Origin of the sequence: Sphingobacterium sp. MYb388, assembly GCF_037479535.1 — a bacterium.
Classification (GTDB): domain Bacteria; phylum Bacteroidota; class Bacteroidia; order Sphingobacteriales; family Sphingobacteriaceae; genus Sphingobacterium; species Sphingobacterium anhuiense.
The window spans coordinates 173,015-288,357 of sequence record NZ_JBBGYV010000004.1 but is presented as its reverse complement, the minus strand read 5'-3'; the positions used below and the strand labels follow the sequence as shown (position 1 = coordinate 288,357).

Annotated in this window: 101 protein-coding genes and 1 tRNA gene (1 of these 102 cut by a window edge); 55 read left to right on the top strand and 47 right to left on the bottom strand. The window is 36.2% G+C overall.

Annotation, left to right across the window (positions count from 1 at the left end):
* Positions 1-184: 184 nt before the first annotated feature.
* The 6 genes from WH188_RS14990 (at position 185) to WH188_RS14965 (ending at position 9,647) form a co-directional block, all read left to right on the top strand.
* The gene (locus WH188_RS14990; RefSeq protein WP_315395369.1) at positions 185-787 is read left to right on the top strand and encodes an RNA polymerase sigma factor; all 603 of its coding nucleotides are present in this window, start codon (positions 185-187) and stop codon (positions 785-787) included.
* Between the two features lie 373 nt (positions 788-1,160).
* The gene (locus tag WH188_RS14985; RefSeq protein WP_339424269.1) at positions 1,161-2,216 is read left to right on the top strand and encodes a FecR family protein; all 1,056 of its coding nucleotides are present in this window, start codon (positions 1,161-1,163) and stop codon (positions 2,214-2,216) included.
* Between the two features lie 73 nt (positions 2,217-2,289).
* A complete protein-coding gene (locus WH188_RS14980) occupies positions 2,290-5,382 on the top strand; it encodes a SusC/RagA family TonB-linked outer membrane protein (RefSeq protein ID WP_339424268.1) in 3,093 nt (1,030 codons plus the stop codon).
* An 11-nt stretch (positions 5,383-5,393) separates the two neighbouring features.
* A complete protein-coding gene (locus tag WH188_RS14975; RefSeq protein WP_183912977.1) occupies positions 5,394-6,971 on the top strand; it encodes a RagB/SusD family nutrient uptake outer membrane protein in 1,578 nt (525 codons plus the stop codon).
* A 99-nt stretch (positions 6,972-7,070) separates the two neighbouring features.
* A complete protein-coding gene (locus tag WH188_RS14970; RefSeq protein WP_339424267.1) occupies positions 7,071-8,990 on the top strand; it encodes an alkaline phosphatase in 1,920 nt (639 codons plus the stop codon).
* A 510-nt stretch (positions 8,991-9,500) separates the two neighbouring features.
* A complete protein-coding gene (locus WH188_RS14965; RefSeq protein ID WP_021190220.1) occupies positions 9,501-9,647 on the top strand; it encodes a hypothetical protein in 147 nt (48 codons plus the stop codon).
* A 198-nt stretch (positions 9,648-9,845) separates the two neighbouring features.
* Here the strand turns inward: WH188_RS14965 and lon are convergent, their stop codons facing one another.
* A complete protein-coding gene (gene lon, locus WH188_RS14960) occupies positions 9,846-12,314 on the bottom strand; it encodes an endopeptidase La (protein ID WP_021190219.1) in 2,469 nt (822 codons plus the stop codon).
* A gap of 350 nt (positions 12,315-12,664) precedes the next feature.
* Between lon and WH188_RS14955 the strand changes: the two genes are divergently transcribed.
* Positions 12,665-13,321: a tetratricopeptide repeat protein gene (locus WH188_RS14955; protein WP_232789279.1), complete on the top strand. Its 657-nt coding sequence runs from the start codon at positions 12,665-12,667 to the stop codon at positions 13,319-13,321.
* 83 nt (positions 13,322-13,404) lie between these two features.
* On the opposite strand, the gene WH188_RS14950 is transcribed toward WH188_RS14955, so the two are convergent.
* Positions 13,405-13,965 (bottom strand): hypothetical protein, encoded by a 561-nt coding sequence (locus tag WH188_RS14950; RefSeq protein ID WP_132768290.1) that lies wholly within the window; start codon positions 13,963-13,965, stop codon positions 13,405-13,407.
* A 1-nt stretch (position 13,966) separates the two neighbouring features.
* Positions 13,967-15,499 carry a 2,3-bisphosphoglycerate-independent phosphoglycerate mutase gene (gpmI, locus tag WH188_RS14945; RefSeq protein ID WP_132768288.1) on the bottom strand — a complete coding sequence of 511 codons (1,533 nt, stop codon included), beginning with the start codon at positions 15,497-15,499 and terminating at the stop codon, positions 13,967-13,969.
* Positions 15,500-15,745: 246 nt separating this feature from the next.
* On the opposite strand from gpmI, the gene WH188_RS14940 reads away from it, so the two are divergent.
* From WH188_RS14940 to WH188_RS14915, 6 genes are all read left to right on the top strand, one after another.
* Positions 15,746-16,147 (top strand): DUF4783 domain-containing protein, encoded by a 402-nt coding sequence (locus WH188_RS14940; protein WP_208698022.1) that lies wholly within the window; start codon positions 15,746-15,748, stop codon positions 16,145-16,147.
* 67 nt (positions 16,148-16,214) lie between these two features.
* Positions 16,215-17,069 (top strand): carboxylating nicotinate-nucleotide diphosphorylase, encoded by an 855-nt coding sequence (gene nadC / locus WH188_RS14935; protein ID WP_339424266.1) that lies wholly within the window; start codon positions 16,215-16,217, stop codon positions 17,067-17,069.
* 16 nt (positions 17,070-17,085) lie between these two features.
* Positions 17,086-17,733: a glycerol-3-phosphate 1-O-acyltransferase PlsY gene (gene plsY / locus WH188_RS14930; protein WP_339424265.1), complete on the top strand. Its 648-nt coding sequence runs from the start codon at positions 17,086-17,088 to the stop codon at positions 17,731-17,733.
* A 51-nt stretch (positions 17,734-17,784) separates the two neighbouring features.
* Entirely contained in the window at positions 17,785-18,579 is a 795-nt protein-coding gene (locus WH188_RS14925) for a M48 family metallopeptidase (RefSeq protein ID WP_132839761.1), read from the top strand.
* A gap of 135 nt (positions 18,580-18,714) precedes the next feature.
* On the top strand, positions 18,715-19,365 hold the full coding sequence (locus WH188_RS14920; RefSeq protein WP_339424264.1) for a DUF937 domain-containing protein: 651 nt from the start codon (positions 18,715-18,717) through the stop codon (positions 19,363-19,365).
* Between the two features lie 64 nt (positions 19,366-19,429).
* A complete protein-coding gene (locus WH188_RS14915) occupies positions 19,430-19,735 on the top strand; it encodes a hypothetical protein (RefSeq protein ID WP_021190213.1) in 306 nt (101 codons plus the stop codon).
* An 87-nt stretch (positions 19,736-19,822) separates the two neighbouring features.
* Here the strand turns inward: WH188_RS14915 and WH188_RS14910 are convergent, their stop codons facing one another.
* Complete coding sequence (locus tag WH188_RS14910) at positions 19,823-22,861, bottom strand: SMC family ATPase (protein WP_339424263.1); 3,039 nt, start codon at positions 22,859-22,861, stop codon at positions 19,823-19,825.
* A gap of 5 nt (positions 22,862-22,866) precedes the next feature.
* Complete coding sequence (locus tag WH188_RS14905; protein WP_339424262.1) at positions 22,867-24,096, bottom strand: metallophosphoesterase family protein; 1,230 nt, start codon at positions 24,094-24,096, stop codon at positions 22,867-22,869.
* Between the two features lie 165 nt (positions 24,097-24,261).
* On the opposite strand from WH188_RS14905, the gene WH188_RS14900 reads away from it, so the two are divergent.
* Positions 24,262-24,942 (top strand): carboxylesterase family protein, encoded by a 681-nt coding sequence (locus WH188_RS14900; protein ID WP_132839767.1) that lies wholly within the window; start codon positions 24,262-24,264, stop codon positions 24,940-24,942.
* A gap of 323 nt (positions 24,943-25,265) precedes the next feature.
* Positions 25,266-28,517, top strand: a complete 3,252-nt coding sequence (locus WH188_RS14895) for a TonB-dependent receptor (RefSeq protein WP_339424261.1) — start codon at positions 25,266-25,268, stop codon at positions 28,515-28,517.
* Between the two features lie 480 nt (positions 28,518-28,997).
* On the opposite strand, the gene lgt is transcribed toward WH188_RS14895, so the two are convergent.
* A complete protein-coding gene (gene lgt / locus WH188_RS14890; RefSeq protein WP_168126601.1) occupies positions 28,998-29,822 on the bottom strand; it encodes a prolipoprotein diacylglyceryl transferase in 825 nt (274 codons plus the stop codon).
* Positions 29,823-30,011: 189 nt separating this feature from the next.
* On the opposite strand from lgt, the gene WH188_RS14885 reads away from it, so the two are divergent.
* From WH188_RS14885 to WH188_RS14875, 3 genes are all read left to right on the top strand, one after another.
* Entirely contained in the window at positions 30,012-31,127 is a 1,116-nt protein-coding gene (locus tag WH188_RS14885) for a M42 family metallopeptidase (RefSeq protein ID WP_021188226.1), read from the top strand.
* 37 nt (positions 31,128-31,164) lie between these two features.
* The gene (locus WH188_RS14880) at positions 31,165-31,494 is read left to right on the top strand and encodes a DUF3467 domain-containing protein (protein WP_021188225.1); all 330 of its coding nucleotides are present in this window, start codon (positions 31,165-31,167) and stop codon (positions 31,492-31,494) included.
* A gap of 142 nt (positions 31,495-31,636) precedes the next feature.
* Positions 31,637-33,145 (top strand): carbon-nitrogen hydrolase family protein, encoded by a 1,509-nt coding sequence (locus tag WH188_RS14875; protein WP_132768247.1) that lies wholly within the window; start codon positions 31,637-31,639, stop codon positions 33,143-33,145.
* 61 nt (positions 33,146-33,206) lie between these two features.
* On the opposite strand, the gene WH188_RS14870 is transcribed toward WH188_RS14875, so the two are convergent.
* Positions 33,207-33,656 carry a cold-shock protein gene (locus tag WH188_RS14870; RefSeq protein ID WP_021188224.1) on the bottom strand — a complete coding sequence of 150 codons (450 nt, stop codon included), beginning with the start codon at positions 33,654-33,656 and terminating at the stop codon, positions 33,207-33,209.
* A gap of 214 nt (positions 33,657-33,870) precedes the next feature.
* Positions 33,871-34,437 carry a YqgE/AlgH family protein gene (locus WH188_RS14865; protein ID WP_021188223.1) on the bottom strand — a complete coding sequence of 189 codons (567 nt, stop codon included), beginning with the start codon at positions 34,435-34,437 and terminating at the stop codon, positions 33,871-33,873.
* A gap of 129 nt (positions 34,438-34,566) precedes the next feature.
* Here WH188_RS14865 and pdxH point away from each other — a divergent pair, with 129 nt between their 5' ends.
* From pdxH to ruvB, 5 genes are all read left to right on the top strand, one after another.
* A complete protein-coding gene (gene pdxH, locus WH188_RS14860; protein WP_021188222.1) occupies positions 34,567-35,220 on the top strand; it encodes a pyridoxamine 5'-phosphate oxidase in 654 nt (217 codons plus the stop codon).
* Between the two features lie 3 nt (positions 35,221-35,223).
* Complete coding sequence (locus tag WH188_RS14855) at positions 35,224-35,715, top strand: NADH-quinone oxidoreductase subunit C (protein ID WP_021188221.1); 492 nt, start codon at positions 35,224-35,226, stop codon at positions 35,713-35,715.
* Positions 35,716-35,739: 24 nt separating this feature from the next.
* Positions 35,740-36,936, top strand: a complete 1,197-nt coding sequence (locus WH188_RS14850; RefSeq protein WP_132768242.1) for an NADH-quinone oxidoreductase subunit D — start codon at positions 35,740-35,742, stop codon at positions 36,934-36,936.
* A gap of 239 nt (positions 36,937-37,175) precedes the next feature.
* Positions 37,176-37,901 carry a polyprenol monophosphomannose synthase gene (locus WH188_RS14845; RefSeq protein ID WP_132768240.1) on the top strand — a complete coding sequence of 242 codons (726 nt, stop codon included), beginning with the start codon at positions 37,176-37,178 and terminating at the stop codon, positions 37,899-37,901.
* A 21-nt stretch (positions 37,902-37,922) separates the two neighbouring features.
* Complete coding sequence (ruvB, locus tag WH188_RS14840) at positions 37,923-38,945, top strand: Holliday junction branch migration DNA helicase RuvB (protein ID WP_132768238.1); 1,023 nt, start codon at positions 37,923-37,925, stop codon at positions 38,943-38,945.
* 107 nt (positions 38,946-39,052) lie between these two features.
* On the opposite strand, the gene WH188_RS14835 is transcribed toward ruvB, so the two are convergent.
* The 3 genes from WH188_RS14835 to WH188_RS14825 all read right to left on the bottom strand — a co-directional run bounded on the left by WH188_RS14835 (position 39,053) and on the right by WH188_RS14825 (position 43,603).
* Positions 39,053-39,604, bottom strand: coding sequence for a hypothetical protein (locus WH188_RS14835; RefSeq protein WP_315395443.1), 552 nt, complete (start codon positions 39,602-39,604; stop codon positions 39,053-39,055).
* Positions 39,605-39,607: 3 nt separating this feature from the next.
* Positions 39,608-42,094 (bottom strand): S9 family peptidase, encoded by a 2,487-nt coding sequence (locus WH188_RS14830; protein WP_339424260.1) that lies wholly within the window; start codon positions 42,092-42,094, stop codon positions 39,608-39,610.
* A gap of 90 nt (positions 42,095-42,184) precedes the next feature.
* Complete coding sequence (locus WH188_RS14825; RefSeq protein ID WP_339424404.1) at positions 42,185-43,603, bottom strand: ATP-dependent DNA helicase; 1,419 nt, start codon at positions 43,601-43,603, stop codon at positions 42,185-42,187.
* A gap of 93 nt (positions 43,604-43,696) precedes the next feature.
* Here WH188_RS14825 and WH188_RS14820 point away from each other — a divergent pair, with 93 nt between their 5' ends.
* From WH188_RS14820 to coaD, 3 genes are read left to right on the top strand one after another with little or no spacing between them, the layout of a single operon-like run.
* Complete coding sequence (locus WH188_RS14820; RefSeq protein ID WP_021188213.1) at positions 43,697-44,494, top strand: DUF3822 family protein; 798 nt, start codon at positions 43,697-43,699, stop codon at positions 44,492-44,494.
* Positions 44,485-45,018, top strand: a complete 534-nt coding sequence (locus tag WH188_RS14815; RefSeq protein ID WP_339424259.1) for an RsmD family RNA methyltransferase — start codon at positions 44,485-44,487, stop codon at positions 45,016-45,018. The genes WH188_RS14820 and WH188_RS14815 overlap by 10 nt, the downstream gene beginning before the upstream one ends.
* Positions 45,019-45,021: 3 nt before the next feature.
* A complete protein-coding gene (gene coaD / locus WH188_RS14810; RefSeq protein WP_339424258.1) occupies positions 45,022-45,492 on the top strand; it encodes a pantetheine-phosphate adenylyltransferase in 471 nt (156 codons plus the stop codon).
* Between the two features lie 267 nt (positions 45,493-45,759).
* Here coaD and WH188_RS14805 read toward each other — a convergent pair whose 3' ends face one another.
* Both WH188_RS14805 and gdhA read right to left on the bottom strand, forming a co-directional pair.
* Positions 45,760-46,008, bottom strand: coding sequence for a hypothetical protein (locus WH188_RS14805; protein WP_021188210.1), 249 nt, complete (start codon positions 46,006-46,008; stop codon positions 45,760-45,762).
* Positions 46,009-46,093: 85 nt separating this feature from the next.
* A complete protein-coding gene (gene gdhA, locus WH188_RS14800; RefSeq protein WP_021188209.1) occupies positions 46,094-47,425 on the bottom strand; it encodes an NADP-specific glutamate dehydrogenase in 1,332 nt (443 codons plus the stop codon).
* 168 nt (positions 47,426-47,593) lie between these two features.
* On the opposite strand from gdhA, the gene WH188_RS26345 reads away from it, so the two are divergent.
* From WH188_RS26345 to WH188_RS14790, 3 genes are all read left to right on the top strand, one after another.
* A complete protein-coding gene (locus WH188_RS26345) occupies positions 47,594-47,905 on the top strand; it encodes a DUF6660 family protein (protein ID WP_409049524.1) in 312 nt (103 codons plus the stop codon).
* Between the two features lie 85 nt (positions 47,906-47,990).
* Positions 47,991-52,313 (top strand): CusA/CzcA family heavy metal efflux RND transporter, encoded by a 4,323-nt coding sequence (locus WH188_RS14795; protein WP_132768228.1) that lies wholly within the window; start codon positions 47,991-47,993, stop codon positions 52,311-52,313.
* 5 nt (positions 52,314-52,318) lie between these two features.
* Entirely contained in the window at positions 52,319-53,557 is a 1,239-nt protein-coding gene (locus WH188_RS14790) for an efflux RND transporter periplasmic adaptor subunit (RefSeq protein ID WP_339424257.1), read from the top strand.
* Positions 53,558-53,623: 66 nt separating this feature from the next.
* Here the strand turns inward: WH188_RS14790 and WH188_RS14785 are convergent, their stop codons facing one another.
* A complete protein-coding gene (locus WH188_RS14785) occupies positions 53,624-53,965 on the bottom strand; it encodes a HopJ type III effector protein (protein WP_339424256.1) in 342 nt (113 codons plus the stop codon).
* A 40-nt stretch (positions 53,966-54,005) separates the two neighbouring features.
* Positions 54,006-54,536 carry a YceI family protein gene (locus WH188_RS14780; protein ID WP_031287132.1) on the bottom strand — a complete coding sequence of 177 codons (531 nt, stop codon included), beginning with the start codon at positions 54,534-54,536 and terminating at the stop codon, positions 54,006-54,008.
* A gap of 906 nt (positions 54,537-55,442) precedes the next feature.
* On the opposite strand from WH188_RS14780, the gene WH188_RS14775 reads away from it, so the two are divergent.
* The 3 genes from WH188_RS14775 (at position 55,443) to WH188_RS14765 (ending at position 61,623) form a co-directional block, all read left to right on the top strand.
* The gene (locus tag WH188_RS14775; protein ID WP_132839778.1) at positions 55,443-55,820 is read left to right on the top strand and encodes a hypothetical protein; all 378 of its coding nucleotides are present in this window, start codon (positions 55,443-55,445) and stop codon (positions 55,818-55,820) included.
* 125 nt (positions 55,821-55,945) lie between these two features.
* Positions 55,946-57,040, top strand: coding sequence for an efflux RND transporter periplasmic adaptor subunit (locus WH188_RS14770; protein WP_339424255.1), 1,095 nt, complete (start codon positions 55,946-55,948; stop codon positions 57,038-57,040).
* A 23-nt stretch (positions 57,041-57,063) separates the two neighbouring features.
* Positions 57,064-61,623 (top strand): efflux RND transporter permease subunit, encoded by a 4,560-nt coding sequence (locus WH188_RS14765; RefSeq protein ID WP_339424254.1) that lies wholly within the window; start codon positions 57,064-57,066, stop codon positions 61,621-61,623.
* Between the two features lie 98 nt (positions 61,624-61,721).
* On the opposite strand, the gene WH188_RS14760 is transcribed toward WH188_RS14765, so the two are convergent.
* The 6 genes from WH188_RS14760 to WH188_RS14735 are packed head-to-tail and all read right to left on the bottom strand — an operon-like array spanning position 61,722 to position 68,063.
* Positions 61,722-62,966, bottom strand: coding sequence for a sulfate adenylyltransferase subunit 1 (locus WH188_RS14760; RefSeq protein ID WP_339424253.1), 1,245 nt, complete (start codon positions 62,964-62,966; stop codon positions 61,722-61,724).
* Between the two features lie 45 nt (positions 62,967-63,011).
* Complete coding sequence (gene cysD, locus WH188_RS14755) at positions 63,012-63,902, bottom strand: sulfate adenylyltransferase subunit CysD (RefSeq protein ID WP_132768218.1); 891 nt, start codon at positions 63,900-63,902, stop codon at positions 63,012-63,014.
* An 11-nt stretch (positions 63,903-63,913) separates the two neighbouring features.
* Complete coding sequence (locus tag WH188_RS14750) at positions 63,914-64,615, bottom strand: phosphoadenylyl-sulfate reductase (RefSeq protein ID WP_183913025.1); 702 nt, start codon at positions 64,613-64,615, stop codon at positions 63,914-63,916.
* On the bottom strand, positions 64,605-65,186 hold the full coding sequence (locus WH188_RS14745; protein WP_132768216.1) for a precorrin-2 dehydrogenase/sirohydrochlorin ferrochelatase family protein: 582 nt from the start codon (positions 65,184-65,186) through the stop codon (positions 64,605-64,607). Before WH188_RS14745 ends, WH188_RS14750 begins: the two co-directional genes overlap by 11 nt.
* Entirely contained in the window at positions 65,187-65,945 is a 759-nt protein-coding gene (gene cobA, locus WH188_RS14740) for a uroporphyrinogen-III C-methyltransferase (protein ID WP_132768214.1), read from the bottom strand.
* Between the two features lie 15 nt (positions 65,946-65,960).
* Positions 65,961-68,063 (bottom strand): HEPN domain-containing protein, encoded by a 2,103-nt coding sequence (locus WH188_RS14735; RefSeq protein ID WP_339424252.1) that lies wholly within the window; start codon positions 68,061-68,063, stop codon positions 65,961-65,963.
* A 145-nt stretch (positions 68,064-68,208) separates the two neighbouring features.
* On the opposite strand from WH188_RS14735, the gene WH188_RS14730 reads away from it, so the two are divergent.
* The 5 genes from WH188_RS14730 (at position 68,209) to WH188_RS14710 (ending at position 72,998) form a co-directional block, all read left to right on the top strand.
* Positions 68,209-69,180, top strand: a complete 972-nt coding sequence (locus WH188_RS14730) for a PstS family phosphate ABC transporter substrate-binding protein (RefSeq protein WP_339424251.1) — start codon at positions 68,209-68,211, stop codon at positions 69,178-69,180.
* A gap of 1 nt (position 69,181) precedes the next feature.
* The gene (gene pstC / locus WH188_RS14725; protein WP_021188200.1) at positions 69,182-70,078 is read left to right on the top strand and encodes a phosphate ABC transporter permease subunit PstC; all 897 of its coding nucleotides are present in this window, start codon (positions 69,182-69,184) and stop codon (positions 70,076-70,078) included.
* Positions 70,071-70,925 carry a PstA family ABC transporter permease gene (locus tag WH188_RS14720; protein ID WP_339424250.1) on the top strand — a complete coding sequence of 285 codons (855 nt, stop codon included), beginning with the start codon at positions 70,071-70,073 and terminating at the stop codon, positions 70,923-70,925. The genes pstC and WH188_RS14720 overlap by 8 nt, the downstream gene beginning before the upstream one ends.
* Entirely contained in the window at positions 70,880-71,689 is an 810-nt protein-coding gene (locus WH188_RS14715; RefSeq protein WP_339424249.1) for a phosphate ABC transporter ATP-binding protein, read from the top strand. The genes WH188_RS14720 and WH188_RS14715 overlap by 46 nt, the downstream gene beginning before the upstream one ends.
* Positions 71,690-71,762: 73 nt before the next feature.
* The gene (locus tag WH188_RS14710) at positions 71,763-72,998 is read left to right on the top strand and encodes a PQQ-dependent sugar dehydrogenase (protein ID WP_339424248.1); all 1,236 of its coding nucleotides are present in this window, start codon (positions 71,763-71,765) and stop codon (positions 72,996-72,998) included.
* Between the two features lie 369 nt (positions 72,999-73,367).
* Here the strand turns inward: WH188_RS14710 and WH188_RS14705 are convergent, their stop codons facing one another.
* The 5 genes from WH188_RS14705 to WH188_RS14685 form a co-directional block, all read right to left on the bottom strand.
* Positions 73,368-73,811 (bottom strand): GNAT family N-acetyltransferase, encoded by a 444-nt coding sequence (locus tag WH188_RS14705; protein ID WP_021188195.1) that lies wholly within the window; start codon positions 73,809-73,811, stop codon positions 73,368-73,370.
* Positions 73,802-74,182, bottom strand: a complete 381-nt coding sequence (locus WH188_RS14700) for a diacylglycerol kinase family protein (protein ID WP_021188194.1) — start codon at positions 74,180-74,182, stop codon at positions 73,802-73,804. Before WH188_RS14700 ends, WH188_RS14705 begins: the two co-directional genes overlap by 10 nt.
* 73 nt (positions 74,183-74,255) lie before the next feature.
* Positions 74,256-74,981, bottom strand: a complete 726-nt coding sequence (bshB1, locus tag WH188_RS14695; protein ID WP_168127053.1) for a bacillithiol biosynthesis deacetylase BshB1 — start codon at positions 74,979-74,981, stop codon at positions 74,256-74,258.
* Between the two features lie 67 nt (positions 74,982-75,048).
* On the bottom strand, positions 75,049-75,543 hold the full coding sequence (locus WH188_RS14690) for a glutathione peroxidase (protein ID WP_339424247.1): 495 nt from the start codon (positions 75,541-75,543) through the stop codon (positions 75,049-75,051).
* Positions 75,544-75,556: 13 nt separating this feature from the next.
* The gene (locus WH188_RS14685) at positions 75,557-76,195 is read right to left on the bottom strand and encodes a DUF4294 domain-containing protein (RefSeq protein ID WP_339424246.1); all 639 of its coding nucleotides are present in this window, start codon (positions 76,193-76,195) and stop codon (positions 75,557-75,559) included.
* Between the two features lie 149 nt (positions 76,196-76,344).
* Here WH188_RS14685 and WH188_RS14680 point away from each other — a divergent pair, with 149 nt between their 5' ends.
* The 7 genes from WH188_RS14680 to WH188_RS14650 all read left to right on the top strand — a co-directional run bounded on the left by WH188_RS14680 (position 76,345) and on the right by WH188_RS14650 (position 83,573).
* Positions 76,345-78,561, top strand: coding sequence for a RelA/SpoT family protein (locus WH188_RS14680; protein ID WP_132768198.1), 2,217 nt, complete (start codon positions 76,345-76,347; stop codon positions 78,559-78,561).
* 83 nt (positions 78,562-78,644) lie between these two features.
* The gene (locus tag WH188_RS14675) at positions 78,645-79,133 is read left to right on the top strand and encodes a Fur family transcriptional regulator (RefSeq protein WP_021190674.1); all 489 of its coding nucleotides are present in this window, start codon (positions 78,645-78,647) and stop codon (positions 79,131-79,133) included.
* A 126-nt stretch (positions 79,134-79,259) separates the two neighbouring features.
* Positions 79,260-80,537 carry an adenylosuccinate synthase gene (locus tag WH188_RS14670; RefSeq protein ID WP_132768196.1) on the top strand — a complete coding sequence of 426 codons (1,278 nt, stop codon included), beginning with the start codon at positions 79,260-79,262 and terminating at the stop codon, positions 80,535-80,537.
* A gap of 3 nt (positions 80,538-80,540) precedes the next feature.
* Positions 80,541-81,827, top strand: coding sequence for an anthranilate synthase component I family protein (locus tag WH188_RS14665; protein ID WP_339424245.1), 1,287 nt, complete (start codon positions 80,541-80,543; stop codon positions 81,825-81,827).
* Between the two features lie 66 nt (positions 81,828-81,893).
* A complete protein-coding gene (locus WH188_RS14660) occupies positions 81,894-82,550 on the top strand; it encodes a TatD family hydrolase (protein ID WP_339424244.1) in 657 nt (218 codons plus the stop codon).
* A gap of 3 nt (positions 82,551-82,553) precedes the next feature.
* Complete coding sequence (locus WH188_RS14655) at positions 82,554-83,279, top strand: tRNA threonylcarbamoyladenosine dehydratase (RefSeq protein WP_132768190.1); 726 nt, start codon at positions 82,554-82,556, stop codon at positions 83,277-83,279.
* Positions 83,280-83,333: 54 nt separating this feature from the next.
* Positions 83,334-83,573, top strand: a complete 240-nt coding sequence (locus WH188_RS14650; protein ID WP_132768188.1) for a hypothetical protein — start codon at positions 83,334-83,336, stop codon at positions 83,571-83,573.
* Between the two features lie 944 nt (positions 83,574-84,517).
* On the opposite strand, the gene WH188_RS14645 is transcribed toward WH188_RS14650, so the two are convergent.
* Positions 84,518-84,727 (bottom strand): hypothetical protein, encoded by a 210-nt coding sequence (locus tag WH188_RS14645; RefSeq protein WP_231577848.1) that lies wholly within the window; start codon positions 84,725-84,727, stop codon positions 84,518-84,520.
* Between the two features lie 293 nt (positions 84,728-85,020).
* Between WH188_RS14645 and WH188_RS14640 the strand changes: the two genes are divergently transcribed.
* The gene (locus WH188_RS14640) at positions 85,021-88,140 is read left to right on the top strand and encodes a heavy metal translocating P-type ATPase (RefSeq protein WP_168126585.1); all 3,120 of its coding nucleotides are present in this window, start codon (positions 85,021-85,023) and stop codon (positions 88,138-88,140) included.
* Positions 88,141-88,224: 84 nt separating this feature from the next.
* Complete coding sequence (locus WH188_RS14635) at positions 88,225-88,524, top strand: hypothetical protein (RefSeq protein ID WP_168126584.1); 300 nt, start codon at positions 88,225-88,227, stop codon at positions 88,522-88,524.
* 166 nt (positions 88,525-88,690) lie between these two features.
* Here WH188_RS14635 and WH188_RS14630 read toward each other — a convergent pair whose 3' ends face one another.
* Positions 88,691-90,049: a hypothetical protein gene (locus WH188_RS14630; protein ID WP_168126583.1), complete on the bottom strand. Its 1,359-nt coding sequence runs from the start codon at positions 90,047-90,049 to the stop codon at positions 88,691-88,693.
* Between the two features lie 169 nt (positions 90,050-90,218).
* Here WH188_RS14630 and WH188_RS14625 point away from each other — a divergent pair, with 169 nt between their 5' ends.
* Both WH188_RS14625 and WH188_RS14620 read left to right on the top strand, forming a co-directional pair.
* Entirely contained in the window at positions 90,219-90,509 is a 291-nt protein-coding gene (locus WH188_RS14625) for a DUF1049 domain-containing protein (RefSeq protein ID WP_021192051.1), read from the top strand.
* 139 nt (positions 90,510-90,648) lie between these two features.
* A tRNA-Lys gene (locus WH188_RS14620) sits at positions 90,649-90,721 on the top strand.
* Positions 90,722-90,819: 98 nt separating this feature from the next.
* On the opposite strand, the gene WH188_RS14615 is transcribed toward WH188_RS14620, so the two are convergent.
* The 9 genes from WH188_RS14615 to WH188_RS14575 all read right to left on the bottom strand — a co-directional run bounded on the left by WH188_RS14615 (position 90,820) and on the right by WH188_RS14575 (position 98,955).
* Positions 90,820-91,569, bottom strand: a complete 750-nt coding sequence (locus WH188_RS14615) for a LytR/AlgR family response regulator transcription factor (RefSeq protein WP_339424243.1) — start codon at positions 91,567-91,569, stop codon at positions 90,820-90,822.
* A 1-nt stretch (position 91,570) separates the two neighbouring features.
* Positions 91,571-93,166 carry a sensor histidine kinase gene (locus WH188_RS14610; RefSeq protein ID WP_339424242.1) on the bottom strand — a complete coding sequence of 532 codons (1,596 nt, stop codon included), beginning with the start codon at positions 93,164-93,166 and terminating at the stop codon, positions 91,571-91,573.
* Positions 93,167-93,517: 351 nt separating this feature from the next.
* A complete protein-coding gene (locus WH188_RS14605; RefSeq protein WP_339424241.1) occupies positions 93,518-94,576 on the bottom strand; it encodes an ankyrin repeat domain-containing protein in 1,059 nt (352 codons plus the stop codon).
* Between the two features lie 326 nt (positions 94,577-94,902).
* Positions 94,903-95,886: an NAD(P)/FAD-dependent oxidoreductase gene (locus WH188_RS14600; protein ID WP_339424240.1), complete on the bottom strand. Its 984-nt coding sequence runs from the start codon at positions 95,884-95,886 to the stop codon at positions 94,903-94,905.
* 245 nt (positions 95,887-96,131) lie between these two features.
* Complete coding sequence (locus WH188_RS14595) at positions 96,132-96,728, bottom strand: short chain dehydrogenase (protein WP_339424239.1); 597 nt, start codon at positions 96,726-96,728, stop codon at positions 96,132-96,134.
* 83 nt (positions 96,729-96,811) lie between these two features.
* Positions 96,812-97,108 (bottom strand): helix-turn-helix domain-containing protein, encoded by a 297-nt coding sequence (locus tag WH188_RS14590; RefSeq protein WP_339424238.1) that lies wholly within the window; start codon positions 97,106-97,108, stop codon positions 96,812-96,814.
* A 120-nt stretch (positions 97,109-97,228) separates the two neighbouring features.
* Positions 97,229-97,663, bottom strand: coding sequence for an AraC family ligand binding domain-containing protein (locus tag WH188_RS14585; RefSeq protein WP_339424237.1), 435 nt, complete (start codon positions 97,661-97,663; stop codon positions 97,229-97,231).
* 190 nt (positions 97,664-97,853) lie between these two features.
* Entirely contained in the window at positions 97,854-98,381 is a 528-nt protein-coding gene (locus WH188_RS14580; protein WP_339424236.1) for a hypothetical protein, read from the bottom strand.
* Positions 98,382-98,502: 121 nt separating this feature from the next.
* A complete protein-coding gene (locus tag WH188_RS14575) occupies positions 98,503-98,955 on the bottom strand; it encodes a hypothetical protein (protein WP_168126576.1) in 453 nt (150 codons plus the stop codon).
* 413 nt (positions 98,956-99,368) lie between these two features.
* On the opposite strand from WH188_RS14575, the gene WH188_RS14570 reads away from it, so the two are divergent.
* Positions 99,369-99,872 carry a hypothetical protein gene (locus WH188_RS14570; protein WP_168126575.1) on the top strand — a complete coding sequence of 168 codons (504 nt, stop codon included), beginning with the start codon at positions 99,369-99,371 and terminating at the stop codon, positions 99,870-99,872.
* Positions 99,873-100,104: 232 nt separating this feature from the next.
* Here the strand turns inward: WH188_RS14570 and mgtA are convergent, their stop codons facing one another.
* The 8 genes from mgtA to WH188_RS14530 form a co-directional block, all read right to left on the bottom strand.
* Positions 100,105-102,816: a magnesium-translocating P-type ATPase gene (gene mgtA, locus WH188_RS14565; RefSeq protein ID WP_168126574.1), complete on the bottom strand. Its 2,712-nt coding sequence runs from the start codon at positions 102,814-102,816 to the stop codon at positions 100,105-100,107.
* A gap of 131 nt (positions 102,817-102,947) precedes the next feature.
* Positions 102,948-103,649: an MgtC/SapB family protein gene (locus WH188_RS14560; protein WP_132839825.1), complete on the bottom strand. Its 702-nt coding sequence runs from the start codon at positions 103,647-103,649 to the stop codon at positions 102,948-102,950.
* Positions 103,650-104,390: 741 nt separating this feature from the next.
* A complete protein-coding gene (locus WH188_RS14555; protein WP_168126573.1) occupies positions 104,391-104,705 on the bottom strand; it encodes a hypothetical protein in 315 nt (104 codons plus the stop codon).
* A 323-nt stretch (positions 104,706-105,028) separates the two neighbouring features.
* Positions 105,029-105,457, bottom strand: a complete 429-nt coding sequence (locus WH188_RS14550; RefSeq protein ID WP_168126572.1) for a putative quinol monooxygenase — start codon at positions 105,455-105,457, stop codon at positions 105,029-105,031.
* A complete protein-coding gene (locus WH188_RS14545; RefSeq protein ID WP_168126571.1) occupies positions 105,454-105,873 on the bottom strand; it encodes a (R)-mandelonitrile lyase in 420 nt (139 codons plus the stop codon). The genes WH188_RS14550 and WH188_RS14545 overlap by 4 nt, the downstream gene beginning before the upstream one ends.
* 282 nt (positions 105,874-106,155) lie before the next feature.
* Positions 106,156-106,629: a hypothetical protein gene (locus tag WH188_RS14540; protein WP_339424235.1), complete on the bottom strand. Its 474-nt coding sequence runs from the start codon at positions 106,627-106,629 to the stop codon at positions 106,156-106,158.
* Between the two features lie 117 nt (positions 106,630-106,746).
* Entirely contained in the window at positions 106,747-107,193 is a 447-nt protein-coding gene (locus WH188_RS14535) for a GNAT family N-acetyltransferase (protein ID WP_183913067.1), read from the bottom strand.
* A 58-nt stretch (positions 107,194-107,251) separates the two neighbouring features.
* Entirely contained in the window at positions 107,252-107,689 is a 438-nt protein-coding gene (locus tag WH188_RS14530) for a GNAT family N-acetyltransferase (RefSeq protein WP_183913069.1), read from the bottom strand.
* Positions 107,690-107,873: 184 nt separating this feature from the next.
* Between WH188_RS14530 and WH188_RS14525 the strand changes: the two genes are divergently transcribed.
* Both WH188_RS14525 and WH188_RS14520 read left to right on the top strand, forming a co-directional pair.
* A complete protein-coding gene (locus WH188_RS14525; protein ID WP_339424234.1) occupies positions 107,874-108,674 on the top strand; it encodes an AraC family transcriptional regulator in 801 nt (266 codons plus the stop codon).
* A gap of 186 nt (positions 108,675-108,860) precedes the next feature.
* The gene (locus WH188_RS14520; RefSeq protein WP_183913074.1) at positions 108,861-109,262 is read left to right on the top strand and encodes a RidA family protein; all 402 of its coding nucleotides are present in this window, start codon (positions 108,861-108,863) and stop codon (positions 109,260-109,262) included.
* 285 nt (positions 109,263-109,547) lie between these two features.
* On the opposite strand, the gene WH188_RS14515 is transcribed toward WH188_RS14520, so the two are convergent.
* A complete protein-coding gene (locus WH188_RS14515; protein WP_183913076.1) occupies positions 109,548-110,441 on the bottom strand; it encodes a hypothetical protein in 894 nt (297 codons plus the stop codon).
* Positions 110,442-110,950: 509 nt separating this feature from the next.
* On the opposite strand from WH188_RS14515, the gene WH188_RS14510 reads away from it, so the two are divergent.
* From WH188_RS14510 to WH188_RS14500, 3 genes are all read left to right on the top strand, one after another.
* The gene (locus WH188_RS14510) at positions 110,951-111,574 is read left to right on the top strand and encodes a zinc-ribbon domain-containing protein (RefSeq protein WP_339424233.1); all 624 of its coding nucleotides are present in this window, start codon (positions 110,951-110,953) and stop codon (positions 111,572-111,574) included.
* Positions 111,575-111,667: 93 nt separating this feature from the next.
* Complete coding sequence (locus WH188_RS14505) at positions 111,668-112,441, top strand: hypothetical protein (protein WP_339424232.1); 774 nt, start codon at positions 111,668-111,670, stop codon at positions 112,439-112,441.
* A 389-nt stretch (positions 112,442-112,830) separates the two neighbouring features.
* On the top strand, positions 112,831-113,889 hold the full coding sequence (locus WH188_RS14500; protein ID WP_339424231.1) for a class I fructose-bisphosphate aldolase: 1,059 nt from the start codon (positions 112,831-112,833) through the stop codon (positions 113,887-113,889).
* A gap of 90 nt (positions 113,890-113,979) precedes the next feature.
* Here the strand turns inward: WH188_RS14500 and WH188_RS14495 are convergent, their stop codons facing one another.
* On the bottom strand, positions 113,980-114,609 hold the full coding sequence (locus WH188_RS14495) for an NAD(P)-dependent oxidoreductase (protein WP_339424230.1): 630 nt from the start codon (positions 114,607-114,609) through the stop codon (positions 113,980-113,982).
* A gap of 291 nt (positions 114,610-114,900) precedes the next feature.
* Here WH188_RS14495 and WH188_RS14490 point away from each other — a divergent pair, with 291 nt between their 5' ends.
* A protein-coding gene (locus WH188_RS14490; protein ID WP_339424229.1) for a Na+/H+ antiporter crosses the window boundary here: on the top strand, positions 114,901-115,343 show its 5' portion. It continues 1,135 nt past the right edge of the window; 443 of the gene's 1,578 nt are visible here — the first part of the coding sequence; its start codon is at positions 114,901-114,903; the stop codon falls past the right edge of the window.

Sequence of the window (115,343 nt, the reverse complement as noted above, 5' to 3'; positions counted from 1 at the left end):
TAATGTAGATCATTTTTGTATATTTACGATAAGTAACCAATTATTTAATTACCAGAAACAACCCATATTCTTAACAATTTGATAACCTCCTAAAAGGATTAAGCTGTTTGTTTTTTAAATAAATTTGCCCGTGGTTTTCAAACCACAAAACCACAAATGTAGAAGATAAAACATATCAATTAACATGAATAAAACGGTAACAGAAATTGAAGAAATCGTAGCAATGTCGAGGGGAGACGTAAAGGCTTTCAATGCATTGTATGTGCGGTATCATAAACCTGTACATGCAAATATTCTAAAATTAATCGATAATCGTGAATTAGCGACCGAAGTGTTGCAAGATGTTTTTTTATCGCTTTGGCAGAATCGATTTAAGATACAGGTTGATCGTCCTGTTGGAGGCTGGTTATTTGTTGTCAGTTATAATAAATCGCTTAATGTTTTACGCAGTAAGTTGAAAGAATCAGTTGCGTATATTGCCAATTATCCCGAAGAAATTTATGCAGAGGAAGATAGCAGTATTCAAGAAGAAATTTTCAATAAGCAAATGGAAATATTGGAAGAAGCCGTTGCCGTATTACCAAAAAGAAAACGGGAAGTATTTAAATTGTGTCGTTATGAGGGGCGCACAAAAGAAGATGTAGCTGATCTTTTAGGACTTAGCCCACAATCGGTAGCAGATTATCTCAAACAATCGAACAAAGCCATTAGAGAATATGTCGCTAAGCAATACCCTGCATATGCAGAAAGATCATTACTCATCGTCTTTCTTCTCGCGAATCTTTAATTTTTTTTATCCACTCCTTATTGCCTTATCTCCGGAACATTCCGATCTGAATCATAGTAAACCGCTTCATAAGAACTTTACAAAAGGCTTTTTTACAAAAAAAAATAATCCTTTGTACCTCCGTAAAATTCGAATTATTATTTCTTTTTAAATACGTTGGGTGATTCATCTCTCCCAAAGATTATTTGTCTTTTTTTGATAAGTATAAAAGCAAGAGTATTGCGTTTACATTAAGGCTCAAATATAATCTTTCTCATACGTGATCATGTCTTTAGTATTAAGCGATGTATCCACATGTTTAATTAATGTTTTATTAATAATTTCTTAACAACAAAAGCATCCCCTTTGGAAATTTCCTGTGTATTTACTATTGATGAAGCAACAGATTCTTAATTTAATTACTCGTTTTTGGGAAGGAAAACTTTCTAAAAATGATCAGCATAAACTATTGTCCGACTTAGAAGATTCCAAACACCCTCTAATGGAGGAACTTCGGAATGATTTTGCAACAGTACATGAAAACGAAAAATGGGCAACAGAAGAAGAGTATCAACAGATGTTATTCGGTATTCATGAAAAAATGGGAGTGATCAAAGCATTACCTAATCGACGTCGTTTAAAAATAGGCTGGTCTATTGCCGCTTCCATTTTATTGGCTATGGGAATATTTGGGTATCACTTTGTCCAAACAAATTTGCCTGTTCCCAGTACAACAGTACAAATACCAGAACCACTCATATATGAACTTGCCAACAGCAGTACAGATACGCTTACCTATAAAATGAAAGATGGATCTCGGATTATTTTATCCCCTAATAGTAATATTTATTATACAAAAGAATATGGAAACATCGATAGAAAACTGACACTAATTGGAGAAGCGAGATTTAATGTTGCCCATGATGCGCAACGACCATTTATTGTATCCGCCAACGGTTATACAACAACGGCACTTGGTACTGAATTTACAGTCGATAGTTATACTAAAAGTAAATTATCGGTTAGGTTAATATCTGGAAAAATAGTTGTGAAATCAACGAATCGCAGTCCATTTGAAATGAAAGATCAGGTGCTCAAGCCTGGACAACAGTTATTGATTGATGATCATTTTAAAACAGCTTTATTAGTTGATCGACAAGAAAAAGCGAACAATCTAAAATTAGCGGACAACGTGAAATCAGACGAACATAAACAAGAGGGTGGCCTGCAGTTTGATCAGACGCCACTTCCACAGGTGTTTTCTAAGATTGAAAAACTAAAGGGTGTAATCATTAATCTAGAAGAGGTATCTCTTGAAGGACTATCCTTTACTGGGAAATTTGAAGAACATTATCCACTGGATGTTATGCTATCCATTATTTGTCAGATGAATGAACTTACCTATACCCATAGCAATAACAGTATAATCATTAAAAATAAAAAGCAATAAAAGAAGTAAATAATACCGTTTAAATTTTAGTTCATGCGGTACAAACCACCTACAAATTAAAAGACTAAATGAAATGAAAAGAAACCCGATGAAGTTAAGAGCATTATTGACAATGCTATCGATCTCCGTTGCTCTGCAATCTTATGCCCAGTCCAATGGGCAAATAAGAGGTACCATTATGGATAATAATGGTGTTGTCAAAACAGGAGCGACGGTTGTACTTTTAGATACGAAAGGACAAGTTGTCACGAGTATATCGACAGATCAAAAAGGTGTATTTGTATTTAAAGAATTAAATGAAGATGCGAAGTATAAGATAAAGGTTTCCATGATTGGGTACGAATCTTACCTTGAAGAGCTTAAAGGTATAAAGAGTGGTGATAGTAACTCAATTTTGATTACATTGAAAGAGCAACTTTCAGCTCTTGATGAGGTGGTTGTCATTGGTTACGGTCAGCAAAAAAGGGGAGATTTAACAACTGCTGTAAGCTCTTTACCTAATGTCGCAGAAAATGTTGCTCGTCCATTAACTAACGTGGCAGATCTGATGCAAGGAAACGTTGCAGGAGTAACGGTGATGTCAGCAGGTGGCGATCCTTCGGCAATGCCCAAAGTGATGATTAGAGGAATGGGGACTCTAAACGCCGAATCGCCACTTTATGTAGTCGATGGAGCACCCTATTATGGCGGACCTATCAATCCAAATGATATTGAAAGCATGGATATCTTGAAAGATGCAGCTTCTGCAGCTATCTATGGAGCTCAGGCATCATCTGGAGTTATCGTGATCACAACTAAAAGCGGTAAAGCTGGAGCGCCCAAACTAAGTGTCGATCTGTATCGAGGTTGGCAAAATGCGAGTAATCTACCGACTGCTTTGAACGCGACACAATACGCCCAAGCCTATAATGATGCAGCGAAAAGAGATGGAGTGAATCCTGCCGATGGTCATAATGCGACATTAAATCCTTGGGGACAGGAAACCCGTACCAATTGGATGAATGAAATCTTCAGAACGGGGAATATTTTAAATGCAAATGCGCAGGTGTCTGGTGGATCAGAACGATCCAGGTATAATTCTTCATTTGGTTATCACGATAAGGAAGGTTTATTGCTGAATACAGGTTACAAACGTTTTGCTTATCGTTTGAAATCCGAATTTGATTTTTTTGATCGATTGACATTAGGACAAAATTTTTATGTCAACCATACTACCGCTCGAGGTACAAATACATCTAGCAGTTATAGCGGATCGATCATCAATGCAATTTATATGAATCCTGCAGCACCTGTATATGATGAGAAAGGATTATTTCACGGTACTGTTCCCTTTAATTTATCGCAATTTTCATCTGCATATGGTGATACTTATAATCCAGTAGCTTTACTTCTACGTCCAACAGTTAACAATCCGACACTTAACCTCAATGGTAATGTTTTTGCCAAAGTGGATTTATGGCATGGTCTAACCTTCAAATCTAATTTTGTTTTGGATATAAATCGGTATTCTTTAAAAAGATTTGATCCCAAAATACCAGAAATTGGAAGATCAAATGGCAACAATTATTTGACGCAAGAAGAAGCTCGTACAGATCGTTGGATTTGGGATCAGCAATTGAATTATACGAAACGTTTTGGTGATCACCAGATTGACGCTGTAGCAGTATACTCTGCTCAGAAAACAAAGTATGAACAATACTACATTCAGGGAATGGGATTTGAACGGGAAGACGATTGGTATCAATATATCGAGAATGCACAATCTATACCAGGAATTCCAACAAGTGATGTCTGGGAAGATGCACTAACATCTGCTATTGCTCGTGTTAATTACAATTATGCAGGACGGTATTATTTAGGAGCAAGTATCCGGCAGGATCGCAGTTCACGCTTACCAATAAATAATCGATCGGATGTATTTACATCAATTTCGGGAGCCTGGAAAATTTCTTCAGAATCATTTTTTAAAAGTGACTTTATTAATGATTTAAAAATACGCGCTTCTTGGGGTCAGATCGGGAACATTCAAACTGTTGATAAATACGCATATAACTTACCTTTGAATAGCGGTACTGTCACACCTTTAGGGTCGGAAGGTATTTTGGTACGCCATTTTGCAATGATCAAACAAGGTAATCCTAATCTCATCTGGGAGACTTCCGAATCATGGGATATCGGTCTGGATATGACTTTATTTCATCAGTTAAGTTTTACAGCAGATTATTATCGGAAAAAGACCATCGGAATGATCAATGAAATTCTTCCAGATCCACACTCAGGTATGCAGAGAGGCCCTACAATTAATACAGGTGACGTGATGAACAAGGGATTTGAATTTAGCGGAAAATATAATCATCAATTTGGAGATTGGAGACTTGGTTTAAATGCTAATATTGCCTTCAATCGTAATGAGGTATTACATCTGAATGGAGTTAATAGCGAATTTATTGAAAATCCAGGAGAAGTTAGGGGTATATTGTCTCCATATCGGTCCACGCCAGGACAAGCCTTATATTCTTACTATTTGATTCCGAATACCGGAATATTTAATTCCGAAGCAGAAGTACAGGCGCATAGCCTAAATGGTAAGCTTATTCAACCCTTTGCACGTCCTGGTGATTTAAAATTCGAAGATACAAATGGTGACGGTAAAATCAGTTTTGATGATCGTGTATATATGGGTAGTGCGATTCCTAAGTTCACCTATGGTTTTGCCCTTAATTTAGATTATAAAAACTTTGATCTAAATGTATTAACCTATGGAATTTCAGGAGCAAAAATTTTTAACGGATATAAATTCACAGCCTATAACGCGGGCTTACAGGGTTATAATCTGGATAATCGTGTCCTAAATGCCTGGACGCCGGATAATCTAAATAGTAATATTCCAGCACTTTCTTCTAAAGATCCAAATGCTAATTACGGAACGATATCAGATTGGTACCTTGAAAGTGGCGATTATTTTCGTATAAAAAACATTACTGTTGGCTATAACTTACCTAAGTTTTTGAATAAACTGCAATCTAGGATTTATTTTTCTGCGGAAAACCCGTTCACCTTTACTTCTTATTCTGGTATAGATCCAGAGGTCGGCAGTATTGGATTAGATGTAGCAAATTATCCTTTAGCCAAGACATACACGATAGGATTAAATGTTAATTTTTAAGAATGAAAATCATGAAAACACCATCCATAAAAAAATACAAATACATTACAATAGCATTACTAGGATTGAGCATAGGTATACAGGGCTGTAGTAAGAGTTTTACTGATCTGACTCCAAAAGGATCAATTACCAATGAAAACTTCTGGAAGACAGAAGCAGATGCGATATTTGCCAGTAATGGTCTTTATGAACATTTCAATGACGATAATATGTTCGGAAGAGGTTTGTTTTGGTTTATCAACGCATCGGACGATATGGTCACTGGACGTACAGATGCAGGATCAGCAGCAGTGCGTAATTTTACTGCTACAGGTGCTGAAAGCCGCATTAATAGTATGTACAAGAAATTTTATCAGATCATACAACGTGCAAATACCATTATCACTAAAGTGCCAGCTATGAGTATTAGCGATAACGTAAAAAAGCATGTGTTAGGACAAGCGTATTTCATGCGAGGTTATGCCTATTTTTATTTGTCACAATATTATGGAGATCAACGTGCCGGTGTTCCGATCGTTACAGATGCAAATATGAATGAAATTAAATTTGTACGACCGACGCATGTAAAAGAGAATTTAGCGCAGATTGAAGGGGATCTTTTAAAGGCAGCAGAGCTATTGCCACTTGTCAACACATATGGAGCAGGTGATTTAGGAAGAGCGCATAAGGACGCTGCTTATGCCTATTTAGCCAAAACAAATTTGCAATGGGCACGATATGACGAGAGTAAATGGACGCAAGTTGTTAAGTACTGCGATATGGTGACCAACTCAGGATCAGGTCGTAAATTAATTAATACAGGAAAACCAGAAACAGATTTTGCAAGCGTCTTTTACATCGAAAACAATTTTTCATCTGAATATATCTTTTCTGTAGTTTCTAATAAAATTCAGGGTTCCATATTGCCGGCTGTATTATTTGAAAATACAGGTTATGGACTTTATAATGGTTGGGGATATTTTCACCCCACTTTAGAATTGTATAACGCTTTCGAATCAGGTGACAATCGTAAAAAGGCAACCATACTTGAATTTAACGATACATTTACGTTATTCGGATTGGATCGGAAATATTATTCGTCTAATTCTCAAACTGGTTTTCAGTTCAAAAAGTATATGCAACCTTTCCGTTTTCCAAAGGATCAACATTTAAATCCAAGTGGAGATTATCCGACTTCTGATCTAAATATTCCTTTAATCCGTTATGCAGATATTCTTTTGATGAAAGCCGAAGCGCAGATTAAACAAGGGAAATCTGGAGATGTGGAGATTAATTTGGTACGTAACCGCGCAGGGCTCCCTGCAATAAGTGGCGCAACAATGGTTAATTTAAAAAGAGAGCGTCGTTCAGAGTTTGCTGCAGAATATACCGATAGGCATAGTGACTTGGTTCGTTGGGGTGATGCCCAAGCGGCCTACGCACGACCAGCAACCGGAAGGCAACATATTGCTAAAACTGATCCAACTTCTAGCTACACCATAGTACAAGTTTGGCCTGCCCGAACTTTTAATCCTGCTATTCATCATGTATGGCCAATTCCGCCATCAGATTTGAGTAATTCTGGGATCAGTCAAAATGAGGGATGGTAAAATTATCCTACAAATAACTTAAATCACAAAGACGGCAGGCTAGAAAGATGCGAAAGAGCGATCAGGTCTGTCGTTTTTTGTCCAATAGAAAGAATGAAAATGAAATTTGCTAAGTTATTATTAATACTGCCATTAGTTGGGATAATGGTCAGACTTGATGCGCAGGAAACACCTACAGCTGTTAATCGTTTTGATAAACTCATGTATAGTACGCATCAACAGCACCATGCACTTCGGGTCCGTGGTCATAGTCATAATGATTATGAACAGGATATTCCCATGTTACGTGCTTATTATGCGGGAATGGAATCCATTGAAGCAGACCTATTCCTACGAGATGATACCTTATATGTTGCGCATGAGGCTAAAGATATCAAAGCAGGACGAACCTTGGAAAATCTATATATAAAGCCTTTGGCAAACTTATTTAAACAAAATAAGCAACATCCCTTTGCTGACAGCAGTAAAAACTTACAGCTGGTTTTAGATCTGAAAGAAGATTTTCAGATTATGATGCCAAAATTAGTAAACCTGTTAGCACCTTATCGTTACCTAGTAGATCCCAAACAAAATAAATATGCTATTCAAATTGTCATCAGTGGCAATATGCCGTCACCTGCTCTCTTTAAAAACTATCCAGACTACATATCCTTTGACGGTAGATTTGAAAACACATACACCAGCCAGCAACTGCAACGGGTAGCTATGATGAGCGATAATTTACGAACCTATACACAATGGAACGGGAAGGGGGTGCCAACGAAGCAAGAGCAAATGAAAATTGAACAGCAAGGAGCAAAGGCACGAAAATGGGGTAAACCATTTCGTCTCTGGGGTGCACCTGAGAGTGTCAATACGTGGATAGTATTAGAAAAAATGGGCGTTACCTGGTTAAATACAGATCATCCTGATGTGCTAAAAGCTTATTTAAATGATTTGGAGAGTTCACGTTTTACGGGAAATAAACCATACGCTGTGTATCAACCTAATTTTGCAAAAGATGGGAGTAAGGGTACAGTCAGAAATGTGATTCTGTTAATAGGAGACGGTATGGGATTAGGTCATATTCAAGCTGCTATGGTTGCCAACCGTGGTCAGTTGCATATGGCTCAGATGAAACATGTAGGGTTCTCTTTAACAGCATCAGCCAGTCCAGGTAATACAGATTCAGGAGCTGGGGGATCAGCAATTGCTACCGGGCATAAATCATATAACGGTTCGATAAGCGTAGACACATCTGGCAATAGGTTACTGCGATTACCTGAACTATTAGCAAGAGTTGGAAAGGTAAGCGGAATACTATCCACAGGGGATGCCTCGGATGCGACTCCCGCAGCATTTTATGCGTCAAATATAGACCGAAATGCATCCATTGCAATTACAGAAGCGCTCATCGAAAATAAGGATGTTAAAATATTGGCAGGTGAACTACCTGGACCTTATCGGGAGAAAGAAAGAAAAGATGAATTGGAAAAAAAATTAAATCAAGCCGGATATCAAGTTGTTGATAACCTAACCGAATTAAAAAACGCCAAATCAGAGAAAACAGTAGCTTATTTTAATGAACAAGATATGGTAGCTGTCAAAGATGGTAGAGGTACTATTTTAAAAGAATTGCTCGCAACGAGCATCAGTAAACTTCATGGAATGGGAAGTGGATTCTTTATTATGGCCGAGGGGGCTCAGATTGACTATGGTGGCCATGCGCGAGATTTAAACTATGTGGTAACAGAAGCTTTGGATTTTGATCAGGCAGTCGGCGAAGCACTTCGTTATGCTGATCAGAATGGTGAGACACTTGTGGTGGTAACAGCAGACCATGAAACCGGCGCATTATCTTTATTAGATGCTGATGTAAAAACAGGCAGTATACAAGCCAGCTTTGCGTCTAATGATCACAGTTCGATGATGGTGCCTGTAATGGCATATGGCCCCTGGGCTCAAAACTTTTTGGGGTATTATCAGAATACCGAACTTTTCAAAAAAATTGCTCAAGTCTTAGGCGCAATACAGCAGTAGTTGAATTATCAAAAATAAGCTTGTATATAATAAACTGGGCATTTCATTCTTATTAAATGCCCGGTTTATTATATAACAAAATCTGATACTAGTGTAAATTTTTTAAAAATTATCTCTTCATTATGATACCTTCACCATAAGCGTATATTCTTGAGCATTTATCTACATCTTCTGATGATTGTAGAAATAAGATTCCCCCTAAAGAATACAATTTTGCACATCCACCTTCATGTATAGTTGCTGTAAATTATTAAAAATCATAGTATATAATAGCTGTTTTTAGTTGTCAATTAAACTTTTGGGTATTAAAGAAGTCAAAACTAATATTTAACAGCACTTATTCTAGCCTTGAAAATAAGTGGTATTATTTCGAGTATTTACAATTTGTAAGTGTTAAGTGTAATCCTTACAAAAGAACAGCAGGAACACACATAATTATTAATAAACAGTATTAAAGATAGTTTGGCTCGATATTTGAATGATATGAAGTAATCAAAACAATATATATATATGATAAAAAGAGAAAGAACAAGAAAATCAAAAATTGAACAAAACCCATACATGTATTACATGACTAACTGGGGTTTTATGGAAACGGAAATCAAAGAAGATCGTCCCGTAGCATTGAAAAAAGAAAATGACAAGCTTGAGAAATAATTCTCAACGCTTTTAAAATCACAAATTAGACACTTGCTTTTCCTAACGGAAAGCATTTTGTGTTTATAGACCTTTCCAATCTTTTATTTAATTATTTCAGGTATGTCGACGTCTAGTCAGAGTTGCTCATGTGTCTATATGTAAAAGCCGCTATAAAAATTTATTTATAGCGGCTTTTAATTTTTAGAAAAATTTTGACTATTTCTTTGGCTCTAATCCTTTAGTCAGATCTTTTGCGTGCTTGACTTTTTTATCCAATAATCCGAGCGCAATGACATCAGCCATTTCCGTCACATAGTGAAACTTCATATCTTTGATATAACTCTCTTTGATCTCTTCAATATCTTTTTGATTAGATTTACATAAAATAATCTCTTTGATATTCGCTCGTTTAGCTGCCAAAATCTTCTCCTTAATACCGCCAACAGGAAGAACTTTTCCACGTAAAGTAATCTCACCTGTCATTGCTAAGTTTTCTTTAACCTTACGCTGTGTAAATAGGGAAGTTAATGCCGTCAACATGGTTACACCTGCCGAAGGCCCGTCTTTCGGTGTAGCTCCTGCTGGAACGTGAATATGTACATCCCAATGATCGAAAACGCGGTAATCAATATCAAATTCTTCAGCATGCGAACGTAGATAAGCCATTGCAATGGAAGCTGATTCCTTCATCACGTCGCCCAAGTTACCTGTTAAGCTCATTTTTCCTTTACCTGGGCTCAAACTTGACTCTATAAACAATATATCGCCACCGACAGAAGTCCAGGCTAACCCTGTCACAACACCAGCAACTTCATTATTTTCATAACTATCTTTATCAAAAATAGGAGCACCTAAAATCTCTACAAGATCCTTATCATTAATATTGACGTTGTATTCTTTTTCCATAACAATGCGAGTTGCAATACCACGGACAGTAGAACCTATTTTTTTCTCTAAACCACGTACACCAGATTCGCGCGTATATTCTTCAATTATTTTCTCAATAATTTTAGATTTCAACGAAATATCCTTTGCTGTTAATCCATGTGCTTCACGCTGTTTCGGAATAAGGTGTTTCTTGGCAATTTCAATTTTTTCTTCGATCGTATAACCATTAACTTCAATAATCTCCATACGATCCAAGAGAGCTGGTTGTATATTATTTAAGGAGTTAGCTGTAGCGATAAACATGACCTTAGATAAATCGTACTCCATCTCAACATAATGATCATAGAAACTCGTATTTTGCTCCGGATCTAAAACTTCTAATAGGGCAGAAGATGGATCTCCTTTAAAGTCAGCACTCATCTTATCAATTTCATCCAATACAAATACAGGGTTCGCTGCACCTGCTTTTTTCAAAGATTGAATGATACGACCTGGCATTGCACCAATATACGTCTTTCGGTGACCCCTGATTTCTGCTTCATCACGCACACCACCTAAGGCCATTCTAGTATACTTACGGCCTAATGCTTTTGCAATAGATTTCCCTAATGATGTTTTACCGACTCCCGGAGGGCCTACTAAACATAAAATAGGAGCCTTCATATTGTTTTTCAATTTCAATACGGCCAAATACTCAATAATACGCTGCTTAACTTTATCCAACCCATAATGGTCTTTATCCAGTACTTTTTGTGCTCTATTCAGGTCAAAATTATCTTTTGTAAACTCATTCCAAGGAAGGTCAAGTAATAATTCTAAATAATTGATCTGAACAGAATAATCTGCAGCAGCAGGATTGATCCGTGCTAATTTTTCAATTTCTTTATCGAAATGCTTAGCAACAACTTCATTCCATTTTTTCTTTGATGCTCTTTTTTTCAATTCGATAATCTCTAAATCGGGAGTGTTTCCGCCCAATTCTTCTTGAATCGTCTTTAACTGTTGATTTAAGAAATAATCGCGTTGTTGTTTATCTAAATCTATTCTTACTTTATTTTGAATCTGGTTTTTAAGTTCTAAAATTTGAATTTCAGAAGTTAATAACTCTAATAATAGGCGAGCTTTCTCATCAGCATTTAATAATTCCAATAACTGTTGTTTCTGAATTAAATCAACATTGATATTAGAAGAAATAAAGTTAATAAGGAAAGTCGGACTCTCGATATTCTTAATGGCAATACCTGCCTCGCTTGGTAAGTTCGGCGATAGTTGAATAATTTGAAGAGCCATCTCTTTTAAAGTCGCTATTAAGGCTTTAAATTCCTTAGTCGACTTCGGTTTCTCTTCCTTATATTTCTCAACGTTAGCTTTTAGATAAGGTTCGGTCTGAACAGCTTCAAGCAATTTAAAACGTTGCTTACCTTGTAAAATCACCGTTGTATTACCATCAGGCATCTGTAAAACTTTGATGATATGTGCTACAGTTCCGACTTGATAAAGCTCATCAATAGTAGGATCTTCCATAGACATATCCTTTTGAGCTACAACACCTATTGTTTTATCTCCTTGGTAAGCGTCTTTAACTAATTTGATGGATTTATCCCGACCCACAGTAATTGGAATAACTACTCCAGGAAATAAAACTGTATTGCGTAAAGACAAAATCGATAGTGACTCCGGAATCTCTGCATTGCGCATGTCATCTTCATCTTGTTGACTTAATAATGGAAAGAATTCGGTATCTTCAGATATAATGGGAATCGCCTGATTGAAATCAAATGTTTCGAATTTGCTCATATTATGTTAAGGTATATTAATATTTTTATGTCAGTTTATGACAACATGTCGTAATTCTGATAAAAAGTTATTTTAAATTTGTGAATGTAGGGTATTGCAAGTAAGATGCCAACCTAGTATTTGAAAACGAATGATCCATTAATGCAGTGCTTTAAGAAAAAAAGACAGTCTGACATGTGAATTTTGTCACATTATTCAATTTATTATTGTGTAAATAGGCATAATAATTGTAATATTGAATACGCATTTAGCGTTGTATGTTGAAGTCAAGTAAAACGAAATTTCAACAACACAAACTAAGCGGTTGAATATGAATTAAATACTTTAAATTGAAACGTAATTAAATAAATATGACTCTTAAATCGATTAAATTAGGCTTATTTACTGGTGCATTTGCCTTGATGTCACTTTCATCTTTTGCACAGACAGCAAAACAAGAAGAGCATTCGAATCCAAATGTTCGTTTAGGTCAAAAAGCACTATTGGATGGTGACTTCAAAAAAGCAGCAATTTACTTAGAAAAGTCTTTGCCAGTGGAAAGTAAAGATCCAGATGTATTATATATGTTAGGTTACTCTCAATTTCAGAATGGCGAATTTAAAAAGGCAGCAGAGTCTTTCGGAAAAGTAGTTGCTTTGGACAGTAAAAATGCAAACGGTTACTATTTTAAAGGAAAAGCAAATAATAATTTAGCGACTCAAACATCTACAAAATTGAGCAGTTCTGCTCGTGAAGCATTATTAAAATCTGCTATCGAAGATTATTCTAAAGCGATTGCATTAAATGCAAGTGATGTGAAGCTTTATCAAAATAGAGCGCTAGCTTTCCGTGACTATGGTATTTTAGTTGGAACTTCCGGAGTTGCGAATTACAATAAAGCAGTTGCAACTGATGCTTATAACAACGCAGTAAAAGATTTTGAAAAAGTTTTAACTTTTGATGCTTCTCGTAAAGACATTCAAACAGAAATCAAAAAAGCTAAAATTTACAGAGATAACTTGAAGTAATCTTTCAAAAACAAAAAAACACCATATCGAGATATGGTGTTTTTTTTTGTAATTACTTGAGATGTAGGAGAGGTTTCTAAATTTTAGTGATTAAGAAACTTTCCTATAATTTTATAATGACTTTTTCCCAATATCAGAATATCCTGATTTTTTTCAATTTGATAAATAGAGTCAACATCATACGTAAGTTTTTCTTCACTTGAATATAAGCTATTGTCTACTTTTCTTTCAATGACAACCTGTCTAATCTTACCTTTTAAATCATGCTCCACAGCGAGATACTGAATCGCTAATCCGGGATCTTTGGCCTGATAAATTGTTTGACAATCTTCTTCTCTAAAATTATACAAACTGGCATCAGCATTTTTTGTAATATCAGCAGCTATAAATCCACTGAGTTCATTTTGCCAGTTTGGGATCTTCAAAGATTTCACTTCCTCATCCGAGTCTTTAATGACCGTTTTTTCAACCGTTGGATTCAATTTTGTTAACTTTTCAATTTCAGAATTAAAAAATGAATCCAGAGAAAGAGTTGATCCTTTTACTTGCTTTTGCACCGTTTTGTCGTTTTGACAGGACGATAGTAGGAGCGCACCTCCTATAATTAATAAAGAGAGTGCGTTACCTATACGTTTATTTTTCATATTAGTCTTGAATCAATACCTCGCCATCCATTTCGGCAGGGATCTCAACTTTTAGTAATTTCAATACAGTAGGCGCTATATCACCCAATTTACCATCCTTAATGCTTTTATAATCCTTATCGATCAAAATACATGGAACAAGGTTTGTTGTATGAGCAGTGTTAACTGATCCATCAGCATTGACCATAAATTCGGAATTACCATGATCTGCAATGATGATAAATGAATATCCGTATTGTAAACCCTTTTCAACAACTTGTTTAGTACAATTGTCTACTGTTTCAACCGCTTTTACTACCGCGTCAAATACACCCGTATGTCCGACCATATCTGGGTTTGCAAAATTCAGACAGATAAAATCTGGTTGCGCTTCTTCAATATCTTTTATAATAGCATCAGTAATGCCTTGAGCAGACATTTCTGGCTGTAAATCGTAAGTCGCAACTTTAGGAGAGGGTACCAACAAACGGTGTTCTCCATCAAACTCCTGTTCACGTCCTCCAGAAAAGAAAAATGTGACATGTGGATATTTTTCAGTTTCTGCGATACGTACCTGTGTTTTATGATGAGCCGCTAAAACTTCACCTAAAGTATTATTTAAATTGTCTTTATGGAAGATGACTTTAACATTTTTAAATGTCTCGTCATATGACGTCATCGTAATATAATAAAGATCCAATGGTTTTAGGTCGTACTCTGGAAACGCCTTTTGCGTTAAAGCAATAGTAATCTCACGTCCTCGGTCTGTTCGGAAATTAAAACAGATTACGACATCTCCATCTTGAATTGTGGCAACAGGTTGATTTGCAGCATTAGTCAAAACAAGCGGTTGTACAAATTCATCTGTAATGTTTTGATTATATGATTCTTGTATAGCGTGTTGTAAATCTTTAGTTTCAGTCCCACTACCGTGTACCATCAAATCATACGCAAGTTTTACACGCTCCCAGCGATTGTCGCGGTCCATTGCATAATAACGACCGATTGCTGACGCAAGAGTACCGACAGACTGAGGTAGGAAATCTTGCAATTCTTTCACATAGTTTAATCCAGAATTTGGATCTGTATCGCGTCCGTCAAGAAAAGCATGTATAAATACCTGATCTGAAGTTAAACCAGCATGTTTTGCAGCATCACATAGACCACGTAAATGACTTGTATGTGCATGAACGCCACCATCGGACAATAAACCGATAAAATGAACCTTCTTATTATTTGCTAAAGCATATTTGAAGGAGTCTTGAATAGTGATGTCCGTATTAAAAATACCATCACGAACAGCTTTATGAATGCGACCTAATTCTTGATAAACCACACGTCCTGCGCCCAAATTCATATGTCCAACTTCAGAGTTACCCATTTGACCTTCAGGTAGACCAACAGCTTCACCAGAAGCTACTAGTTTTGAATTGGGGTAGTTCGCCTTCAAATAATCCAAGTAAGGAGTATTTGCCGCAAATGCTGCGTCAGATTGATCTTCTTTTCCGTATCCTAATCCGTCTAGGATTAATAGTGCTACTTTTTTTTCCATAATTATATAAGCAAATATAATTTAAAACAACTGATAATTCAAGATTATGAGGAATGTAATGAAGAATTAAAGTTTGTTTAATGTAAAATTTATATAAATTTGGCATTGTTTATGTGAATCATCTACCAAATCACAAAGCTAGTCTTTAACACAATAACTATTGGGTAAGTTCTTGAACTACACAGAGTTTAATTTCTATAATTAATGAAGAAGATCCTATTTTTTATAAGTCTTTTTATGTGTATAACTATGCGCATATCAGCGAATAATATTGACAAGAACTACTTACCAATGTATGAATCTTCTTTATTTATTTCTGATATTAACGATGCTTTAATGCTGCAATTGAAAGCAGGGAATGCCAAAAATATAGCACGGTATTTTGCGACAAATGTAACGTTATCAATCTTAAGTGAGGATGGCCAATATTCCAAATTTCAGGCTGAAATGTTGTTAGAGTCATTTTTCTCTAAAAACAAACCAGGTGCAGTAAAATTAATACAGAAAATTACAAATAAAACCAATTACAGTTATTACGTATATCAACTTACCAGTAATAAAAATCTGTTTCGAGTTTTTGTGAAGATAAGTTCGGCAAAATCTACACAAACTATAGAAGAATTTAGAGTTGAAAAACAGGCTTCTAAATAATAATTCCAAATTATTTTCTTGAATAAAATTTAAATTTCCATCTTCGCTACATATTTTGTGAGGACTCATGATGGAAAAAAAAGAATATATTAAAAAATTCGTTCAACAGGCAATTCTAGAAGATGTCGGAGATGGTGATCATACAACACTTTCAACGATTCCTAAAGACAAAGCTGGAGAGGCTAAATTAATTGTTAAAGAAGAAGGTATACTTGCTGGGGTAGAGATTGCATTAGAAATTATCAATCAAATAGATCCTACACTTGCTCATGAAGTGCTAATTCATGATGGAGCGAGTGTAAAAATTGGTGATATAGCCTTAATCCTGAAAGGAAAAATCCATAGTATCCTAATTGCCGAACGCTTGATCTTAAACGTGATGCAACGCATGAGCGGGATTGCGACAACCACAAACCGATATGCGAAATTATTAGCCGGAACAAAAACGAAAATATTAGATACGCGCAAAACAACTCCCTTGTTACGTTTGTTAGAGAAAGAAGCGGTAAAGATCGGAGGGGGAACCAATCATCGTTTTGGCTTGTATGACATGATTTTAATTAAAGATAATCATGTTGATTACAGTGGAGGTATCACGAAGGCTTTAACTCGCGCAAATGCCTACAGAGACACCTTAAATAAGCATATTGAGATTGAAATTGAGGTTAGAAATTTTGAGGAGCTAGCTGAAGTTATTACCTTTGGCAAGGTCGACCGCATCATGTTAGACAATTTTAGTCCCTCAGATGTGAAGAAAGCTGTCGATATTATTGCAGAAAGATTTGTCACTGAGGCTTCTGGAGGAATTACAGAAGACACTCTTCAAGCATATGCAGCAGCCGGAGTAGATTTTATCTCGGTTGGAGCATTGACGCATTCTGTAAAAAGTTTGGATTTAAGCTTAAAGGCCAAATTAGTTTAGGATTTAACAATAATTAATGATTTCTATTTATTTAGTAAGTGCAGTAGTACTAGCTTATTTATTTGGTTCAATCCCAACTGCGGTATGGTTTGGACAGGCATTTTATGGCGTTGACGTTAGAGAGTATGGAAGTGGTAATGCCGGTGCAACCAACACCTTTCGCGTTTTGGGACCAAAAGCAGGTGCTGTGGTGATGTTCGTCGATATCTTTAAAGGGTTCACGTCTACAAATCTAGCTTATTTAATAGAAGCGGGGCAAAGTACCAGTAATGTCCAATTTGTTAACTATCAATTGGCACTTGGTGTTATTGCTGTTTTAGGACATCTATTTCCTGTCTTTGCGGGCTTTAGAGGAGGCAAGGGAGTGGCAACACTCTTTGGCATGATCCTCGCAATTCATGCTCCCGCCTCATTACTTTGCGTTACGGTCTTTATTGTAATCTTGTTGACAACGCATTATGTATCATTAAGTTCAATAATGGCAGGTTTTACCTTTCCTTTTAGCATAGCCTTCTTATTTAAAACATCTATTCCTTCAGTTCTATTATATGGCATCGCGATCTGCGCATTGATATTGATTACCCATCAAAAGAATATCGAACGCCTCTTAAAGGGACACGAATCTAAAGTTTATCTTTTCAAGAATAAAAAGAAGAAAATTTAGGCATAGGAATTGCGTTGGGTACAATCTAATGCAGTGTTTAACATTTAAAATATGAAAAAGGTTTTTAAATATACAAGTATGTTCCTGATTGGAGCTACTTTAGCATCCTGCTCGACTGTGCCGATTACTGGACGTAAGCAGTTGAGTTTGGTGAGTGATAGTGAAATTCAGGAACAAGCGGCGTCTTCTTACAAACAATTTTTAAATTCCTCAAAAACAAAAGTAATTACAGGTACAAGTCAGGCAACTTTAGTTAAAAAAGTTGGTAATAAACTGGCGATAGCCGTTAATCAATACCTTACGCAGCAAGGTATAGCAAATCAATTTAATTTCAGTTGGGAGTTTAATTTGGTGCAAAGCGATGAAGTCAATGCATGGTGTATGCCCGGTGGAAAAGTAGCTATATACACAGGGATTCTTCCAGTTACGCAGAATGAAACTGGATTAGCGACAGTAATGGGACATGAAATTGCCCATGCAATAGCACGTCACTCTATGGAGCAGATGTCTCGTCAATATGCTACACAAGCAATTGGTAGTGTTATTGGGGTTGCAACTGCAGGGAGTAGTTATGCCGGGATTATCAATAACGCATACGGTATTGGCGGTCAATTAACGTCATTGAAATACTCGCGTGGGAATGAATCTGAAGCAGATCGTATGGGTTTAGTGATTATGGCAATGGCGGGCTACAATCCTGCTGAAGCTGTTAAATTTTGGGAACGCATGGCAAGTGGCGGGTCTAAAGGGAATCCTGAATTTTTAAGTACTCACCCTAGTGATGCAAGACGTATCAGCGATATTCAAAAATTGCTTCCAGAAGCTTTAAAGTATTATAAAAGATAGTTTCTATATAATTTAGAAAAAAAGAGGTTTAATAACCTCTTTTTTTGTGGCTAATCAGCTCGGGTTAATCCAATTCATTGGCTTAATTATTGTTTTGAATTTCTAAACGCAATTAAAACAGATGAAATTATGGGAATGACAGATTTAATCACAGGTGGCCTTGGTAATCAAATGGCTGCAGGATTGTCCAAAAAGCTGGGAATTGACAGCACCAAAGCAACTTGGATATTAGCAATAGCGGTTCCTTTGATCGCGGGAGCAATTAAATATAATCAAAGTAAGGACGACACCAGTCAGGCTAAAGGTTTTGCCGATGCATTAGACACAAAACATAACGGTGAAATATTGGATCATGTCGATGAGGTAATCGAAAAGGGACCTACAGAAGACGGCAACAAGATCGTGCAGCACATCTTTGGCAGTAAGACTGAATATGTTGCTTCTGGATTAGCGGAGAAAAGTGGATTTAGTTCGGCTCAGGTTACAGGAGTACTGGCTACCCTGGCACCTATTGTTATGGGGTATTTGGGTAAGGAAAAAGCAAATGCAGCGCAAAATGGAACGAGTAATCCTTTAGGTGATCTGCTGGGAGGCTTTTTAGGTGGCAATACGGGTTCTGGAGGAGGATTAGGGAATATAATCGGGAATATATTCGGTGCTGATAAAAATGAACCAACAGCCGCAACTACTTCAGGAGGATTGACAGACAAGATCTCCGACTTTTTTGATAAGAATAAAGATGGTAGTGCCATAGATGATATTGTTGGTATGTTTACCAAAAAATAACCAGATGATAAAAAACACTTTGCTGTTCCAATTGTTATTTTATTAAAGATCAAGATACAAGATTATGGAAGATAGAAATAAATATGACTCAGCTACTGTTGCCCTAGAGAAGTTGAAAGAAGCGGGGTATACAATAGATTATAACATTGAACTGGATTCTTTGATTGCAAATCCATCTAATTATAAGATTGATTATATTTATCGATATGAAGGAGATTCGAATCCGGATGACGAAAACACAGTTTATGGAATCACGGAGAAAAACGGTTCAAATAAAGGTGTTTTTGTCATTGGAAATTTATCCTTTGTGGAAGGTGATATAAGAGATGTTATAATAAACCTCGAAATTGCCCATAAAGAGAGCATTTAATGCTGTAAAATAGAAAGAGAGGTCAACACCTCTCTTTCTATTTATAGAGGATCACAGCGCTTTATAAGTAATGTGTGGTTCTAGCGCTCAAAAGTCATGTAGAATCAGGCTTCCTAAATCTTCATCTTTCACAATTTTAACTGAAACAGGGATGCGCTCCTGTAATTCATCAACATGAGAGATAATTCCTACAATACGATTTTCTTTATGAAGGGCATTTAAAGTTTCAAAAATTAAATTGACAGATTCAGTATCTTGAGTTCCAAATCCTTCATCAATGAAAAAGAAATTCTTTTCATTCTGATTGAGACTACGCGTGCTCTCCGCTAGTGCTAGAGCCAAACATAAAGATGCCTGAAAAAATTGCCCACCCGATAATGTTCTGACAGATCGTGATTTACCACCATTTAAATGATCCATTACTTCAAAATCATTTTCACTATTGATGATTAGTTTCAGATGACCTCGAGTTAGTCTTTCAAAACGATGATTGGCGATATGACATAGGTCCTCTAAGTATTGAGTTGAAATGTAATCAACAAAACCATTTCCCTTAAAGAGATTTGATAAAATACTTAAATTCTTATTCCGAAGTGCCAATTTATCGAAAGCAATTTGCAATTCTACTTTCTCAGCGTATCGCTTTTTTGAAATTAGAATTTGATCTTTGAGAGATTGCAATTGACCTATCAGCATTTCTTTGGCTTCTTTTGCCAATTGCAGATCTTGGCTGATTTTTGTAATCTGGGAAATATCAACAGCTTGCTGATTTATTTTCTGCTCTAATTGTACCAGATTGGCCTTAACAATAGCAAAATGCTCTTCAAATCGTTTGATACGTAATTCTTCTTTTTCAAGATCAAATTGCTGTTTTAATATTTCTTTTACAGCGTCAAGAGACACGAAATCATGCTGTTGCAACAGTTCTTCAATCAGCTTCTGCTGCAATGTTATCTTAGATTGCTTATTCTTTAATTGCGTTTCTAACGTATTGCTTGTTGTAGAAAGTGATGCTATAGAAATATTGAATTGATTAATTTCATTTAGCAACCTATTGTATTCCTGCTCTATATGGTCTATTGATTGAAGTGATTGTGTAATCAATATTTCAATTTCAGATATTTCAAACTGTTCGAATTCCGATAATTTTAATCGTTTAATCAGTTGTTCATGAATACTTGATCGTCCTTCAAGTGTAGATTTAGTAAGAGCAATACTATTCAAACCATTACTGTATTTTTCCTTTTTAATCTTTAGATCATCTAATTCCTTTTGAATTGCTGCTAAAGTCGATTCTGCTAGTGTACAGGCCTGTTCAATGGATTCAGCCTGCAATTTCCATTGATCGAAACTTGTACGATCATTGTGCTGAAAGTTAGTCCACGTGAATTGAGTCAGGTGATGATTAAATTCTATCGTTAGCGTATTCAACTTTTCGACACTTTTATCTATATCCCTTTGCAATGTTATCAGGTTTGCATCTAGTTGGATGAATCGTTGTTGACGCTGTTGAATTTGCAGTATTGTTTCTTGAACATGAGTTTTCTCAGATTTAAATTTAACCAATTGCTCAGAAACATCCTCTGTTTGCATAATATGTGGATGGTGCTCGGAACCACATAAAGGACAGGCTTCTCCAGCTGTCAAAGCATGAGAAAAGTTAGCTAACTGCTGTTTTACCTGAATTTTATTTTCATTCGACTGAATTCTTTCCAGTAAAATAGATGCACTCTTCTCATCTTCAGTAAGTTTCTCTCGCCAGGATGTAGGAGTGAGGCTTTCCTTTTCGAATTGAAGTATGATATCCTGATAATCCTTTCGCTTAATTTTTAAATCTGCTTCTAAATCATGTTGCGTTTTAATATATTGCTCTTGTTTTGAATACCAATCATTTATAGTCATTAATAAACTACTTGCAACACGGCTTGCTTTAAGATTGGTAATTTCTTGCTGTTTTTCCTGAACTAACGTTTGTTTATTTAAAATCTGCTGGTCAACACCTTGCAGCACAATCTGTCCATTAGCTAATCGTTCAGCTTCTTTTTTGATATCAACTTGCAGTTTTAAAATATGAACAATATTTCTCATATCCTCAACAGCAATTCTTTTATTATCGAGTTGATTAAAATCCTGCTCTACTATCTTATATGCACTATTTGCTGTTAACAGTGCTGTATGGACTGCATTTAATTGATGTTTCGTTCGAGCAAAATCTTGTGTTAGCTGGAACTCCTCTGTCTGTAGATCTGCGAGATTATCAAGCGCATGCTTAAAAATACGATCAACTTTTTGAAATAACAGAATCTGTTTCTTTAAATTTTCAATTGTACCTTGTTCGGCACTTAATTGAGCAAAAGCTTGTTTCTGTATAGCTATTTCTTTATGGAACTGTTGAACTTCCAATAATTTTTGATGTTGTTGATCTAATTGTTGATGTGTATTTGTGACTTCTTGGAGCTTCAATTGTTCATTCTCCAATTGTAAAAGCAATTCAGCTATACTTTCCTCTGTGTAATCCTCTAAAGTTTGTACTGCGCCAGAAATATTTTGGAGTTTCAGTTCTGTTTCCTTACTTAGAGAAGCGACTTTATAAAATAGATCATAATGATCTAAATTAAAAAGTTCCTTCATCATGCCCGAGCGTTCAGCTCCTTTAAGCTCAAGAAACTCTTTAAATTGCCCCTGAGGTACAATAACTGTACGGTTGAAGTTTTTGTAAGATATGCCTAATATAGTTTCAGCATCGGTACTTTCAAGTGGTATTTTTTCATCACCTTCAAAAACATAAGCTTTTCGTACAGGTGTTGTAACTTTTTCAAACTGCTTGCTATTTCTTCGCCACGAAGCTTCAAACGCATACTTTTTGTTTTCTTTTCCAATAAAATGAAACTCAATCCGCAACTGATTGGAATTTAAGTTCATCATATTGTAGGCTCTATTGTTGCTGTTTAAGCGGTTTGTGTTTGCAAATAAGGCAAAAGTAATGGCTTCCAGAATCGTTGATTTTCCAGAACCAACTTTTCCAAAAATCCCGAAAAGACCGGCCGCTGTCAAAGCAGTAAAATCTATTTCTTGTTTTGATTGATAGGAATATAACCCTTCTATGGATAGATATAATGGCAACATAATCGTTAATTCTCCTTTTCAGTTTGAGTACCCAGAACTTCGTTAAATAGCGCTATCAATTCCTCCGATGGAGATTGGTCATTATTTCGATATCGGAAGTAATCAGAGAAATTTTCGTTAATACTTTTACTTCTTCTGGATATGGGTTCGTTTTGATAGGTAACACTACTGTTTACTTCAGGAATGATATAGATAATACCCGGGTGGCTATCTTCAATACGTTTCTTTTCACCTTGTGTTAAAGATGTTTCTGAAACAAGTGTTAGTTCAACTAAACAATCTTGATTCACTGTAAGCCAATCAATAGCATCTGTAACAGAATGAAATTTTTTTCGTGTTAATTTTTTTCCAGATTGGATGTTGATCGTTTTATAGACCGCCTCTTTGTGTGGCTCCAGCGTTACAATCACCACTTTTTTATCTTGCCCTGCTTCGGAAAAAGAATAGCAAAGTGGACTACTCGAATAGATAACTGGTGCACGATGTCCACCCACTTCTTGGTAGCGATGCAGGTGACCTAAAGCTGTATATTGAATTTGAGGAGGAATACATTCCGTATAAACAGTATCTGCAAAACCAATACGCAAAGGTTTTTCGCCGTCTGGCTCCTCTAATACAGGACCTCCCTTTTTATTCATGTATAAATGTGAAACCAAAATATTAGCGCCTCGATCATCGCAGTATAAATCGGCCAGCGAACTCCATTTTTTACTTAAAACTTCATTGAGCCCGATCTGTTCATCTTCACCAAGATATTCTTTGAGTCGATGTTCGTTAGCAAAGGCAGTTATAAGGAGACGAATTGGGAAATCATGACCTGGAAGCTTGATTTCAAGAAAACCGATATCTCCTTTAGTAATTTCAAATCCGCCCTCAATCTGATAAGGATTAAATTTCATGTTGGGTTTACCCGCGAAAATAATTCCGCAATCTCTCGCAAGGCTATCAGGAGCATCTACACGATCCGGTGAATCGTGATTTCCGGCAATGGCAATGACAGGTCTGGAACCATTTTTCGTTAAGCGTTTAAGTGTTTTATAAAGGAGTTCAATAGCTTCGACAGGTGGATTGAACGCATCGAACAGATCTCCAGCGACAATAACAAGATCAACTTGTTCTTGATCTGCTATCTGAACAATTTCATCCAGTACTTCTTTTTGTTCATCAAATCTGGAGAAATAATCCAATCGTTTACCCAAATGCCAATCGGCTGTATGTAAAATTTTTAGCGACATGTTTTACTTGTGAAAACTTAAAATTACCTCGAATTTTCTATAAAAAAGAAGTTAATTAATATTAATATCTATTTTGCTGATTCAGAATAAAATGTATTTTTGTTTCTTATGCATACGATAAACAATTCTCATAAACGTAATTTTTGGCTTTTAGGTATTATTTTCATGCTAATCTGTAGCATCTGGAATAATGAAGTATATGCCCAACTAAAGGCGATTAAAGGGGAGACGACCTATCCTTTTTTATTGAATTTACCAGAAGAAGAACAGATCGATAACCTGCCAGGCGATAAACAGCCCGTTTTGATATTTCTCCACGGAAGGAGTCTGTCGGGTACAAATCTTGATCGTGTTAAACGATATGGCGTACTTTATGCGATGAATAAAGGTCAGGAAGTTCCTGGTATCGTAATCGCTCCACAGTCACGAGGCGGATGGGATCCTGATAAAGTTATTGAGATTGTGGATTATGCTATCGAACATTATAACGCCGACCCGGATCGGGTATATATCTGCGGAATGAGTATGGGCGGATACGGCACAATGGATGTAGCAGGTAAATATCCAGATCGTATCGCAGCGGCAGTAGCTATATGTGGAGGTGGAAGTGTTAAGTATGCCGACAACCTAAGTCAGGTACCACTTTGGGTACAACATGGAAATCGTGACCGTGCTGTACCCATGTCAGAATCAAAAAAAATAGTCAATGCAATTAAGAAAGCAGATCCTGAAGCTGATGTAACGTTGACTATAATTCCAGGTGGTACACATGGGAGTGTGGAACGCCTTTTTCATCAAGATGAAATTTACGAATGGCTGTTCAAGCATACGAGGAAGGGATCCTAAACACCTAACTTGTTTTTTTGTTTTATTTAGAGATTAATATTACAAAACAGGTAAACTTTCAAAATTATTTTGCTCTAAAATGATCCATTATGACAATCGATTGCATTGTCTTTTTTGCAATTATTGAATGCATCAATTATAATAATTATAAAAACGAATGTTAATTTTTGTTAAAATTCTCAATTTATCAATTATTACTTATTTAAATAAAAAAGCATCCAATTGAAGACTCTTGTTATGAGTAGGTTAAGTTTTTGTTAAGTGCTTTCAATGTTAAATTCTCTTTATACTTTTGAGGCATATTTATAACAAAAATTTTCTTTATGAAAAGACCTTTACTCTTTTTTGCACTTGTATTAGCAAGTTATGGCACTATTCACGCTCAAGTAACAACAAGTAGCATGACTGGTTTAGTAACACAATCTGGTGGTCAAATTACTTCTGGAGCCACCATTAAAGCAGTCCATGTACCATCAGGAACAGCGTACACTGGATCTTCAAATTCAGCCGGTCGTTTTAATCTTCCTGCAATGCGTGTAGGAGGTCCTTACAAGGTAGAAATTACCTATGTAGGACAACAACCGATCGTTTATAATGATGTTTATATTCAATTGGGACAACCGTACATTATTAACGGTAAATTTGGTTCAGGCGAAACTATGCTTGATGAAGTTGCTGTTACAAGGACTAAAGGATCAAAAAACTTAAAAACTGGTGCCGAAACGTCTATTTCTAGAAAACAGTTAGAAAATTTACCTACTGTTTCACGCTCAATTGAAGATTTTACAAGATTGACACCACAAGCTGATGTAAAAGGACAATCGGTATCCATTGGTGGTATGAATAATAGGTTCAATCAGTTCACTATCGATGGAGCAGTTACGAATGATGTTTTTGGACTTAACTCAAATGGATTAAATGGAGGAGGAAGTGGTACCAATCCGATCTCTTTAGATGCCATTGAGCAGATGTCTGTTCAGGTGGCACCATTTGATGTTCGCTCAAGTGGATTTGCAGGGGGAGGAATTTCAGCGGTTACTAAGTCTGGAACCAATCAATTTCAAGGTTCAGTTTACCATTATTTTAGAAATCAAAGCTTAACAGGGAAAACTCCAAATGCTTTGCTAAAAGATAATGAAAAGGGGACAAGATTAGCTGATTTTTCTGAGAAAACTTATGGAGTACGTCTTGGAGGACCAATAGTTAAAGACAAATTATTCTTCTTTGTGAACTATGAGCATACAAAAAGCAAAACTCCAGAAAATTTTCAAGTTGGTTCAACCGGATCGAATTTACTAGAAGCCGATGCGCAACGTATTTATGATATTGCTCGGAATAAATATGGTTATGATGCAGGTTCTTTTACAGACCTAGTAGATGAAAATAAGTCCAATAAAATAATGACACGTTTGGACTGGAATATTGATGAAAAAAACAAACTTTCATTAAGATACAACTACGTAGACGGTACAGATGTTGGCAATACTCGAACAGCTACATCATTGACATTTGGTAATGGTGCTATATTAAAAGATTTTAAATCTAATGCCCTTACTTTAGAGTTAAGTAGCCGCATCAGTAATTCTTTAGCAAATAGTTTTATTGCAGGTTATTCACGAGTGAGAGATGCGAGAAGTTATAAGAATCCCTTATTTCCGAATGTTCGCATAAATGTCCCTAGACAAATTGATGTAAATGGAAAACCTACAACAGTAACAGGTAATTACTATTTGGGTACAGATCCATTTAGTAATATCAACCAATTGGATCAGGATGTCTACACATTATCTAATAATTTGACTTGGTATAAAGGACTTCACACTTTTACATTTGGTACACATAATGAATTCTACAAGATGTATAATGCTTATACAGGAAATTCGAATGGAGCATTTGTTTTCAGTGATTCTAAAGTAGGAGATGTAAATCCTGCAACAGGAAAACCTTATACAGCAATTGAGAATTTTGAACGTGGCATGGCCAATAGCATGCAATTCAGCTATAGTAATACTGATGATCCTCGCCAGGGTGCCAAATTCAATGCAGTTCAATTGGGATTCTATGTTCAAGATGAATTTCAAATGCAGGATAATTTAAAAATTACTGCAGGTGTACGTGTAGATATTCCAATTTATTTGGATAAACCATTGGAAAATACCGATTTTAACAACTCTATCCTAGCTAAGCAGTACGATGTTCAAACCAACCGCATGCCACGTCCTGCCTTGATGTTTTCTCCTAGAATAGGTTTTAACTGGGATGTGAATAGAGATCGCTCTACCATAGTACGTGGAGGAATGGGAATATTTACCTCTCGCGTTCCATTTGTATGGGCAGCAGGTGCCTTTACGCAAAGTGGAGCATTACTAGGTGGTAATAATCTTGGTAACGGTACCGATGCTAATGTTCCGTTTATTAGCGATGTCAATAAATTGCCTAAATATCAAGGAACTGTTACTCCATCCGGAAATATCACGGTACTGGACCGTAATTTAAAATTACCGCAGATTGCCCGCTTCTCAGGAGGAATAGATCAGGTGTTACCATATGGAATTAAGGGAACATTAGAATTTATATACTCGAAGAATTTAAGTGCATTTAATTTTAGGGATTTAAATTTAGAGAGACCAATTGGAACATTAGAAGGAGCGGATAACCGCCTCGTGTATGATGCCAATAATAATAACCGTCGTGTATTAGATAACTACAGTGAAGTTATCTATGTGAATAATGTCAATAAGGGCTATTCTTGGTCTACTACTGCGTCATTATCGAGAAGTTTCTTGTTCGGCTTAGATGCATCAGTAGCATATACCTATACAGCAGCGAAGGATTTAATTTCCGGAACTTCCTCTCAGAATCAATCAAATTGGTACCGGGTTGCTTCAGTAAATGGTTCAAATAATGTGACTCTTGCACACAATCCATTCAGTACAGGAAGTCGCGTGATAGGCTTTTTATCGTTCTCGAAAGAATATCTAAAACATCTAGGAACATCAGTATCTTTAGTTTATACAGGACAGTCAGGAGCTAGATTTTCTTATTTAGCAGGGGGTAATTTAACAGGTTACGCATCTTCTACAAGTAATCAGTTTAACTTAATGTATATCCCTAAAAATCAATCTGAGATCACGTTTGTTCAAAATGGAGATCAAACTCCACAGCAACAATGGGATGCGTTCAATGGCTTTATTGAATCAAATGATTATTTAAAATCCAGGAGAGGTCAATATGCCGAGAGAAATGCAGCTAGAACACCTTTCTCTCATAAATTTGATTTAAAGATCGTTCAAGACTTATTTACCAATATTGGTAATACAAAAAATAAATTACAGCTATCAGTTGATATCATGAATGTTGGCAACTTATTAAATAATGATTGGGGACAACAGTATACTGGATCTACCAGCTTCTGGGATAATAGCTTTGTACCAATTACATTCGCTGGGTATGAGGGGACCACTAAGAAACCTACGTATAGATTAGCGAACGTTAATGGTAATGTACCTTATTATGTTCAAGATCTTTCTTCTAGATGGTCTGCTCAAGTTGGTATTCGTTATATCTTTAACTAATATAGGATCAAATTCTAAATAGGTTGAACTATCTTTAACCATAAAAATCCTTATCTGTTTACTCAGATGGGGATTTTTTTTAGTATTTATAACAATCTTATTAAAACAGACGATTTCATTCTAGCCGATCTTTTGTTTGCTTTTAAATGTAAATTACAGCCCCTGTTATTATTAAATTAAAGTCTCCTTTTGGTTTTATTAAAGCATTTAAATCAGTAATGACATATTTTAGCCAGAAAATAGAGGGGATAGATCGTGTTTTACCTCGATGATGTCTCTAAAATGTAACAAGCATTTGTCAACGAATATAGTAGTAGAACAGTTTAACGCACTAGTACTATCAAACGATGGCTATAGTATATTTTAGACACGTTAAATTTTAGAAAAGAAGCAATCACAAAAGGGTATACCATTCACATAAAAAAAGCTTAGCACATCCTATGCTAAGCTTTTTTTATGTGAATCTTAAAGATCCTCTAATTAACGTTTTACTTCTTTAGGCTTTCTAAACATAAAATAAAGTCCACCTAATATAAAAGGAATACTTAGAAGCTGTCCCATATTCAAAGCCATTCCCTGTTCAAATGCTTCCTGGTCAATTTTGAAACTTTCGAGGTAAAGTCGAGCAGAAAAAAGTAAGACAAAAAAGAGTCCCATTAATGCACCAGGTTTTTGCAACTTTTTATTTTTGAATAAATAAACAATAATAAAGAAGATGATGATATAGGCAATAGCTTCATAAAGTTGTCCTGGGTGACGAGGCACTTGATCTACATGATCAAAAACAATCGCCCATGGCTTATCGGTAGGCGTACCAATAATCTCCGAATTGAAAAAGTTACCCAAACGGATGAAGGCTCCTGCAATTGGTACAACCACAACAAGGCGGTCTGCCAGCCAAAGAAAGTTTGTTTTCGTTTTTCTGCAGAATAAGTATAATGCGACCAATATACCTATCGCACCACCATGACTTGCTAAACCTGCAAATCCAGTCATTTGAAATTGACCATTTACAAATTTAAATGGTAACACCATTTCCCATAAATGATCTTTATAATAATCAAATTCATAAAATAGACAATGTCCTAATCTGGCGCCAATTAAAGTTCCTAGAAAGATATAAATACTCAATTGATCCAATAATTCTTGACTCTTATTTTCATTTCTGAATATTTTAAGCATGATCATATACGATACCGCAAATGCCGCTAACCAGCATAAGGCATAGTAACGAAGACCAAAAGTGCCAATTTTAAATATTTCAGGATCTAAATTCCAATGTATGACGCTGAATAAATTCTCCATATTGTCTATTAATTTTTTTACAAGCGTAAATATAATGTTTAAAATCATTTTCAGCTCATGATTGCATCGGAATAAAGCTAAAAAAGCAAGAAAAGTGCCCAATATGGGCACAGATGAAATAAATTCAATTTTTACTTTTGTGGTTACTATAATTTTTCATAATTTGACATCGGAAATAAAATTAGGAGCATGGCAGACAAGAAGAAGAAAGAAAATAAACATATTTCAATAGTAACAAAGGACTCGATTTCTTTTTTTGAAAAATATATTAATAATCCTTCACCAACTGGATTTGAATGGGAGGGACAGCGCTTATGGTTAGATTATTTAAAGCCATATGTGGACGAAACATTCACAGATAACTATGGTACTGCTGTAGGAGTTATCAACCCAGAAGCTGACTATAAAGTTGTTATAGAAGCACATGCTGATGAGATCTCCTGGTTCGTTAACTATATCACGAAGGATGGTTTAATTTATGTGATTCGCAATGGTGGTTCCGACCACCAGATCGCACCATCTAAAAAAGTGAATATCCATACTGATAAAGGTATTGTAAAGGCGGTATTCGGTTGGCCAGCAATTCATACACGTTCCGGAGAGAAAGAAGAAGCACCTACATTAAAAAATATCTTTTTAGATTGTGGTTGTATTTCCAAAGACGAAGTAGAAGCTTTAGGTATTCATGTAGGTTGTGTTATTACTTATGAAGATGAGTTCAGCATCCTCAACGATCGCTATTATGTAGGTCGTGCTATGGACAACCGTGCTGGTGGTTTTATGATAGCTGAAGTAGCGCGTTTACTCAAAGAAAATAAAAAGAAATTACCATTTGGTTTATATATCGTAAACTCTGTTCAAGAGGAAATTGGTCTACGTGGAGCTGAAATGATTGCACAGCGTATCAAACCAAATGTTGCGATCGTTACAGATGTGACACATGATACTCAGACTCCAATGATTAACAAGATTACACAGGGTGATTTATCATCTGGAGGAGGACCTGTATTATCTTATGCTCCGGCAGTTCAGATTAATTTAAACAAATTATTGGTTCAGGTAGCAGAAAAAAATGCAATTCCTTTCCAACGTCAAGCATCATCACGTTCTACAGGTACCGATACCGATGCTTTTGCATACAGTAATGGAGGTGTGCCATCTGCATTGATTTCATTACCTTTACGCTACATGCATACTACTGTAGAGATGGTGCACAAAGAAGATGTCGACAATGTCATCCGCCTGATCTATGAAACATTATTGAATATTGAAGCAGGACAGGACTTTAGAACTTTTAGCAAATAATAAGAATAACATATATTAAATACTTATAATAAATTTTATGGAAAATAATCAAAATCAAAACGAATTGAGTATCGAGTTGACAGAAGAAGTAGCAGAAGGAATCTACTCAAATCTAGCGATCATTACACATTCAAACACAGAGTTTGTGATTGACTTCGTACGTGTAATGCCAGGTGTGCCGAAAGCTAAAGTGAAATCTAGAATCGTTTTGACACCAGAACATGCTAAACGTTTGTTAGGTGCATTACAAGATAATGTTATTCGCTTTGACGCTATTGCTGCTGGAAACCAAACTGCTGATGCAGAAGTAATCGGTGGTGATCCAACTGTTGCGTTCCCATTTGGTGGAACAACTGGTCAAGCGTAATTTTTCGCATTGTAAAATGCAATAAATAAGCTTCTACAAAAGAGCTAAAGCCGTAGGTTTTAGCTCTTTTTCTTTTATATCGCATGAACTGTGCTTTTAGGCTTGAATTTTGTTTAAATTTAGATAACTAAAATTATATTATATGGATATTCAAGTCAGGAACTTGACGAAGAAAGATTATGTTGATTTGAGAAGGTCAATGACCGAAGCTTACCAAGGAGTAGGAGATGTCTGGACAAGAGAAAATATTGTCGATTTAATCGATATGTTTCCTGAAGGACAATTATGTGTAGAAATCGACGGTCATGTTGTAGCTTGCGCACTTTCCATCATTTTAAACTCAAAAAAAAGTAATATATACGATAGTTATTATGAAATTATTGATGACGGAAAATTTTCAAAACATACCAGCGATGGCGACACACTCTATGGTATAGAAGTCTTTGTACATCCAGATCATCGTGCATTAAGATTAGGAAGGCGCTTATATGATGCACGTAAAGAACTGTGTGAGCAGATGAATTTAAAATCTATCGTAGCAGGAGGAAGGATCCCCAATTATCACAATTATTCAGATAAAATGAGTCCAAGGACATATATTGAAAAAGTGAAACGTAAAGAAATTTTCGATCCAACGTTAACCTTTCAATTGTCCAATGATTTTCATGTCAAAAAGATATTGAAGCATTACCTTCCCGAAGATTCAGAATCGATGGAGTTTGCAACCCTATTGGAGTGGAATAATATCTATTACGAATCAGAAACACGTTCTATTTCTACCACCAAACAAACCATTCGATTAGGTTTAGTACAGTGGCAAATGCGTTTATTTGACAATATTGATGCTTTTTTTGATCAAATTGAATTTTTTGTTGATACCGTGAGCGATTATGGAACAGATTTTATTATGTTTCCAGAATTTTTCAATTCACCGTTAATGAGTCCGTATAATGAATTGCCTGAAAGGTTGGCAATGGAAAAACTAGCAGAGAAGACATCAGAAATTATTGATAAAATCCAACAATTTGCTGTTTCCTATAATGTCAATATCATTGCTGGCTCCATGCCCATTATGGAAAACAAGAAACTATATAATATATCTTACCTCTGTCACCGTAACGGTAAACTGGATTCATTTAAAAAGATTCACATTACTCCCAATGAAAGTAAATATTATGGAATGACCGGAGGTAATGAAGTGAAAGTATTTGATACAGATTGCGGGAAAGTAGGTTTGCTGATTTGTTATGATGTTGAGTTTCCAGAATTGAGCCGTATTCTAGCCGATCAAGGAATGCAGATCTTATTTGTACCCTTTATGACAGACACACAGAATGGCTACATCCGTGTTAGAACATGTGCACAGGCTCGCGCAATTGAGAATGAATGTTATGTGGCTATTGCCGGATCTGTAGGAAATTTACCTCGGGTCAATAATATGGATATCCAATATTCACAATCGGCCGTATTTACACCTTCGGATTTTGCCTTTCCAAATAATGCGATAAAAGCAGAGGCTACGCCAAACACCGAGATGGTGCTAATTGCAGATGTCGATTTATATGCACTTCGTGACCTGCATGAATATGGAACCGTCAAGGTGATGAAGGATCGACGAAAGGATCTTTATGAAGTAAAATTGTTAAAATAACGATATTAAAAAAGGGATTTAATGAATTAAATCCCTTTTTTAATATCGTTAACCTTGAATGTTATTTTTGCAATTTAACATTTACGGCATTCATACCTTTCAATCCTTTTTCAGTTTCAAAAGTTACTTTGTCGTTTTCTTTAACAGCATCAATCAGACCATTAACGTGGAAAAATATTTTATCCTGAGTCTTGAGATCACGAATGAAACCAAAACCTTTGTCTGTATTGTAAAAATTCACAATACCAGATTTGATTAAATCCTCAGGGTTTGCTTCATATTTAGCAGTTGATATCGCGATATCTTCTACGTTAATTTTTGTTTTTTTTGTTGGATCAGGAGGAGTAGAAGTTATATTTCCATATTCATCGACATAAACAAACATTTCTTCTAAACTTTTACCTTTATCGGTATTGTTTTTTCGTTCTTCTTTCTTTTGTTCCTTATCTTGTTTCTTTTTTAACTTTTTCTTCTCTTTTTCTTTTTTGCTAAAACTTTCTGAACTACTCATTTATTTATTTAAAATTAATATTAAACCATATTAAACTACTCAATTTATAGCAGTTTAAGTAAACAAAAGTCAGCGCATTAAATAAATTCAAAGGTGAAAGCCATATCTCGAATTAAGATAAAATTGATATGTTTTAAAACGTAAGGACTCTGCTTAATGACACAAATATACTAAAAAATAGTGAATATTATATATTATTCATAAAAATTACAATTTAATTTAGACTAGGAGACTGCGGAAAATTAACCACATGAGCATACTTGGGTCCCAGACTCATAACAGATTGTTTCCAAAGTAGTTCTGTATCTTTTTCAAACACCAATCCCGTTGAAAACTTGTTCTGTACAGCCCAGCTATTTTCCTTAATTTCTTTATCTAACTGCTCTGGTTGCCAGCCCGAATACCCTAAGAAAAACTTGACTTCATCTTCTTTTATCTTATGATCATTAATAAGTGAAAATAGCAATTCTGGATCTCCGCCGAAATAGATATTTTCACGAATTTCGTCACCACTTAACAATAAGTCAAATCTTGAGTGGATAAAGAATACCTCATTTTGTGCTACAGGTCCACCAATATGTAGTGGAAATGTGCAATTCGCTATTTTTTCAACCAAATCACCGATACAGCCAACAACCTTATGATTTAGAATAAATCCTAAAGTACCTTCTTTTTCATTATGATTACACAATAAAATCACAGATCTTTCGAAGTGCGGGTCGAGCATAAAAGGTTCAGATATTAATAAACAGCCAGCCTTTGGGTCAAGTTCGTTAAACATTGCGATACATATTAGACTTATTATACAATAAAATTAATGCCAAAGTCATTTTGCAGATTAATTTATACTAGATTAGTCGATAAAAATAAGTGAATTTAGTATGTTTGTGACATACAAAAAATCAAAGTCATGGCAATCGAACATAAAGATATTGCCGCTATTCGACAAGATTATGCATTAGGTAATCTGTGTGAAAGCGAAGTAAGCAATGATCCTTTAGTGCAATTTGAAAGATGGTTTAACGAAGCTGTTCATAGTGAGGTTCTTGAACCCAATGCAATGGTCTTATCAACCGTAGGAGAGTTTTCCCTACCTTCTTCCAGAATTGTTTTGCTTAAAGATCTTAAAGAGAACGGTTTTAGTTTTTTTACAAATTTTAATAGCCGTAAAGGAACAGAAATGGATGCTAATCCTCATGTTGCCGTACTATTTTTCTGGCCAGAATTGCAACGTCAGGTACGTATTGAGGGATTGATAGAAAAATTACCAGTAGAAGACTCTGATGAATATTTTCAGTCAAGACCAAAAGGAAGCCGTATTGGCGCTATTGCTTCACCTCAAAGTGATACCATTCCAAACCGTACTTTTTTAGAAGAAAGAGTGGCAGGTCTAACAGAAGAATTTAAAGACCAGGAGCAAGTACCTCGTCCCGAATTTTGGGGAGGATACTTAATTAAACCACTATATATGGAGTTCTGGCAAGGGCGTTCAAGCCGCCTGCATGATCGGATTGCTTTTCAGAAAGTTTCAGATTCATGGAAAATAACCCGTTTAGCACCATAGTATATGAATATACAGGAAATTTCAAAATCAATAACTGCGCAGTTCGGGGAAGAGGCTATCGAAAAAATTGAGGAATCGGGTTTGCAGTCTGCTTTATTTGTTAATAAAGCATTTTTAGAACAAATCTGTTATTACCTGAGGGATCAAGAAGGCTTCTATTTTGATTTTTTAAATAATATTGCGGCAGTTGATTTAGGTGATGCTGGATTTTTGGTAACTTATCATATGACCTCTATACCATACCAACACACTTTGGTGTTAAAAGTTGCCGTTGCAAATGATCGTGATTTACAGCAATTACCCGAAGTACCATCATTAGCCGCAGTGTGGAAAACTGCAGATTGGCATGAAAGGGAAGCTTTTGATCTCATGGGCATATTTTTCACGAATCATCCTGATCTTAGACGTATTCTACTCCCTGATGACTGGGAAGGATACCCCTTAAGAAAGGATTATCAAGACCCTGAAAGTTATCATGGCATAGCAATTAAATAAAATAAGAACTGGATAACCAAAAATATGTCGCATACGAAGTATACTGCAGCTTTAGAAAAATACCAACAACATTTAGATAGCATTGGCTCTCAAGAAATGATTATTAATATGGGCCCGCAACATCCATCTACCCATGGCGTGCTTCGGCTTCAATTGATTACAGATGGAGAGCTTGTAAAAGAAGTCATTCCACATTTAGGCTATTTGCATCGCTGTTTTGATAAACATGCGGAATCAATGAATTATGGTAAAAGTATTCCATTTACAGATCGTCTGGATTATTTATCATCGATGAATAATAGCCATGCATTTGTAATGGGGGTAGAGCGCATGCTCGGTATCGACGATAAAATACCAAAAAGAGTTGAATATATACGTGTTCTGGTCTGCGAATTAAATAGAATAGCATCGCACTTAATTGGTATCGGTACCTATGGAATTGATATAGGTGCATTTACGCCGTTTATGTGGTGTTTTAGAGATCGGGAGCATATCATGAATATGCTTGAATGGGTATCCGGTTCACGCATGCTCTATAATTACATTTGGGTTGGAGGCTTATTTTACGATTTACCGGTAGGTTTTGAAGAAAGGTGTGCTGAATTTGTAACTTATTTTAAACCAAAATTGGTCGAACTCGATGAACTGTTGACCGAGAACCAGATTTTCATATCCCGAACAGCAAATATTGGTGTGTTGCCTGCAGATGTCGCGATCAATTATGGTGTTTCTGGTCCGATGTTAAGAGCTTCAGGAATCAAATGGGATCTGAGAAGAATTGACGGTTATTCTGTTTATCCAGAAATTGATTTCGAAATCCCTGTTGGAAAAGGAGAGATGGGAGCGCTCGGAGATTGCTGGGACCGATACAAAATCCGGGTCGATGAAGTAAAAGAATCTGTTAAGATTATCGAACAATGTTTGGAAAGACTATTAAAAGAATTTCCGCGTACAGATACATTTGACCCACGAGCACTTGTACCTAAAAAGGTGAATTTAAAAGCACAGGACTATTATGTAAGAGCAGAAAATCCGAAAGGTGAATTAGGATTTTACTTTGTAACACAAGAAAAGACAGACATTCCTAAGCGTGTGAAAGCAAGAGGTCCGAGTTTTAACAATCTTTCCGTTTTACCTGAATTAGGAAAAGGAACCTTAATTGCGGATCTGATCGCTATATTGGGTTCTATGGACATCGTATTAGGCGAAGTCGATCGCTAATCGCTGTATTTGTAATTTTTGTGTTATCAAGACGCATCAACCCGCAAATTAGTTTGGTTTACCATTCCTTTATCCTATATTTGTAGTCTCATAATTTAAGTTTATAATTGGTTAATAAAAGTCTGCTATTGCAAAATAGTGGACTTTTTTATTTTGCAGAACACCTCATTATACCAATTAAACGCACGTCAAAATCCCAATAAAATTAGTAACTTTACCACACACAAAATGTTTTTAAAGTGGCCGATAGTTTAGTTATCATACCTACATATAACGAGAAAGAGAATATTGAAAAAATAATTCGCAAAGTATGCTCACTCTCAGTACCTTTTCATATTTTAATCGTTGATGATGGTTCTCCAGATGGGACTGCACAAATCGTAAAATCGCTTGAAGCGGAATTCAGAGGACGTTTGTTCATTGAGGAACGCAAAGGGAAATTAGGACTTGGCACTGCTTATATCCATGGTTTTAAATGGGCATTAGCACGAGAATATGAGTTTATTTTTGAAATGGACGCAGATTTTAGCCATAATCCTGAAGATCTAATTCGTTTAAGACAAAGTTGCTTAGATGGTGCAGATATGAGTATCGGATCTCGTTATATCAAAGGGGTCAATGTCGTTAATTGGCCGATGAATAGGGTTTTGATGTCCTATTTCGCATCTGTTTATGTACGGTTTATCACCGGAATCAATATCCAAGATGCTACAGCCGGTTTTGTGTGTTTTAGACGGAAAGTTCTTGAGCGTATACCGCTTGATAAAATTCGATTTGTGGGCTATGCCTTTCAGATAGAAATGAAATTTACGGCGATACAATATAAGTTTAATGTGGTCGAAGTACCGATTATTTTTACAGACCGGACAGAAGGTACTTCAAAAATGAGTACCAGTATTTTTAAAGAAGCTTTTTTTGGTGTTATTCAACTAAAGATTTCAAGTTGGACGAGAAAGTATAATTAAATTGAAGAAAGGAAAGCGTAAATGAATGAACACTTAGATCCAAATGCGGAAAACTTAAGTCATACAGACAGAGACATTGAACGTGTATTGCGACCTCAGGCTTTTGAGGACTTTACGGGACAGGAGAAAATTTTAGAGAATCTTAATATTTTTGTTAAGGCTGCAAAATTAAGAGGTGAGTCTTTGGATCATGTATTACTTCATGGCCCTCCAGGATTGGGTAAAACGACACTTTCCAATATTATCGCCAATGAGATGGGCGTAGGTATTAAAATTACTTCAGGACCCGTTCTGGATAAACCCGGTGACCTGGCGGGATTACTGACCAATCTGGAAGAGGGTGACGTCTTATTTATAGATGAAATCCACCGGTTAAGCCCGATTGTTGAAGAATACCTCTATTCAGCAATGGAAGACTTCAAGATCGATATCATGTTGGAGACCGGACCAAATGCACGATCTGTGCAAATATCGCTTAACCCATTCACCTTAATTGGAGCAACAACACGTTCAGGACTATTAACATCTCCATTACGTGCGCGATTTGGGATTAATGCGCGATTACAATATTACGACGTTAAGTTATTGACCACCATAGTACTGAGATCTGCAGATATCCTAAAAACACCCATTACAGATGAAGGTGCCTATGAAATTGCAAGAAGAAGCAGAGGAACACCGCGTATAGCCAATGCCCTGTTGAGAAGAACACGGGATTTTGCACAAATAAAAGGAACAGGTTCTATTGAGCGAGAGATAGCAAAATATGCACTTAATGCCCTAAACGTGGATGAAAATGGTTTAGATGAAATGGATAATCGTATTCTGACCACCATCATAGATAAATTTAAAGGAGGTCCTGTTGGTTTAAAAACCATTGCTACTGCCGTAGGAGAAGATGAAGGTACAATTGAAGAAGTTTATGAACCTTTTCTTATTCAAGAAGGTTATTTAATGCGAACTTCGAGAGGGAGAGAATGTACTGAAGCTGCTTTTAGACACCTAGGGCGAGCATATTCACATAAAGGTCATACACTATTTTAGTGCTAGAGTTATCTGAAAAATAGTAATTAAATGCTATGATGATGGTGGACATCTCTTAAATCTTGAAGATAAGAGAGCGAAAGCAAGTCATAGCATTTTAGTTTAACCTATTTGATGTACTTTTTCAAAATTTTCAAACTCCTGCTTTTAATCGCTGGAGTAGGGTTTATTCTCAATAAATATTCGACCTGTGCATAAAGTTCTTCTTTAACCCACGCATATTTTTTACTCATTTGATCTAAAATATCCATGCAATTTGCAGCTACAGCAACCGGACAACTTGGATCAGTTAACCATTTGAAAGAGACGTCAATTATGCAATCATATTCTTCATCAGACAAGCGGATATGATTTACTTTTGGAGAGGTGATGTACATTAATACTTTGCTATAACTTCTAGCGCAGCTCCAATTATTTAAATCTGTCAGATTTTTAATCAGCATTTGGTAGTTACGCTTGTCAAGCAAGGCTTTATCTTTTAAAACAATGGTCTCGAACATCCAGGCGCTTCTAAAGGCAAGTTGCTTATCCGCTTCATATGTGGACAGCGCCAAAAGATCAAGTAAAGATAATCCTTGTAAAATATCCAAAGAAAAATCCGCTACCTGATACTGAGTATAGATAGCGGAAAAAATTTCTAATTTTTGTTTTGTAATCATTGATTATCTACTCAACGGTATTTCTCTATTCATTTCAGTCATATTGACTTCTTCAATTTTTGAATCACCGATTAGGTATTCTGCAAAATAGTCACCCATTTTCCAGAAAAAATATTCTGTCATATCACCAAATCCGTGACGTTGACCAGGTAAAAGCAAGAAGTCAAAACGCTTATTTGCTTTGATTAAAGCGTTCACCATTCTAATAGAATTAGCCGGGTGTACATTATTATCAATATCACCAGTTGCAATCAGAAGCTTACCTTTAAGATTTTTTGCTAAGTCTGTATTTTTATCGATCTGATAAGCAAATGTAGTATCGCCTTTGGCACTAATTTTCTCCGTTACACCATGATGTCTTTCACTCCACCATCTGTTGTAGATGTTATTTTCATGATTTCCAGCACCAGAAACAGCTACTTTGAAGAAATCAGGATATACCAACATTGCTGCAGTTGACATAAATCCACCACCCGAATGTCCTGTAATACCAACACGGTTGATATCAATAAACTTGTAGCGGTCTGCCAATTGTTCAGCAGCGGCCTTTTTATCTTCCAATCCATAATCCCTTAAGTTACCATAGCCAAATGTATGGTACCATTGTGATCGAGCAGGATGACCACCACGGTTACCCACTGTAATGACAATCATGCCAAATTGTGCTAATCGGTCAATTCTATCCATGCTTCTACCAAAAGACTGATTTACAGCCTCCGTTTGTGGTCCAGGATAGATATATTCCACAATGGGATAAGTTCTGGTGCTATCAAAATCAAATGGTTTATACATAACACCATATAGATCAGTAATACCGTCACCAGCTTTTACTTTAAATGGTTGCGGAAACTTATAACCAGCAGCAAAAAGTAAAGATAGATCCGCCTTTTCTAAGGTCATTAATTTCTTACCATTTGTATGGTATAAAGCGATTTCTGGAATCGTATTTACCCTAGAAAAATTATTAACAAAGTAACGAGAACTTTCACTGACATCAACCTGATGATCAAAGTTTCCTGGGTTTAATAATTTTAGATTTCCACCATTAAAGCCCACACTGTAGTGATGTAAATAATACGGATCTTCATTTTTTTCTCGACCATTAGCCGTGAAATACAACGTTCTTGTTGCCATATCAGATCCTGTAATTTCTTCACAATTGAAAGATCCACTTGTCAACTGCTGTTTCAAATTACCTTGATTATCATACAGGTAAAAATGTCCCCAGCCATCACGTTGTGACCAATGGATAAACTCAGCACCATTATTAATTAATAAAGGCTTTTTGATATCCTGATAAACGTTAGATCTCTCTTCAATTAACACTTTAATTGAGCCGTCTATATTAACCTTAACCAAATCGATACGTTTCAAATCACGGCTAGAACGTGCGATGTAAAATGCCTCATTTGACCCTAACCAGTAATTGATAAAATAATCACCCTTGTAGCTATTTTTATCTGTGGTTTTAGACCAATTACTTATCGTTTGATTTTTAAAAGCATCAACTTTTATCTGTTTGTAAGTTTTATCAGAAGCCTTGAAGATGAACATTTGAGTTTCCGTAGAATCTATTTCACCTGGCATCTGGTATTTATAGGTCTCTAAAGTAGGACGTTTACTTCCTACGTTATTAATCACCCATAATGGGTTTAAACTTCTGTTATCTTTACGTGTAATAACAAAATGCTTACCATCAGGAGACCAGTTCATCCATACACGCTTGCGCTTCACAAGATCTTCATCTTTCTTATCGTCGCCTGTAGTGGTGCTATATTCATCACCCGCCCAAGCATAATATTGTACGCCATCTTTAGTGATCTGATGTTCTACAATTGTTGAATCTTTTTCATTCTTAACCGCTTTTTCATAATTGGCGCGATCCATCCAGTACAAATTAAAGTCCTTAGCAAAGTAGACGGTATTGGTATCAGGAGAGAAGGTTGCCCATGATAAAGGCTGTTTCTCTTTTGATTTATCGCTTAGCTCAATGACTTTCTGTGTTGCCAGATCATATTCCAGATAGAAAAGCTTCTTTTTTATCGTGTCAGTTTTCACTTTCAGCTTCTCAATCTCTTCTTTGGACTTTACTGTATCTTTCGTACTGGCAACCTCAAATCTGATTTTCTTCTCATCTTTTGTAAATCTTAAATTCTGAAGAGACAGATGTTGAGCATCAAATGGATTTTTTACAATCTTCGTAATTTGTGCCGCTAATTTTTCATTATCGAAAAGTGTTTCTTTTTTATTGGCAGCAGGATCCACTAGGTACCAGTTTTTTCCTTGAGGTGTAGTGAAATCGTACCAGAAGCGATCAGAAAAGTTTATCCAATTTGGTTTAACCGTAGTAGAAAAAATCATTTTCTTAAGCCTATCTGGCGAAAATTTTGACGCTAACAGGTAGTTTGCTTTAGGTGGTGAGGTTGATTCTTGGGCTGTAGCATAAAAACATGATAGCAACAGTCCTAAGAATAAGTAAATCTTATTCATTCTTTAGTTTTATGTGAAATTTATAAATCAAAAGTATTAAGTAATCACATGAGAAAGAAGCAAGTCTTGTAAAATTTTAGTTAAAGAGCCCTAAGAGTAGAACTTTTCATTAAAATTGACTAAAAAGAGCTCTTCTGTAGCCCGGGTAATTCCAGTATATAGCCACCTTAAAAACTCGGTAGTCAACATTTCATCTGTCAAATAGCCTTGGTCGACAAAAACAGCTGGCCATTGTCCACCCTGAGCCTTGTGACAGGTAATCGCAAAAGCAAATTTTATCTGTAACGCATTATAATAGGGATCTTTCTTAATCGCTTCCAGTCGGTCCTGTTTTAAGAAAATATCTTCGTAATCCAGCGCCACTGCCTCGTACAGTTTTTTCTGTTCCTCATAAGGAAGATTAGGACTGTCTGTATAGAGACTGTCCAGAATAACACGGCAGGTTATTGGTTCTTGATTTTGAGTATCCATAAATTCAAGAGTAATATCCGCAAACCGAAATCCATGTTGCTCATGCACGTTGCTTACTTTTCTTATTTTCGCCATATCACCATTAGCAATAAAGCCATTTTCAATCCCATTATCTTGAAGCCAAAAATAATTATTGCGTACGACCATGATATGATCCCCACCTGTAATCTCCTCGTCTCGAAATAGAATCTGGTTACGGATATGCTGATTGTATAAGTTAGCAGACTTATTGGAACGACAGATTATCATTGTATTTTCGACTCCGAACTTATCATATGCATAATTAATTCCCTCAATTAAACGTTCACCTGTCATTCGGTAAATATCTTTAAATCCATTTGTTATGAATTTAGGGAAAGGGTAGGTGCCTTCCAGCTCTTCAAGATTTATTTCCTGACGGATCTTTGTCGCATTAAAAAGAATTCCAGAACTTTTCTGTTGCCGAACAACATCTGTCAATTCGAAGGTATAAGGGTGAAAATAAAATTCATGCTCTAAATAAGCCGGATTAAGAGCAGGACTTTCCCACAGACCCACCGGCGGTAGCTGGGCGGTATCACCCACAAACATGATCGAACAGTTTTTACCGCTTCGTACATATTTCACAAGATCGTCCAATAAGCTTTTCGAAAACATGTTGACGCTTTCATTCGATATCATGGAAGATTCATCGATAATAAATAATGTATCTTCATGCAGGTTTTCAGCTAAAGTGAAATCCAGCTGAAAAGAAACCGCATTTTTCTTACGGTATATTTTCTTGTGGATGGTCAGTGCAGGTCTACCCGAATAGAAACTCATTACTTTTGCCGCTCGACCCGTAGGAGCAAGCAAGACCGCTTTCTTCTTGATATAAGGAAGGGTTTTCACTAGAGCGGAAATGATCGTTGTTTTACCTGTTCCGGCATAGCCCTTTAATACAAAACAATCTTGCGTATGAAAAGAACTCAGAAATTGAGCTAACAGTTCAAAAACAGAATTTTGTTGCGGAGTCGCTGTCCAAGGAAAGCGTTGGATCAATAAATCTTTAATAAGCACCATCAAAGTTATCTAAAAGGTTTGTCTTATCGTTTAGAAAAGTTAATTTTGTTAGGTTGTACAATTTAATAATTGAATTTGGAAAGCATAAATATGAATTATATATCGGAGAAGTTTAATATCCATTTTTTGCCAGAATACACCTTATCTGCGAAAGCGGGTTTTAGCAAAGATGTAATTGCAGTTACGGACAAGCAGTTAAATCTGAATCTGTTGCTAGAATATGACGCCGAAAACCCAAAATTGGATGCTACTCAAATCCTAAGTTTACCTTTTCGATATGTTAAGGTGGTCATTCCTCATCAAAGTTTAACATTCATTCCTAAGGAGGTTTTTCAAGAAGATCGATTAAGCGAATATGCACCATACTTGGTAGAACATGTTCCCAATCATATTCACACCTATGAAATGAAAAATTTGGGAATTGTTGCCGTATTTGAATACGATCTCATCTTATATAATAGATGGAAAGCGCTTTTCCCTGATGCAGAAATTTTCCCTGAGTTCTGCATTATATTAGATCAGGCGCAAGATCTTGTTCCAATTAGAGGTTCCGTTTTAGGTGTACATTTTGTATCCGATCATTTGGTAGATCTATACTTGTTTCAAAATGGGCAATTCATGTTGTATAATTCTTTTGATGTGCATTTTGCAGATGATTTAAATTACTACATTTTAAATATTATACAACAATTTTCACTAACTGATCAAGTTTCTAAAGTATTGGTATCAGGTGAAATACCTAACGATACCTATCGTAAATGTTTAGAAAGATATTCGACAACCATAGCGCACTTAGAATCTAAAAGTAAGGCTCATATCAATAAGGATATCGAAGGAATCAATTTTAAAAAATATAATACATTATTTGACGCGATACTATGCGAATAATAGGAGGGCAATATGGTGGTATACGTCTTAATCCACCCACAAACTTACCAGTAAGACCAACTACAGACATCGCAAAAGAGGCTTTGTTTAATATTCTACAAAACCGACTGGATTTTGATGAACTGAATTGTTTAGATTTATTTGCAGGTACTGGTAATATCAGTTTTGAATTAGCTTCTCGATACGCAGCTTCAGTTGAATCAGTAGACCTGCATTTTAAATGCGTTCAATATATTACGGATACAGCAAAGAAAATGAACATATCCACTATAAAAGCTAAAAAAGCAGATGTATTCAAGTATATTCAAACAGCCAAAGGTAAGTTTGATTTTATCTTTGCTGATCCACCATATGATATTCCAAAACTGCCGCAGCTGGCACACCTTATTTTAGATAGCGTACTTTTGGATAAAGAAGGCTTATTGATTATTGAACATCCTTCCACCCGGGAAATGGATCCACATCCAAATTTTATTGAAAAACGGAAGTATGGATATTCATCATTTTCATTTTATACTATTTAAATTATGAAGATTGCGGTTTTTGCAGGATCCTTTGATCCTTTTACATTAGCACATCAAGACTTAGTTGAGCGTGCTTTACCTCTTTTTGATAAGATTTATATCGCAGTTGGAGTAAATAGTGCCAAACAGGGCTTATTAACTGTAGAAGACAAGTTATATACGATCCAGGCTGTTTTCAAAGATCATCCGGCAATTGAAATCGTTTCATTTGAAGGGTTAACGATTAATTTCTGTAAAAAGGTCGGCGCCAATTTCTTGCTAAGAGGACTTCGCAATACTGCTGACTTTGAATTTGAAAATAGCATTGCACAAAACAATTTATTGTTAGCTCCGCAGATCGAAACTTATTTCTTGATGAGCAGGAGTGGACTTGCCCATATCTCTTCGACTATCGTTCGGGATGTCTGGAAAAATAAGGGCTCCATTGCTCAAATGGTTCCGGCCGAAATAGATGATTTTTTGAAAAATAAATAGCTAACGTAAAAAAAAGGATATCCAGTCGGATATCCTTTTTTTTGTTAAAAGCACTTATTTATTAAACCAAATTATATTTTGCGGACTTATGTATCTCTTTGTTTTACAATACTTTACATAGATTACATATACTCAAGGTACAACTAAATTAGCTATGTTGTAGAAAATGCTGAAATACGCATACCTTATGACCAAATTTAATTTTGTTTTAGATGTTATAAATTTCTAATGAATTGATAATAAGTAATTTGTATCAAATTTATTAACCTATGAATCATATCGATCAAAGGCAACAATAAAGGATTTACGCATGATACTGAAGTGGTTTAACACTTCCGCGATAAAGGTTTCATCCAGTAATTCGAAGACACCATTCACACCGCCTACGATATCGGTTTCTGCAATCTTATATGACTGTTCCAATGTCCCTTGTTCAAACTTAATGATGAACTTTTGATTCATACCAAAGATGGATATCTTACAATCAGGATGTGGTAATTCTGCTAATATTCTCATGTTGCTATTTTTTACAAAGTAAATAAAAAAACGGTTAATCCCACTTAGGGATTAACCGTTTATATGGAAAAAATACAACGTTAAATTAAACGATGCCTTGTTCAGTCATTGCTCGGGCAACTTTCAGGAATCCCCCAATATTTGCACCTTTTAAATAATTGATGTAATTTTTGTCATGACCATATTTAACACAAGTTTTGTGAATATTAACCATGATATCTTTTAGTTTACAATCGACTTCTTCTTTAGTCCATTGTTGGCGAATAGAATTTTGCGACATTTCTAAGCCAGATACAGCTACACCGCCTGCATTAGCAGCTTTCCCTGGTGCAAAACTAATTTTCGCATCGTGGAAGACTTTGATAGCTTCTGCTGTTGAAGGCATATTAGCACCTTCAGCTACACATTGACAGCCATTAGCAATTAATGTTAACGCATCCTCTTTTGTTAGCTCATTTTGAGTAGCACAAGGTAGCGCAATATCACATTTAAACGCCCAAGGCTTTTTGTCTGTAAAATACTTTGCATTCGGATATTTAACCACATATTGATCTAAATCACGTCCGATAGTTCCGATGTACGCTAATTTTTCAGAAGTAATTCCTTCTTCATCATAGATTGTTCCTTGACTATTTGATAGCGTAATTACCGTAGCACCTAATTGGATTGATTTCTCAGCAGCGTAATACGCTACATTTCCAGCACCTGAAATAGCAACGATTTTGTCTTTTAAATCCTGATTATTGAAATCATAGATGCATTCAACAAAATAAAGTAAACCATAACCAGTAGCCTCCGGTCTCGTGTAAGATCCACCCCAAGAACTTCCTTTGCCTGTTAATACGCCTGTAAATGCATTTTGCAATCTTTTATACTGGCCAAATAAATAACCAATTTCTCGTGTTCCAACGCCGATATCTCCAGCTGGTACATCTGTATCCGGACCGATATGTCTAAACAGCTCGGTCATAAAGCTTTGACAGAAACGCATGATTTCAGCATCTGACTTTCCTTTCGGATTAAAATCTGCACCGCCTTTACCGCCACCTATAGGTAAACCTGTTAAACTATTTTTGAACACCTGTTCAAAAGCTAAAAATTTTAAGATACTTAAGTTGACAGAAGGAGCAAAACGTAATCCACCTTTATATGGACCTATAGAACTACTCATCTGCACGCGGTAACCTCTATTGATTTCAACCTCGTTCTTGTCATTTAACCAAGCAACGCGAAAAGAAATAACGCGCTCAGGTTCAACTAATCTTTCTAAAATTTTCAGCTTAAGTAATTCTGGATGACTTTTAGAAATAAATGGAATTAAATCCTCTGTAACTTCTTGTACAGCTTGTAGAAATTCTGGTTCATTCGGATTGCGTTTCTCAACGTAATTTATGAATTCGTTAAAAGTGTTTGACATGTATTATAGTAAATTTTCCCTTTTGAATTGCTAATATATAAAAATTAATCTTATTTCATTACATTTTTTTTATAAAAACTTACAGTTATGTGTGAAAATTAAAAATAGCCGTTTAATTTCATATTCTTGATTAATTTATTATTTTTGTAGTAGATTCAATCGATAAATTTGAAGATATTCGTCTATATATTATGCTTATACTTCATCGGGTTAACGATGGTTCCTTGTGCAGACCAAGTGCAGGAGGCCACGGCTATACACATAACCGGAACGCAAGATAAGGGTCATTCTGATGAACATCAGGACTATTGCTCACCTTTTTGCATCTGCTCTTGTTGTTCTACTGTATTGAATATCGAACAAACAAATACCATTTCCTTTATTATAGTATTACTAGAATCAAAACGAAAAATTGCGTACGAAACCAATTTATATTCGTTTGATTACTCTAGTATTTGGCAACCGCCCCAGCTCGCATAATTTTACGATAAAGTCTTAGTTGACTACTTTTCATTCGCTTATCTTCATGATGAGCATTTTGTATAGCTATTTTAAGTAAAATATTATGTTGAACGCAATCATCAGGTTCAGTATCCGTAATAAAATTATTATCGGACTCTTTACACTGATATGGATCATCTGGGGACTATGGAGTGCATTGCACATTCCCATAGATGCTAACCCAGATATTACCAATAATCAAGTACAAATAATCACAAGCTCTCCGGCCTTAGCAACGCAAGAGGTGGAGCAATTCGTCACATATCCGATCGAACAAAAATTAACAAATCTACCGGATCTGGTAGAATTACGTTCGATATCCAGATTTGGACTTTCAGTTGTTACCGCAGTTTTTGACGATGATGTCAATATTTATTTTGCAAGGCAATTGATCAGCGAAAAACTGCAGGAAGCAAAGGAAAATATACCGGAAGGTCTCGGAAGTCCAGAATTAGCGCCGATTAGTACGGGGCTTGGTGAAATTTATCAGTATGTTATTCATCCTGCAAAAGGGGCTGAATCAAAGTATACTGCCACAGATCTCAGAACAATGCAAGACTGGATTATCGCCAGACAACTATATGGAACGCCTGGTGTTGCTGAAGTCAATAGTTTTGGTGGAAAACTAAAACAGTATGAAGTTGCTGTTAATCCTTATAAATTAAAAGCTACCGGTGTCGGAATCAATGAAATATTTGCAGCCCTGGAAGAAAATAATCAAAACACAGGTGGCGCATATATAGATAAAAAACCCAGTGCTTATTTTATACGGGGTATTGGTCTTTTGACATCCATGGAAGATATCGGCAATGTTGCCGTAAAAAATAAAAATGGCTTCCCTATTTATATTAGGGATGTCGCAGAAGTACGTGAAGGTGCTGCAGTACGCTATGGTGCACTGACTTATAATGGAGAAAAAGAAGCCGTAGGCGGCATTGTTATGATGCTAAAAGGCCAGAACTCCGCAGAAGTAGTCGCAGCAGTAAAGGAAAAACTCGAAAGAATTAAACAATCTCTACCTCAAGATGTTGTAGTTGAAGCTTTTTCAGACCGAACAGATCTGGTTAATCGTGCTATTGGAACGGTTGAGAAAAATTTGATTGAAGGTGCCCTGATCGTCATTTTTGTTTTAGTCATTTTTCTAGGAAACCTGAGAGCAGGCTTAATTGTAGCTTCGGCAATTCCATTATCAATGTTGTTTGCATTAGGAATGATGCGTTTATTTGGGGTAAGTGCCAACCTTATGAGTCTGGGCGCTATCGATTTCGGTTTAATTGTCGATGGCTCCTTAATTGTCGTGGAGGCAACTATGCATCATCTGGGGCTTAGAAAAAGTAAGCATGTCCTGAATCAGGCTGAGATGGATGAGGAAGTATACCAATCATCTTCAAAAATCAGAAATAGCGCCGCATTTGGTGAAATTATTATCCTCATTGTCTATATACCCATATTAACACTGGTAGGGGTCGAAGGGAAAATGTTTGGCCCTATGGCGCAAACCGTTAGCTTTGCCATTATAGGAGCGCTATTATTATCACTCACCTATATACCGATGATGAGTGCACTGTTTTTATCCAAAAAGCCTCACCACAAAATTACTTTCGCCGATAAGATGATGGCCAAATTGCAACAATGGTATGCACCATTAGTTCAAAAGGCTGTCCGCATAAGAAGAACACTATTATTATTAACAGTAGCACTCTTAGGTTTTTCCGGCTTCCTATTTAGTAAAATGGGTAGTGAATTTATACCGCAATTACAAGAAGGAGATTATGCATTTCATTGTATTTTACCACAAGGATCTTCACTCTCACAGAGTATAGAAACATCCATGCAGGCTGCGAAAATTATTAAAAAATTTCCCGAAGTAAAAATTGTTGTAGGCAAAACAGGTAGTGCCGAAATCCCGACAGATCCAATGCCGCCCGAGGCAACAGATATGATTATCACCTTGAAACCAATGTCAGAATGGAAATCCGGGGATACATATACGGGACTAGCAGAGCGCATGCTTGATTCACTTTCCGTCATTCCAGGTGTATTCTTTGAAGCATCGCAGCCTATTCAGATGCGATTTAATGAATTGATGACAGGTGTGAGACAGGACGTTGCCATAAAAATATTTGGTGAAAATATAGACTCACTTGCAACGATTGCAAGTCGTGTAGGTCAAGTTGTACAAAGTGTTGAAGGAGCTTCAGCACCACAGATTGAACGTACAACAGGGCTACCACAGATCTCGATTGTTTACAACAGAACACAGTTAGCCCTGCACAACGTAACAGTCAAGGACTTAAATAAAGTTATTGCTATGTCTTTCGCTGGCACAAGCACAGGATCGATATATGAGAATGAAAGGAAATTCGACCTTGTTGTTCGTTTAGATAGCGCATATAAAACGTCAATGGCCGATGTTGAAAACCTACCAGTCTTAACTGGGGATGGAGATCAGATTCCATTGAGCCAACTGGCAACAATTAGTATAAAAGATGGCCCTGCACAGATCAGCAGAGAATCAGGGAAGAGACTTGTCGTGATCGGATTTAATATAAAAGAGCGCGATGTTACTTCAGTAGTAAATGAGATTCAGGAAAAACTGACAAAGATGGATGTGATGCCAACAGGTTACTACTATACTTTCGGTGGGACATTTGAAAATCTAAATGCAGCTTCTAAAAGATTAGCACTGGCAGTCCCGGGCGCATTGTTGCTTATCTTTATATTACTTTACCTGACTTTTAGGTCAATTAAAGAATCCTTACTAATTTTCACAGCCATACCTATGAGTGCAATAGGTGGAGTATTTGCACTATTAATCCGCGATATGCCTTTTAGTATTTCCGCAGGTGTAGGGTTTATAGCATTATTTGGAGTAGCTGTACTGAATGGTATTGTTTTAATTTCCACATTTAATCAATTGGAGAAGGAAGGAATTTCCGATGTATTTGAGCGGGTATGGGAAGGGACAAAAATTCGACTCAGACCAGTGTTGATGACTGCGACAGTGGCTTCATTAGGGTTTTTACCAATGGCTCTAAGTACAGGAGCTGGAGCAGAAGTACAAAAACCGTTGGCAACAGTTGTCATAGGAGGTTTGTTGTCTGCAACCTTTTTGACACTTTTTGTATTACCTTGTTTATATGTCTTATTTTTTAATACTAAGAAAATGAAAATAGGGAAATCGACAATCATAACATCATTAGTGCTGGCTTTCTTATCACTTTCTACAATAAGTTTAGCGCAAGAAAATCCAAAAAGGATTCAATTGGAAGAAGCTATAGCACAAGCTTTGGACGCCAATCTCAATTTTAAAAACACGGCATTAGAACTTGAAAAATCACAGATTGACCAACAGAAATCTTTCGATGGCAAAACAGGAATTTTTGTAGAGAATGAAGATTTCTCCCCTTTAGAGCCAAATGGATTATGGAAAGTTGGGTTAAGTCAAGATTTCGCCTGGCCAGGGTTTTATAAGGCTAGAAAAGAATTTTTAAAAAAGAATGCCCAAATGGTTTTGGAGCAAAGAGAAGATGCGAAAAAACAACTGATAAGGGATGTATCTTTAAATTACTATCAGCTTATTTATCTAGAAGCTAGACAAGCTTTCTTTCTACAGCTGGACAGTACCCATCAAAAATTATTTGAATCCGCAAAACTTCGGGTAAAAACAGGGGAAGCGGCCGGTTTGGAGCAGATGGCGGCAGAAACAAAATGGCAAGAAAATAAAACCATTATGCTACAAAATGAGCAGGATTTAGCCATTGCCGCACAAAACTTCAGCGTTTTATTAAATAACAACAACTTGATTTTACCGATCAAGAGTGCGCTGCAAAAAATAAGTGCTTTTCAATTGCCAGATTCAATCGGTGATCATCCTTTGCTTAAAATACAGCAGAAATCGATAGAGATGGCTGAAGCAAATACCAAAATGGAGCAAAAAACCAAGTTGCCAGATTTTTCTGGTAGAGCTTTCTCCCAAAAACTTTGGGGACAACGGAATCCTGTTACCGGTATATCACTAACGATGAATATGCCTTTATTCTCTAATAAATATTACCATAATAAAGTTAAAATAGCTGAATTGGAGACGGCAATAGAAAGACAAGAATTGGAGCAGCTGAAAATAAGCCTTACAGCGCAACAAGGTAATGCAAAGAAGGAAATCACCAAAAATGAGAAGCAATTGCAGTTTTATGAACAATCAGGATTAAAGCAATCCGAGGGCATTATGAAAGCTGCCAATTTAGCCTATCAAAGTGGTGAAATCAGTTACGCAGATCTTATCCAATTTCTATCACAGTCCATTGATATAAAAATAAATTACCTAACAGCTTTGAATGCGTACAATCAAAGTGTGATTCAATATCAATATTACCATTCAAATTAAGTATCATGAAACTAAAGTTTTTAATTCGATATAGTTTATTTTTTGCTAGTAGCGTAATCGCTCTAGGATGTCAAACCAATACTTCAACTGAAAAACAGCAAACAGAAGAGAAAGGGAAGCAAGAGCATGAGGAAGAGGCGCTTACATTGACAGTAGCCCAAGAAAAGCAGGTAGGATTAACCTATACAAATTTATCCTATCAGATGCTAAGTAATGGTTTAGTACTCAATGGTGTGCTTGATGTGCCGAATGATAAAAAAGCCTACGTGACATCTGTATATGGTGGAGTCTTAGAAGAACTTTACGCTAGACCGGGAGATTTTGTTAAGAAAGGACAGATTTTAGGAAAAGTGCTCAATCCAGATCTGATTAAAATGCAAGAGCAATTACAACTGATTAACAATCAGATTTCATTAACTCAGATTGAAGTCAACCGTCAGAAGGAATTAGTAGAAGGAAACGCTGCACCTTTAAAAAAGCTACAGCAAGTTGAGGTCGAACTGGCCAATTTGAAAGCTCAAAAGAACAGTTTGTCACGACAGCTGTCATCCGGAGGAGGGTCTTTGCACATTTCTTCACAAATTACGATTAAGGCGCCAATCTCGGGAGTGGTGGCTTCGATTCAAGGATTGATTGGAACGCGTATCGAGGCGTCTTCGCCAATTTTAGAAATTGTCAATAATGATGCATTGCATGTGGATATGTATGTATATGAAAAAGATTTCTCAAAAGTGAAAAAAGGGCAAAAAATTCTATTTTCTCCTGTTAACAACGCTAATGCTTCATATGAAGCAAAAATAGATCAGCTCGGACAGGCTTTTGAAAAAGAGACCAATGCAATCGCAGTTCATGCCCAGGTTTTAGGCAACAAAGAAGGACTTATTAATGGCATGCAGGTTCAAGGTACAGTTGTTATTGGAGATGAAAAATCACTTGCTGTTCCCACAGATTGTATTGTAAGTGCCGAAGGTAAAGATTACATTTTCATATTAAAGGAAGACCATAAAGTACATGGATCAGAACCAAAAGAAGCTGATACCCATAGTCACGAAGATCATGCGGACCACAACCATGGAGAAGTAGGTAACGAATATGAAAGAGTTCCGGTTGTTAAAGGAGTTTCCTCAAGAGGATATACCGCAATTACTCCTATAAAAGAATTAGATGAACATACGAAGATTGTTCAAAAAGGGGCATTCTTTTTATTAGCCAAAATGACTAATTCCGGAGAACATTCGCATTAATCAATGACAAGTTCCAAGTTTTATTGCTTAAAAGAAGCCGTTATGAAAATAACGGCTTTTTTATTATCAGGCCTCTAATTTCAGTGTTAAAACAACACCGCTAAACGACACGCCATCCCAGCCACTAATCATAAATTGACGTATGTTTTGATGATTATCACCATCAGGATCATTTAAAACAACCTCATAATGCTCCGCAAATAGGGCAAGAGTCTGATCTTTATCTAAATTGTTTAAACTAGCAAAAGCAAGAATCTTTGCACTGCCTTGATTTTCCGTCTCTTGATTTACTTGATTTCCATTCGTAAATGCAGTAGGAGTGTGCTCATAACGAGCTGCTATGTAGTTCAAAACATCTGAAAAAATAATTTCTTTATTCGCCAGTTTTGCCAAAAGTTCGTGTGCCATTTTGATACAGTATTTAATTTACACACGCAAAATAATAAATTTATTGCTCTTTATTGAGTAACAATTGAATTGAAATATCAATATCTTCATCAATCAAGAGACTATTAGCCTCTAAAACTGAATTATATTTCATATCAAATTCCCATCGGCTCACTTTTCCGGTCACCTCAAATGAAATTTTTTCCTGACCTTGTGGATCAATTATTTTACCATTATATTCCACTTGTAGCTCCACCAATTTTGTATGACCATGCATGGTTAAATGGCCTTCCAATCTAAATTTCTCACCCTTAATCTTTTTAAAACTAGTGGATTTAAATGAAATTGTCGGGTATTGTGCTGTATCAAAGAAATCAGCACTTTTCAAATGTTTATCTCTTTCTTCCACATTTGTATTGATACTGTTTGCATCAATATTAAATTGTATAGAGGCTTCTTTAAAATGCTCACCCCATTCAGCGAAACCGTTAAAAGTGTTAAAACTTCCTCTAATAGAGGCTATTACCAAATAAGTAATACGAAATTGTACCGAGGAGTGGGCAGAGTCTATAATCCATTTTGATTTTTTCATACGATTTACACATTTACAGATACATTGATGATCTAATTTACAAAATAAAAGCATGATATTCAATAGCATATAACGGTATTATGAATCGAAAAGAATCAATCTGATAGCAGTAGAGAAATGAAATCGACATTGATATACCTAGCTGTCATAGATGAATCAAAATCCCGTATAAAACCATTCTTCAAAAGATTCTGAAGATTATAAATTGTACTGTAGTAGCTTGATATAGCGCAGTAATAATTTGTTAAAAAACACCTAGATGAACTTAAATACGATGTTGCGAAATAGTCATTTTTGGTAAACAAATTTTAGATATAAATGTATGCAGGGGATGATCATAAAATTTCTATTTAACATAATATAAATTATATGACTTAATAATATGCTCATTTACAAGGGCTCCATATAATGGCGGTAGTTTCATTTATACGTGGAAATATTTTATTTACAAGACCCTTATTCATGTGATATAACCACCAAAGGCTTATTGTGCTAAAGAATCAATCAATATTGATCTATATGACTTAATCAAAATACCACCTGCATATTACTGTTCATCTTATGTGGCTAACTTCAATACAATTCAAACAAGATGAACTCTAAATAAAACTGTTCACAAATTTCCTGTCGAAATGGATCGATCAATAATCGAAATGAAAAATGTGAATTTCATTAAATTTTTAAATTCGGACATTTTACAAAAAACAGCGAAATTATATTCTAAAAAACCATCTCTGAGATTTTGATTATCTGGACAATTGTCCGTTCATTTTTTTTTATTAAAATCTCAGCGATTAGGAATTTTGATAAAATACAGCTACATCAAATATTAAGACAATGTTTTTCTTTTGTAATATTTATGTGGTTGTTCCAGCATAACTATTTGATTTTATATATTTGTTTTTTATGTGGATTAAAATATTTCACTTCTTGGCATTATTTGGTTACTTGAACATCCTTTTTTATCAGGCTGGCGTCAATACCAATACGCGTGCATCAAATATTTCCACACAATATTTTACCGGAGATTCATTACTTGAATTTGTTCTTGACGATGTGTTGGATATTCCCATTGAAGTTCCTGAAAAAGATTCTGAAGTTCAGTTTGACGATTATCGTATTTTCAATTTTAATCCTCAGATTTTATCCGTTTTTATTTTCGTTCTGGGACTTGTTTATTCTGCATTATCAATTTTAAAACAGAAAAAGCACCCGCTTTACAGTAAGAAAAATGCCTGCTTATCAGGTTACTATCAGTATCTCTACCGATACAGTTTATTCTAGTTTACCCCCTGCCCTATTTTTTAATTTTAAATTAGATTTTAAGAGTCTAATTTTCTAATAATCAATATTTTATATTGATTTATTCTATTCGTTAACATTTTATTTTTTATATGAAAACACGTTCCATGTCTTGGTATGCATTGTCATGCCTAGCGATTTTATCTGCCTGCACAGCCAAAAGCAATGATAAACAGGTAAGTACAGCTCCTAAAAAAGTACCTGTATCCAATTTAGTTGTTATGGATACCACAATTTACAAAGACTATATTGCTGATATCCAATCAGTCAAAAATATTGAACTTCGATCACGTTTAAGTGGCTTTTTAGAACACATCTATGTGGATGAAGGTGCTGCAGTAAAGAAAGGTCAAGTATTGTTCAGACTCAGTGATGAAGAATATAAAGCCGATTATGCGCGCGCAAAAGCCAACTTTAATGCAGCACTTACAGATGTCAAAAAAGTGGTTCTTGAGTTAGAACGTACAAAAGATCTAGCCGCGAAAAACATCGTAAGTAAAACAGAAGTCGAATTACTTAAATTACAATATACAGCTGCGGAGTCAAAGGTCGAAGAAGCAAGATCGATCATGCAACAAGCTAAAACGCAGTTGAATTTCACATTAGTACGTGCTCCTTTTGATGGTAAGATTGATCGTATTCCCCTAAAAGAAGGATCACTCTTAGAGCAAGGTTCTTTACTGACGACTGTTTCCTCACTTAACGAAGTAAATGTATACTTTGACATTTCCGAAAATGAGTACTTAAGTATTGTATCTGACTCATCGTTTAACAAAGACTCTTTTAACAAAGATGTAAAACTGATCCTCGCTGACGGTAATCCGTACCCATATCCTGGAAAGGCATCCATTGTTGAGAGTGAATTTGAGAAGAACACAGGATCAATATCTTTACGGGCTAGGTTTTCAAATCCGCAGGGCATGTTAAAGCATGGTGCTTCAGGTAAAATCTCTGTTCCAATACAGACCGGCGACACCAAATTTGTACATCAAAAATCTGTTTTTGAAATTCAGGATAAAACTTACGTCTATATCTTAAATAAAGATAAAACTGTTTCGATGAAATCTTTTGAAACTGGCCAACGTGTCGGGCATTACTATATCGTGAATGGAGGTTTGTCTGATACAGATCAGATCGTATACGAAGGTGTACAATCCTTGAAGGATGGTATGAAGGTGGAAGTAATCCCTGTTAAGTTATAAAAACTTTGTTTTAAAAATATTTTATGTTTGATGTTTATATAAAAAGGCCTATCCTATCGTTGGTAATTTCATTATTTATAACGTTACTAGGATTATTGGCCTTATTTACACTACCTGTTACCCAGTTTCCAGATATTGTCCCTCCATCGGTCGTTGTTACCGCAAATTACACAGGAGCAAATGCGGAAGTCAGTACCAATGCTGTTGCCATTCCGCTGGAACGTGCGATCAATGGTGTTGCAGGTATGACCTCGATGAATACCGTTTCCACTAACAATGGAACAACACTCATTCAAGTCGTTTTTAAAGTTGGAATTGATCCCGATATTGCCGCAGTAAATGTGCAGAATCGGGTAACAACAGTATTAGATGAGCTTCCCGAGGAAGTGACACGCGCAGGTGTTACCACAGAAAAAGAGGTAAACAGTATGTTGATGTATCTCAATCTGTATACTGAAGATGAAACTGCTGATGAACGCTTTATTTACAATTTTACAGATATCAATGTTTTAAAGGAACTGAAGCGTATTGAAGGCGTTGGTTTTGCTCAGATTATGGGTATGCGTGATTACGCGATGCGTGTTTGGGTTAAACCTGATCGGTTAGCGGCTTACAACATCTCAACCGACGAACTAATTGCTTCCCTTCGTAAACAAAATATCGAAGCTGCCCCTGGTCAAACGGGTATAAGCTCGGATAAAATGGTCAATATGCAACAGTATGTACTTCGTTATCCGGGAAAATTCTCGGAACCGGAAGAATATGCCAATGTACCTATTCGGGCAAATGCAGATGGTTCTATTATCCGTATAAAAGACGTTGCTGAGATCGAATTCGGCTCATTAGATTACGAAATGGTTTCTAAAACTGACGGTAGACCTTCGGCTTCCATCATGTTAAAGCAATTGCCAGGATCCAATGCACAAGATGTTATCAAACGTGTTAAAGATAGAATGGCGGAATTACAAAAAGCCACATTCCCGGCAGGTATGAAATATACAATGGGTTATGATGTTTCCCGCTTTTTAGATGCATCGATATCCAGTGTTATCAAAACCCTGCTTGAGGCATTCTTATTGGTGTTTATTGTCGTATTTATATTCTTACAGAATTTTAGAGCGACATTGATCCCGATCTTAGCTGTTCCGGTGAGTTTGATAGGTTCACTATTCTGTATGCAGATGCTCGGATTCTCCATCAACTTATTGACACTATTTGCACTCGTATTAGCGATCGGAATTGTAATTGACAATGGTATTGTCGTCGTCGAGGCCGTATTTGCCAAAATGGAAGAGGAAAATCTTCCACCTATGGAAGCTACGTTAGCGGCAATGAAAGAAGTGGGTACTGCTGTAATTGCGATCACTTTGGTCATGTCAGCCGTATTTATACCCGTGGCCTTCCTTGATGGACCCGTCGGTATTTTTTATCGACAGTTTTCGCTCACATTGGCCTCAGCTATTATTATCTCCGGCATCAATGCCCTGACATTAACACCCGCACTTTGTGCGATCATGTTAAAGAATCCGCACGATCAGAAAGAGAAAAATAACTGGATGACACGTTTCTTTAAAAAATTCAATCAAGCTTACGACAAATTAGCTGGAAAATACCGTGGATTTTTATCGAAAACCGTAAGCCGTCGCGGACTTACAGTACTTGTTCTGGTATTATCTTTTGTAGCAACTTGGGGAACAAGTGCGATCCTACCATCCGGTTTTATTCCCACGGAAGATCAAGGTATGGTCTATGTCAGTGTAACAACACCTCCAGGAGCCACAGTTGATAGAACAGAGAAAGCGTTAGATGAAGTAGATCGTATATCAAGAAGTTTAGAGTCCGTAGAAACGGTATCAACTCTTGCCGGATATAGTATTTTGACAGAAGTATCAGGTTCATCCTACGGTATGGGAATGATCAATTTAAAAGCTTGGGAAGACCGTGCGCAGACAGTTGATGATGTGATGAATGAACTCAAAGAAAAAACAGCACATATCGCAGATGCACAGATCGAGTTCTTCCCTCCGCCTACCGTTCCCGGTTTTGGTAATGCCGCAGGTTTTGAGGTTCGTTTACTGGATAAAACAGGAACTGAAGATCTCAATAAAACGGCTGTTGTATTGGAAGAATTCATGAATAAACTAAACGCCAGCGAAGCTATAGAAAGCGTTTCCTCAGGATTTGACGTTAACTTTCCGCAGTATATGTTGGAAATTGACTACGATTTAGCGGCCAAGAAAGGAATATCTGTGGATAATGCAATGAATACATTGCAAACACTTATGGGCAGCTTCTACGCCACCAATTTCATTCGTTATGGACAGATGTATAAAGTAATGGTGCAAGCAGACGCACATTATCGGAAACAGCCCGAAGATGTTTTAAATCTTTTTGTGAAAACCGATAATGGCGAAATGGTTCCTTACTCAGCCTTTATTACGATGAAGCGCGTATTTGGACCGGAACAGATTACACGCTATAACATGTTTACAAGCGCCATGATCAATGGGCAGCCGGCATCTGGATTCAGTACCGGACAAGCAATTGAAACCATTCAGGAGATTGCGAAGAGCTTACCGCAAGGCTATAGTATTGAATGGTCAGGTATGACTAAAGAGCAGATTGCTTCTGGCGATCAGACTATTTACATTTTCGCCTTAGTACTATTGTTTGTTTACTTACTATTGGCGGCGCAGTATGAAAGTTTCTTCTTGCCTTTACCTGTTATCTTATGTATTCCCGCCGGTATGTTCGGAGCGTTTCTATTTTTAAAGTTATTGGGATTAGAAAACAACATTTATGCACAGGTCGCACTCGTCATGCTGATTGGGCTTTTAGGAAAAAATGCCATTTTGATTGTCGAATATGCAGTACTCAAAAACAAACAGGGCATGTCCATTGTGGAGGCCGCGATCGACGGTGCGATAGCACGTCTAAGACCAATTTTAATGACATCATTTGCCTTTGTGGCGGGACTTATTCCATTGATGTTCTCCTCTGGAGCAAGTGCTATCGGTAACAGAACAATTGGTACCGCTTCCGTTGGAGGTATGTTGATCGGAACCATAATCGGTGTTTTGATTATACCTGCACTTTATGTTCTCTGTTCAAAAAGAACAACAAAAGTTAAGAAGAAGAAATTAGCAACAGTAGTTTCTGTTGTGCTTGCTGTTACTTTAATATCGAGCTGTTCTGTTCCTAAAAAGCTGACACCGATGCAAGCGACAGCATTGCCCGAAAAATTTTCACCGGCAAATGTGCAAACCGATAGTTCGATAGGTCAGATTTCTTGGAGAAAAGTATTTGAAGATAAAAAACTGATTGCCCTTGTGGATTCAGCATTACTGTATAACTATGATTTACAAATGGCGATAAAGCGTATTGAGATTGCTCAAGCAAGCTTCAAACAGAAAAAAGCTGCGCTATTTCCAAAAGTAAATGCTGAAGTTGGCGCAGGTTTGACAAAGTATGGCTTTTATACCGAAGAAGGCATTGGTAACTACGATAGTAACTTTTCAGAAAACTTAAAATCAGACGAAAAGATTCCATCACCTGCTATTCCAGATTATTTTGTAGGACTGCGCAGTTCTTGGGAAATCGATGTATGGGGCAAATTAAAAAATCTGAGACAGTCATCGTACGAGAATTATCTAGCACAGCTTGAAGCAAAGCAATTGATTGCGACCGAATTGGTGACCAATATTGGTTCTGCCTACTATCAGCTCATCAGTCTGGATAATCAGTTAGCAGTCTTTGAAAGAAATCTAAAACTGCAGGAAAAAGCCTTAGCTATTATTGAAGTACAAAAAGAAGCGGGTCGAGCGACCGAATTAGCTGTTCAGCAGTTTAAAGCTATTCTATCAAACTCCAAGTCAGATCGTGCTAAGACGAAGCAAGAAATCAGTATTCTCGAAAATCACATCAATTTCCTTATCGGACGTGTGAATCAGCCTATTGAACGTACTGCAATTCAGCTGGAAGAAGTACACCTGTTTGATAAATTGGCTTCTGGAGATCCTGCATTAATGCTTGCACTGAGACCAGATATCCGCGAAGCCTCTCATCAGATGGTTTCGGCCATGCATGAAGTTCATGCTGCGAAAGCTGCTTTTTTACCTGCAGTAGTCTTATCTCCTTTTATCGGCTTAAATTCATTTAGCTTCGATAAACTGATTGACATCAATAAATCGGCAACTTACGGTTTATTCGGTGGCATTACAGCCCCGATTTTTAATCAAAGAGAATTAAAGACGCAGTATGAACAGTACAAAGGAAATTATGGTATTTCATTCTTGAATTACGAGAAGATTGTTTTACAGGCTTATAACGAAGTATCCAATGCCTTGCTGACAGAAGATCATATTATTGAACGCTTTCAGCACAAAAATGAACAAGTCGTTGCTTTAGAATCATCCGTAAATTCCGCTCATGATTTATTTTTGGCAGGCCGTATTAATTATTTAGAGATCATCACCAGTCAAAGAGAATCCCTTGCGGCTCAAATTGAGCAAGTCAATATTCTAGAAGAAAAGATCTTAAATCAATTAGTGTTATACAAAGCCTTAGGTGGAGGTTGGAAATAAGAATAAAAAATGTTAATGATAAAAGGGTGGCCTTATTGGCCACCCTTTTTCATGTTAATTAAAAAGTAATTTACTTGACTTTCTATCCCCCTCGCCTGCTAAGCAACGCTTTCAATCATAACAGCCGCAACTGTTACGTTAGTGCGCGGGTCAATGATAATGCCCCTGCCGGTTGCCTGGTGATCCTGGTAAAGATCAAACGAGATATCTTCAGCGGCCTTAATCTGTACACGGCCTATATCATTAAGAGCTATCCCTTCACCATACTTATATTCCTGGTTGTTGATATCCACTTTATGAATGATTTCATTTATTTTCACTTTTGTCGTTCTACCGAAATTCTGAAACAAATAAATTTGATTCGTATCCAGAGCCTTGTTGTCAAACCAGCAGATATTCGCTTCAAAATTACGTTCCACCAGACCCGAATTTTGAGCCGTTACAATGGTATCACCACGGCTGATATCAACATGATCTGCAAGATGGACAATAACCGACTGGCCATCTTCCGCTTCCTGCAGATTTACTCCAGCCAGTTCAATACTTTTGATGCTACTTTTAATAGAAGAAGGTAAAATTAGCACATCATCTCCTACTTTTAGACCATGACCAACAACACGTCCAGCATATCCCCTGTAGTCATGTAACTCCTCGGTCTGTGGCCTTACCACCCATTGTACCGGTAAACGCCAAGCTTGCTGATCTGCCTCTTTAAATTCTATCGTCTCGAGATAAGACAATAAAGAAGGTCCCTCATACCAAGTCAAATGTTCCGAAGGATGCACAATATTGTCACCTTTCAGTGCAGAAACCGGCATAAAATCAACATCAGTCAATTTTAAACGTTCCGCTAAGGTCTGATAATCAGCTTTAATGTTTTCAAACACTTCCTGGCTATAATCCACCATATCCATTTTATTGATACACACTAAAACTTTTTTAAGTTCAAGTAGTTTTGCTAAAAAAGAATGACGCTTTGTTTGCTCAATAACCCCTTTACGCGCATCGACCAATATAATGATGAGATCAGAGTTAGAAGCCCCTGTTATCATATTGCGTGTGTACTGTATGTGTCCCGGTGCATCAGCAATGATAAATTTGCGGTGCTCTGTTTGAAAGTATTTATAAGCAACATCGATCGTAATTCCCTGTTCACGTTCAGCTTTCAATCCGTCGGTCAAAATTGCTAGATCCACAGTCCCATCATTATTTTTGCGGTTAGCCTTTTTTATCGCTTCCAGTTGATCGTCCAGTATCGAATCTGTATCATATAATAAACGGCCGATCAATGTGCTTTTACCATCATCAACAGAACCAGCCGTTATAAATTTTAAAATTTTCATTTTCTAGATTTTTGTATTAGTCACCAAACCTTATTGCATTGCTCCTTAGAAGTACCCCTGTTTTTTTCGGTCTTCCATTGCCGCTTCAGAAACTTTATCATCCATACGGGCACCACGCTCACTTACTGTAGAAGCTTTTATTTCGGCAATGATATCATCTAAGGCAGTAGCCTGCGAGTCCACAGCTGCAGTACAGGTCATATCACCGACTGTTCTAAATCGGACTGATTTTGTTTCCACAACATCCTCTTCATCGATGTTTAAGAAAGACGCAGCTGCCATTAATTGGCCATTCCGGGTGATCACTTCACGCTCGTGACTGAAGTAAATACTTGGAAGTTTAATATTCTCCCGTTTGATGTAATTCCAAACATCCAGTTCCGTCCAGTTTGATATTGGAAATACGCGGACATTTTCGCCCTTATTGATTTTTCCGTTAAAGATATTCCATAATTCAGGACGTTGGCGCTTCGGATCCCACTGTCCAAATTCATCACGAACAGAGAATACACGTTCTTTAGCCCTTGCTTTCTCCTCATCACGACGTGCCCCGCCAATACAGGCGTCAAAACCATTTTCAGCAATTGTATCCAGTAAAGTCACCGTCTGTAAAGCATTTCTGCTGGCATTTTTTCCCTTCTGCTCAACAACTTTACCAGCATCGATACTATCTTGCACATGTCCTACGATCAGTTTTTCACCGATCTGTTCTACTAACCAATCGCGGTATGCAATGGTTTCCGGAAAATTGTGACCTGTATCAATATGCACCAGTGGAAAAGGAAATTTACCCGGTCTAAATGCTTTTAATGCCAAATGAACCAAAGTAATAGAATCTTTTCCACCAGAAAATAAGAGCGCAGGATTTTCAAATTGCCCGGCCACTTCACGTAATATATAGATTGATTCTGCTTCTAGTTGATCTAAATAATCCATTTAATCTTGCTTTATTTTGTTGTCACATGTAATCCACACTCTTTTTTACTCTGATCTTCCCACCACCATCGGCCGGCGCGAAAATCTTCACCCTCCTGAACAGCCCGGGTACAGGGCTCACATCCTATGCTCGGAAAACCCTTATCGTGCAGTATATTGTAAGGTATACGCTCGCTTTTAATATAATTGGTAACCATCTCAAAAGTCCAGTCAAATAGCGGATGAATTTTGATAATATTATTCCCCTCATCATACTCGATATACTCCATATCGTGACGATTCGCCGATTGCTCCGCTCTAATTCCTGTTATCCAAATTTTGGCACCTCGCAAAGCCCGCTGTAAAGGCTCTATTTTGCGTATGTAGCAACAAGATTTTCTATTTTCAACAGACTCATAAAATGAGTTCGGCCCCTTTTCAGAAACAAATTCCTGAACCTTTTCGGTATTCGGGTAGTACGTATCAATTTTTAGCGCATAGCGCTCAGCAGTTCTGCTCCATAACGAATAAGTCTCCTTAAAAAGTCTTCCCGTATCCAAAGTAAAAACTTTGATATTCACTTTGCTCTTTCCTATCCAATCTGTAATAATCTGATCTTCGATACCGAAAGATGTCGAAAATACAACCTGATCAGGATATTGTTCAGTAATAACCTGAAGCAGATCCGCTCCCTGTTTTCCTGATAAAAGTTCTTTAATTCCACTAATTTCCATCTCTCTCAATTAATGATTTTGTATGTTTATTCAGCGCCGTGACTTTTGACTGAAAATCACCTTTTAATTGATTCCGCAACTGGCTCATCAATTCCAATGTTTCATCAATCTCCTCAGGAAGCATTTCCTGTAAAAACTCCTTTACTCTTTTTGCAATTGTCGGGGATTTACCGTTCGTTGAAATCGCAATTTTCAAATTACCTTTTTTAACGATCGATCCAAGATAGAAGTCACATAGTTCCGGTTTATCTGCCGCATTTAGCAAAATATGTTTTGAACTCGCTAACGCTCTTATTTGATCATTAAGTTCATGATTGTTTGTTGCCAGCATCACGAGATGTTTTTCATCAAGATCCGATTCCACAAAATCACGCTCTTCAAAAACGATATGCTTATATTGCGTCATGATGATTTTAAATTCATGACATATTTTAGTCGCAATTACTGTTATATGCGCTTTATCATTATTCTGAATGATTGCTTGAAATTTCTCTAACCCGATCGGTCCACCTCCCACTAATAAAATGTGAATCTGATCTGGTTTGACAAAAATTGGAAATAGCGTATTCATTTAAACAGTTGCGTATTTTTCTATAATATGTTTAAAATTCGGATGCTTAGAAACAACTTCGCCCAAAACAATAATAGCCGGTACACCAATACGCTTTTCCTGTGTTTCGTCCAGTATATCGTCAATCGTACCGATAATAATTTTTTCATTTGGCATAGAGCCATTTTGAATCAATGCAATAGGCAGATTTTCTTTACCATGCTGTTTGTATAATGCGACTATTTCTGTTAGCTTACCAAATCCCATCAGCACCACTACTGTTGCATTTGTTTTAACAGCTGCATACAAGTCCTCTGAGAGTTTCCCTTCAGTTGTAGAGCCAGTTATCACCCAAAAACTTTCACTGATACCGCGATAAGTTAAAGGAATCTTTTGGAGGCCCGTTAATCCGATACTAGAGGAAATACCCGGAATAACCGCTGTTTCGATATCATATTGATTAATAAAATCAAGTTCTTCACCACCACGTCCAAATACAAATGGATCTCCGCCTTTTAATCGTACCACATGACCATGAGTCAGCGCATAATCGACCAGTAACTGGTTGATCTGATCTTGTGAAGTAGAAAGCTGTTCCGCTCTTTTCCCAACATATACCTTCGTGCAGTTTGCACTGGCAAAATCCAATAAACTCTCATCCACTAAAGCATCGTATAAAATTACATCCGCTGCCTTTATCGCTTTTATACCTTTTAAGCTGATCAATTCAGGATCACCAGGACCCGCTCCGACCAAAGTTACTTTTGGTTTAATATTCATCTTCTATCCTCCTCATTAATTAACTTTCACCGCATTTCTATACTCATACACAGCGTTAAAGAATGTATTCAAGCTCTCAAGGTAGTTTTCAGCAAACTCTGGAGTAGGCTCATTCTTATTTATTTGCAAAACCAGTTCTGGGAACGTAGTTTCCAATTCAAAAATATGTTGTTCCACAAATTGCGCTTGGAACTCCTGGATCACAGCATGCTGTGAACTCACATTAACACCTTTATCCAATAATAATGCTTTAGCACAACCTATAAAAGTACTGTAGGCATGATAAATAGCATCCGCATACTTTTTCTCCTCAAGAGCAGAAACCGCCCAAGCTCTTTTTTCTTCAGCTTCAAAGATCAAAGTAGCAACAAGGTCAATCATGACACCCGCACATTCACCCACACCGATCGCTGTTTCAAAAGTCTCCTGATGACCCCAATCAATATATTCATCATCAGATAATGTTGTTAGATCAGCAAGAGGTTTCAATAAGGTGTAGAAATAGTTTTTAGTCTGACGGTCATAGTAAGCATGAAAATTTTCACCTTCCTGAACATTCTTTTTATAATCCGTTAAAATCAGGTCAACCACGTGCAGCACTCTTTTGGTAGGTACTTTGATAATTCTTTCGGCCACACGACCTACACCATCACCAACAGTACCACCACCGATCATGACCTGTGCAGCAGGAACGACTTTACCGTTTGCTTTTACAGAACTTCCATGAAAACCTAGATGCGCCAATCCATGCTGTCCACAAGAGTTCATACAGCCTGAAATTTTGATCTTCAGTTCACGGTTGTAAACAAAATCTGCGTAAAAATCACGAATGTATGACTCAATAACCCGTGCCATCTCTGTACTGTTTGAAATACCCAGATTACATGTATCCGTACCTGGGCAGGTCGTCACATCAGACGTGCTTTCAAATCCAGGAGAAGCCAACTCAAGCTTCGTCAATAATTTAAAAATATGAGGAAGCGTTTTCTCGGTAGCATACTTAAGCAACAATCCCTGATTCTGAGTGAAACGAATTTCGTCGGCAACCAGACCTTCCAGTCCAGCAACCAAAACTCGTGCTTTTTCAGTTGGAAGATCGCCCGTAGATATTTTAGCAAATACACCATAAAAACCTTGCTGCTTTTGCTCAAAAGTATTTGTTGACTTCCAGATCAGGTAATCCGGATCTAAATCCAAAGATAAACTTTCCACGGCATCCGTATCCGGTGGAGTCGGTTGCGTGATCGTATCGCGGTTGATCTGAAAAGATTTTACATGATTAGCAACGCGTTCTTCAGCAATTAATCTTAACACTTCATCAATACCCAATTTTTGGATCAGGTATTTAAAGCGTGCTTTATTTCTATTATTACGCTCGCCATAGCGGTCAAATACACGTAAAGAAGATTCAACAAACGGAATCAACTGATCTTCATGTAAAAATTCATGTACCAAGTGCGCTAGAAAAGGTTGAGAACCCAATCCACCACCTAACAGAACTTTAAAACCACGTTCTTCTTTACCATCAATAACCTGTATTTTAGGAATAAAGCCAAGATCATGGATATATGAAAAAGCAGTATCATCATCTGATGAAGAAAATGACATCTTAAATTTACGACCCATTTCCGCACAGATCGGGTTTCTTAAACAAAATTCGAAAACGGCCTGCGCATACGGAGAAACATCAAAAGGTTCTTGTGGATCTATTCCGGCTGTAGGTGATGCAGTTACGTTACGCACAGTATTACCACAGGCTTCACGTAAAGTAATATCATCCTCTGCCAATTTGGCCCATAACTCTGGTGTGCGATCTAGACTAACAAAGTGTATCTGAATATCCTGACGGGTCGTGATATGCAGATTACGAATCGCATATTCATCCGATACATCAGATATTTTAATCACTTGTTTGAAAGTTGCTTTTCCAAAAGGTAATTTAATACGCACCATTTGCACTCCAGGTTGACGTTGACCGTAAACCCCTCTTGCAAGGCGCAACGAACGAAATTTTTCATCCGTAATTTTCCCTTCCTGAAAAAGTCTAATTTTCTTTTCTAAATCAATAATCTCTTGCTCAACCACAGGGTTTTCAAGCTCTGTACGGAAACTTTGCATATGCTGAAATTCTATTTATTGGTCTGTATTCTCTTCTATTTGGTTCAAAAGTAGAAAAAAAAACTATATAATCTATAAAATCTATTAAATTAATATATATTTGTCAAAAATATTATTGTAGACCAATCCTATAGAGATAGATAAAATGAAAAAAAACAACCGTAATATACTTATATTAAGCTTATTGTTGTTACTTACGAATAACGCGTGTGCTCCTAAAATAGAGAATGGCTATACAAAAGAAAGAGGATTTGAAGGTAATATTTCCTTATCTGGAGCGTTTGCACTCTATCCTTTAGTAGTCTTATGGAGTGAAGAGTTTAAAAAGGAACATCCACATGTGCGTTTTAATATTTCAGCTGGCGGAGCAGGCAAAGGAATTGCAGATGCATTGACCGGTATGGTCGACATCGGACTTATTTCCCGCGATCTTCATCCACAGGAAATAGCAAAAGGCGCCTTTCCTATCCATGTTGCTAAAGATGCTGTGATCTGTACCATTAATGCTGAAAATCCAAATTATACCTTACTTAAAGAACGTGGTTTGACCCATGCGGAACTCAAAAATATATTTATCAATAAAAAATATAAAAACTGGAACGAGATCGACGCGCGATTTTCAAAAGATCCGGTGATCGTGTACACACGTGCTGATGCCGCCGGTGCCGCCGAAACTTGGGCCAATTTCTTTAAAAGTAAGCAGGAGGATTTAAAAGGCGTGGGAATCTTTGGTGATCCAGGAATTGCACAGGCAATTAAAGACGATAAAAATGCCATAGGATTTAACAACATCAATTACGTCTATGACTTAAAAACAAAAAAAGTAATGGATAAAATTGATGTCTTGCCAATCGATCTAAATGCAGATGGGCAGATCAGTGAAAACGAAGATTTTTATAGTACCATAGATGATTTAACGGATGCTGTCAGTAACAACCATTACCCTAGCCCACCAGCCAGAGATCTTTCGTTTATCACAAAAGGGAAGCCTGATAATTTGCTCGTTAAAGAATTCATTTCATTTGTGCTAAAGAAAAAATCGCAGAGTTATTTATTGGAAAATGGATATGTGCCATTAACAGAGTCGTTAATTAATAAAGAACTGATTAAACTGTAATATGCTAAAAACAAGGTTATTAAAAAATGCAATCGCAAAACAGGTCAGTTTTGTTTTGTTGCTCATTTCACTTTCAGTGGTCATTATAATCGGTATCGGACTGACTTTTAAATCAGTACCCTTATTTGAATCGTTTAACATTCTTGAACTATTGACAAATCATGTGTGGGCACCTATGAAAGGAAGTTTTGGTTTCCTACCGTTTATTATGGGCACACTCAGTGTCACATTGGTTGCACTATTGATTTCATGCCCACTCTGTATCTTAACCTCTATTTACTTAACAGAGTATGCGTCAGACACCTTGAAAAATGTCATATTACCGCTTATCAATGTTCTGGCAGCCATTCCTCCTGTGTTATACGGGGTTTGGGGTGTATTATTTATCGTACCTGCAATACAATCTTATATTGCGCCCATTTTTGCAGTTTCTACTTCGGGTTACACTGTTTTGGCTGGAGGAATCGTACTCGCAGTGATGATTTTCCCGATCATGATCAGTATTATGGTCGAGGTTTTAAAAACGGTACCGGCAGAACTTAAAGCAGCATCACTGTCTTTGGGCGCTACCAAATGGGAAACTGCCCAAAAAGTCATACTTAGAAGAGCAAAACCTGGTATAATAGCAGCAATTGTATTGGCGATCTCCAGAGCATTCGGCGAAACAATTGCAGTTTTGATGGTCTGTGGTAATGTTCCCAAAATACCGACATCCATATTTGATGCTGGTTATCCTATTCCCGCACTCATTGCAAACAATTTTGGGGAAATGATGTCAATTCCATTATACGATTCGGCATTGATGTTTTCAGCCTTACTCCTTTTCGTTATTATTTTCGGATTCAACCTCATTTCACGCATCATATTAAACAGATTGGAGGGCAAGCATAATGGATAATCTTAAAACAAGACTTTTTAAAGAGAAAGTTGCAAAAGGTTTCATGCATCTTTCCGGAATGTTGGTTACCGGTTCACTTTTTTTTATAATCGGCACCATCTTATATAAAGGTTTACCTTATTTATCTTGGGAAATGGTGAGTCAATTACCAAAGGGCGGCTTTTACATGGGTAAAGAAGGTGGTATTTTAAATGCCATATTAGGATCCCTATACCTTGCAGGTGTAGCAACTATATTGGCGACCTTAATCGGTGTGCCGATCGCCTTATATTTAAATATATACATCAAAACATCATCGAGACTAGCGCAGTACTCGAAATTAATGTTTGATATCCTGTACGGAATTCCTTCTATCGTATACGGAGCTGTAGGATTTACCATTATGGTTTATTTTGGCATCCGCGCATCCCTTTTAGGTGGAATTATCACCATTACACTGCTAACGATACCAATTGTGGTGCGAACAGTCGATGAAATCATCAAAACAGTTCCCACAGACTTAAAACATGTTACTTTATCTTTAGGTGCGACCAAATGGGAAGTCGCAAAAGTTTTTATTTTACACATTAAACAAGGAATATTTACCGCAATCTTACTTGCATTTGGAAGATCTATCGGAGATGTTGCCGGAGTTTTGTTAACAACAGGATTTAGCGACAATTTACCCCGTTATATTGACGAACCCGCCGCAACATTGCCATTAGCGATCTTCTTCCAGTTGAGCAGTCCTATTCCAGAAGTTCAAGGCCGTGCTTACGCATCAGCACTTATCTTAACTTTTATTATTCTAATTATTGTCATATGCACGCACATCCTATCAGCGAAACAGAACAAACACAAATTGTAAGACCGGCTATTCAACCGCATATTCAGATACAGGATTTGAATATTCATATTGACGGTCATCATATTTTGAAAAACATCAATCTGTCGTTGCCTAATAACAGCATTACCTCGATCATCGGTCCTTCTGGTTGTGGGAAAACGACGTTACTGAAAACCTTAAACCGACTTATTGATGATACGAAAGGAGTTCAGGTGTCGGGCTCTGTATTTGTCAATGGCGAAGATATATATGCCCCAAATGCCGAAGTAACACATATTCGAAAAAAAATGGGCTTACTATCTCAAAAACCATTTCCGTTGCCGATGTCGATATATGACAATGTCGCTTATGGCCCTCGTATCCATGGGACAAGAGGAAAAAAGGAATTAAATGAGATCGTAGAAACACAGTTGAAGAATGTCGGACTTTGGGAAGAGGTGAAAGATCGGCTGGATCAATCCGCGACACGACTTTCCATTGGGCAGCAGCAGCGTCTATGCCTGGCACGTGGGCTTGCCGTCAAGCCTGAGATTATTTTAGGCGATGAATCAACCTCTGCATTAGATCCAATATCGACGCAGACGATCGAAAATCTACTTATTGAACTCAAGAAAGATTATACCATTGTGTTGGTCACGCATATTCTGAGACAAGCACGCCGTGTTTCTGATTATATCATTTTTGTTTATGGCGGCGAAATTCTTGAATTTGGAAAAACAGAAGAAGTACTGTTAAATCCCAAACATGAAATTACACGTCAGTATGTAAAAGGCTTTATTTCATGATAAAACGCTTTGCATGTAATTTTTAAATAAATTATTTATATTTTTATATGATATGAAACAATTCAATTTGTCTATGAAAAGTAAATTAGCCACAATCCTGATTAGTTCTTTCGCATTATATTCTTGTTCTAACGGTACTACAGGTGCTGAAGCGAACAATAATACAGTAGATAGTATATATCCTGCTGTAGAAACGAATGCGGCAAATACAAAATATAAACCTGCCTTTGAAGGCCAGACCCGTATCGCTGCTGTAAAAACCACTACACCATTTGAAGGAGTTGTACTCAATACAACATTGAAGTCTCCTTGGGGAATTGCTTCTTTGCCGGACGGACGTTTACTCATTACCGAAAAAGAAGGAACCTTTAGAATAGCAACTGCTGACGGTAAAGTTTCTGAACCGATAACAGGTCTACCTAAAGTGGATACAGATGGTCAAGGTGGTTTATTGGGACTAACGATAGATGCTAATTTTGAAACAAACCGAATGATCTATTTTGTTTTTTCTGAGCCAAGTGCTGAAGGAAACCTAACAGCTGTCGGTAAAGGAAAATTAGCCGCAGATGAGAAGACAGTTGAAAATGTCGCAGTTATTTACCGCGCTACACCAAAGTACAAAGGTAAACTACATTATGGTGGGCGTATCCTATTTGATAAATCAGGCAATTTAATTGTAAGTACGGGTGAACGTTCAGATTTAGCCACCAGACCTCAGGCACAAGATCTAAAATCAGGATTAGGCAAGATTGTTAGAATAACAACAGATGGCGCTCCAGCAGCGGGTAATCCGTTTGCAGGGAAAGCAGATGTAAGACCAGAAATTTACAGTTATGGACATAGAAATGTTCAAGGATTGGCACTTCATCCTGAAACGGGTGATTTATGGGAGACAGAATTTGGTCCTCGCGGTGGAGATGAACTAAACCGTATCGAGCCTGGCAAAAACTACGGCTGGCCAATCATTACTTACGGTTTAGAATACAGTGGTGAAAAAATTGGAGAACCTATCCAACAAAAAGAAGGATTAGAGCAACCGGTTTATTACTGGGATCCCGTATTATCACCTAGCGGTATTACATTCTATACAGGAGATGCCATTCCTGAATGGAAAAACAATCTATTCATCAGTGGACTAAGCAGTACGCATATTGCCCGTCTAGTTATTAAAGATAATAAAGTCGTAGGCGAAGAAAGGTTATTAGCAAAAGAAGGACAACGCTTCAGAGATATCACACAAGGTAAAGATGGAGCGCTTTATGCCATTACAGATTTAGGACGTCTTTACAAAATTGACAAAAAGAAATAACAATTTCGATTGTAAAAAACAGCTAAAGGTAACCAGAAAGGTTACCTTTTTTTATGTATGTGTATTAATAAAAAAAGATTGTATGACAAAACACGTTCTAATCAGAATAGTCGCATTGATCATTCTTTTATTTATGGCCATTCCCATCGGTTTGTCCCAGTTAGATCCAAATAGACGTTGCGGTACAGCCGATAGCTTAGCTATAATTTTTTATATGGGAATCTTTTTGCTGCTATGGATTATCTATTTAATAGTAGAATCTGTTTTCTTATACCGTAAAAACCAAATTCCAAAATTCAGATTCAATATCATTGCCGCTCTAATTATCCCTCTTTTTATATTGATCTCTTTTTTATTTAATTTACTTGATTAAGAGAGCAATTCCATACTGTATAAGTCAAAATCTTTCGCCCAATAATCTTTTACAATCTGGTTTAAAACAAAGCCATTTTTCTGATAAAATAGATAAGTACGTTGCGAAGTACGGACAATGATGCGGTCGATCGTTTTCAGCTCTTTTAAAATTGCTATACGGTGTTCCAGCAACTTTTTGCCATATCCCTTACCCTGTTCTGCAGGAAGGACCATATCCCAACAGATTACAGCCCTATGCTCTTCCAGCTCAACGGTAATGCCACTGCATGCCACCACTCTATTGTCTACTTCAAGAACAAAAAACTGCTGCATCTCAAAATCCAGATAATACTTCAAATCCTCTTTTTCATCCTGAGCAAAGTAAGCTGGAATATTTTCTTGCATAATATTGAGTACGACATCCCGATCCCGTAGCTCGTAAGCCCTAATTAAAACCATATCGCCATTATTTTTGGAACAAAAATGAACATTGCTATAACCACAGAAACGATCGCTGCTGTTAATACTGCGGCAGCTGCTAGATCTTTCGCTTTTTTTACAAAATCATTCTTTTCCTGACAAACCAGATCCGCAAGATTTTCAATAGCGGAATTAATTATTTCAAGCGCAAAAACAGCACCAATACAGAGTAAGATGATCATCCATTCAATCGCAGCGATATCAAAGTAAATTCCAGCAACAATGGTCACAATAGTTGCCGCTACATGAATACGCGCATTATGTTCTTCTATCAACAGTATTTTGAAACCATTGAATGCATATGCAAAACTTTTTATTCGATCCTGTAGCGAGAATTGTTGATTTTTCATGTAATATATGCTGTAAAAGCAAAAGCCGTTTCTTAATATAATAAAGAAACGGCTTTTATTTGATTATTTTAAATTAAATCAGATGAAATATATCATCAACACCTAATATTTTCTTTGCCGTAAACCCTTCAGCATATTTTACCTGTATCGATCTACCAAATTCTCGCGCCCTTGCAGCTGTAGATTCCATAAAATCGGGATTCGAAATATAGGTCTGGGGTTCGTCGAGATTCGTTTCTTCGCCTGTATAAAACTGTGTTTTATACGCTAATATTGATTTTTCCTTAATCGTATAATAATCCGTGATATCCAGTACAATATCAGGTTTAATATAATAATCCTGAATCATCTGCAGCACCAATCTAGGACGGTGAGCTTCTTGTAAAATTCCGTCTGCTATCGTTTCTATTTTCCTTAGACCTGCCAAAAAGCATGCTTCATTCACCATGTGACCTGCTCTGCCATGATCAGGATGGCGGTCAGTAATGGCATTTGTGATTATAATTTCTGGTTGATATTTACGGATCGCCTGAATGACAGCAAGCTTATCTTCTTCACTATTATTGAAAAAACCATCACGTAGCGCTAAGTTATCTCTTACCGTTAAGCCCAATATTGCTGCTGCATCGTTTGCTTCACGATCTCTGGTTTCAGCAGTACCGCGAGTACCAAGTTCCCCTCTCGTAAGATCTACAATACCTACTTTTTTACCCGCAGCAACATATTTTGCTATTGTACCTCCGGCCCCTAATTCTGCATCATCCGGATGCACAGTAATTACTAATAAATCAAGTTTTATCATGCGAGTCTATTTTCAATGTTTAACCAACTAAATATAGACAAAAGTAGTAAACATTTCGTTCTTTCTACCCTTCAGATAATAATTGCTCAACACGTTTTTTGATTCTAGACGCCGTTGGTGAGGTTATTGAGTAAAAATAGTCGACTACCTCTCCATTTTTATTGATCAGATATTTGTGAAAATTCCATAGTGGTTTACTCGAAACATGTCCATTTTCCTCCTTTTGAGCAAGATAACGATACAAGGGCGAAGCATATTCGCCAATGACATGTGTACGTTTAAAAACAGAAAAATGAACTTGTTGGTTAATTTTACAAAAAGTCTCTAACGTATAACCAGTTAGTGGTTCCTGTTTTCCAAAATTATTAGATGGGAAAGCAAGAATTTCAAAACCATCATTTTTATAGGTCTGGTAAAGTTTTTCTAAGGATTTAAATTGGCTCGTAAACAGGCATTGGCTGGCCGTATTTACAATGAGCAATACTTTTCCCTTATAGTCAGCTAATGATTTTTCTTGACCATTGAACTGTAGGGCTTTAAAATCATAAACTGTCTTCATAAATTAATAATTTTTAAAAATACTGTGGATCTCTTCTCGTTTTTTGAAATTCTCTAATGATATTTTCTATTTCAAAATCTTCTCTCGGATCGTAAGTACTTTTTAGGTTATGTCCAAATATTTTAGCTACCCCTTGGTATAAAAAAGCAGATAACCCACCTTTCATCTGTTTCACCATTTCATAGCTCGAATGTCCTGTTTGTCGGTCTATAAGTTTAATGAGAATTTTCCCCTGTGTAATACTCATATTTTTAATTTCCCGATTAAACATCGACTTCACTTCATTCTCACATGTTTCAATCAGCTTTTTCTGTTCTTTTTTATCAGAAACCAATGCAAGTTCCCGGTCCAACTGATCATATCTTTTTTGAGCAAAAATAGCATAAGGCAATACCCTTAACACATTTCGTCTTAGCCTTAGGTACTGTTTTTTAGCATCTTCCGAAGTCCATATTCTTGGTTTTGATATTTTGACCTCTGGAATTAAGAACCAAGGAAGCCTCTCGCCACTTTCTAATGTGGTCATATTATACTCTTCAATTACTTGTTGCTGCCCCTCCCCGTAGAGCGGTACTGTCAGTGCTTGAGACATCCCCAAAAAAGGGATAAAAGCAAGTATAGATAGTATCCATCGTAAGTTTATTCTGATCATTACAATTTAAAAATTGTCTTTTTTTGTCAATAGTATTAAAAATTTATTACATTTAATAAAAATAAATCGGGTTTACTATTTATTCCTTTAAATTAACAATAACTAATTTAAGAAATGTATTTTTAAAATCATAATGCAACTGCAAGTTTATGAAAGATTATGTGATTGATATAGAAGCAGAAAATAAAGAAATACGTAAAAGATACCGAGCATTACTACGCGCATGTAAACCAACGATGCAACGAGGTGACAAGCAGATGATCAGAAAAGCATTTGATCTCGCATTAGAAAGTCACAAAGAAATGCGTCGAAAATCTGGCGAACCTTATATTTTCCACCCGATTGCCGTAGCTCAGATAGCTGCAGAAGAAATTGGTTTAGGTACAACTTCAATAGTTTGTGCCCTCTTACACGATGTGGTTGAAGATACCAACATTACACTCGATGAGATCGAGCAGATGTTTGGTAAAAAAGTGCGTCGTATTATTGATGGACTGACCAAAATTTCAGGAATTTTTGATCCGAACAGTTCCATGCAGGCAGAAAATTTCCGTAAGATGTTATTAACATTGGCAGATGATGTCCGTGTTATTTTGATCAAACTAGCGGATCGCCTGCATAACATGCGTACCATGGAATTTATGGCACGTGATAAGCAATTGAAAATTGCTTCAGAAACCAGTTATTTATATGCGCCATTGGCCCATAGACTGGGATTATATGCGATCAAGTCTGAATTGGAAGACTTATCCATGAAGTTCACAGATCCCGACACCTACAAGTTTATCGCTCGAAAACTTAACGAAAAAAAGGCGGAAAGAGAGAAATTTATCTCCGACTTTATTCAGCCTGTGCAAGAAATATTACAGGAACAAGGTATAACGGCGCAAATTTTCGGCAGACCCAAATCCATTCATTCCATCTGGACCAAGATGCGTAAAAAATCGATTCCTTTCGAAGAGGTTTACGATTTATTTGCGATCCGTATTGTCATCGATACCGATGATGAGCGTGAAAAAACAGAATGTTGGAAAGTGTATTCTATTGTAACCGACCTGTACCGACCAAACCCCGACCGTCTAAGAGACTGGGTATCATCACCTAAAGGTAATGGATATGAATCCCTGCATACCACGGTTATGGGACCTCGTGGTCAATGGGTTGAAGTTCAGATCAGAACCAGCCGCATGAATGAAATTGCGGAGAAAGGTTTTGCGGCACACTGGAAATATAAAGAATCCAATTCGGACAGTGGGTTAGACCAGTGGATCAAAAAAATTAGAGATGTACTGAGCAATCCGGAACAGAATGCACTGGACTTTGTGGACGACTTTAAAATGAATTTGTTCTCCGATGAGATCTTTATTTTCACGCCAAAAGGAGCCCTTATTCAACTGCCACATGAAGCCACTGCATTAGATTTTGCCTTTGAAATCCACTCGGATATCGGAGCAACCTGTATCGGTGCAAAAGTCAACCATAAATTGGTGCCTTTAAGTCATGTTTTGCAAAATGGTGATCAAGTAGAGATCATAACATCGAGCAAACAGACACCAAAAGAAGACTGGTTGAATTTTGTCGTGACAGCAAAAGCAAAATCCAAAATCCGTTCTTCACTGAAAGAAGAAAGACGTCGTGTGGCGGAAGATGGTAAAGAAATTCTGGAGCGTAAGCTGAAAACGTTAAAGATTACCTATAACACTGATAATATTAATAAAATTGCGAATTTCCTTAAATTTCCAAGTTCGCAGGATCTGTTTTATAATGTAGCCAAAGGACTCGTTGATATTAAACAATTGCGGGAATTTGTGGCGCACGAAAAAAACAACGATGCGACACTGAGTACCCAAAACACCCAATTTAATACACATATTGGTGGTTTAGTAGAGAAATTCAGTAAAAAAGATCAGGATACCCTCTTGTTAGGTGATGATTTGCAGAAAATCGATTACACCCTTGCTCCTTGTTGTAACCCAATACCTGGAGATGATGTATTTGGATTTTTAACTGTAAACGATGGTATAAAAATACACCGTACCAGCTGTCCAAATGCATCAAAATTAATGGCGAACTACGGTTACCGCATTATGAAGGCTAAGTGGACATCCCAAACAGATGTATCTTTCTTGACCGGATTACGTATTGTCGGTATCGATGATGTTGGTTTGGTCAATAAGATCACCACCGTCATATCTCAGGAGTTTAAAGTTAATATTCGCTCCTTAAGTATTACCAGTAACGAAGGAATTTTTGAAGGGCATATTATGGTCTTTGTAAATGATACAGAACAATTGGAAAATCTAATGAAAACGCTTAAACAAGTGCGCGGCATTACCACTGTTTCACGATATGAATCTGAGAGTTAAACATCAGCTGAATATCACATTTTTTTAATACTACAATAATTGAATCAAAATTGGTAAATTTGTAAAGAATCTTATTGATTAATATGAACGCAGCTGAAAATTACGCAACAGTAAAAAAGATCTTTGAAGCTTACTTAGAAAATAAAAATCTAAGAAAAACTCCAGAGCGTTATGCTATTTTAGAAGAAATTTATTCCCGTACAGATCACTTTGATGTAGAATCATTGTACATCCATATGAAGAATAAAAAATACCGAGTTAGCCGTGCCACTGTATACAACACGTTAGAATTGTTGGTATCCTGTGACTTAGTTACTAAACATCAATTTGGGCGCAATATGGCTCAATTTGAAAAATCCTATGGCTTTAAACAACACGATCACGTCATTTGTATTGAATGTAATATCGTGGTGGAATTTTGTGACCCACGTATCAACCAGATTCAAAGCTTAATGGGTGATTTATTAAAATTCGATATCAAACATCACTCGTTAAATCTGTATGGTGTTTGTAATGATTGCCAACAAAAAATCGCTGCCTCAAAAGCAAAAGAAGAGGTTATTTCAAATTAATCTCAGGATTGGCGAAATATAATAGTACATTTGTTCAGAAAATGATTTGCTCATTTTTCTGAACATTTTGTTTTTAGATAATTCAAAAAATTAACATAAATTCTTAATCACAATACTTTAAAAGCTATGCAAGTTGATGTGCTTTTGGGCTTACAATGGGGAGACGAAGGTAAAGGTAAAATCGTTGATGTATTTTGTCCACAATACGATTTAATTGCTCGTTTCCAAGGCGGCCCTAACGCCGGACACACATTGGAGTTTGATAACAAAAAATTCGTTTTAAACACGATCCCTTCGGGTATCTTCAATGAAGGAACTCTTAACCTAATCGGAAATGGTGTTGTTATCGACCCGATTATCTTAAAGAGAGAACTAGACAATTTGAAAACTGCTGGATTTGATCCAGTAGGTAAAGGAAATTTAGTGTTAGCTCGTAAAGCGCATTTAATCCTTCCTACTCACCAGTTACTAGATGCTGCTTCAGAATCTAAAATGGGTGACGGTAAAATTGGTTCTACCTTAAAAGGTATTGGTCCTACCTATATGGATAAAACAGGTCGTAATGGCCTACGTGTGGGTGATACTACATTGCCAGATTTCAAAGAGCGTTACGAAAAATTGAGAGAAAAACACCTTTCTATTTTATCACACTACGGTGAAATCCCTGATTTCTCTGAAAAAGAAGAAGCTTTCTTAGCTGCTATCGAATTCATTAAAACTATTCCACATGTTGATTCAGAACATTTAGTGAATCAATATTTAAAGGATGGTAAAAAAGTATTGGCGGAAGGTGCTCAAGGTACTTTGTTAGATGTTGACTTTGGTTCTTATCCATTCGTTACATCTTCAAATACAACTACAGCGGGCGCATGTACAGGTTTAGGTATTGCTCCAAATAAAATTGGTGCAGTATATGGTATCTTCAAAGCTTATGCTACTCGCGTAGGTGGAGGCCCATTCCCGACTGAATTACATGATGAAGTAGGTGAAAACTTACGTAAATTAGGTCATGAATTTGGAGCAACAACAGGTCGCGCACGTCGTACAGGTTGGATTGATATTCCTGCTTTAAAATATGCCATCATGTTAAACGGTGTTACCGAATTGATCATGATGAAAGCTGATGTGTTGGATACTTTCGAAAAAATCAAAGTTTGTACACACTACAAACATGAAGGAAAAGTAATCGATTACATGCCATATGAGATTATCACGAACGAGGCTGAGCCTATTCTTGAAGAAATCGACGGCTGGAATCAAGATCTGACTGGTATCACGCAACAAAGTGAAATCCCTGCAGCATTACAAAATTACATTACGTATCTAGAGAAAGCATTAGAAGTGCCTATCACATTCCTATCTGTTGGTCCAGATCGTAAACAAACATTAAAATTGACTAAATAGTTAATGCGGGTCGAAGACAATTTTGTTATAGATTCAACGAATAATTTTCATCAAAAAGCGCTGCAATGGGCAGCGCAATTTGATGAAGTAGCTTATCTCCATTCCAATGGACATAGCGATCAGTGGAGTGCATTTGAATGCTTAATTGCAGTAAAAGCAACTTCCTCTTATACCTCGACTTCCGGTAATACACTTCAGGATGTTCAAAAATATATAGACACATATCCAGATACTTATATTCCTGGTTTTTTTTCGTACGATCTGAAAAATGAAATCGAAGAACTGGAAACACATCATGATGATCCTTTAGGATTTCCATTAGCCTATTTCTTTGTTCCTGCAGTTACGATCAAAACAATTGGAAATACCGTTTGGATAACAGCTGAAAATCCTGCTCAAATCTATCAAACCATTTTAGATTTCACATGGCAGACCGGTTCTGTGGGTTTTGATGGCCAGATACAGACCAGATGGTCTAAGGCTGAATATATGCTTGCATTTAATAAAATGCAAGATCATATCCAAAGAGGAGATATTTACGAAGTCAACCTCTGCCAGGAGTTTTATGCTGACCAGGTCAACTTAAATCCCGTAGCGGCATTTGAAAAATTGAACAGCATCTCCCCTACGCCGTTTGCGGCATTTTTTAAATTCAACAAGAATTACATCCTTTCCGCATCTCCAGAAAGATTTCTGGCGAAAAGGAATCAACAGCTCATTTCCCAACCTATAAAAGGAACTGCAAAACGAGGAAAAACTGCTGAAGAAGATCAAAAGATCGTCCAAGCTATGTTAAACTCTACGAAAGAAATTGCTGAAAATGTGATGATTGTAGATTTAGTTCGCAATGATCTCACGAAAAGCGCAGTACCAAAATCTGTCAAAGCAGATCGTCTGTTCGAAATTCAGACATTTAAACTCGTTCATCAGATGATTTCGACCATTACCTGTGAAATCGATGAAAAAGTAGCGGATGTTGAAGTTATTAAAAATACCTTCCCTGCTGGTTCAATGACCGGCGCTCCTAAAATTGCTGCCATGCAGATCTGTGATCAAGTTGAAGCAACAAGACGCTCGTTATATGCAGGATCCATCGGTTATTTCGGTCCTGAAGGTGATTTTGATTTCAATGTTGTGATCCGGACCATTTTATACAATGCACAAAGTAAATATTTGTCCTTTCAGACAGGCGGTGCTATTACCGTTCAGGCAAATGCTGAAGACGAATATCAAGAATGCTTATTAAAAGCAAATGGTATGTTGCAAGTTCTTGATACACATATTCAATAAATATCTATATCTTTAGTAGATAAAATTCTCAAACATCATTTTTTTTTCTGAAATTTGCGCCTGATTATGACACAGATATACATTGATATCCATACCCATCAGCATCACTCGTCAGAGACTGAACGCTTTGACGTATTTAATCTTATACTGAATGCTGATCCAGATGATCATTATTTACCGCCAGTAACTGCGGGGTTACACCCATGGCACATCAGTGAAAGTGACCCTTTTAAAGGCATATCGATCCTGCAAGAATTGCTTCGTGATCATGAAATTCTAGCTGTCGGGGAATGTGGTATGGATAAAGTAATATCTGTGCCCCTAAATGTGCAGCAAGACGTTTTTCAAAAACAAGTTAGCTTAGCAAAAGAATACGGTAAGCCATTGATCATTCATTGCGTCCGTGCTTTTGACGAAGTACAGCAAGTTTTAAAAAGTGAAAATTTCACAGGACACATCATTTTTCATGGATTTAATAAGAATCAAAAACTTGCTGAGCAATTGCTTAAAAAAGGATATTATCTTTCGTTTGGTTCATCAATTCTCACGGGAAAGTTAGATGAAACGCTTGTAGCGACTCCTCTTGAACAGCTTTTTTTGGAAACGGATGATGCGCATGCCGATATCAGAGAATTGTACGCTTATGCAGCACAATTGAAAAAGATATCGATAAATGAATTAAAAGAAAACATAATAAGAAACTATCAACTTGTATTTGAGTAAAATATGAAAGACTTAACTTGGCTATCGCGTACAGAGGCATTAGTGGGGCGTGAAGCTTTAGAAAAATTGGCAAATTCTCATGTCATGGTTTTGGGATTGGGAGGCGTAGGATCGTTTGCAGCGGAATTTATCTGCCGTGGCGGTGTTGGCAAAATGACCATCATTGATGGCGACACTGTAGATCCTTCTAATAGAAACAGACAGCTACCAGCATTGGCAACCAACCATGGTCAATCTAAAGCACAGATTATGCGCGATCGGTTGTTATCTATAAATCCTGAACTGGATTTGACTATTGTTGAAGATTTCGTTCTTCCTGAAAAGATTTCCGATCTATTGGATCTTAATCCTGACTATGCAGTGGAAGCAATTGATAGTATCACGCCAAAATTATTTTTTATCCGTCAGGCTCTAGAGCGTAAAGTTCGTTTTGTGAGTTCTATGGGAGCTGGAGGAAAAATGGATCCTACAAAAATAGAAATTGCAGATATCGGAGAAACCTATAATTGTAAACTTGCTCATCATATCCGTAAAAAGTTATATAAACATGGGATAAGAAGTGGTTTTAAAGCAGTATTTTCTACAGAATTGCCAGATAAAGCATCCCTGTTGTATACCGATGGCAGTAACTATAAGAAATCTGCATACGGAACGATGTCTTATCTGCCAGCTGCATTCGGAGGAGCAATCGCTTCCGTTGCATTAAGAGATTTAATCGCTAAAAATTAATGATATTCTCGTCAATATATCGCATTATATTGACGAGAATATGTAGTTTTGGCTATGGAAAAACTTATAAAATTAGTTGAAAAGAATAAGCTTGCTAATCAACCGGTTGATGAATTTTCAATGGTTATCGATGATAAGCAGGTGGTACACGGTGCAATTTTTGTTATAAAAATTGAAAAGAAAACCTTTAAACTTTTCATTCCAGAACCGCACTACAAAACCATTATTGAGGGAGAAACAAAACCTTTGATCAAAACGATCCTCAAACATCCTGAGGTTATGCTATTTATGTAATTTTCTAACAATCCTATTATTTTCAAAGGCATTTAAACATTACTTTTTTCTGCAATAAGATTCTGAGGCATATATCCTTGAAATTACTGTTGCAATCTATTGATCAATATATCTATAGAACAGCACATTCTGAAAATTAACCACTTTATATTGAAGCTAATTTTAAGCGATTTAAAGAGTTCTGTTAGACCAATCTAGCAAAGACTTGTCCTGATGGATTAAATTGCTTAAATCTCTTGTTTTCAACTAATCTGATCTATTGTAAAGACATAGTGATGGCGATCTGTTGTATGTTATTAATAATAGATTAGGAATGATCGACTTTTTTTTGAGAGATGTTCGGGATTTCTTTGAGATTGCGAGCAGACTGGTTCGTATTTTGTTCGCCATTTATTCGACTCGTTTTCGTCTTATGGTCGAAGCCGAGTCGAAGAACAGTCGAAGCGCACCCGAATCAATCCCGAAGTTGTTCCCTATCATTATCGAGCCGTTGTGCAAGCATTCTCGAGAAGACTAAGGACTTTTACGGACTTCTTTGGACTTTTAGCTTATACATTCTTCGTAATAAAGCATAAAATTTATACATCACTAAAAAAAAGATCAAGTTATCTACGGCAAGAACTTTTCTCCGCAAATTCGAGTTTTATTTGACTGCCCTTCGGGTCTGCTTCGCCCCTTCCTCGGGTAGTTTATACTAATCCTCTACTATGCCTATACTCCGCCTCTACTGTTTATGTAGAGGAAAGGTAGACAAACAGTATACAAACAGTAGAGGCACAATAGACAATTCCCGAAGCCTTTCCGAAGAAAGGGCGAATAAGTTACGAACCATTACCTAACGATACCGGAAGAAATTTCGCATTCTATTACCCTTATAAATGGTGGCTGCAGTGCAATAATTTACGGTTAAAAACCGAATTAGCATTGACTGTCATGTCATACCGCTATATCAGATTAAACACAAGTAATATAGAAGCAGCAAACAGAACAAATAAGCCTGTTAAGAAGATGATATCGGCAATATTTTCCAGTCTTTTAACTTCCCTTAGATCACCTCTTTTCATCGCAATAAAGGAAATAATACAGCTGGACATAAATATGAAAATAGCAATAGCGGCACATTCATCAATTAAACTTCCCTCTGTGAGTTTCATCGTTTTTATTGTCGTTAAGACCAGAAAACAAATTCCCAGTAAATTGGCTGAAGTATTTAAAATATGAGAAGTCCGACCCGAGCTGTCTCTTTTATCTCTGTTATGATTTGAATCCATGGTCTATTTTCATTTACAAACAAAGTAATAATTTCTTTGTTCTTTTACTGATAGCTAAATATCCATTTAAAGGATATTTCTTGCTTAATTAAAATCTTATAATTTAAACCTCAAATGTTACAGCATTAATTTTTGTCTAAAGAGGGATATTTGTATAGGTTAATTTAAAGCAGATTATGAATCAAAAATATCAAATATCCGGCATGACTTGCAATGGATGTCGCACAAATGTCGAAGATAAGCTAAATGAGATACCAGGTGTAAAAGCTACTGTTACATTAGCTCCACCTGAAGTCATTATTGATAGTGAAGATCGTGTTGATGTAGATGAATGCAATAAAGCACTTTCAGAAATTGGTGATTACCACATTGTGCAAAACAATAGTCATCACAACGGAAAGACCTCAGTCTATCATAAAGCAGATGATCAATCGAAAAAAAGTGCAGTAGCTGTTTCAGGCAAATACATTTGCCCCATGTTCTGTGAGGGTCAGGATAAAACGTACGATTTACCGGGCTCCTGTCCTGTCTGTGGTATGCATTTAGTACCCGCAGAATCATTATCGGAAAATAAACATACACAGGATGAAAGTGCAAACGCCTCTTGCTGTTCATCAAAAAATAACGGAGAACAGATAAACCAAACGGTGGACAAGTCATCAGGTAAATATATCTGTCCTATGTTCTGTGAAGGTCATGATAAAACGTACGAGCAAGAAGGTTCCTGCCCCATATGTGGGATGCATTTAGTACCTGTTGAGTCATTATTGGAAAATAAACACACACAGGATGAAAGTGCGAACGCCTCTTGCTGTTCATCAAAAAATAAAGATGAACAGACAGTCCAAACTGCAGGCGCACCATCAGGTAAATATATCTGTCCTATGTTTTGTGAAGGTCATGATAAAACTTACGACCAAAAAGGTTCCTGCCCTGTTTGTGGTATGTTTCTCGTTCCAGTTGAATCTTTAGCTGATAAAGCAGATAAGCATCACCATGATATTAAATCCACAGGCTTTTCTTCGCATGAAAAAGTGGGCACTCCAAAGGTCACGGCCAGTTCAACGGGTAAATATTATTGTCCTATGATGTGTGAGGGCGAGAAACTGTATGATAAACCAGGATCCTGTCCAGTCTGTGGTATGAACTTAGAGAAAATGCCAGAAAAGAAAGCAGCTTTAACTTACAGCTGTCCGATGCATCCAGAAGTTCAAAGTGACAAACCGGGTTCTTGTCCCATCTGTGGTATGGATTTAGTAGCAAATGCCAACACAGAGGAAGATGATCACACATATCAAACACTGAAAAAGAAATTTTGGGTAGCGCTGTTATTCACCGTTCCCTTATTTATATTATCAATGGGTGAAATGATTCCTGGCAACCCGATCGGGCAAGTCATCACACCAAAGATGTCAGGCTGGATCCAGTTATTTTTAACCATTCCAGTTGTTTTTTATGCCACTTGGATGTTTTTTGAGCGTGCTTGGACCTCTTTCAAAACTTGGAACTTAAATATGTTCAGCTTGATAGGTCTAGGTGCCGGAGCAGGATTTTTATACAGCGTAGTGGCTTTATTCTTTCCATCCCTATTTCCGGATGCATTATTAGGTCATCATGGTCAGGTTGCACTATATTTTGAGTCTGTTGCCGTTATCTTAACGCTGGTACTATTGGGACAACTAATGGAAGCGAAAGCACATTCAAGAACGAATTCAGCTATTAAAGAACTTATAAAACTTTCTCCTGCAGAAGCTAATCTAGTTGAAAATGGAGTGGAAAAGAAAATTTCGGTCGCAGACATCCAGTTAGAACAAATTTTACGCGTTAAACCAGGAGAAAAGATTCCTGTAGACGGAGAAATAACTTCTGGACATAGCTCGATTGACGAATCCATGCTAACGGGGGAACCGGTTCCTGTCGATAAAAATGAAGGTGATAAAGTGAGTGCTGGAACGATTAACGGTAATCAGTCATTCTTAATGAAAGCCAACCGTGTCGGTGATGATACACTATTGGCACAAATTATAGAAATGGTCAATAGTGCAAGCCGAAGTAAAGCACCAATACAGAAGTTAACCGATCGTGTATCCCGCATATTCGTTCCTATAGTAATTGCCATCGCTATTTTAACATTTGTCGTCTGGATGATCTATGGAGTAGAATCTAAACTGGCCTTTGCCTTAGCCAATGCTTTGGCGGTTCTTATCGTAGCCTGTCCATGTGCTCTGGGGCTTGCAACACCGATGTCGGTCATGGTGGGAATCGGTAAAGGTGCAAAAAATGGTATCTTGATAAAGAATGCGGAAGCGCTCGAAAAGCTAGATAAAGTGAATGTACTGGTGACAGATAAAACCGGAACCATAACCGAAGGAAGGCCGAGTTTGGAAGTGGTATTCAGTACATCAGACAGTACCGTTGATGAATTGTTGATCTTGGCAGCTTCAGTGAATGCCAATAGCTCCCACCCTTTAGCCGAAGCGGTAGTGAAGAAAGCAAAGGAGTCAAAACTAACATTAAAAGAGACAGATCGTTTTGATACCATAAACGGTAAAGGTGTTATTGGTTATATTGCCAATGATAAAGTGCTTCTTGGAAATGAATCGTTGTTATTGGACGATGGTATTGCGATCAGCGAAAGCGTTAAAGAACAAGTTGCTGTAGAACAGGAAAAAGGCCGTACAGTATCTTACTTAGCTAAAGGAACAACACTGTTAGGTTATCTCGTTATTGCCGATAAAATAAAAGATACGGCAAAACAGGCTATCCATTACCTGATGGATCATGGTGTTGATGTGATTATGTTAACAGGTGACAATGCCAAAACAGCCAAAGCTGTAGCGGATGAACTGGGTATTAAACACTTTAAAGCACAAGCGCTACCAGAAGATAAGTTGATGGAGATTAAAAAGCTGCAACAGGAAAATAAAGTAGTCGCAATGACTGGTGACGGTATCAATGATGCTCCAGCATTAGCACAGGCAGATATAGGTATTGCAATGGGTACAGGTACTGATGTGGCTATCGAGAGTGCTGAAGTAACCTTATTGAAAGGCGACTTAATGGGTGTTGCCAAAGCTAAAATACTGAGTCATAAACTAGTGCGCAATATTAAACAGAACCTACTCTTTGCCTTCCTTTATAATGTTTTAGGCATTCCGATTGCAGCAGGTATTTTATACCCTACTTTTGGTATCTTGTTATCGCCAATGCTTGCTGCCGCAGCAATGAGCCTAAGCTCAGTATCCGTTATCCTCAATTCATTACGATTGAATGCGGTCAATATCGATGCGAAATAAATTTTAATAAAAACATATAGCTGTCCATCACAGCTGAAAAAATAGCCTCTTAAAAAAGAGGCTATTTTTCTAAATTAAATGATCATGTACGAAGAACCTCATAGTAACTATAAAAAAGTATTGGCCTATCTGTTAGCTACGCTACTGATCTTCGCTTTACTGAGTTGGCTTTCTTATCACAATGGTATGGCCTATGATGGTTTAACTACAATAGGATTTCCGTTAACGTACTACAGTGAAGGTGCAGGACAAAGTCTGCTTACAGGTCAAATGCAGCATTTCAGTAACTATTCCTTAATGGCGTTTGCCATAGATCTGGCTTTCTCCTTGCTCACTTACGCAGCAGTTCGCTTCCTATTTAAGAAATTAAAAAAAAGATTATAAATAGTAGCATTTAAGTTCTATCGGATCTTTTTTGGTACATTATGGAGAGGTTCAAAATTTCCGGATAAATTTCTGTTGATACTATAGTCTCTGCTTTAATCCCCATTCAGAATTTCCATTTTTTTAATCCGATAAGAGCATTATCATCGTCAAATTTTGACAAAAACTAATTATACAAAGCTATTAGTGTACCACATGAAGTCCATATGCTACATAAAAGTCCAAATATTAGGCAGTATAACAGGATATCCATTTCCTTCCGTAATTTGATCCAAAATACAACAACAAACATAAGCGGGCACACAACTATAGAAATAAATAAAAATGATGCTAATATCACAAAAATATCTTCATTGAAATCCATGAGCAAAATCCTTATTCCAATGTAGGATAGCCAGACAAATATTGGCGATATAAGACATATTAACCATTTCCAAACTAATTTTAGTTCAAGTTCTTGAGGAAATGTATTACGGTAATTCTTGATTAAAAATCGGATCATGAAAATGATAATCAAAATCATAATACTGATCTGAACATATGTATTTCGGATAGTATCTGCTCTGGTATTAATATGAGTCTTAGCAACCAATTTACCATGATCAAACTGCTTGACACTTGTCCGTTCTCCATTTACAAATGTTTGTACGACGACGTTATCGCTATCGCCGGAAGTAAAAGTCCAAGTTGAGTCTTCTACCCCCATTTTGTAAAATCCTTCAATGATTAATTTATCATTTACTTTTCTACTAAATTTACCATCGAGGCGACCTCCATTAAATCTTAAAAAATCCTCACCCTCCGCTGTATTAATAATCAGAGTAGTTATTTTTCCGTAAGGAATTACAGTGGTGCTATCTGCTAGCCTAGCTACAACATTTTTATCTAGATCTTCAAGTGAATGATTCTTGTTATAATCATCGTTTCTAATGGGCCGATTAATATACCAATGATTGACCTTAACGACAAGTAGAGAATCCTTTGGGTAAAATTCAAATTCATGATATAAATTTAAATCGGGAACTGTAGCTGATTTTAAGAGAACATATTGTGGCTGATCAAAAGATTGGACATACCTTTGCTGACTGGTTGCGCAGAAAGCGAAAATTGTAATACCTGCGACAATCAAAGTGCTTAATCTTGCTATTAAGGAATCAGCAATCAATATGATAGAATCATTTTTTATGTAAAACCAGGCTACAAACAGCATTGGCAACGCAATTAGATCGCTCAGGTCGACCGTTCGTTGGATGTTAAATAAGATATTCAACAGTTCTATAAATCCTGAGGCAAGTTCACTTTTCCAAAAGACAAACAATATTCCGGTAAAGATAAAGATCCATAATTTATGACGGGGAAAGATCGTTGACCAAAAAATAGGAAAAATAAATAACCCACAGAAATCAGAAAGTTTTCCGGTAAACGTATTGTGGAAAGTTGCTTTCATATAAAAATCATTGGCGATCAATAGTACGAGGCAGAAGATAAAAAGCGGTGACAATAACTTTTTTAGACGGTCATACATGCTTATAGAAGTTTATTTATATATTAATACAAGTTAATTAATTTAGTAACCGTGTGCAATATTCATTCTAGTCTTCAGAACGTTATCAAGACGAATAATAGATCCTGCACCTTTAAGAATATAAAGTATCAATGACAATGATTATTTTTGGTAAATAAAAACGCGAAAAATGAATTTCAAAACGATCATACTTTTAATTTTAGTCGTCATTATTACGATTTTTTTTATGCAGAACACTGCTCCGGTAGAATTTTGGTTTTTTGGTAAGCACATCTTCGCATTATCATCAATTATAGCGATCACTCTTTTTATCGGGATCATCATTGGGGGTATTTTGTTGAGACCTAAGAAAAGAAAGACAGAAGTGATTCAAGTAAATCCAGCTAACCCATCAGAAATTGAACAATCTTCAGTTCCAAATTCAACTTTAAGTAATGAAGATAGGGATTATATTTCTTAATTTTAAAAAATTAATTCCCTATAAATGAAAGGACAAGAAAGGACTTTGTAATTAAATAGTCGTTTTATTTGCACTGTATGCTAGTTTTTTCTACCTTTGCATCACTCCAAACAACGAAGGAAACTTCAAAAAAGAGTAAGATTCCGTAGCTCAGCTGGTAGAGCAATACACTTTTAATGTATGGGTCCTGGGTTCGAATCCCAGCGGGATCACAAAGGAAAAGCTAATCGCAAGATTAGCTTTTCTTGTTTAAAAATATTAGGATTCGAACATCAGCATTGGTATGGGTTCGGGGATAGCTATCTAACATTTAAAACTGTTGCAAGGCTTGTTTTACAATATCCTTGTTGGGCTTAGAAATAGGTATTTTATCTCCAGATATTAAGAGTAGAATACCTCCATCTTCTTTTAGCCAACTTTTTACATATTTCGGGTTTACTAAATGGCTTTGGTGAGTTCTCAAAAAACCGTTGGGTCGTAACAAATCTGAATACTCTTTAAGTGATTTAGAAACCAATATCTTTTCACCATTCGAAAGGAAGAAGTGGGTATATGTGTTATCTGCTTCGCAACGTATAATTTCTGATAGTGAAACATACCTTATTTCGCTTTGCATCGGTAAGGCAATTTTGCTTATGGTCGGTTCTGGCTTTTTAAGCTGTTGCAATAAAAAATCGAGTTGCGAGGTTTGTATTTGCCTTGTAAATTTGCGCTCGGCTTTTTTTACCGCATGCATTAACTCTTCAATATCAATCGGTTTTAAAAGATAGTCCAAGGCAGCAAATTTTATCGCTTCTATTCCGTATTGGTCATAAGCAGTAACAAAAATAACATCGAAATTACGCATTGGAAGTAGTTTTAGCACATCAAAACCTGTCTTATCACCCATTTGAATATCCAAAAACACTAAGTCTGGCACATAATTTTCAATAACATCAACTGCATCACGTACACTTTGTGCTGTTGCAATTATGGTTACCTGCGGACAATGCTTTTCTAGCAAAATCCTTAGGTTTTCTAGGTTAGAATTTTCATCATCTATTAAAATTGCCCTCATCATATTATAGCCAATCAGTTAATGTTAAGCTTATTTTAGTACCGTGAGAATTTGATTGTATTGCTAAGGTAAAGTGATTTTGTTTATAAACACTATTTAATAATGTTATTCGACGATCAGTCAACAGCAACCCTAAGCCATTATTCTTATTTTTCGTGTCAAAACCATTCCCATTATCAGTAATATGTAACACCAAATTGCTCGCTTGCTTAATAAATTCAATCACAATTTTTCCTTCACTAGCTTTTTGCGATATGCCATGCTTCACCGCATTTTCGACAAAAGGTTGTAGCAACATACTGGGAATTTCAGTGTTATCTAAATCCAAGTCTTCGGAGTGATTAATTTCGTACTTAAAGCCGAATCGCAATTGCTCCATTTGTAAGTAATCATCTAATAATTTTTTTTCTTGAGATAAACTAATCAGTTCTTTATCATCAAGTACATTACGAGTTAACCGAGCAAATTTAGATAGATATTTATTGGCATTGTCGATATCGTTTTTGTTCATTAAATTTTGAATACCAGAAAGTGCATTAAATAGAAAATGAGGATTTAATTGAGACCGAATTAAGCTAATTTGAAGCTTCGCCTTATCTTTTTGCTGTTCATTTTCAGCCAGCATTTTCTTATTTCTTTTTTTGTTAAAGTAAAGGATAATAAGAACTGCTAATCCAATAGAAAATAAAACGACTAACGTATATGTTAAAAGTTCTTTTTTGCTATAGTTCTCTTGATCTAATGTTATGGAAAGAGTATATCTACTTGTGTATTTGTCGATATCTTTTGATGCTGAAGTACCCCACTTGATCAATGGTTGAATACTAATTTCGTAATCTCCAGATTTTTTGAAAATGTTTTTGTTCATCTTAACATAAGGTGAAAGTTTATGTTCATCGACATAGCCCCCATATTGCCATGAAACTGACTCAAAGATTGTTTTATTTGTTTGCTTATCTTTTATGGAGATAGAGTAAACATAATCAATATCAGATCTGTCTTTAACAATAGTAAGTTCATCGTCTTTCTCTGTAAAAACAATAGCTGTTGTTTGTTTTGGATCGACTATATAACTGTAGTCAACTCCTTGATCAATTTCGAACCGCTTTGCAATAACCTTTATTTTAGCTTTTGGAATAGGCTTTCCGTAAAAAACAGACTTGTCTATATCTAGAGGCTTTTCGATGCTGTAGACTAAGGTTGTAATGGTTTTTCCGTTAATAGGAAAAACACCAAGTGTTGTCGATCTGAATGATTCGTCTGCCCTATCGATATCTCTAAGTTGCGGTAGGTCTATTGGCTTATTTACAACTATTGGTTTATCATCGGCTAAAATGCTATACCGATAATTCTGTACATGGTCTTTTTTTCTGAAATAGATTTGGATACTTACATTGCTGATTTCAGGTAAATAATTAAAGTAAGTGTTAGGTTGATTCGCGAATGTATTATCATAATAGAAATTTTCTGCAGTACTATCAAGACACATAAGAAGCTTGCCTCCAGCAGCGTAGGTGTGTGAAAAATTAATGCCTTTTTGTGCATTTACTGTAGATAGCGTAATAATAAGGCTGAGAAGTGTGAAGATGATCCGTTTCATAATATTAAGTTTAATTTGTCTCAAACTTATTGCAATAGTAATAAAACTAAAACCATAAAACAGCAAAGGCAGTGTTTGAAATAGTAAATGTAGTATTCTATACAGAATTTAAAACTTTTATCTTTAAAAAACAAGTATTATTAAAAGTTAAATTTTAATATTTGACTATGCGGCGATACACATGAAATACTCAGGCTTGTTGATTGTTTAACAACTCATTACCCTAATCCATTGATTTCATTGCAGCGAATCTTTTAATAGATAGCAAATAAGAAAAGCTAATCGCAAGATTGGCTTTTCTTATTAAATACAATAGGAATTCGAAAGAAACGTCGACAAAAGTTGTTTAGTTTATCTATTGTAGTTTGGCTTGGTAAGCACAATTGGTATCGGGTTAAGTCGCACCCAGTTTGTTGCAAGTTCACATAGGAAATTAATATCATCAGCAAATCCAGTATTACGAATATCTTTGATATAAGTCTTTGCTTCTTCAAGTTCAGTAGCAGGTAAAGCATGCTCCGAAGTTAAGTGCAGGTAAAATGCATCCAACATTTTTTTGAAATCAATGTTCCAGTTTCCACCCCCATTTCGGTATATTTCATCACGTACTTTTCCTGCAATTCGGACAACCTCCCCTTGTACTGTATCAGCATTTCCCTTTGATGGCACCAATAAGTTCCACAATTGTTCAAATTGTTTTTCCCAGCTTGTTCCATTTACAATTATTGGTGATACACCATCATGCATAATACGTTTCTTGACAGGTATAACTTGATATATTTCATAAAGATTACTTAGTGCATGGTCTGTCTCATGTAGATAGTCTTTATTAAAATTTTTCCGATGAAATTCAAAACCTTCTCCTATTCGAATAATTTCATCCTTCATTTTTTGAGTGATTTCGGATTCACTTTGCAGTAATATTCGCGATATTTCCACCAAATGTATAATGTCAATGTTGTTTGCACTACTTAAAGCTCGCTCGAGGGGTGTTTGTTTATATGAATTTAGCGCTTTGGTATCTGCACCATAGGCTACAAGTTGTTTTACAGATGAAACATTAAAACTACTTCCAGCTGCAAAATGTAGGGGTGTGTCCCCATAGCTATCCACTGCCTTGATATTTGCACCCAATTCTAAGAAGACAGCTAACTTGCCACTTCGCATCATCGCATGTTGATGCAGTGCCGTACGTCCATAACTATCGATAGCTTCGATGTCCGCTCCGCTTTGCAACAACCAGCGAACAAGTTCATCCGGAACATTAAAAAAACTAAGAGCTGTTGCTTTTCCATAACCACCTCTTGCATCGAATTCACACGTATCAAATACTTTTTTAAGATTGTCTATATTATTTTCAGTAATTAATTCACTGAAGTTTTTTGGAAGTGTTTTTTTCTTTTTTGCCATTATTTATCGGTTTCGGATTCAATAAAAATTATTGCCAATGTTTTGGACCCTTACGAAATTCGGTATTACAATTTCATTAATCCAAATTTAATACAAAAGTTTCATAGTGTTAGTCTCATTCAATGACTTTGATCTAACGCCAGTTTCACAAATTCTAATGTGAGCAGCTTCACATATCCTTGATGCCGACAAAATATGTTGATCTCAATAAACGCAGAAAGATTAGTATTTCAGATTCAGTAAAAAACGGTCATTAGATATGAAGAGTTTTAGTAATTCATTCAACTCATTCTATTGACTGTCAAAACAAAAGCTCGTATTATTATTTAAATACGTTCTTCGATAAGCTCTTTATTTGCAGTCATTCCTGTCAATGTTCCCATTGCTACTGCGTTAGCGACTGTTCGCATTCGTGTCGCTGTATCGCCACAAGCATACACACCGTTTATGGTAGTTTTTTGAAAAGAATCAATTTTCAGGTAACCGTCTTCGGTTAATTCACATCCCAGTTGTTCAGCAATGCTACAATTTTGCTCAAAAGGCAGTTTTGTATAAATTGCATTTACCATTTGCTTTGAACCATCTTTAAAGATGATGGTTTTGACTTTTCCGTTTTGGTGCTCAAATTTCTCGATTTCTCTATCTACTATTTCAATAGCATGCTTTTCAAGTAGATTTTTTTGTTCGTCAGTTAGTGTTGCTATTCCATTGGTAAAAAGGGTTAACTTTTTTGTCCAATTTGATATCAGTTTTGAAAAATCAAAGCCAAAATCACCATTCCCAAGTATACCAGTTGTTTCATTTCTCACTTCGTAACCATGACAATAAGGACAATGCAGGACAGAAATTCCCCAGCATTCGGAAAAGCCAGGGATTTCGGGCATTATATCTTTTATTCCTGCAGCAAAAACTAAATTAGATGTTGTGAATTTGTTGCCAGATTCGGTTTCAATTTCAAACCCTTTTTCGATTTTCATACCTTTTGTGGCAAAACCACTATAGAATGTAATGGTATCGTACATCAATACCTGTTGTTTTGCTATTAAAGAAATTTCTAATGGGGTTTTTCCGTCTTGTGTTAAAAAGTTGTGCGAATACGGTGTCTGCCTATTACAAGGCTCACCACTGTCGATTATCAATACATTTCTTAAAGCTCTTCCAAGCGCCATTGCCGCGGCAAGTCCAGAATAGCTGCCTCCTATAATAATTACATCAAATTGATTTTCGTTTTTCATTATTTTTCTATCTACAAAAGAGTTAAAAGTAAGAGGCAGGAGAAATACGGACGTCAAAACCCCTCCTTGCTTCATAAAAGTTCTTCGGTTAAAATTTGTCATTGTTATTTATACTCTTCAATACATAATGTATAAAAGGCAAACCCAAAAAGACCATCCAAGGAACCAATATTACGGTTAAGATGAGTGTCCTCACATACAATGGGAGCTCCGCTAAAAAGCTTCCAAATAATACGTAGAAAAGCGTTATCGAAGGATAAATTACTAACCATATTTTAATCGATTGGATCATCTTACTTTTGTTATTCATTTCAATTATTTTAAGGTTTGATAATATGTCCTGTTCCAGCGCCAAATAAACTTTTTCTGAAAAGATATTCTAGCTGTTTCATCGTTGTTGGAATTTCTCCTGGGAAATAAGGAAAATAATGGGGTGAATTTTCTATGACTGAGGGACTGACTGCATTGATACGGATGCCATTTTGCAACTCAATAGCTGCGGCTTTCACAAAACTTTCTACAGCTCCGTTTACTGCTGACGCATTTGCAAAATTAATTTGAGGTTCGTGTGTTAGCGCACCTGTGATCAAGGTAAACGAACCTTTAGGATTAATGTAATGCTGGCCGATTAGTACCAAATTGATTTGTCCCATCATTTTACCTTCAATTCCTTTTTTGAAATTTTGGTCGTTCAAATTTTTCCATGGACCGACAAATGTCTCTCCAGCGGTAGTAACCAACGCATCAAAGGGGCCTATCTTTTCAAACATTGCTTCGATAGACTGGGTGGATGTCGTATCGACTTGGATCTCTTTAGCTGATCGACTGGTTCTTATTAATTCATGGCCTTCACCTTCTAGCACATCAGCTAAATAAGTACCCATAGTACCTGAAGCACCTACAATTACAATTCTCATATTTCATCTTGTTTTTAAATTCTTTTCAAAATTACTTGATGATAAAGCTTGTTTTGTAGGACAAACTTGTAATCCAGGGGTACTTATTTAAAGTTTTTTCGAAATGCTTCTGGCGAATAGTTGGTATTCTTTTTAAAAAAACGGATAAAGTAAGAAGGATCTTCAAAACCTAAATCGAATGCAATTTGATTTATTTGATTAGTGGTCGCTAATAAATTTCTTTTTGCTTCAAGCACTATTTGTTCATTAATGAGTTTTGAGCACGATTTACCAATAGTTTCCTTGGTTATTTTATTGAGTTGGAATGTGGTAAGATGCATCAATTCTGCATATTTCGTTACTTGCTTATAGTTTACAATGTTCTTCTGTAATAATTCCAAAAACTCTTCTAACTGGTTTTGAGAATATTCATTACCATTCTTTGTAATTTCTTTAGGACTACGACTCTGTCTGACAAGTTCAATAAAAAGTATTTCAAGACTTGCTTTTATAACATCCTTCTAATGCTCCCGTTTACCTATATACTCTTCAGAAATAAAAGCTAGTTGTGCTAAAATTCGACCAAATCTGTCGACAGAAAGTGGGCAGTAATTTTTATGACTTACTTTTCGTAAAACAAAATTAACGGGTTCTTCTTTTGGTGTATAAAAATCACGGTTAAATTGCATCAAATAGCCTTTACTACCTTTTTTTAAAATAAGTTCATGCACCTGTCCAGGTCGCATGAAAAAAACAGCATAATTGTCAACAGGATAGTTTGTAAAATCAATACGATGTTCACCCGTTCCCTTTTCTAAAAATAAAACAAAAAAGAAATCGTGCCTATGAAGATCTTGTACCAAATCTTTTTCAGAAAGCATACCTTCAATCTCCCGAATAGCAAATCCCTCTGAAAAATCGGGTTCTGTAATTTGTCTTATGCTTATTTCTTTCATTTATTATATATTCAATAATTTTGCTCTAATGATAATGCCAATTACGGCCAACTAACGTTTGTGAAAGACTATTTTTGTTCTTCGGTATTACTTTCTGGAGTTGATTCACCCCGTTTTTTGAAATCTTTTCTTTCTTAATGTCAGTTTAGATAACTGATATTACTTCTTGATCTGTTATGGTATCAAAACCCTATTTCTGAACTTCCGTCTCTGTGGAACCAAAAAAGGAATATACGAGAAGGGAAGCCGCTCTTTTTGCTTTACTGTCTACAGGAACAATTTTTAGACTCAGTTCCATATTTTTTAATATACCATCCGGTCCCCAAGTGATATCTTTACCAGAGCCATTTGAAATTGTACCGTCTTCTTTAATGACGAGTGAAACTTTTCCGTCACTGGACAGTAACTCATTACCTTTTAAATGGACCAATAGCTCTCCTGTGTCGGACTTCAATTCTCCTGCTGCCGTAATAGTACCGATAAACTCTTTACCCACATAGCACTTTCCATCCTTGTCCATACTTAATACAGCTTCTGCAGAACCGCCATCGCTATCCAGAATCTGAAATGCCTCTAAAATCATGACCGGTTTATTTTCTTGTTTTTGTTCGACTTGAACGGTAACGACTGAATCTGCATATGGATACTTTGCAAGGTTATTTTGGCCTGTCCAAGATAATAAGTAGAGAAACGTTCCGCTTAACAATAGTGTTCCCATGACGAATAATTTAAAATTAATAAGTTAGTATTCCTTAGTTTATTGTAGTGTTCACGTCGTGAACTTTATATTCATTTGGCCTGATCATGTTTTACTCTATCTATCTAGATGTACAGTTTTTTCAATCTAATTCCACTTTTAAGATTGATTTGATCTTTTGCTTCTCAAAAGTAAGCTCATAAAAGAACTTCTTCTCCTCATTCAGGCTTTGAAAAAAATCTTCGGAAGATTGCATCGATTCCGTATAATATTTAAAATCATCAGACAGTTCCTGACTTTGTTCTATTGCAGAGATACAATCCAAGTCATAGATAAATTTTTCACGTTCATTCTTACCATCGGCATCACTAATAGATGCAATGCCAGTATGAACAGTAGCACAATTAAACAGCAATACCCTCCTATTTTTCTCATTTTTCAACCGAATGTTCGTGGCAAATAAAACACGGTCTATTCCGACCGTCTTTTCACAGTCGCAATTGTGGTCCTTTGCAATATAAGTAGCCTCTATTTTAGCACTATGACTACAAGAGAAAAGTACATATACTGTCATCAAAAGCATTATTGGTTTCATGCTATCCTTTTAAATAATTATTAAGGTATATCAACTGAAAATTCTGATTGTGCATGTTTAATGCATTAAATGTAAAATACTACTTTCTATTATTTAAGTCATGATGTAAAAACAAACTTCTAAAATGAACTTAGTCGAATATTTGTGTATTTACAAAAGACGATCGTATAATAAATAGTTTATTTACTATTTACTGATGAAATCATTGCCAAAGCTATGCCAAATAATCAAGGAATTGTAGGTATTGTCAATTCTATCAATCACAGTAAGTTAAAAAACGGTGAAATGTGAGAAGTCCTATCAGCTGCATTCAAGAGATTGATCCATCCCTATCGTGAACATAAATCAACGAATATATTTATTTAAAAAATTACCACAAGCGGGATAATTCAGTGTCTTTATCTATTTTAATCTTGAATATAAAGTTAATTACACCAATTTTAATCCTAGTTGCAACTTTTTGCTTAATAGCAAGCTGTAAAAAAAACCGTAATTGTGATAATATCTTAAACCAAGCACCTCCTCGACGTATTGACTTTACCTTCACAGATAAGGAAAGTGGTTCCAACCTCATCTTGACAGATGCTTTTGGCGAAAAGAATATAAGTGTCAGTGTTGGAGAAACTGGCATACCATTTTATGACTGGCGTATCATTAAAGGTTCAGAAAATTCCCCAATGAATGGATTTATGGAGATTATATTCTTCAACGATACCCCTGGAGACCATAGTTTTAAGATCCAGATTCAAGGAAAAGAAACGATCATCCTCTCATACACCATTTTAAAGGAAAAAAGTGAAGAATCCTGTCGCCTTTTTTCTTATCCTATAACAGGACTTAAAATTTTAAATTATAGCTGGGATATATATAAGCAGAATGGAAGTATAGTACCACTTGTTTTAGTTGTAAAAATGTGATCATTTTAAAAAGATCTTCTATTTATTTTTTACGATAATGCTAAAGCGAAACAATTGAAGTGGAAATGAGGAATAATATCGCTTCTTTAAAACGCTAAGACGTATGTATACAACGTCTTAGCGACTAGCATTTCAAATAATCCCTGATTCCGATTAAGCCCTATAGGTAGGAAGCAATACAACATTGATAAACAAATTCTTAAACGGATTAAGCCATTTGGCTATTTCGTTATCATAGCCATTGATTGAATTTTTTGATATACCATGTTTTAACAAACTGTGTCAGTGTGCAGTAAGAAGCTAGTATGGCTATAAGCCAAGGAAAATAACTCAGTGGCAATTGTTGCATATATAATGCACCTGCAAAAGGTGAAAACGGAATTAATACCCCGATAACCATAATCAGTGAAGTTAACGCCACTACAGGCGCAGTAGCCCAACTTTGGATAAATGGAATTTTTCGCGTGCGAATCATGTGAACAATCAATGTCTGTGAAAGTAGTCCTTCAATAAACCAGCCGCTCTGAAATAGACTTTGGTGTTCTGGACTATTCGCTTTAAAAACAAAGAACATAACTGCAAATAGCGCATAATCGAAGATGGAGCTAATTGGGCCAATATAAAGCATAAATCTTTTAATGCCTGAAGCATCCCATTTTTTAGGTTTCTCAATGAAATCTTCATCCATTCTATCCCATGGAATAGATACCTGTGATACATCATATAGTAAATTTTGCACTAATATTTGCACCGGTAGCATCGGTAGAAATGGCAGAAAAGCACTGGCGCCCAACATGCTGAACATATTTCCGAAATTGCTACTCGCAGTCATTTTGATATATTTGATGATGTTTCCAAAAGTTCTCCTCCCATAAATTACTCCTTTTCTCAAAACCATCAAGTCTTTTTCGAGCAAAATTATATCAGCACTTTCTTTAGCAATATCCACAGCTGTATCGACACTGATTCCTACATCGGCATCTCTAAGTGCGGCTGCGTCATTAATACCATCACCCATAAAACCAACTGTATGACCTTTTTCTTTAAGTATTTTAACAACCCGAGATTTTTGAACCGGGCTTAATTTTGCCAGAATAGAAACCTCTCCAATCTGTTCCTTTAATTCCATATCAGTCATTTTTTCAACTTCAGCCCCCAAAAGTACCTGATCAAAAGGAATACCTACATCTTGGCATATCTTCTTGGTGACAATCTCGTTATCACCTGTCAATACTTTAATATTCACACCTAACTTCTGTAATGCTTCAATTGCTGCTTTAGCGGAAGGTTTAGCAGGATCAAGAAAACCGATAAATCCAGTGAGCGTCATATTTTGCTCATCTTCTAAGGAATAATTCAGTGCTCTGTCATCAAATTCACGTATAGCAACCAGTAAAACTCGCAACCCTGCTTCATTTAGTTTATTTGAAGTTCTTAAAATCATCTTCCGCATCGCTTCATCCATAGGCATTACCTGATCTGATTGAATATGTAGCTGTTTATCATCTCCCGGATCAAAGGCGTGACTGCACAAATTAAGCATTTCTTCTACCGCTCCTTTACAGATGAGCAGATGTTTACCATTTCGTTGTTTTAACACAACAGACATTCTACGTCTTTGGAAATCAAAAGGAATTTCATCGACTTTTAAAAAATGCTCTTCCACTTTCAGGTAGTCATGTAATTCCACATGTTCGAGGACAGCAACATCGAGCAGGTTTTTAAGGCCTGTTTGATGAAAACTATTCAGATAAGCCCATTTGAGTACCTCTTCATCTTCCTGTCCGAAAATATTCAAGTGTCTTTCCAAAACGATTTTGTCCATAGTCAGCGTACCCGTTTTATCTGTACACAGCACATCCATCGCTCCTATATTCTGGATGGCATTGAGCCTTTTGATAATCACTTTGTGCTTACTCATATTCACTGCCCCTTTTGCAAGATTTGCAGTTACGATCATGGGTAGCATTTCTGGGGTCAGACCTACGGCAACGGCAATTGCAAAAAGCAGTGCATCCCACCAGTTTCCTTTAACGAATCCATTGATCATGAAGATCAAGGGCACCATGACGACCATAAAACTGATCAAAAGGTAGCTCACTTTATTAACCCCGATATCAAAATTTGTTTCGGCACGTTTACCCACAATAACTTTACTGAGTGTGCCAAAATAAGTTTGATTTCCTGTATTGACGACAACTGCTGTCGCGTAACCACTTACCACATTGGTTCCCATAAAGCAGATGTTATCCAGCTCTACCAGTGGTTTCTCTTCAGCGTCCCGAACAGCCAAACTTCTCTTTTCTACGGGCAGAGACTCTCCTGTCAGCATAGATTGACTTACAAAGAGATCTTTAGATTTTACGATACGGCAGTCTGCTGGAATCATATCTCCCGCAGAGAGCAAAATAACATCGCCAGGCACTAATTTCTTAATATCAAGCTCTTCCTTTTCAGTCATATTCCTTAAAACTGTCGCGGTAGTTTTTACCATACTTTTAAGTTGCTCAGCGGCCCGATTACTCCTGTATTCTTGAAAGAACCTGAGTAGAGAGCTTACCATCACCATAATACCGACCATTACAACCGTTTTATAATCGGTCTCCCCGGGACTGGCCAACCATACATCCAATATAAAGGAGATCGTGGCAATAATAAGAAGTATGCCAATAAAGGGGTTGATAAATGCCTGAAATAGTTGCTTTATCCATGTAGGCGCTTGTTCATGGTGCAACTCGTTAAAGCCAAATCTACTTAACCTCTCTTTGGCTTGTATAGAAGATAAACCGCCGATATGGCTTTCCAGCATGGCGAAATAAAAATCCTGATCCGATCTTGAAACATTTTGCAGCTTGGTCGCAGCAGCCTCATCACTACCTTTTGACATAATTTTTCTTCTGTCAGTAATCGTTTTATCTTTTAAGCGCTCTTTTACGTTAATCATGATATTAAATAGATATTGTTAGTTATACAATTGGAAATGAAGCGATATCACCCCAATCATTATCAGATATTTTAAATAATTATTAGTTTTTGGATATTGGTCCTTGGGTTATTAATCTATCTACGATGGGGCTAAAGATCATTCTCCATACCAGCTTTATTCCAGCTAACTTCAGAAACTTCATGTTCAATCGTTAATCGTCCCGCAATCCGCTCCATAATCGCATCTTCATTGCTATTTGCCAGTATTTCAGCCATTATTATTGCTCTGCTTGCGTCTCCATCATCAGTACTTTTTAGCGATCTTAACAACAGTTTTTCATCACTTCCAGTGAACTGAAGTAACAATACCCTCAAATGATTCTCCACATCTTGTCTGCATTTTATAATTAAGAGATACGCGACTGGATTATCAGCACTATTTACAGGTATACGGCTTAACTTTGTACCTAAAGGACGCATCAGCACGTGCGTAATGATCAGAAAGACGGTAAAGATGGTGGCTTCAGAAAGAAATCCCAATCCGCAGGATGCTCCTATGGAAGCTGAGCACCACAGGGTAGCTGCTGTATTTAGTCCCCTTACGTTCACACCGTCTTTCATTATTACTCCTGCACCAAGAAATCCGATGCCACTTACGACGTAAGATATTACTCTACCAGAAGCATCTCCGCCAACTTTCACCCCAAGTGAAACGAACATGCAGGCGCCAAGACATACCAACATATTGGTTCTTAGTCCGGCCATCCGCTGTCTCCATTGACGTTCAGTGCCGATCGCTGCACCAAGTGCAAATGCGATAGATAATCTTAAAATAAATTCAAATAGTGTCATTGGCCCTCCTATTTTTAGTGTGTGTGAGGCTATACCTGACCGTATATAACAGTGAGGATGATAATCTTAAAAAGAGGTACCTGAAAGGGTAATTTTGCTTGTCACAGATGCGATCCACTATAGCGACCACCATCATTGGTCTTATAACTGAAGCGATTGAGCAGTCATACACGACAAGATCGTGTGTATATTTTTTAAATAGTTTTGAAAAATGAAACATAACGTTGTTTTTGGCCTGCAATCGGCATAAAACAAGGTTATGATGATTCGCGGGCAATTAAATAATTATCTCTTGTCTCTTTGAATGGGGGCCTGAGTCCATATTGTTTTTGTTTAAATGTGTTGCAAATATAAAATGCATACCGCTAACACGCCATTAGAGGATCAACAGAAATTTATTAGAAATTTATTAGAATTTGGAGAGAAGATAAATGTGAAATTTCACTGATCAGCGTAGGACCACTATGTACAGCACGGGTTATCGAGTCACGATTTAGTACAACGATTTTTGAGCAGGCGATAAAATTTCCGTTCTAGGTTTAAAATCTTTTATAGTCATGCCTATGATAGGGAGTCATCGCATTAGGAATATCTACTTCAATAATACCTATTACTCATGAAGTGAAAACAAGATGGTGAATAGCTTAGATTTAAATTTGACAAGCTTTTTTAAGTTCCCAAAAATAGAAATTACTCATCCATCTTGTAAATTTTTGCGAATGGGCTAAATGCACAAAGGTATCACTTCCGGGAAAATACCTGTTTATCCCAGATTGATATTTTCTGTATACCGGTAGACTTGGTCCGGTATATCAGTTTATTGTTTTCTATCGTAATTTCACTGTAAGGTGCATGGTGATCCTTATCCTCGGGCATGACCAATGTGTCTTTCTTGATATATGCCTTATAGACATCGCCATGCTCTCGGCTTTGGTATTTACGGGTCCAGTCGATGATCGTTACAAATTGGTCATTATCAAAAGTTATCTGCAGGCATCTAGTCGTTTTTCTGTCAATCCATGTTCCACCATATTGTTTTTGGAGCTGTGTTATCATGACAGATTTTTGGCTATAGCCGTTTGATGGGTATAAAAACCAAATGATTAGAAAAAGAAAGATCTTGTTAAAGGTTAGCATAACGTTAAATATAAGAATTTCCGTTTAAACCTTTAGAAAGTAGGATGACAGAACCTGACTGCGGCGCCGACATCGATCTAAAAGTATCATGCTCACCGCTGTCATGTTCCGATTATAGTGTTTTACACTAATCACGCAGAACTAAATTCATTAAGTATTAAGCTGTCAATTCAAATCTTCAGCTATCTTAAAGTTTGATCATAAAAATACAAAGTTGATGTCATTCCACAGTTTGCTACTCTCTATTTTTTGAATATATCAGACATTGTTTCCTTGTCTAATACAGACATGTCAAGTAGTTTCAATGATTTTACCATGGTAAGCGTAGTCGTTTTATACTTTTGAAAATGTGGCGTTTTCAGATGTTGCTGGTAAGCCTCGTCGTTGGCGTAAATTTCCAAAATACGGATCTGTGATCGATCAGCTTTAATGTACATCGGAAAAATGGCTATTACACCTGGTTCTAATTTTACAGAGGCAGCTGCTTCTTCTTTTAAAATAGCACAGTATGCATCAAAATCTTTCGGATACACTTCAATTTCTGAAATTCGCACCAATTGTTTATTGCTATTAATCGTAGTATCCTGAACTGAGCTTTGTGCAAATATGATTTGACTACTTATTAGCATCACCAGGATTGTCAAAAATGGTAATTTGAATATATTTTTCATCTTTGTATTTGTTTGTTGGCAATAGCATATTCTTCCTCTGAAACAGCCTGTAACCAGGTCACATTTTCTTCATCTTTATAATTGGTGATCGCAATGTGGATCATGCCACTTACTGCAGATGCGCCATGCCAATGCTCCACATCTTCAGGAATATTGATGATATCCCCTTTTTTAATCAACTGGGCGACTTGACCTTTTTCTTGATAAATGCCTGTACCATCGGTGATAATCAATACCTGACCTCTTGGATGTGTATGCCAGTTTGTCCTTGCTCCTGATTCAAAAGTAACATTGCCGAGGGCAAAATCATTATTTTCATCTTTTTCTTGCAACAGATTTAGAAATGCATTTCCTGTAAAATATCCATTGGTTATTTGATTTCCCTTTTCAAATATTTCATTTTTTATTTGTTCCATATCCTTCTATTTATTGGTGTTACATGAAAATTGCATTCGGTCGTCATGACTACATGTATAACCTTCTTGAATAGTTATTGTTTTTAACTCAGGTCTTCGACAATCTATTTATTTACATCCAGGACAAAAATCCTAATTTAATAGAAAATATATGGTATATAAATCACGGAATCTCTTACCAATTTTACTGATTTATCATTAAGACTATGTCAAATTAGCCCTATTCAATCCAGTATTAATTAAGTATCAATTGAAATAAAATTACTTGATCAGTTACAGACATTAAATAACGAGACAAGCATAAAAAAAAATAAAAACTAAAAATATAGATCCTACCGTCAAGCAGTTATACTTACGTCTATCGTTCTTTGTACACTTTTCTAATTTAGCAAAATGTGCTAAATATTTATTGCCCCTAAAAACTAACAGATAACAAGCTGTAATTGATGCAATTACAGGTCCGAGCATCACAAATATTGATACTTGAACTCTAAATAACATTAATAAAGAAAAGAAAAATAGCCCTAAGACACCGCATAAAAAACCGCCAGCAGCTTGAATACTTAGTCCAGATTGCTTATCTCCCCATATGCGATTAATTTGATCATAAATATCTATTCCCAATTCTTGATAACGCCTCTTTTGAAAAGGAAGTTTATGAATAAGATTTATAGGATTAAATCTTTCCGTAACTAAATGTAGTTTATAAATCATTCTGTACAAAACAAAATGCACAATATTAAAATAATTCTCCATATTATCTACCACATTCTATTTTAAATTTCTATTTACCAACACTTCAACTTTTTTTTTAAGAAGTCACCCTATTATGTCAAAAATTACAAATCAGCTAATTAAATATAGACCATATTACTAATCAGAATTTAAGGTTTTCCAAGCTTCAAATGTCATTTCGAATTTGATCTCACCTTTTCCATGCATACCCACCTCCTTCCAACCCGCAGTTTTGTAAAATATTGAAGCTCTTGTACCGGGTGCAGTTCCCAGCCAAACAGTTTGCTTTGTTTTATCGAAATACCAATTCAGCGTAACATCGTGCAGTTGTTTTCCAATGCCCTGTTTTTCATAGTCTGGATGTACAAACAATGCCCAAATATTATAGTCAACTAGATCAACAATTGAAAAGCCAACGATCCTCTGATCAATTTCACATATCCAGCCTCTCCCTCTTCTTATTAAAAAATCTTCACAGTCCTCATCACTTACCAGATTAGGATCTGAAAGCATATTTTCCTTGACGGCATTTCTCACAACTTGTATCTGCGGGATATCTCCGACTCTTGCTACTCTAAATTTCATTTTAATTTTTAATGAGTGGTTATTATTGCATTTCTCTAGGAATTGTGTTCAAGTTAGCTTATTTGTATATCGTAAATTTATTATGAGACAGGTTAAATCCAAGATTTTCATATATGGCAATATTCTCAATTCGCTTTTTGTTTGTGGTTACTTCAATACTTTTCAGGTTATTTTGATCAGCAATCTCCATAATTTCATTAATCAATTTTCGCCCTATTCCTTTGTTTCTGAAATTCTGTGTTACGTAGAATTCTTGAATTTCGCCGACCAGTCCACTATGATGTAACAGATACTGCGTATGGAAAGTTATAAATCCCATTTTCCCATCTAAATTTTCAGCAATCAAATAATAATAATTTGGGTTTTTAATATTGTTATTGAATATCTCTTCAATAATTTCTTTATCTAAGATTTCATTTTCAAGTGCACACAAGCAATCGTAAACAAAGTCAAAATCTGTGCTTTCGATTCTTCTAATAGGTGTAGATAATTCCATAAATTTTTATTGCAAAAAGTATAATTCAATTTATTTGATTAAAAATGATAATTATAAACGAAAACTCCTAAATAAACTGGGACATAAGACTCTATAGAAGCTTTGAAAAGATGCTGGATCATAAGAAAAGGATCTCCGTATTCTTCATCATTTTTTGTATTTTTAAATTTTAAAAGAAAAACAAATGCATTATCAAGAGTTCCTTCCTGAAACGTCTTTACAAGACTACATCCGATATTTTTGGGTATTGGAAGACGACACAGATAATTTTAGCGTTAAGTCATTTAAGATCATCCCAGATGGCATACCTACATTGATCTTTCAAGAAAAGCCAAACCTCTTTTTTGATATGGATGCTCAGGCAGCACCGCAGTTGTATATACAGGGGCAGTCAACTAAGTTTATAGAGCATCGCGTTATGGGTAATTTTAGGATTATTGGAGTTTATTTACAGCCAACAGCTTTAAAAACTATTTTTAATATAGATGCTTTCGAATTTAATGATCAAAAAGTTCCCCTAGAAGATATTATAACAGAACCAATTCTTCAACAACTTATTAATGCAGTCTCTTTAAAGCAAAAGATTAAAATTATCTCCAACTTTTTATTAAAACACATAAGCAAAGTAGAGCGCAATACTGAGAAAGCTACAATCGCATCCTTATTTCTTCAAAACGGAAAAACGCTTAAAGAAACTCAAATAGAAATGAATTTGTCGGAACGCTCGCTCGAGCGATTAATAAAACAATATGTGGGTATGCCTCCAAAAATGTTTTCAAGAATTATGCGTTTTCAATCTGGTTTAAACAACTTACGACAAGCTGATTTTAACAATCTTACAGAAATCGCATATCAAAACGACTATTTTGATCAATCTCATTATATTAGAGAGTTCAAAGGATTTACTGGGACCAACCCTGAAAGATTCATGCTTAATGCAAACGAAAAGTTGCTGAATTTCCCTCTATGGGATGCTTCCAAATGATCAAATCCATCCTCTAAATGCTTTCTTTACCAATCTGAATCATTTTTATGTAGAACTGTCGGTTTTATCCAATTCTACAATAAATATCACCTATACTTTTGTACTCGAAATAGCTAAGATCTTCCATAACATAGATTTGCATCACTATTTCACAAAATTTATAGTTTTTATTTTAAAAAAATGAGTATGAACAACACGCAAAAAGTCACGAGGTTAAACCCTAAAAATGTTCCGGCACCTGTCGGGAACTATTCACATGTTACGATCATTCCTAAAAATTCCAATCTATATACTTTTTCTGGTCAGATAGGTATTGATAATAATGGATCCATTCCATCATCTATGAATGAACAGGTGGCATATACATTTCTAAATATAGGCCAGCTTCTAGATAGTCAAAATTTATCTTCTGATGACGTTATAAAAGTCAACATCTGGGCTACGGAAGAGATTGACTGGAACTTTCTAAATGCAAAATGGGAAGAATTATTCGGGAAAGTCTATCCCTCGATGACTATTGCTTATGTAAAGGGACTAGGACTCGAGGAACTTAAAATTGAAATTGAAATCTGGGCTGCTCAACAATAACAATTCGAAGCTGAGGTTATTCTTACTACTTAAATTAAAGAACTTCTGATATTTTTTAAGCTGGAGGTTCTTTAATTTATTTAAGAGTCCCACAAATCTGTTGATTGCGATAAGAATACCACAGAAAGTCTGTTTTATAGTCACATGAGCGATCCATATTTTCAAAACCAGATATTTGCCAATGTAATTTAACAAGATTTCGATTGACATACGTTGGATTCGATCGTTTAAGAGTAAATATTGAAACTCTCGCTGAAAATAACCATTCTGTTTTTAAGGAAATTTCTACTTATAATATATTTTTCTGATCAGCTTCTCTTTGATTTCAGGTTCGCAATTGTAATCAATATTTTCGAGGAGTTTTGGTTCCTCTGTTTTAACTAGACTTTTTTTGTTATCCACTTTTTTACTTGTTGCGACTTTCTTCTTTGCTGGACAATAGGTTTGTTTAATGCGTTCTATCCAATTGCCATTTTGATCATACTGATACAAATACTCATATTCGCCACCGATTTCAAAATATTCTCCTTTTTGCACATAATCCCATTCTTTACGTTTTTCGTATATAAGCAGATCTTTGTTATTATACTTATATTGATAATTTGATAAACGGTTTGCTTGATCATACGAGCTTATTTGTCTTTCATTTTTAGAAATTTCCAGAATGACTTTTTTACGGAGGAAAGTGTTGTTCTCATTCAGTACTTCTTTAATTTTCTGACCTTTTTCATTATAGCTGTAATAAAAATCGAGAAAATTACTTGAACATGAACGACTAACTTGTTTATGGACCACTAGATTTAAACTGTCCGTATATTGATACTGAATAACGCAGGTGTCGTTTTTAAATTCGTCAATTTCAAGTGTTTTTTCTAATCGGTTCTTGCTGTCATAGAAGTTTTGATTCGTATGATATAATGCACCTATTTTATTGTAGTATTTTTCCGCTATAATATTGTTATTGTCATCATAAAACTCAACAAAACTATTTCGTAAACTTTCTTTAATCTCTTTCTTATAATTTACTGGGATCGGCCCTCCCATCAAAGAAAGATTTCTTTCGGACATATAATCATTAGTAACAATGAAGTCTATTTTCGTATGTTCTTGAGTTTGTCCCAAACACAAGGTCTGGAACAACAAAACAACTACAACCAGTAATACGTTTATACTTTTCATAAGCCTAAATAAATCATTGATAACGATGTCTATATACAATAAGTATTGATGTAATTTACTGTAAAATTGCACTTTCCATTTTTTTCTTTCGCATCCATATTCTTACAGCGCATATATTTTGCCAACATATACGACCTGATCCGTATATACAAGTAGACTTTGGTTCGTAAAACGCAATTTTCGAAGTAGCTTCTATTTACTAAAATACTGTTATTAAATCAGTTTAAGGGAATAAACTGACTTATTACACGAATTGTAAAACATGTTTCGCGAATTGTAAATCTACTATTTGGTTTTGATTATTAAATGTATTTTTATTACTGCTAACAGCAACGATGCACTTTAGATAACTGCTTTAAAACTTATTACTAGTATAACTATGCCCAAATGCAGAAAATATCAACAATAATGCACTAGCGGACTATACAATAAAAACTAAAAGTCGTACGAAACTGTTAAAAGAACTAAAAAATAGAATCCGGAAAAATAAAACCTAATAAAATCAGGCTATGATAATATTTGGAACAAGAGCAAAGATCTTAAATTCAAAAGAAATGCTGTCTTACGACTGTGAGAATTGCAATAGCAAAGGGACTGTTACTTTTTTATTTTTAGCCCGCTATTTTCATATTTTTTGGATTCCTATTTTTCCAACTTCAAAAAAAGAAATGAGCCAATGCAGTCATTGCAAACAAGTTCTATATGCAAATGAAATGAGTCCAAAAATGAAGCAAGACTATTTCATGGCATCTGCCAAAGCAAAAAGACCGATTACACATTATTTTGGATTATTTGTTATAGGATTATTATTCTGCATGATCATCTTTACTGTTTATCAAAATTCGGTTAATGAAACTGAATATTTGGCAAATCCAAAAGTTGATGATCTATACAAAATAGAAAAAAATGATACCTATACGCTGTATAAGGTTTATGAAGTAAAAGGCGATACTTTGATTTTTAAAACACATAGTATGTCAACGAAAAAGTATTCTGGACTTTCCGACTTGTTAAAGAAATATAAAAATGATTATGCAGACGCAACAATAAAATTTACTAAAGATCAAATAAAGTCAATGCAACATGATACAAATAGTGAATTTGGTAAGATTTATAGTATCAAGAGGGATTAAATAACGGCTAAATAATTATCGTTTACTCACGATCGATCTCTAAGCATAACTAAATGAAGCAATGACAGTATTTTAATGATTTCCAAAGTATAAATGAAAAATCTCACAACTCTTTTGGTTTTAATGATTCCTATTTGTCTTTATTCACAAGAAAAAGTAATACTTTCTCACACCATTAAGATGTACAATGAAATTGAGATAAGTTTAGAACTTGAAAATAAGCCCAACGACAGATTTCACCTGATTAAAATAGATACGCTTACTGCGACCTATAATAAGGGACAAATATTGCACAATAATATATTTGAAAATTCTTTCAGACGAGCTAATGTTGTAGCAAGGTACGAACTTGAGGAAAATAAAAAATATCATAAAATTGATATTAAAGGCACGATCATATACTTCAAACCATCAGAAAATAAAAAATCGTATTTCAATTTGGGTAAACTGAAAGGTTTAGAAAAAAACATCAATTTAATAGATAAAAGTATAGTAAAAGCAAATCCAACTGTTTATTTTTCAATTGTAGATTCTGCCAACATACAAAAAGCATTTCCAGATTTTAGGTATAAAACCAATAATGGGGAGGATTATAAAAGCATTGATTTCAAGTCTTTTGACTTAATGTATGCGTATCGATCTACTAAAAATCAAGATTTAATAATAGCTGTTAATGAAGACTTAGACCACGGTTACAATAACCTCACTTTGACAGATAAGCGTACAAATATGAAATATAAGCTGATTAAATTGAAAAAAGATATGGCAGCAACCGAAAAAGACGAAATCAAAATTGAACTGATGATCGAAAATGAAAATTCGATTGAGCGGATACCATTTGATTTCAAAAACGCGGATTTGAAATAGAAAACCAATCAGCCGGTTTTAAATAGCTAGAAGTGCTTATTATGAGCTATACCTCTACTTTCTTTAACCTGAGATTTCAAGCAACTATCTTATATATATTCATCATGACCTATGTAAGGTATTGGAAAGCATGATGATGTTCGATTTCCCCAATCATCCTCTATACCCTTTGAATCAAAAACTTCTGCACTAAATTTTTTTATAAGAATTCTTATTCCGAATGCAATCCTGCACAAGATGTCTATTTAATTAAGATTGTAAATTAACCTTCAAATAATATGTTAAAAACTAGGGACTATCGAAATCATTAGTTAACTTTAATTGTAATAACAGTTTAAATCACTGCATATTATCACAATGTACTTTATTTATAATAATATCATCACGTTATGAATTATAAAAATATTTTATTAGAATTAGGTGCCGAAGGCGAAAATCTGCTAGGCTTTAATACACCAAAAATTTTGAAGGAACAACTTCACCTTCCCTCCCCAAAATTTATCGATGAGATTTTCCTGCAAAGCAACCGCAATCCTCAGGTACTTAGAAATCTTGCGGCACTCTACAAACATGGGCATCTGGCTAATACCGGATATTTATCAATATTGCCAATTGATCAAGGGATAGAACATACTGCTGGTGCTTCTTTTTCTCCGAACCCTTTGTATTTTGATCCAGAAAATATCATCAAGCTTGCTATCGAAGGAGGTTGTAATGCTGTTGCAACAACTTTTGGGAATCTTGCTATAATGGCTAGAAAATATGCACATAAAATTCCATTTATCGTTAAAATAAATCATAATGAATTGCTTACTTATCCTACAAAGTATGATCAAATTATGTTTGGGAGTATAAAAGATGCTTGGAATTTAGGGGCAACTGCAATAGGTGCTACGATTTACTTTGGTTCAGAAAATTCAAACAGGCAAATTGTAGAAGTTGCCGAAGCCTTTGAAAGAGCTCATGAGTTAGGAATGCCCTGCATTTTATGGTGCTATACCCGTAATAATAGTTTTACTAAGGATAACGTTAATTATGAAGTTTCAGCAGATATTACAGGTCAAGCCAATCATTTAGGTGTAACCATACAGGCTGATATCATTAAGCAAAAACTTCCGGAAAACAATGGCGGATTCACGACCATTAATTTTGCAAAAAGCAATCCTAAAATGTACACGGATTTATCATCCATGCATCCTATTGACCTTTGCCGTTATCAAGTAGCAAATTGCTACATGGGCAGAATTGGTCTTATTAATTCAGGAGGTGAATCGAAAGGTGAACGCGATCTTCCTGAGGCTATTAGAACAGCGATCATAAACAAACGAGCCGGAGGTACAGGGCTAATATTGGGTAGAAAAGCTTTTCAGCGTCCGCTCAAAGATGGCATAGAAATTCTTAGAGCGATTCAAGAAATTTACCTGGATGAAACCATTTCAATCGCATAATGTATATCAGATCACATAGGAAACAATGCTGTTATGAAACATTACAGCATTGTTTCCTATTTAATATATATTCCTGCAATTATTCCAAGCTTAATAAGCAAGCGTAAAACGTTGTTTGATATGTGCGGGTCGTTCCAGCTCATCGAGCAAAGCTACTGCGAAATCGGCTGTAGAAATCTTACTTTCTCCTTTATCATTAAATAACACTTGATCTTTCCCTAAGCGAAAAACACCTGTACGCGGGCCGGGCTCGATCACCATGGCTGGGCTCAACACAGACCAATCCAGGTCGGTCACTTGCTTGATAACGTCAAATGCGTCACGTGTAGCAGTAGCACCGTCCTTCCATTCAGCGGGAAATTCTGGGGTATCTAACAATTGTACTCCGGGTTTTACTTCGAGGCTTCCGGCCCCGCTAACTGCTAATAATCGCGTAATACCTGCTTTTTTCGTAGCATTAATAATAGCTGTGATAGCCTTTACATAGGTCGATGAGTCATTTGCGCTGTAAGCACTGATAACAGCTTCGTTTCCTTTCAAAAGGCTGACCAACTCCTCTTCTTTTATAACATCTCCTTTTTTGACGTTAAGACGTGGATCGGAAACCGTTACTTTTTCTGGATTTCGGACAATCGCGGTTATGTCATGACCTCTACTCAGCGCTTCATTTAAAATAACTGATCCGATAAATCCGGATGCTCCGATGATGGCAACTTTCATAATGATATTTTTTTGTCGTGAATAAGTAATACAGCTCGACCTTACTGTTTGTTTTAATTGTTTAAAAATACCATAGTCGTAATGAAGACCGGATCTGCTTAATCTGTACGGAATAAAAATTATAGCAACAATCTTTTACACCGAAAACTATTAGATGCTGGATACATATGGAAATTGGAAAAACGCATCACACATTATTTCTATGACAACATTTACAACTCATTTAAATTTTAAATAGGTTGTAAATGTTGCTAAAAATTTAATATATATTTATGTAACTAAAATTTACACATGCTAGAAAATTTCGAATTTTATCTTTTTTTGGTTTTGCTTATCACCATGCTGATCATGTTGGCGAAAAAGATTCAGGTTGCGTATCCTGTTTTGCTTGTATTAGCTGGTCTTTCCATAAGTTTTATTCCGGGAGTACCCCCAATAAAAATAGAACCAGAGTTAATATTTATCATTTTTTTACCGCCGTTGCTGTATGAAGCCGCTTGGTCAACCTCATGGAAAGAGCTATGGCGATGGCGCAGAATTATTTTCAGTTTCGCTTTCGTAGTCGTTTTTTTTACGGCATTATCGGTAGCCATCTTCGCTAATTATTTCATCCCCGGATTTTCTTTAGCTTTAGGGTTTTTATTGGGGGGAATTGTTTCGCCTCCCGATGCAGTAAGTGCTGGAGCAATTTTAAAATTTGTGAAGGTGCCTAAAAGATTGGCGTCAATCCTCGA

What these genes read in the sequence shown, in the direction of transcription:
- WH188_RS14885 (WP_021188226.1), top strand. Translation starts at nt 30,012, where the DNA reads ATGGCAGACAAGAAGAAGAAAGAAAATAAACATATTTCAATAGTAACA.
- WH188_RS14975 (WP_183912977.1), top strand. Translation starts at nt 5,394, where the DNA reads ATGAAAACACCATCCATAAAAAAATACAAATACATTACAATAGCATTA.
- WH188_RS14965 (WP_021190220.1), top strand. Translation starts at nt 9,501, where the DNA reads ATGATAAAAAGAGAAAGAACAAGAAAATCAAAAATTGAACAAAACCCA.
- WH188_RS14830 (WP_339424260.1), bottom strand. Translation starts at nt 42,094, where the DNA reads ATGAATAAGATTTACTTATTCTTAGGACTGTTGCTATCATGTTTTTAT.
- plsY (WP_339424265.1), top strand. Translation starts at nt 17,086, where the DNA reads ATGATTTCTATTTATTTAGTAAGTGCAGTAGTACTAGCTTATTTATTT.
- WH188_RS14500 (WP_339424231.1), top strand. Translation starts at nt 112,831, where the DNA reads ATGAATTATAAAAATATTTTATTAGAATTAGGTGCCGAAGGCGAAAAT.
- lon (WP_021190219.1), bottom strand. Translation starts at nt 12,314, where the DNA reads ATGAGCAAATTCGAAACATTTGATTTCAATCAGGCGATTCCCATTATA.
- WH188_RS14715 (WP_339424249.1), top strand. Translation starts at nt 70,880, where the DNA reads ATGCACGCACATCCTATCAGCGAAACAGAACAAACACAAATTGTAAGA.
- WH188_RS14760 (WP_339424253.1), bottom strand. Translation starts at nt 62,966, where the DNA reads ATGAAAATTTTAAAATTTATAACGGCTGGTTCTGTTGATGATGGTAAA.
- WH188_RS14710 (WP_339424248.1), top strand. Translation starts at nt 71,763, where the DNA reads ATGAAAAGTAAATTAGCCACAATCCTGATTAGTTCTTTCGCATTATAT.
- WH188_RS14925 (WP_132839761.1), top strand. Translation starts at nt 17,785, where the DNA reads ATGAAAAAGGTTTTTAAATATACAAGTATGTTCCTGATTGGAGCTACT.
- coaD (WP_339424258.1), top strand. Translation starts at nt 45,022, where the DNA reads ATGAAGATTGCGGTTTTTGCAGGATCCTTTGATCCTTTTACATTAGCA.
- WH188_RS14900 (WP_132839767.1), top strand. Translation starts at nt 24,262, where the DNA reads ATGCTAATCTGTAGCATCTGGAATAATGAAGTATATGCCCAACTAAAG.
- WH188_RS14525 (WP_339424234.1), top strand. Translation starts at nt 107,874, where the DNA reads ATGCATTATCAAGAGTTCCTTCCTGAAACGTCTTTACAAGACTACATC.
- WH188_RS14795 (WP_132768228.1), top strand. Translation starts at nt 47,991, where the DNA reads ATGTTGAACGCAATCATCAGGTTCAGTATCCGTAATAAAATTATTATC.
- WH188_RS14555 (WP_168126573.1), bottom strand. Translation starts at nt 104,705, where the DNA reads ATGATAACACAGCTCCAAAAACAATATGGTGGAACATGGATTGACAGA.
- WH188_RS14510 (WP_339424233.1), top strand. Translation starts at nt 110,951, where the DNA reads ATGATAATATTTGGAACAAGAGCAAAGATCTTAAATTCAAAAGAAATG.
- pdxH (WP_021188222.1), top strand. Translation starts at nt 34,567, where the DNA reads ATGGCAATCGAACATAAAGATATTGCCGCTATTCGACAAGATTATGCA.
- WH188_RS14730 (WP_339424251.1), top strand. Translation starts at nt 68,209, where the DNA reads ATGAAAAAAAACAACCGTAATATACTTATATTAAGCTTATTGTTGTTA.
- WH188_RS14955 (WP_232789279.1), top strand. Translation starts at nt 12,665, where the DNA reads ATGACTCTTAAATCGATTAAATTAGGCTTATTTACTGGTGCATTTGCC.
- WH188_RS14505 (WP_339424232.1), top strand. Translation starts at nt 111,668, where the DNA reads ATGAAAAATCTCACAACTCTTTTGGTTTTAATGATTCCTATTTGTCTT.
- pstC (WP_021188200.1), top strand. Translation starts at nt 69,182, where the DNA reads ATGCTAAAAACAAGGTTATTAAAAAATGCAATCGCAAAACAGGTCAGT.
- WH188_RS14720 (WP_339424250.1), top strand. Translation starts at nt 70,071, where the DNA reads ATGGATAATCTTAAAACAAGACTTTTTAAAGAGAAAGTTGCAAAAGGT.
- WH188_RS14865 (WP_021188223.1), bottom strand. Translation starts at nt 34,437, where the DNA reads ATGTTTAACGAACTTGACCCAAAGGCTGGCTGTTTATTAATATCTGAA.
- WH188_RS14495 (WP_339424230.1), bottom strand. Translation starts at nt 114,609, where the DNA reads ATGAAAGTTGCCATCATCGGAGCATCCGGATTTATCGGATCAGTTATT.
- WH188_RS14610 (WP_339424242.1), bottom strand. Translation starts at nt 93,166, where the DNA reads ATGAAACGGATCATCTTCACACTTCTCAGCCTTATTATTACGCTATCT.
- cysD (WP_132768218.1), bottom strand. Translation starts at nt 63,902, where the DNA reads ATGGATTATTTAGATCAACTAGAAGCAGAATCAATCTATATATTACGT.
- WH188_RS14790 (WP_339424257.1), top strand. Translation starts at nt 52,319, where the DNA reads ATGAAACTAAAGTTTTTAATTCGATATAGTTTATTTTTTGCTAGTAGC.
- WH188_RS14950 (WP_132768290.1), bottom strand. Translation starts at nt 13,965, where the DNA reads ATGAAAAATAAACGTATAGGTAACGCACTCTCTTTATTAATTATAGGA.
- WH188_RS14870 (WP_021188224.1), bottom strand. Translation starts at nt 33,656, where the DNA reads ATGAGTAGTTCAGAAAGTTTTAGCAAAAAAGAAAAAGAGAAGAAAAAG.
- WH188_RS14665 (WP_339424245.1), top strand. Translation starts at nt 80,541, where the DNA reads ATGCGGGTCGAAGACAATTTTGTTATAGATTCAACGAATAATTTTCAT.
- WH188_RS14545 (WP_168126571.1), bottom strand. Translation starts at nt 105,873, where the DNA reads ATGGAACAAATAAAAAATGAAATATTTGAAAAGGGAAATCAAATAACC.
- WH188_RS14685 (WP_339424246.1), bottom strand. Translation starts at nt 76,195, where the DNA reads ATGATCAGAATAAACTTACGATGGATACTATCTATACTTGCTTTTATC.
- WH188_RS14770 (WP_339424255.1), top strand. Translation starts at nt 55,946, where the DNA reads ATGTCTTGGTATGCATTGTCATGCCTAGCGATTTTATCTGCCTGCACA.
- WH188_RS14690 (WP_339424247.1), bottom strand. Translation starts at nt 75,543, where the DNA reads ATGAAGACAGTTTATGATTTTAAAGCCCTACAGTTCAATGGTCAAGAA.
- WH188_RS14735 (WP_339424252.1), bottom strand. Translation starts at nt 68,063, where the DNA reads ATGCAAAGTTTCCGTACAGAGCTTGAAAACCCTGTGGTTGAGCAAGAG.
- WH188_RS14745 (WP_132768216.1), bottom strand. Translation starts at nt 65,186, where the DNA reads ATGAATACGCTATTTCCAATTTTTGTCAAACCAGATCAGATTCACATT.
- WH188_RS14575 (WP_168126576.1), bottom strand. Translation starts at nt 98,955, where the DNA reads ATGAAACCAATAATGCTTTTGATGACAGTATATGTACTTTTCTCTTGT.
- WH188_RS14765 (WP_339424254.1), top strand. Translation starts at nt 57,064, where the DNA reads ATGTTTGATGTTTATATAAAAAGGCCTATCCTATCGTTGGTAATTTCA.
- WH188_RS14920 (WP_339424264.1), top strand. Translation starts at nt 18,715, where the DNA reads ATGACAGATTTAATCACAGGTGGCCTTGGTAATCAAATGGCTGCAGGA.
- WH188_RS14820 (WP_021188213.1), top strand. Translation starts at nt 43,697, where the DNA reads ATGAATTATATATCGGAGAAGTTTAATATCCATTTTTTGCCAGAATAC.
- WH188_RS14640 (WP_168126585.1), top strand. Translation starts at nt 85,021, where the DNA reads ATGAATCAAAAATATCAAATATCCGGCATGACTTGCAATGGATGTCGC.
- WH188_RS14520 (WP_183913074.1), top strand. Translation starts at nt 108,861, where the DNA reads ATGAACAACACGCAAAAAGTCACGAGGTTAAACCCTAAAAATGTTCCG.
- WH188_RS14630 (WP_168126583.1), bottom strand. Translation starts at nt 90,049, where the DNA reads ATGTATGACCGTCTAAAAAAGTTATTGTCACCGCTTTTTATCTTCTGC.
- WH188_RS14815 (WP_339424259.1), top strand. Translation starts at nt 44,485, where the DNA reads ATGCGAATAATAGGAGGGCAATATGGTGGTATACGTCTTAATCCACCC.
- WH188_RS14970 (WP_339424267.1), top strand. Translation starts at nt 7,071, where the DNA reads ATGAAATTTGCTAAGTTATTATTAATACTGCCATTAGTTGGGATAATG.
- WH188_RS14535 (WP_183913067.1), bottom strand. Translation starts at nt 107,193, where the DNA reads ATGAAATTTAGAGTAGCAAGAGTCGGAGATATCCCGCAGATACAAGTT.
- WH188_RS14880 (WP_021188225.1), top strand. Translation starts at nt 31,165, where the DNA reads ATGGAAAATAATCAAAATCAAAACGAATTGAGTATCGAGTTGACAGAA.
- WH188_RS14650 (WP_132768188.1), top strand. Translation starts at nt 83,334, where the DNA reads ATGGAAAAACTTATAAAATTAGTTGAAAAGAATAAGCTTGCTAATCAA.
- WH188_RS14990 (WP_315395369.1), top strand. Translation starts at nt 185, where the DNA reads ATGAATAAAACGGTAACAGAAATTGAAGAAATCGTAGCAATGTCGAGG.
- WH188_RS14605 (WP_339424241.1), bottom strand. Translation starts at nt 94,576, where the DNA reads ATGGCAAAAAAGAAAAAAACACTTCCAAAAAACTTCAGTGAATTAATT.
- WH188_RS14580 (WP_339424236.1), bottom strand. Translation starts at nt 98,381, where the DNA reads ATGGGAACACTATTGTTAAGCGGAACGTTTCTCTACTTATTATCTTGG.
- WH188_RS14540 (WP_339424235.1), bottom strand. Translation starts at nt 106,629, where the DNA reads ATGGAGAATTATTTTAATATTGTGCATTTTGTTTTGTACAGAATGATT.
- WH188_RS14875 (WP_132768247.1), top strand. Translation starts at nt 31,637, where the DNA reads ATGGATATTCAAGTCAGGAACTTGACGAAGAAAGATTATGTTGATTTG.
- WH188_RS14530 (WP_183913069.1), bottom strand. Translation starts at nt 107,689, where the DNA reads ATGGAATTATCTACACCTATTAGAAGAATCGAAAGCACAGATTTTGAC.
- WH188_RS14915 (WP_021190213.1), top strand. Translation starts at nt 19,430, where the DNA reads ATGGAAGATAGAAATAAATATGACTCAGCTACTGTTGCCCTAGAGAAG.
- WH188_RS14600 (WP_339424240.1), bottom strand. Translation starts at nt 95,886, where the DNA reads ATGAAGCAAGGAGGGGTTTTGACGTCCGTATTTCTCCTGCCTCTTACT.
- WH188_RS14985 (WP_339424269.1), top strand. Translation starts at nt 1,161, where the DNA reads ATGAAGCAACAGATTCTTAATTTAATTACTCGTTTTTGGGAAGGAAAA.
- WH188_RS14780 (WP_031287132.1), bottom strand. Translation starts at nt 54,536, where the DNA reads ATGAAAAAATCAAAATGGATTATAGACTCTGCCCACTCCTCGGTACAA.
- WH188_RS14560 (WP_132839825.1), bottom strand. Translation starts at nt 103,649, where the DNA reads ATGACACTATTTGAATTTATTTTAAGATTATCTATCGCATTTGCACTT.
- WH188_RS14655 (WP_132768190.1), top strand. Translation starts at nt 82,554, where the DNA reads ATGAAAGACTTAACTTGGCTATCGCGTACAGAGGCATTAGTGGGGCGT.
- WH188_RS14895 (WP_339424261.1), top strand. Translation starts at nt 25,266, where the DNA reads ATGAAAAGACCTTTACTCTTTTTTGCACTTGTATTAGCAAGTTATGGC.
- WH188_RS14670 (WP_132768196.1), top strand. Translation starts at nt 79,260, where the DNA reads ATGCAAGTTGATGTGCTTTTGGGCTTACAATGGGGAGACGAAGGTAAA.
- WH188_RS14625 (WP_021192051.1), top strand. Translation starts at nt 90,219, where the DNA reads ATGAATTTCAAAACGATCATACTTTTAATTTTAGTCGTCATTATTACG.
- WH188_RS14680 (WP_132768198.1), top strand. Translation starts at nt 76,345, where the DNA reads ATGAAAGATTATGTGATTGATATAGAAGCAGAAAATAAAGAAATACGT.
- WH188_RS14550 (WP_168126572.1), bottom strand. Translation starts at nt 105,457, where the DNA reads ATGAAAAATATATTCAAATTACCATTTTTGACAATCCTGGTGATGCTA.
- WH188_RS14785 (WP_339424256.1), bottom strand. Translation starts at nt 53,965, where the DNA reads ATGGCACACGAACTTTTGGCAAAACTGGCGAATAAAGAAATTATTTTT.
- WH188_RS14585 (WP_339424237.1), bottom strand. Translation starts at nt 97,663, where the DNA reads ATGAAAGAAATAAGCATAAGACAAATTACAGAACCCGATTTTTCAGAG.
- nadC (WP_339424266.1), top strand. Translation starts at nt 16,215, where the DNA reads ATGATGGAAAAAAAAGAATATATTAAAAAATTCGTTCAACAGGCAATT.
- WH188_RS14805 (WP_021188210.1), bottom strand. Translation starts at nt 46,008, where the DNA reads ATGAGAATATTAGCAGAATTACCACATCCTGATTGTAAGATATCCATC.
- gdhA (WP_021188209.1), bottom strand. Translation starts at nt 47,425, where the DNA reads ATGTCAAACACTTTTAACGAATTCATAAATTACGTTGAGAAACGCAAT.
- WH188_RS14750 (WP_183913025.1), bottom strand. Translation starts at nt 64,615, where the DNA reads ATGGAAATTAGTGGAATTAAAGAACTTTTATCAGGAAAACAGGGAGCG.
- WH188_RS14905 (WP_339424262.1), bottom strand. Translation starts at nt 24,096, where the DNA reads ATGTCGCTAAAAATTTTACATACAGCCGATTGGCATTTGGGTAAACGA.
- WH188_RS14515 (WP_183913076.1), bottom strand. Translation starts at nt 110,441, where the DNA reads ATGAAAAGTATAAACGTATTACTGGTTGTAGTTGTTTTGTTGTTCCAG.
- WH188_RS14635 (WP_168126584.1), top strand. Translation starts at nt 88,225, where the DNA reads ATGTACGAAGAACCTCATAGTAACTATAAAAAAGTATTGGCCTATCTG.
- mgtA (WP_168126574.1), bottom strand. Translation starts at nt 102,816, where the DNA reads ATGATTAACGTAAAAGAGCGCTTAAAAGATAAAACGATTACTGACAGA.
- WH188_RS14835 (WP_315395443.1), bottom strand. Translation starts at nt 39,604, where the DNA reads ATGATTACAAAACAAAAATTAGAAATTTTTTCCGCTATCTATACTCAG.
- lgt (WP_168126601.1), bottom strand. Translation starts at nt 29,822, where the DNA reads ATGGAGAATTTATTCAGCGTCATACATTGGAATTTAGATCCTGAAATA.
- WH188_RS14705 (WP_021188195.1), bottom strand. Translation starts at nt 73,811, where the DNA reads ATGGTTTTAATTAGGGCTTACGAGCTACGGGATCGGGATGTCGTACTC.
- WH188_RS14645 (WP_231577848.1), bottom strand. Translation starts at nt 84,727, where the DNA reads ATGAAACTCACAGAGGGAAGTTTAATTGATGAATGTGCCGCTATTGCT.
- WH188_RS14615 (WP_339424243.1), bottom strand. Translation starts at nt 91,569, where the DNA reads ATGATGAGGGCAATTTTAATAGATGATGAAAATTCTAACCTAGAAAAC.
- WH188_RS14675 (WP_021190674.1), top strand. Translation starts at nt 78,645, where the DNA reads ATGAACGCAGCTGAAAATTACGCAACAGTAAAAAAGATCTTTGAAGCT.
- WH188_RS14940 (WP_208698022.1), top strand. Translation starts at nt 15,746, where the DNA reads ATGCGCATATCAGCGAATAATATTGACAAGAACTACTTACCAATGTAT.
- WH188_RS14850 (WP_132768242.1), top strand. Translation starts at nt 35,740, where the DNA reads ATGTCGCATACGAAGTATACTGCAGCTTTAGAAAAATACCAACAACAT.
- cobA (WP_132768214.1), bottom strand. Translation starts at nt 65,945, where the DNA reads ATGAATATTAAACCAAAAGTAACTTTGGTCGGAGCGGGTCCTGGTGAT.
- WH188_RS14980 (WP_339424268.1), top strand. Translation starts at nt 2,290, where the DNA reads ATGAAAAGAAACCCGATGAAGTTAAGAGCATTATTGACAATGCTATCG.
- ruvB (WP_132768238.1), top strand. Translation starts at nt 37,923, where the DNA reads ATGAATGAACACTTAGATCCAAATGCGGAAAACTTAAGTCATACAGAC.
- WH188_RS14700 (WP_021188194.1), bottom strand. Translation starts at nt 74,182, where the DNA reads ATGAAAAATCAACAATTCTCGCTACAGGATCGAATAAAAAGTTTTGCA.
- WH188_RS14855 (WP_021188221.1), top strand. Translation starts at nt 35,224, where the DNA reads ATGAATATACAGGAAATTTCAAAATCAATAACTGCGCAGTTCGGGGAA.
- WH188_RS14595 (WP_339424239.1), bottom strand. Translation starts at nt 96,728, where the DNA reads ATGAGAATTGTAATTGTAGGTGCTTCAGGTACTATGGGTACTTATTTA.
- WH188_RS14775 (WP_132839778.1), top strand. Translation starts at nt 55,443, where the DNA reads ATGTGGATTAAAATATTTCACTTCTTGGCATTATTTGGTTACTTGAAC.
- WH188_RS14660 (WP_339424244.1), top strand. Translation starts at nt 81,894, where the DNA reads ATGACACAGATATACATTGATATCCATACCCATCAGCATCACTCGTCA.
- WH188_RS14910 (WP_339424263.1), bottom strand. Translation starts at nt 22,861, where the DNA reads ATGTTGCCATTATATCTATCCATAGAAGGGTTATATTCCTATCAATCA.